Genomic DNA, 115,343 nt, shown 5'->3' with positions numbered 1-115,343 from the left:
GCTCCAGCGTACGACGATCGCCGTAGCCTTCTGCGATCATCCACTTCAGCAGGACGATGTTGGAGTTCAGATACTCGACGATCGGTTCCTGATTCAGCTTAATGGTACAGCCGGCAGCAGAACGCTCTGCGGACGCATCGGTCAGCTCAAACGCCTGCTCAACTTTCAGATCCGGCAGACCTTCAATTTCCAGAATGCGTCCAGAGAAGATGTTTTTCTTCCCTTTCTTCTCAACGGTCAGCAGCCCCTGCTTAATCGCGTACAGCGGGATCGCATGGACCAGATCGCGCAGGGTGATCCCCGGCTGCATCTTGCCTTTGAAGCGAACCAGCACCGATTCCGGCATATCCAGCGGCATGACGCCGGTCGCGGCGGCAAAGGCCACCAGACCAGAACCTGCCGGGAAGGAGATACCAATCGGGAAGCGGGTATGAGAGTCACCACCGGTACCGACGGTATCCGGCAGCAGCATACGGTTCAGCCAGGAGTGGATAACCCCATCGCCCGGACGCAGAGAGACACCGCCACGGTTCATAATGAAGTCTGGCAGCGTATGGTGCGTGGTGACGTCAACCGGCTTCGGATAGGCCGCGGTGTGGCAGAAGGACTGCATCACCAGATCGGCGGAGAAACCAAGGCACGCCAGGTCTTTCAGTTCATCACGCGTCATCGGACCGGTGGTATCCTGGGAACCGACGGAGGTCATCTTCGGTTCACAGTAAGCGCCCGGACGAACACCGGCAACGCCGCAGGCGCGGCCAACCATTTTCTGCGCCAGCGAGTAGCCGCGGCTGCTTTCCGCCACGTCTTTTGCCTGACGGAATACGTCGCTGTGCGGCAGACCCAGCGCTTCACGCGCTTTCGTGGTCAGGCCGCGACCGATGATCAGCGGAATACGGCCGCCGGCGCGGACTTCATCAACCAGCACATCGGTTTTCAGCTCGAAGCTTGCCAGCAGTTCGTTGGTTTCGTGGTTACGCACTTCGCCTTTGAACGGGTAAACGTCAATCACGTCGCCCATATTCAGGTTGTTGACGTCCACTTCAATTGGCAGCGCGCCGGCATCTTCCATGGTATTGAAGAAGATAGGTGCAATTTTGCCGCCCAGGCAGAGACCGCCGCCGCGCTTGTTCGGCACGTTCGGGATATCGTCACCCATAAACCACAGCACCGAGTTGGTGGCGGATTTACGCGAAGAGCCTGTACCAACTACGTCACCGACGTAGGCCAGCGGGAAACCTTTTTGCTGAAGCGCTTCAATTTGCTTAATCGGGCCAACGGAACCCGGCTGATCCGGCTCGATACCTTCGCGGGCGTTTTTCAGCATCGCCAGCGCGTGCAGCGGGATATCCGGGCGGGACCAGGCATCGGGGGCCGGAGACAGGTCATCGGTGTTGGTTTCGCCGGTGACCTTGAATACGGTGACGGTGATTTTCTCAGCCAGCTGCGGACGGTTCAGGAACCACTCGGCGTCAGCCCAGGATTTCATGACCTGTTTAGCGTACTCGTTACCCGCTTTGGCTTTCTCTTCTACGTCGTAGAAGTTATCGAACATCAGCAGGGTATGGGACAGCGCTTTGGCGGCGATCGGCGCCAGTTTAGCATCGTCCAGAGCATCAATCAGCGGGTGAATGTTGTAACCGCCCTGCATGGTGCCCAGCAGTTCAACGGCTTTTTCAGGGGTAACCAGTGGGGAGGTCGCTTCGCCTTTGGCGATAGCGGCAAGGAATCCGGCTTTAACATAGGCGGCTTCGTCGACGCCCGGCGGTACACGGTTGATTAACAGGTCTAACAGGAATTCTTCTTCACCCGCAGGCGGGCTCTTCAGCAGTTCTACCAGCGCGGCCATTTGGGTTGCATCTAAGGGTTTGGCAACAATCCCAACGGCTGCACGCTCAGCTACGTGCTTACGGTATTCTTCTAGCACGACGGTTCTCCTCGCTCTCATTGTAAAATGCGGTAGGCGATTCTCTTCACGCTCCTGTGAGACAGCAGTTTGTAGGGTAAATGCCCGATACCGCGTCGGCAGCATAGCAGGATTTTGGCGAGGTGTTAATCTGTTTACAAAAAAGCAACATTAAAATTTAGCTGAATCGTTAAGGGCAGGATTTTACAGGCTTTACGTACATTTCCCGGGATATAAATTTAATTCTGTTACACATAACTGAGCAAAATCCCAACAATCATCAAAAATCAAAAATAGACCGGCTTATACTCCGTCGCGAGCGCTATTTTCGGCGATACTCAGTGGAAACGGGCCAAACTATAGCGCCGGGAGCTAACATGATACGACCTTTGAAACCCCACGTGATTGCCCTGGTGTGCAGTGCCGGGCTATTAGCTGCCTCCGGGGCCCTGTACGTGACAAGCCGCGCCGCAGAAACGCCGCCCGCTCCTGCCCCCCAACCCACCGCCGCTGCCGTTGAGTCCGCCGCTCCGACGGCGCAACCGGTCGCGGCCACCTACACGGCGGCGCAAATCGATCGGTGGGTCGCCCCCGTCGCCCTTTATCCGGATAACCTGCTGTCGCAGGTGTTAATGGCGTCAACCTACCCGAGCAACGTCCTGCAGGCCGTCCAGTGGTCGCAGGATAACCCAACGATGCAGGGTGACGCCGCCGTGCAGGCCGTGGCGAACCAGCCGTGGGACCCCAGCGTGAAATCGCTGGTCGCCTTCCCGGCGCTGCTGTCGCTGATGGGTGAAAATCCGCAGTGGGTGCAGGACCTGGGTAACGCGTTTCTCGCACAGCCGCAGGACGTGATGAATTCGGTGCAGAAACTGCGTGCCATCGCCCAGCAAACCGGGACGCTAAAATCGTCGCCGCAGCAGAAGGTGACCACAACCAAAGCGACGCCGCCACCGGCGACTTCCACCGCCACGTCAACGACGAAAACCACCACGGTGGTCGAGCCTGCGCCCACCACAGAAATCATCAAGATTGAATCTACCGATCCGAAGGTGGTGTATGTGCCAACCTACAACCCCAATACGGTTTATGGCACCTGGCCGAACACCGCGTACCCGCCGGTCTATTTGCCGCCAACGCCGGGTGAACAGTTTACCAACAGCTTCGTCAACGGCCTCGGTTTCAGCCTCGGGGTAGCCACCACTTATGCGCTGTTCAGCAGCATCGACTGGGATGATGACTATCATCACGACGATGACTGGGATCACGGCGGCTACCATGGCGGCGGGAACAACAATATCAATATCGACGTCGATAACTACAACCATTTCAACAAGCAGCGTTTTGACGGCAACAACGCTAGCTGGCAGCACAACCCGGCGTTCCGCAACAATGTGCCGTACCCGAACAATAACGTGGCGCAGCGTTTCCACCAGACCAACGTTCCCGGCGGCCTGAGCGCCACGCAGCACACTCCGGCGAACCTGACCAGTCAGCGTCAGGCGGCGCTCGACCAGTTCCAGCACAGCACTCACAACGGCGCGGCAAAAGGTCTGACCGCGGGCGGAGCGACGGCGGCGGCAGGCAACAGGGATACCCAACGCCAGGCGGCCTCACAGCAGCTCAACAAAATCACCCAGCGCAGCAACTACCGGGGCTATGACACCCCGGAAAACCGCGCGGCGGCGAAGCAAAAGCAACAAAATCCGGCGCCCCAACAGCAGCGACGGGACAAAGCAAACTCGCACCTCCAGAACCCGACGACGCAGCAGCAACAGCATCGCGACGCGGCGAAGTCGCAGGTTCAACAGCGCCCGCCGCAGCAGCGCCAGCAGAGAGTGCAGAATGTTCGTTCGAATGCGTTCAGCGGCAATGACAGCCGCTCGCCATCATGGGAGGCCCAGCGCCAGCGGGGCGCGCAGAGCCGGAGTACAGCGCACCTCAACACTAACCAGCGTGCGGCGGCGCAACAGCGCACGGGCCAACATCGCGAACTGCGTCATCGCTAAGGAGCGGTCATGAAAAAAGTCCTGATTTCTGGCTGGCTGGCGCTTTTTGCCCTGCCCGTTTTTGCCCAACAGTATTTTGCCACCCCGGAGAAGGCCGCCACCGCGCTGGCGGAGGCCATTTCGACGCAAAATGAGCCCGCGCTCAATGACCTGCTGGGGGAGGACTGGCGTCAGTACCTGCCGCAGCGGGAGGCAGATCCGCAAGCCGTCGCCCGTTTTCTTCGCGACTGGAAAGTCGGCCATAAGATTGTCGAACAGGGGGATATGGCACACCTCAACGTAGGCCGTGAAGAGTGGCAGCTGCCGCTGCCGATGCTGAAAAGCGCCGAGGGTTGGCACTTCGATATGGCGCAGGCGGCAGATGAGATCCAGACGCGAGAAATCGGCCGTAACGAGCTGTCGGCAATCCAGGCGATGCACGCCTACGTTGATGCACAAAATGAGTATTATCAGCACTTCCAGCGTTACGCCAAAAAGCTGTTCAGTAGCGCGGGGAAAAAAGACGGTCTGTACTGGCCAACTCAGCCCGGTGAAGAGCCGAGCCCGTTGGGGCCAGCCTTTAGCCCCGTCGAACCGGGCGAAGGCTATCACGGCTACCGTTTCCGCATTATCCATGACGGTGACAAGCAGACGGTCGCCCTGCTGGCGTGGCCCGTTGCATGGGGTGAAACCGGCGTGATGAGCTTTATGATCGACCAGAACGATCGCGTTTATCAGGCAAATTTAGGTAAGGATACGGAGACGTTAGTTCAGGCGATTACCCGCTTTACGCCAGATGAAAAATGGCAGGCTATCGAACAATAACCCCCTGCCCGGCGCATCCGTATGCCGCCGGGCTGGTTTCCTCATCTGACGATGTTTAGCCCTGATGCGGCATCAGCTGTGGATAGCCGCTGAAGGCTGGCTTGCTGCTGCTTAAGGCCGCCTCATCATTGTGAATACTGCCTGAGTTCGCCGCCCACACGCCTTCCGTGGTTTTGCTGATCGCCTGATGCTGCGCATTCAGGTTCTGACCCATGGCGGCGATATGGGTGTTTTCCGTGCCACCGCTATTGTCGGCCCAGGGAATGGAAGGATCTGCGGCGCAAGCCACCGCAGAAGCCAGGGTGGCAGCAAACAGGGCAGTTGTTAAAACGAGTTTCATAACACACCTCACAGATAGTTAACTGCCTATAAGTTTATGGCGTAATTATTTTCAATGTATCTATAAGATGTGCCGATTTATTAACGCAGACACAGTTCTAAACATCGGACATAAAAAAAGCGGCTCTCAGAGCCGCTTTTACATTTTGCCGGAAAGAAAAACTTACTTTTTCTTCGCTTTCGCGTTCGGCAGGTCGGTAATGCTACCTTCGAACACTTCTGCCGCCAGGCCAACGGACTCGTGCAGAGTCGGGTGCGCGTGGATGGTCAGAGCGATGTCTTCTGCATCACAACCCATTTCGATAGCCAGGCCGATTTCACCCAGCAGCTCGCCGCCGTTGGTGCCGACAATCGCGCCGCCGATAACACGGTGGGTCTCTTTGTCGAAGATCAGTTTGGTCATACCGTCTGCGCAATCTGAAGCGATCGCACGACCAGAAGCTGCCCACGGGAAGGTGGCAGTTTCATAGCTGATGCCTTTCTCTTTCGCTTCTTTCTCGGTCAGGCCAACCCAGGCAACTTCTGGCTCGGTGTAGGCGATTGACGGGATCACTTTCGGGTCGAAGTAGTGCTTCAGACCGGAGATAACTTCGGCGGCAACGTGACCTTCGTGAACACCTTTGTGCGCCAGCATCGGCTGACCGACGATATCGCCGATAGCGAAGATGTGCGGCACGTTGGTACGCAGCTGCTTGTCAACACGGATAAAGCCGCGTTCGTCAACTTCAACGCCCGCTTTGCCTGCGTCGAGGTTTTTACCGTTCGGTACGCGACCGATAGCAACCAGCACCGCGTCATAACGCTGTGCTTCAGCCGGGGCTTTTTTGCCTTCCATGGAAACATAGATACCGTCTTCTTTTGCTTCAACGGCAGTCACTTTGGTTTCCAGCATCAGGTTGAATTTCTTGCTGATGCGTTTGGTGAAGACTTTAACCACGTCTTTGTCGGCAGCCGGGATCACCTGGTCGAACATTTCAACCACGTCGATCTCTGAACCCAGCGCATGGTACACGGTGCCCATTTCCAGACCGATGATACCGCCACCCATAACCAGCATACGCTTCGGTACGGATTTCAGCTCCAGCGCATCGGTGGAGTCCCATACGCGCGGATCTTCGTGCGGAATGAACGGCAGCTGAATCGGACGGGAACCTGCGGCGATGATCGCATTGTCGAAGTTAATCACGGTTTTACCGTTTTCACCTTCCACTTCCAGGGTGTTAGCGCCGGTGAATTTACCCAGACCGTTAACCACCTTCACTTTACGACCTTTGGCCATGCCAGCCAGACCACCGGTCAGCTGAGTGATGACTTTTTCTTTCCAGGTGCGGATCTTGTCAATGTCGGTTTTCGGTTCGCCAAAAACGATGCCGTGCTCGGCCAGCGCTTTCGCTTCTTCGATAACTTTAGCAACGTGCAGCAGTGCTTTAGAAGGGATACAGCCGACGTTCAGGCAAACACCGCCGAGGGTGCTGTAACGTTCTACGATGACGGTCTCCAGACCTAAATCAGCGCAACGGAAGGCAGCAGAATAGCCTGCAGGACCTGCCCCAAGTACCACGACCTGAGTTTTAATTTCAGTACTCATCATGACCTCTGTAGTTTGTATCCGGCGGGTCTGACGCTATTGTTATACACTTCATCCTTCAAGCCGCCTCTGCGTTGGCTGCGCTCGCTCACCCCGGTTACGTACTGCTTGTACGCTCCAGGGATTCACTCCCTTGCCGCCTTGACGCAACTCGAATTTTTTTGTGTAAATTACGCCCATGTCCACCGGGACGTTCTATCCGCCTGCATTTTACAAAATTGTTAACAATTTTGAAACAACAAACGGCAAACGATTTTGTCCTTTGTTGCTGATAACCCCGAAACGAAGACAAGATTACCAGAAAAAAGCCGGCCGTCAGGCCGGCTTTTCGCTTACATCACCAGGCGGCGAATATCGCTCAGCATGTTGTTGATGATGGTGATAAAGCGCGCACCATCAGCACCATCGATCACGCGGTGGTCGAAGGACAGAGAGATAGGCATCATCAGACGCGGTACAAACTCTTTACCATTCCACACCGGTTCCATCGCGGATTTAGACACCCCGAGGATCGCCACTTCCGGCGCGTTGACAATCGGCGCGAAGTGGGTTGTCCCCAGGCCACCGATGCTGGAGATGGTGAAGCAACCGCCCTGCATTTCGCCCGCAGTCAGCTTACCATCACGCGCTTTCTTAGAGATAACCGTCAGTTCACGAGACAGCTCGGTAATGCTCTTCTTGTTCACATCTTTAAAGACCGGAACAACCAGACCATTCGGCGTATCAACCGCCACCCCGATGTTGATGTATTTCTTCAGCGTCAGACGCTGTGCATCTTCGGACAGCGAGCTGTTAAAGCGTGGCATCTGCTCAAGCGCAGCGGCAACCGCTTTCATGATGAAGACAACCGGGGTGAATTTCACGTCCAGCTTGCGCTTCTCAGCTTCAGCATTCTGCTGCTTACGGAAGGCTTCCAGATCGGTGATATCAGTTTTATCGAAGTGCGTAACGTGCGGGATCATTACCCAGTTACGGCTCAGGTTCGCACCAGAGATTTTCTGGATACGGCCCAGCTCAACTTCTTCCACTTCACCAAACTTGCTGAAGTCCACTTTCGGCCACGGCAGCATGCCCGGCAGACCACCACCGGCGGCAGCGGCAGGCGCAGCTTCAGCGCGTTTCACCGCGTCTTTCACGTAAGCCTGAACGTCTTCGCGCAGGATACGGCCTTTACGACCGGAGCCTTTCACTTTCGCCAGGTTGACGCCGAATTCGCGCGCCAGACGACGAATCAGCGGCGTCGCATGAACGTAAGCGTCGTTTTCAGCAAACTCAGATTTGCCTTCCGCTTTCGCCGCAGGAGCGGCGGCCGGTTTAGCCTTCTCTGCCGGAGCGGCAGCCGGTGCCGGAGCAGCAGCCGGAGCGGCGGCAGGCGCAGCGCCTTCCACTTCGAAGACCATAATCAGAGAACCGGTAGAGACTTTGTCGCCGGTGCTGATTTTGATTTCTTTTACGGTGCCTGCAAACGGTGCCGGCACTTCCATAGAAGCCTTGTCGCCTTCTACGGTGATCAGGGACTGTTCAGCGGCAACTTTGTCGCCCACTTTTACCATCACTTCGGTGACTTCGACTTCATCACCGCCGATGTCCGGTACGTGAACGTCTTTCGCGCCAGCTGCTGCCGCCGGTGCCGCGGCAGCGGCCGGAGCGGCTGCCTGTGCCGGGGCCGCAGCAGGTGCTGCGCCAGCCACTTCGAAGACCATGATCAGCGAGCCGGTAGACACTTTGTCGCCGGTGTTGATTTTGATCTCTTTCACGGTACCCGCGAACGGCGCCGGAACTTCCATAGAGGCTTTATCGCCTTCTACGGTGATCAGGGACTGTTCAGCCGCAACGGTATCGCCCACTTTAACCATGATCTCGGTGACTTCAACTTCGTCGCCGCCGATATCCGGTACGTGAACGTCTTTTGCCGCCGCTGCAGCAGGTGCTGCTGCCGGGGCCGCTTCTTTCTTCTCTTCTGCCTTGGCAGGTGCAGCATCAGCTGCACCGTCGGCGGAATCGAAAATCATGATCAGTTTGCCGGTCTCAGTTTTGTCGCCGACAGAGACTTTGATCTCTTTTACGACGCCAGCCTGCGGAGACGGGACTTCCATAGAAGCTTTATCGCCTTCTACAGTGATCAGCGACTGTTCGGCTTCAACTTTATCGCCTACTTTGACCAGGATCTCGGTGATTTCAACTTCATCAGCCCCGATGTCCGGTACATTGATTTCGATAGCCATTATTCTTTTACCTCTTACGCCAGACGCGGGTTAACTTTTTCTGCATCGATGTTGAATTTGATGATGGCATCTGCCACCACTTTCTTATCGATTTCGCCACGTTTAGCCAGTTCGCCCAGTGCCGCTACCACCACATAAGAAGCATCAACTTCGAAGTGGTGACGCAGGTTCTCACGGCTGTCGGAACGTCCGAAGCCATCAGTACCCAGCACGCGGTAGTCGTCAGCCGGTACATAAGTACGGACCTGCTCGGCGAACAGTTTCATATAGTCGGTTGATGCTACAGCCGGAGCGTCGTTCATCACCTGAGCGATGTACGGAACGCGCGGAGTTTCCAGCGGGTGCAGCATGTTCCAGCGCTCACAGTCCTGACCATCACGGGCCAGTTCGGTGAAGGAGGTGACGGAGTACACGTCAGAGCCCACGCCGTAGTCTTTCGCCAGGATCTGCGCTGCTTCACGAACGTGACGCAGGATAGAACCGGAGCCCAGCAGCTGAACTTTACCTTTGCTACCTTCAACGGTTTCGAGTTTATAGATACCTTTACGGATACCTTCCTCGGCACCTGCTGGCATCGCCGGCATGTGGTAGTTTTCGTTCAGCGTGGTGATGTAGTAGTAAACGTTCTCTTGTTTCTCACCGTACATACGCTCCAGACCATCGTGCATGATGACCGCAACTTCGTACGCGTAAGACGGATCGTAAGAGATACAGTTCGGAATAGTCAGAGACTGAATATGGCTGTGGCCATCTTCGTGCTGCAGACCTTCACCGTTCAGCGTGGTACGACCGGAAGTCCCGCCGACCAGGAAGCCGCGAGCCTGCTGATCGCCAGCCTGCCAGCACAGGTCGCCGATACGCTGGAAGCCGAACATGGAGTAGTAAATGTAGAACGGGATCATCGGCAGGTTGTTGGTGCTGTAAGACGTTGCCGCCGCCAGCCAGGATGCGCCTGCGCCCAGTTCGTTGATCCCTTCCTGCAGGATCTGACCTTTTTCGTCTTCTTTGTAGTAAGCAACCTGCTCACGGTCCTGCGGGGTGTACTGCTGGCCGTTCGGGCTGTAGATACCAATCTGACGGAACAGGCCTTCCATACCAAAGGTACGCGCTTCATCGGCGATGATCGGCACGAGGCGGTCTTTGATGGACTTGTTCTTCAACATCACGTTCAGGGCACGAACGAACGCGATAGTGGTAGAAATTTCTTTGTTCTGCTCTTCCAGCAGCGGAGCAAAATCTTCCAGGGTCGGCAGCTCCAGCTTCTCATCGAAGTTCGGCTGACGGCTCGGCAGATAGCCGTGCAGTTTCTGACGCTGAGCGTGCAGATAGGTATGCTCTTCGGAGCCTTCCGGGAAGGTCACGTACGGCAGTTTTTCGATATCCGCATCGGCAACCGGAACATTGAAACGATCGCGAACATAGCGAACGCCGTCCATGTTCATTTTCTTCACCTGGTGAGCGATGTTTTTACCTTCAGCGGTATCGCCCATGCCATACCCTTTAATGGTATGTGCCAGGATAACGGTCGCTTTGCCTTTGGTCTCCTGCGCTTTTTTCAGTGCAGCAAAGACTTTCTTCGGATCGTGACCACCGCGGTTCAGAGCCCAGATCTGCTCGTCAGTCCAGTCGGCAACCAGCGCGGCGGTTTCCGGATATTTACCGAAGAAGTGCTCGCGAACGTACGCGCCATCTTTGGATTTGAAGGTCTGGTAGTCACCGTCAACGGTTTCGTTCATCAGCTGAATCAGCTTACCGCTGGTGTCTTTACGCAGCAGCTCATCCCAACGACCGCCCCAGATAACCTTGATAACGTTCCAGCCGGCACCGGCGAAGATACCTTCCAGCTCGTTAATGATTTTGCCGTTACCGGTGACCGGGCCATCCAGACGCTGCAGGTTGCAGTTGATGACGAAGACCAGGTTATCCAGTTTTTCACGGGTCGCGATGGTGATAGCGCCTTTAGATTCCGGCTCGTCCATCTCGCCGTCGCCCAGGAAGGCATAAACGGTTTGTTTAGAGGTGTCTTTCAGACCGCGGTGTTCCAGATACTTGAGGAATTTCGCCTGATAGATAGCGCCGATTGGGCCCAGACCCATGGAGACGGTCGGGAACTGCCAGAATTCCGGCATCAGTTTCGGGTGCGGATAAGAGGACAGACCGTTACCGTGAACTTCCTGACGGAAGTTGTTCATCTGCTCTTCGGTCAGACGGCCTTCGAGGAACGCACGTGCGTATACGCCCGGAGAAATGTGGCCCTGGAAGTAAACCAGGTCGCCGCCATCCTGCTCGTTGCGCGCACGGAAGAAGTGGTTAAAGCACACTTCATAGAACGTTGCGGAGGACTGGAAGGAAGCCATGTGGCCACCCAGTTCCAGATCTTTTTTCGATGCGCGCAGAACGGTCATGATGGCGTTCCAACGAATCGCAGAACGAATTCGACGTTCCAGATCCAGATTCCCCGGATATTCCGGTTCGTCTTCAACGGCAATAGTGTTGACGTAACTGCCTGTAGATGTGCCAGCAGCAACCTTCACCCCGCCTTTGCGGGCTTCAGAAAGGAGTTGGTCAATCAGATACTGAGCACGCTCAACACCTTCTTCACGGATGACCGATTCGATCGCCTGTAGCCAGTCGCGAGTTTCGATCGGATCCACGTCATTTGGTAAACGTTCTGACATGGGGGGTATTCCTTATCTATCTAATCGTTGATTAATCTGGAACCTGTCCCATTGCACTCTTTGTTCTTCATACTTCCGGCTGTATCTTTGTTGGCTGCGCTTCCTCATCCCTGTCACATAGTTCACTATGCTCCAGGGAATTCGCGCGCTTGCCGCCGCGATACATCCCAAATTATTTTGAACAACTAAAAGTGCAATAAGACAGGTTCTGCGTTTAGTTGCCGCGCTCTAAAAATGGCGCTTAAGAACCGGAGTTCTCATCTTTCCGTTGCTGTAAACGACGCAGTGAGCGTTCTCGACGACTCTCCTCACGGCTACGATCCAGCAAAATTTCTTCAATGAACGCCAGGTGTCGATGCGACGCTTCACGCGCCTGCTCCGGCTCTCCGGCGATTATCGCCTCGAAAATACGAGTGCGATGATTGCTGACCTGCGGAAGCATCTCCCGACGGGCATACAACAATTCAAAGTTCTGACGAACGTTTTGCGCGAGCATCGGCTCCATGCAGCGTAGCAGATGGAGCAGCACGACATTGTGCGCCGCTTCGGTGACGGCAATTTGATACTGGACGACGGCGTCAGATTCGGCGTCAAGGTCGCCAGACTGCTGAGCCCGTTCGATAGCCTGATGCAGCTCGCGAATACGTTCGCGGTCAGCATCATTGCTGCGTAGCGCCGCGTAATAAGCCGCGATGCCTTCCAGCGCGTGGCGGGTTTCCAGCAGATCAAATTGGGATTCAGGGTGATCGGACAGTAGCTCGACCAGCGGGTCGCTGAAGCTCTGCCACAGGCTGCTCTGTACAAAAGTTCCACCGCCCTGGCGACGAAGCAACAAGCCCTTGGCTTCGAGGCGTTGAATCGCCTCACGCAGCGAGGGGCGGGAAACGTCGAACTGTTTGGCCAGTTCGCGTTCAGGCGGGAGTTTTTCACCGGGGCGTAAGGTCCCCTCAAGGATTAAAAACTCAAGCTGCTGCTCTATCACATCAGATAGTTTTGGTTGGCGGATTTTGCTGTAGGCCATATTCCCTGTCTCTGCCATTAGCCCGTAGTCAATTGGTCTTACCAATTCGCAGTTCGTAGCGGTAAAGTAACAAAGTATTCACCTTCTGTCCATACAGGTTTTGATTGAAATCAGGAAACCACGCACATTTTAACAACCTTACAGAAATAACATTTCAGAATTGTAACTTCACACAAATGATGTGTTTACCCCATAAGAGGTAGCGTTAACGTTTATGAAACGAAAAATTAGGCTATCTGAACCGATTCAACTCAGCAAAACTCAATTAATTATTCATAAATAGTGAATATCCAGCCACCTCAGGCGAATTGCTTTCACCGGCCTGCTATTTACAAATGGTTTCTTTTTGCTCGCTTCGTCATCATCCCTTCATAAAGCAGGTGCATTCACCCGCGCTTATCACTATTCTCGGTGAGACGAAAGGCCTTTTGGTGTTTTTATGTTTCGCCTTCCGTAAAGAAATCAATACGAAAACGGAATTTCGCAATTACACCACACAACAATATGTAAGCTGAATCAATCAGGACAGAGCTGACCAAAACGCCCTTGAATTTAGATAGCTATGCTATCTGGCAGGGACAGACAACGAAGCAGTAGCCTGAAGGACGACGCGTATAAACATAATAACCACACACGAGGTTTCATGATGGAAGGTCAACAGCATGGCGATCGGCTCAAGCGCGGCCTGAAAAACCGCCATATTCAGCTTATTGCTCTGGGCGGCGCTATCGGCACCGGCCTGTTTCTGGGCAGTGCATCCGTTATTCAGTCCGCCGGCCCCGGGATTATTCTGGGCTATGCGATCGCCGGTTTTATCGCCTTCCTGATCATGCGTCAGCTGGGTGAGATGGTCGTAGAAGAGCCGGTGGCAGGTTCATTCAGTCATTTTGCGTATAAATACTGGGGCGGTTTTGCCGGCTTTGCTTCCGGTTGGAACTACTGGGTACTGTACGTTCTGGTGGCCATGGCCGAGTTGACCGCCGTCGGGAAATATATTCAGTTCTGGTGGCCCGAAATCCCAACCTGGGTGTCCGCTGCGGTGTTCTTTATTGCCATCAATGCTATTAACCTGACCAACGTGAAAGTGTTTGGTGAAATGGAGTTCTGGTTCGCCATTATTAAAGTGGTGGCCGTTGTGGCGATGATTCTGTTTGGCGGCTGGCTGCTGTTCAGCGGCAACGGCGGTCCGCAGGCAACCGTACGCAACCTGTGGGACCAGGGCGGGTTCCTGCCGCATGGCTTCACCGGGCTGGTGATGATGATGGCGATTATCATGTTCTCATTTGGTGGTCTGGAGCTGGTCGGGATCACGGCTGCTGAAGCAGATAATCCGGAACAGAGCATCCCGAAAGCCACCAACCAGGTTATCTACCGTATCCTGATTTTCTATGTGGGCTCGCTGGCCGTTCTGCTTTCACTGCTGCCGTGGACGCGCGTCACCGCAGACACCAGTCCGTTCGTGCTGATCTTCCACGAGCTGGGTGATACCTTTGTGGCCAACGCCCTGAACGTCGTGGTGCTGACCGCTGCGCTATCCGTGTATAACAGCTGCGTATACTGCAACAGCCGCATGTTGTTCGGTCTGGCCCAGCAGGGGAACGCCCCGAAAGCGCTGATGAGCGTTGATAAGCGCGGCGTGCCGGTCAATACCATTCTGGTCTCTGCCGTGGTCACCGCGCTGTGCGTCCTGATTAACTACTTCGCACCGGAGTCGGCCTTTGGCCTGCTCATGGCGCTGGTGGTCTCCGCGCTGGTGATTAACTGGGCGATGATTAGCCTGGCGCATATGAAGTTCCGTCGCGCTAAGCAGCAGCAGGGTGTGGTTTCACGCTTCCCGGCGCTGTTTTACCCGGTCGGCAACTGGGTCTGCCTGCTGTTCATGGTGGCGGTGCTGGTGATTATGCTGATGACGCCGGGCATGGCGATTTCCGTTTACCTGATCCCGGTATGGATTGCGATTCTGGGTATCGGCTATCTGTTTAAACAGAAAAGCGCCAGCGCACTAAAAGCACAATAATACATCTCACTATTCTGTGCCCGTCCCGTCATGGCGGGCACAGAGCATTGTTATCTGGTTCACACTTTCCCTTCCACAGTCGTTCTATCCATATCGTCGACCTGATACTGCAACGCATTTATCGGTGATTGCGCAAATAATTCTCTCCATACCGCAACGGGGAGATCTCCAGATGGCAGGCAATAAACTTTCAGTGAGAGAAAAGATTGGCTATGGGATGGGCGATGCCGGATGCAACATCATATTTGGCGCCATCATGCTGTTTGTTAACTACTTTTACACCGATATTTTTGGCCTCGCGCCAGCGTTAGTGGGCATTTTGTTACTCTCCGTACGCGTCATCGATGCTGTGACCGACCCGATCATGGGCGCCATGGCCGATCGTACGCGCAGTAAATATGGCCGCTTCCGTCCGTGGCTGCTGTGGATGGCCTTCCCCTACGCGCTGTTCAGCGTCCTGATGTTCACCACGCCGGAATGGACCTATCACAGCAAAGTTATCTATGCCTTCGTCACCTACTTCCTGCTCTCGCTGACCTATACCGCGATTAACATTCCCTACTGCTCGTTAGGCAGCGTGATTACTAACGATCCGCAGGAGCGCGTCGCCTGCCAGTCGTATCGTTTTGTTATGGTCGGTATTGCCACGCTGCTGCTGTCGCTGACGCTGCTGCCGATGGCCGACTGGTTCGGTGGCGCTGATAAAGCCAAAGGTTATCAGATGGCGATGACCGTACTGGCTGCAATTGGTATGTGTATGTTTTTATTCTGCTTCGCCACCGTCCGTGAACGCGTGCGCCCGGCGGTGCAGACCCATGATGAACTGAAGCAAGACTTTAAGGACGTCTGGAAAAACGATCAGTGGGTTCGCATCCTGCTGTTAACGCTGTGCAACGTCTGCCCCGGGTTTATCCGCATGGCCGCCACCATGTACTACGTGACCTGGGTCATGCAGCAAAGCACCCACTTTGCGACGCTGTTTATCAGCCTCGGCGTCGTCGGGATGATGATCGGCAGTATGCTGGCAAAAGTGCTGACCGATCGCTGGTGTAAGCTGCAGGTCTTCTTCTGGACCAATATCGCCCTGGCGATTTTCTCCTGCGCGTTCTACTTCTTTGACCCACATGCCACCATGATGATTATGGTGCTCTACTTCCTGCTCAACATCCTGCATCAGATCCCGTCGCCGCTGCACTGGTCCCTGATGGCTGACGTCGATGATTACGGCGAGTGGAAAACCGGCAAACGCATCACCGGGATCAGCTTCTCCGGTAATCTTTTCTTCCTGAAAGTCGGGCTGGCGGTAGCGGGCGCGATGGTCGGTTTCCTGCTCTCCTGGTACGGTTACGATGCCGGTGCTAAAGAGCAGAGCGCCTCGGCGGTAAACGGTATCGTGCTGCTGTTCAGCATCATTCCGGGTATTGGCTACCTGATTACCGCAGGCGTCGTGCGGATGCTGAAGGTCAACCGCGAGTTTATGTGCAAAATCCAGGCGGACCTGGAAAAACGTCGCGCTAACTATGAGGAACTCAATACCTGGCAGGATCTCAAAACCAGTGAACACATAAGGAAAGCTTGATGAGCAACTGGCCTAATCCGTTTATTGAACAACGCGCGGACCCCTATATTCTGCGCCATCAGGATCACTATTATTTTATCGCCTCGGTCCCGGAATATGACCGGCTGGAGATTCGTCGCGCGGCAACGCTGGAAGGCCTGCGCGAAGCGACGCCGGTGGTGGTCTGGCGTAAACCGGAGAGCGGCCCGATGAGCCAGCTCATCTGGGCACCGGAACTGCATGAAATTGACGGGAAATGGTATATCTATTTTGCCGCCGCTCACACCCACGACCTGGACCAACTCGGGATGTTCCAGCACCGGATGTTTGTCCTCGAATGTGCCGACAGCGACCCGCTCAGCGGCCAGTGGGTTGAAAAAGGTCAGGTAAAAACGCCCTTCGATACCTTTGCGCTGGATGCCACCACCTTTCAGCATCAGGGCAGGCGGTGGTATCTGTGGGCGCAGAAAGCCCCACATATTGCAGGCAATTCCAACCTCTATCTGGCGGAGCTGGCAAACCCGTGGACGCTAAAAGGTGAGCCTGTAATGCTGAGCAAACCGGAGTTTGACTGGGAATGTCGTGGTTTTCGGGTCAATGAAGGCCCGGCGGTTCTGGTTCACGGGGAGCAGCTGTTTGTCAGCTATTCCGCCAGCGCGACCGATGAAAACTACTGCATGGGACTCTTGTGGATAGACCTGCTGGCCGACCCGCTGCGCCCGGAGAACTGGCATAAATCGCCGGAGCCCGTATTTCGCACCAGCGATGAGAATCATCAGTATGGCCCCGGCCACAACGGTTTTACGCAAACGCCGGAAGGGGAAGATGTGCTGGTCTACCATGCGCGGAACTATACCGGGATTGAAGGCGATCCGCTGTACGATCCGAATCGCCATACGCGGCTCAAGCGGGTTCGCTGGCAAGAAAACGGGATGCCTGACTTCGGCATCCCGCCTGCCGATACGTATTGATCCCCTCCCCCGCCCGGCGGCGGGCGGGGCTTAAATCAAGGTACCGTAAATGGTGAGTAGCGCCATGATAACGACCACCACCAGCGACGTTTTTTTGGCCATTGAGACCGCCGCTTTAGGGGTCTCGACCTTATCCACATGCGGTTCGCGCGCCAGCGAAAACTGAGCCAGTCGGGTCAGAACCTGGTACTGCGACGAGTGACGATCGCCCAAAGAAGCAAACCAGGCCGGCAACGCCCTTTCACCGTGCCCCACCAGCGCATAGACCACGCCGACCAGACGCACCGGCAGCCAGTCCACCACGTGCAGAATGGCATCAATCCCCGACTGTAGGCGATGGCGCGGCGTCTGATAACGTGCCAGCCACGTCTGCCAGGCGCGCAGCACACAGTAGCCAATCAGCGTAATGGGTCCCCATGGCCCGCCAACCACAAACCAGAACAGCGGAGCCAGGTAGTAGCGGTAGTTAATCCACAGCAGGGCATTTTGCAGTTCGCTCAGAAACTCGCGGTCGTCACAGCCTGGCGGCACGCCGTGAATCAGCGTCAGCTCGCTGGCCATTGCGTCGCAGGCATGACGATCGTTGCGTGATGCGGCTTTCAGATACGCATGATAGTGCAGCCGTACCCTGCCCGCGCCAATACACAGCAGGCCGAGCAAGATCCAGAAGACCAGCAGCGGGACGTTAAACAGCACCCCGTGCAGCACGCGCTGAATAAGATAGACCACCGCCATGGCCAGCGCCGTCATCAACAGGGTCGCAGGGAGTGAAAAGTGTTTTACCCGGCGAAACAGCACTTCCAGGCGGTGATCGAGCTGCCAGTGCTCACCCAGCTTAAACAGCCGCTCAGCGATGAGAACCAGCAGCGTAGTAAACAACGTCATGGCATCTCCTTTTCTGACGAAGCGGCCAGCAGGCCGCGAAATTTTGCCCAGTCAAAAGCCGGACCGGGATCCGTTTTTCGGACTGGCGCAATATCGCTGTGGCCAGTCATATGGTGTGCGATGGCCGGGTACAAAGCGATTAGCTGCCGCGTCACCGCCACCAGCTGCTGGTACTGCGCATCGGTATAGGCCAGCGTGTCGGTTCCTTCCAGCTCAATGCCGATAGAGAAATCATTGCAGCGTTCACGCCCCTGATAGCTGGATACCCCCGCGTGCCACGCGCGCTTATCAAAGGGAACATACTGCACAATTTCGCCATCGCGACGAATAAGACAATGCGCTGAAACGCGCAGGTGCGCGATTTCCGCAAAGAAAGGATGAGCGTTGGGATCGAGCGTACCGGTGAATAAAGCATCGATCCACGGGCCGCCAAATTCCCCCGGCGGCAGACTAATATTATGCACCACCAGTAAGGAAGGGGCTTCATCATCCGGGCGGCAATCATGGTGCGGCGAAGGAACCCGACGCGCATCCACCAGCCATCCCCCATTCAACTGCATGCGGAATCTCCTTTCGCTAACTCATGCTCCCGGGCCGCCCGTGGCCCAAAGGATGCTGATTATCATACACAAAATCGTTCAGCCTGCAGCCCAGCGACCCACAAATCATCGCTGAAAAGCAGAGACATAGCCGATACAGCGGTGCCCCGAAGCGCGAAGTCTGTATGGTGTAGAAACGCTGTTCAGGTTAGCATGTTTCCCACTGCTGAATCTTATCTATCTGGAGCTTTATCATGTCGCCTCGTCGCTACAATCCCGACCGCCGCCGTGACGCGCTGCTGGAACGCATTAACCTGGATATCACCGATGCCGTCGCCCAATCCCTGCGGGAAGATCTGGGTGGCGAGGTCAATGCCAACAACGATATTAGCGCCCAATTATTGCCGGAAGACGCACGCTCACATGCGGTCATTATTACGCGCGAAGACGGCGTATTTTGCGGTAAGCGCTGGGTGGAAGAGGTCTTCATTCAACTGGCTGGCGACGATGTCAGCATCACCTGGCACGTCGAAGATGGCGATCTCATCAAAGCGGACCAGCCGCTGTTTGAGCTGGAGGGGCCTTCCCGGCTGCTGCTGACCGGTGAACGTACTGCGCTGAATTTCGTGCAGACCCTGTCCGGGGTCTCCAGCGAAGTACATCGTTACGTGGAGCTGCTGGCAGGAACCAAAACCCAGCTGCTCGACACGCGTAAAACGCTGCCAGGCCTGCGCACCGCACTGAAATATGCCGTACTGTGCGGCGGCGGCGCCAACCACCGTCTGGGTTTATTCGACGCCTTCCTGATTAAAGAAAACCACATTATTGCCTCAGGCTCAGTGCGTCAGGCGGTGGAAAAAGCTTTCTGGCTGCACCCGGACGTTCCGGTGGAAGTGGAAGTGGAATCGCTTGATGAACTGGACGAAGCGCTTAAAGCCGGCGCGGATATCATTATGCTCGATAATTTCACTACCGACCTGATGCGTGAAGCGGTGAAGCGGACCAACGGCAAGGCGGCGCTGGAAGTGTCCGGCAACGTCACGTTTAAAACCATCCGCGAATTTGCCGAAACCGGCGTTGATTACATCTCCGTGGGCGCCCTGACCAAGCACGTACACGCCCTGGACCTCTCCATGCGTTTTCGCTGATCGCCCGCCCCGGGGCCGACAATGCGCCGGGGCGTTCTTTTGCGAGACAGCAAGCATCTTTGACTCTCCTGCGTGCAAGAACACCAGAAAATCTGGAAGGTTGTTTCCCACCTCTTCATTTGCCATTCGCCGCTGCCCCTCAAGCGCGTCACAGTGCTTCCTTAACCACAAGGAGCATATATGGACAGACAACGCGGATTTACCCTGATCGAGCTGATGGTGGTCATCGGCATTATCGCCATTCTGAGCGCTATCGGTATTCCGGCTTATCAGAACTACCTGCGCAAAGCGGCCCTGACCGACATGCTGCAAACCTTTGTCCCGTACCGCACGGCCATTGAACTATGCGCGCTCGAACACGGCGGGCTGACAAGCTGTGACGCCGGCGCCAACGGCATCCCTTCTCTAGCGACCACGCGCTACGTCGCAACCATGAGCGTCGCGAGAGGTATTGTCACGCTGAACGGACAAGAAAGCCTGAACGGACTGAGCGTCACCCTGACGCCGTCCTGGGACAACGCAAGCGGTATCACCGGCTGGCAGCGCATCTGCAACATAGCCAGCAACAGTGCACTCCAGCAGGCCTGTGAAGATGTGTTCCGCATAAACTGAGGCCGCCACGATGAAAACCGATCGCTTAATCTCCCTTTGCCAGCGCCATCAGGCGCTGCTGTTGAACAGCGATGAGCAAACCATCGCTATCGCGGTTGTCGATGCTCCTACGCCTGAACTGATGGAGGCGCTGCGTTTCGCTACGCAGAAACGAATCGATATCGAATGCTGGAGCCAGGAGCAGATGCATAAGCGTCAGCAGGCGGCAGCCCACGACTCGCCCCCTGCCCACAGCGATACCGCGACCGATGTTATCGGGCAGGTCCAGCAGATCCTTGAGCAAGCGCTACGCCAGCGGGCTTCCGACATTCATTTTGAACCCGAAGAAAATCACCTGCGCATTCGCCTGCGTGTGGATGGCGTGCTCCATGCACTTTCACCCCTTCCTCCTGAACGCGCAGCCCCGGTTGCCGCGCGGCTCAAAGTGCTCGGCAACCTGGACATCGCCGAGCATCGCCTGCCACAGGATGGCCAGTTTACCCTGTCCCTTGCCGGTCGACCGGTCTCTTTCCGTATTGCCACGCTTCCCTGTCGCCACGGGGAGAAAATCGTGCTGCGTTTACTGCATCAGGTCGAGCAGGCACTCGAGCTGGGGGCGCTGGGACTTTCGTCAGACCAGCTTAATGCGTTTCGCTCGGCCCTCGACCAGCCGCAGGGACTGCTGCTGGTTACCGGCCCAACCGGTAGCGGTAAAACCGTTACCCTTTATAGCGCGCTGCAAACCAGAAACCACGATGCGGTCAATATTTGTAGCGTGGAAGATCCGCTGGAGATGCCGATAGCCGGAATGAACCAGACACAAATCAACCCCCGCGCCGGGCTGACCTTTCAAAGCGTTCTGCGCGCGCTGTTACGCCAGGATCCTGACATTGTGATGGTCGGGGAAATTCGCGATGCGGAGACCGCAGAGATTGCGATTAAAGCGTCGCAAACCGGGCATCTGGTCCTCTCGACGCTGCACACCAACTCCACCAGTGAAACCCTCACCCGCCTACAGCAAATGGGCGTTGCCGGCTGGATGCTCTCTTCTGCACTGTCTCTGGTTATCGCTCAACGCCTGGTGCGTAAACTGTGCGTACACTGCCGCCGTGAAACCGGGAAGACGATGGATATACCGCGCCGCCTGTGGCCCCGACCTCTCCCGCGCTGGCAGGCCGTAGGCTGTCAGCATTGCTATCACGGCTACTATGGTCGCCAGGCACTATTTGAGCTATTGCCGGTGAATGCCCCGCTACGTCAAGCGATTGCCCGTGGCCTGAGCGCTCTGGAAATCGAATCTCTGGCACGCGAAGCGGGAATGATGACGTTGTTTGAAAGCGGCTGTCTGGCGGTCGAGCAAGGGCTGACCAACCTTGAAGAAATCATCCGCGTACTGGGGATCCCTCATGACCGCTAACCGTCTCTGGCGCTGGCAAGGCGTGGATATGCAGGGCCAATTTTGTCAGGGGACACAGTGGAACCCTGGCCGACTGGAAGTATTCCAGGCGCTTCAGCATGAACGCATTATTCCACTGGCCATTCGCCGCTGTGCGATCAAAAACACGCTCTGGCATCCGCGCTATGGCAGTCAGGTTGTTCGCCAACTGGCGGTGCTCCTTCAGGCCGGGCTTTCTTTAGCTGAAGGACTCGAGCTGCTGGCGCAGCAGCAACCGAGCGCGCAATGGCAGGCGCTGTTGCGCACACTGGCTCAGGATCTGGCGCAAGGGGTCTCGCTTTCTGCCGCGCTGGAAAAGTGGCCTCAGGCTTTTGCACCGCTTAGTCTGGCGATGATTCGTACCGGCGAACTCACCGGTAAACTGGATTTTTGTTGTCTTCAGCTGGCGCGTCAGCAGCAGGAACAGCAGCAGCTGGCGGACAAAGTGAAAAAAGCGGTGCGCTACCCGGCCGTTATTCTGGGCCTGGCCCTGATGGTGGTGGTGGCGATGCTGTGCTTCGTCCTGCCAGAGTTTGCGGCGATTTACCAAACCTTCAACACACCGCTACCGCTGCTGACGCGCCTGGTTATTCACGCCAGCGAGAGCCTTAGCTATGGCTGGCCAATGCTGATCCTGCCGATTGTGCTACCCGCAGTCCTTAACCTGATAGCCCGTCGCCGCCCGCACTGGCTGCTACAGCGACAAAAAATGCTTCACGCACTTCCAGTGGTGGGAAAACTAAAACGCGGACAGCGGCTTAGCCAGATCTTTACCGTGCTCGCACTCACCCAGAGTGCAGGTATTAGCTTTCTGCAAGGTCTGGAAAGCGTCGAGGATACGCTGAACTGCCCGCTATGGCGCCAGCGGATCCAGCAGGCGCATCTGCACATTAGCCACGGAGTCCCCATCTGGCAGGCTCTTGAACGAAGCGGCGGTTTTACCACGCTATGCCTGCAGTTGATCCGTACCGGTGAAGCATCCGGATCGCTGGATACGATGCTGGAAAATCTCGCCCGTCATCATAGCGAGCAGACGCATTATCAGGCTGAAAACCTGGCAACGTTACTGGAGCCGGCCCTGCTGTTGATAACCGGAACAATTGTCGGTGTGCTGGTGGTGGCGATGTATTTACCCATCTTTCATCTGGGTGACGCCATTAGCGGAATGGGTGGATAAGTGCTGGCGCGAAACGCGCCAGCATCTGACATTACAGGCTGTTGAACACGCGGTTCTCTTGTTCCTGCACGCGAATGAAGGTCGTGCGCTTGGTCAGCTCTTTCAGGCGAGAGGCACCCACATAGGTGCAGGCAGAACGCAGGCCACCGAGGATATCACGAGCCGTGTTCTCTACCGGTCCACGCAGCGGCAACTTAACGGTTTTGCCTTCCGCGGCGCGATACTGCGCAACGCCGCCAACGTGGCGCGTCATGGCGGATTCGGAGCTCATGCCGTAGAACAGCATGAATTTCTCGCCGTTTTCTTCAACGACGGTACCACCGCTCTCTTCATGGCCGGCCAGCATTCCCCCCAGCATGACAAAATCTGCACCGCCGCCGAAGGCTTTCGCCACGTCACCAGGCATCGTGCAACCGCCGTCGCTGACGATCTGGCCACCCAGGCCATGCGCCGCGTCAGCACACTCGATAACGGCAGACAGCTGCGGATAACCGACGCCGGTCTTCACGCGAGTGGTACATACGGAACCCGGGCCGATGCCCACTTTCACAATATCAGCACCGGACAGAATCAGCTCTTCGCACATTTCGCCCGTAACAACGTTACCCGCAATAATGGTTTTCTGTGGCCAGGCGGCACGCGCTTTAGCGACAAACTGAACAAAATGTTCAGAATAACCATTCGCCACATCGATGCAGACGAAGCTAAGCTGCGGATTCTGAGAAAGGATCTGCTGGGTTTTTTCGAAATCGACATCCGAGGTCCCGGTGGACACCATGACGTATTTCAGCACCTCTGCGGACACCGACTGGACAAACTCCTGCCATTGTTCAACGGTATAGTGCTTGTGAACTGCGGTCAGAATACCGAAAGAGGCCAGCGCTTTCGCCATGCCAAACGTCCCGACGGTATCCATGTTAGCGGCAATGATCGGCACGCCAGACCAGGACAGGCCAGAATGTTTAAAAGTGAATTCACGTTCCAGCTGAACATCAGAACGGCTTTTGAGGGTAGAGCGTTTTGGGCGGATAAGAACGTCTTTAAAACCAAGCTTCAGATCTTCTTCGATACGCATGTACGAATTCCTGGGGTTAATGGCATTATTGTGAGAGCACAACTCCAGTGACGTTATCATACGCACGAATCATGGCTGCGCAAGACTGCGATTTTCACTTTTTTTACGCTACAATCGTATAAATTTACCTGGTGAACAGTGAATGGCGCGCTCGCAATAATTGACGCCCGGCGTATCATTTTTAACCACTTGATTTATATATACAAAACAATCCAGTATATACTGTGATGGCCTTTTATTGGCCTGTAGCCACCTTGATGGATAGCGTTCACCGGGTCGTGGTGCTTATCAAAACGGGCGCCTCTGAAGAGTAATGTGTATATGGTCAGTTCAGGATCGGAGCGTATGAGGTATACGGTAGCGTTAACAGGCGGCATTGGCAGTGGCAAAAGTACCGTGGCCGATGCATTTTCCCGGCTTGGGATTAACGTTATTGACGCTGACATTATCGCCCGCCAGGTTGTAGAACCCGGAACTACCGCGCTTCAGGCCATCGCCACTCACTTTGGTTCACAGATGCTCAATGATGACGGCACGTTGAACCGCCGCGCTCTGCGTGAAAAAATCTTTGCTCACCCTGAGGATAAAACCTGGCTTAACGGGCTATTGCATCCGCTCATTCAGCAGGAAACTCGCCGGCAGATGCTGGCCGCGAGCTCCCCTTATCTTCTCTGGGTCGTCCCCTTACTGGTAGAAAACCGGCTGGCCGCGAATGCCGATCGCGTGCTGATCGTTGATGTTCCAAAAGAGACGCAGATCGCGCGTACGATGCTTCGCGATCGGGTCAGTCGTGAACATGCAGAACATATTCTTGCCGCCCAGGCGACGCGCGAACAGCGCCTTGCCGTTGCGGATGATGTCATTGAAAACATGGGCCCTCCGGATGCCGTCGCATCGGATGTTGCCCGCCTGCACGAAAAGTATCTAATGCTGGCATCGCAGGCCGCCTCACAGGAAAAATCGTAATGCACACCCCCGTTCTGTTTGAACATCCACTCAACGAGAAAATGCGCACCTGGCTGCGTATTGAATTTTTGACTCAGCAATTGTCCGTTCATCCGACAATCGCCAGCTACGCCGATGCACTCCATTTTTTCCGCAACGCGGGCGATCTTTTAGATGTACTGGAACGTGGAGAGGTCAGGACGGACCTGCTAAAAGAGCTGGAGCGCCAGCAGCGGAAATTACAGTCATGGGTAGACATTCCCGGCGTCGATGGCGAACGTATTGACGCCTTGCGTCAGCAGTTGAAGCAGTGCGGCGCCACGCTGATGTCCGCGCCGCGCATCGGACAGTTCCTGCGTGAAGACCGTTTGATTGCGCTGGTACGCCAGCGTCTGAGCATTCCCGGCGGCTGCTGCAGCTTTGATTTGCCCACGCTGCATATCTGGCTGCACATGCCGCAGGCATACCGTGACGAACAGGTCGGAGTCTGGATAGCCAGCCTTGCTCCGCTGACGCAATCTCTGGTGCTTATCCTCGATCTGATTCGTAATGCCGCCCCATTCCGTAAGCAGACCAGTCTCAACGGCTTTTATCAGGACAATGGCGAAGATGCCGACCTGCTACGTCTGCGGCTGGATATTGCCAGCCAGCTCTATCCTCAAATCTCCGGCCATAAGAGCCGTTTCGCTATCCGCTTCCTGCCGCTGGATAGCGAGCTCGGGGTCGTACCTGAGCGTTTTGATTTTGAACTGGCCTGTTGTTAAGGAGAAATAATGTCAGAAGAGACGATCGTCAATTGCCCCACCTGCGGTAAATCCGTGGTCTGGAACGCACAGAGCCTGTACCGGCCCTTTTGCTCTAAACGCTGCCAGCTGATTGATCTGGGTGAATGGGCTGCAGAAGAAAAATGCATTCCCAGCGCGAGCGATCTGTCCGATAGCGATGGCTGGAGCGAGGAACAGCAACCGTGACCGATTTCCGGACAAGGCAACAACGCGCCTTGTCCGGGAACGCTGATTCAGGAAGCCGCCTGCACTAATTTGGTAATAATGGGTTCATTCGCCGGCGGAAACGCCTCAGGGACTAATGCCCGTTGCGCAATCCACTGCCCGGGCTGCCCCTCTTTCCCCCACGGCTCGCCGGACCACTCTTCCACCAGCCAGAACCACAGGGTAATGTGGCGATCCGGGAACTGATACTCCAGCTTATCAAACAGGCGGGATGAGCTTACCGTAATCCCCACCTCTTCCTGCAGTTCACGCACCAGCGCCTGTTCCGCAGATTCTCCGGCTTCAATTTTACCGCCGGGAAACTCGAGTTTATTGGCCATATGGGCATCGGCGGCTCGCTGGGTGATAAAGATCTCCCCTTGCGGATTGCGGATAATACCCACGGAAATTTGCAGTTGTTTCATCGTGATCATTCCATAAAAAAGGCGCAGATATCTGCGCCTTTATTTTCATGCTCTGAGCTTAGTTCAGACGGCCGTGGCACTGCTTATATTTTTTACCGGAACCACACGGGCAAGGATCGTTACGCCCCACTTTCCGCTCGCCGGTTTCCTCAGCCAGCGCAGCCGCGGCGGCAGTATCGTCATCCTGATGGCTAAGCTGTTGCATCTGCGCCAGACGTTCGGCTTCCTCGCGGCGCTGTTGCTCCATTGCCTCAACCTCTTCCGGCATCCGCACCTGAACCTTACTCAGTGTGCTGATCACTTCATACTTCAGTGATTCCAGCATCGCGGCAAACATGGAGAAGGACTCACGCTTGTACTCCTGCTTCGGATCTTTCTGCGCATAGCCGCGCAGATGAATACCCTGACGCAGGTAATCCATCGCCGCGAGATGCTCTTTCCACAGGGAGTCCAGAGTCTGCAGCATCACGCCCTTCTCGAAATGACGCATCATTTCGGCGCCAACAACTTCTTCTTTACGCTGATAGGTCTCAATTGCGCTCTGCAGAATACGCTCGCGCAGCGTCTCTTCATGCAGCTCCGGTTCTTTGTCCAGCCACTCTTTCAGCGGCAGCTCGAGGTCGAAGTCATTTTTCAGACGTTCCTGCAGACCTTCAACATCCCACATCTCTTCCAGAGACTGCGGCGGGATATGGGCATCGATGGTCGCTTTGAACACATCTTCGCGGATGCTGTTAATGGTTTCGCTGACATCAGAAACGTCCAGCAATTCGTTACGCTGACTGTAGATTGCGCGACGCTGATCGTTAGCAACATCATCATATTCCAGCAGCTGCTTACGAATATCAAAGTTGCGGCTTTCGACTTTACGCTGTGCGTTAGCGATGGCCTTGGTGACCCACGGGTGCTCAATCGCTTCGCCTGGTTTCATCCCCAGCTTGCGCATCATGCCGGAGACACGGTCGGAGGCAAAGATACGCATCAGGGCATCTTCCATCGACAGGTAGAAGCGAGAAGAACCGGCATCACCCTGACGACCAGAACGGCCGCGCAGCTGGTTATCGATACGACGGGATTCATGACGCTCGGTACCGATAATGTGCAGACCGCCCGCCGCCAGAACGGCATCGTGACGAACCTGCCAGTCGGCTTTAATCTGCGCGATTTGCTCCGGTGTCGGATCTTCCAGCGCAGCGACTTCAGCTTGCCAGCTCCCGCCGAGCATAATATCCGTACCACGACCAGCCATGTTGGTGGCGATGGTCACCGCTGACGGGTAACCCGCCTGGGCAACGATATCCGCTTCGCTGGCGTGGAACTTCGCGTTCAGAACGTTGTGCTTGATACCGGCCTTGGTCAGTTCATGGGAAACCACTTCTGATTTTTCAATCGAAATAGTACCGACCAGAACCGGCTGACCTGCGGCAGTGCGCTCTTTGATATCTTCGATGATCGCCTGAATTTTTTCCGCTTCGGTCATATAGACCAGATCCGCCATATCTTTACGGATCATCGGGCGGTTAGTCGGCACCACTACGGTATCCAGCTTGTAGATAGAGCTGAACTCGAAGGCTTCGGTATCTGCCGTACCGGTCATCCCCGCCAGCTTCTCATACAGACGGAAATAGTTCTGGAAGGTGATGGAGGCCAGCGTCTGGTTTTCATTCTGGATATCCACGCCTTCTTTCGCTTCAACGGCCTGGTGGAGACCATCAGACCAGCGACGCCCCTGCATCGTACGACCGGTATGCTCGTCGACGATGATCACTTCGCCATCTTTGACGATATAGTCAACGTCACGGGTGAACAGCACGTGCGCGCGCAGCGCCGCCGTCACGTGATGCATCAGCATAATATTGGACGGCGAATACAGCGATTCGCCTTCGTCCATGATCCCTTCCTGTACCAGCAGCTCTTCGATCAGCACCAGACCGCGTTCGGTCAGGTTAACCTGGCGCGCTTTTTCATCAACGGAGAAGTGGCCTTCACCGGTAAAGGTGTCGGAATCTTCTTTATCCTGACGAACCAGGTGCGGGATGATTTTGTTCACGCGCTTGTACATTTCCGAGCTGTCTTCTGCCGGACCGGAAATGATCAGCGGGGTACGCGCTTCATCGATCAGAATCGAGTCCACCTCATCCACCAGCGCATAGTGCAGTTTACGCTGAACGCGCTCTTCCGGGCTGAACGCCATATTGTCGCGCAGGTAGTCAAAGCCGTATTCGTTGTTGGTACCGTAGGTAATATCCGCACCGTACGCTTCACGTTTGGCTGGCGCCGGTAAACCGGACATGTTGATCCCGACGGTCATACCGAGGAATTCAAACAGCGGACGGTTGTTTTCAGCATCACGCTGTGCCAGATAGTCGTTGACGGTAACCACGTGAACGCCTTTACCGGACAATGCATTCAGGTAGGCCGGCAGCGTTGCGGTCAACGTTTTACCTTCACCGGTACGCATTTCCGCGATGCAACGCTGGTTAAGCACCATACCGCCCAGCAGCTGGACGTCGAAGTGGCGCATACCGAATACACGTTTACTGGCTTCACGAACCACGGCAAAGGCTTCCGGGATCAGGCTCTCCAGGCTTTCGCCCTTTTCAAGGCGAGCACGAAACTCAGCGGTTTTGCCTTTCAGCTCGTCATCGGAGAGCTTTTCCATCTCCGGTTCCATGGCATTGATGAGGCCAACGGTTTTGCGCATACGGCGCAGGGTACGATCGTTACGACTACCGAAAACTTTAGTTAATAATTTGATTAGCATAATAAAATCTCAAACGCCCCGCGATGCGGAGTCACAAAAAAGAATCATCCGTTTTTAGTTCAGCTGAGACGTTGAGGTCCTGCGCGAATCCCTGCCACCTGGCTAAGCCAGGCCGAGACAGAAAATGCAGAATGGGACGGGGTGTAAGCCGCCTGGCGAACGATCACCGGCGGTTTGCTCTCCTGCGTCAGCAGTGCGCTGAGCGTGTCAAGTAAAGCCAGATGCTGCGCCTGGAATGGCGAAGGCTCTTCGGCAACCGGCAGCGCTTGCGGCGCCATCGCAAATGAGAGATGACGAATAACCGTGCGGATCGCATGCTGATGCCAGTAATCGACGGTAAAATTCGGTCGACGGCTGGCGTCAAGCAGCGCCAGCTGGGAGAAATTGACTTTATTCGGGCTGTGGTTGCTGGCCGTGGTTTTCGTCGGCGAGGCCGTTTCGTGGCTATTGCTCAGCGCAGGCAGGCCAAAGCTAGCCGCGACCATCCCCAACAGGAGATGCGGCCAGAAATACCGTCTGCCAAACTGTCGCCAGCGCGTCAGCAATCCACTCACGTACGTTACCTTTAGTTGAAGCAACCCCAGGAAATATTTTTTGCGCCCAAATACTACCATTAATACTGCACGACAGCAGCAGGAATGACGGTTGCGACAAGGCAAAAACGTTCAATAAATCAGCGAACGAACAATGAACAGCGCCGCAGAATCAGGGCAGAACCAGCAGGGGAAGGCAAAAAAAGAAAAAAGACTGGCTCCCTGGTCGGAGAGAGTACCAGGTTACCAGTCTGTTTTACTGAATGGTCAGGCTTATGCCATAACCATTGACGGTGCGCGGAATGCCAGCGGCAGTTCTGCTTCGTCTTCGAAAGTCACGTACTCCCAGGCTTCCTGTTTTGCCAGAACAGCCTGCAGCAGTTTGTTATTCAACGCGTGACCTGATTTGAACGCCGTGAATGCACCGATGATATTGTGACCACACATAAACAGGTCACCGATCGCATCCAGCATTTTGTGGCGCACAAACTCATCTTCAAAGCGAAGACCGTCTTCGTTCAATACGCGATAATCGTCAACAACGATGGCACAATCGAAGCTGCCGCCCAGGCACAGGCCGCGGGACTGCAGATATTCGATATCACGCATAAAACCAAAAGTACGAGCGCGACTAATCTGGCGCATAAATGCATCAGCAGAGAAGTTCATCGCATAGCGCTGGCTGCTTGCATCAATCGCCGGGTGGTTAAAATCGATGGTAAAATCCAACGAAAAACCATTATACGGTTTGAATTCAGCCCATTTGTCGCCATCTTCGACCCGAACGGTCTCTTTGATGCGTACAAATTTCTTGGCACAGTTCAGTTCATCGATGCCGGCGTCCAGCAGCAGATAAACGAACGGAGCAGCGCTACCATCCATAATTGGAATTTCCGGCGCATCGACTTCAACAACGATGTTGTCAATGCCGAGGCCTGCCAGTGCGGCATTCAAGTGCTCGACAGTCGAAATCCGCACGTCATGCTCGTTCACCAGGCAAGTACAGAGCATGGTATCACGCACAGATTTGGCATCAGCCGGAAAATCAACCGGTGGATTCAAGTCGGTGCGACGATAGATGACCCCGGTATTTGCCGGCGCAGGGCGCAACGTCAGGGTGACTTTCTTGCCGGTATGCAAACCGACGCCAGTCGCCTGAACGATACGTTTAAGAGTCCTTTGTTTGATCATCGTATAATCTCGCCAAGTTACCTATCCAACCGAAGTGTACAATACATTCGGGTGGGCAGTTTAGCACAAAGAGCGCTGATGCCCAACTTCCAGCCAATTCTTAATCAGCTTGCTTACGCAGGAACGCTGGGATATCCAGATAATCCGGCTCTTTCGCAGTTTGCGGTGTATTGTCGTTCACCACCTTGGCAACCGGTTTCTGCTCTTGAGTTAACGGAGCCATACCGTGCTGCTGGTAGCGATCCATGACCGGCTGCTGAACCTGTTTATTGGTCACCAGGGTAATTTCCGGACGCTTGTCCATACCGATACCGGTGGCCACAACGGTCACACGCAGTTCGTCGTTCATATCCGGGTCAAGGGAAGTACCGATAACCACGGTCGCATTATCCGAAGCGAAAGCACGGATAGTGTTACCCACGGTTTCGAACTCATCCAGACGCAGGTCGAAGCCGGCCGTAATGTTGACCAGAACGCCGCGCGCGCCGGAGAGATCGATATCTTCCAGCAGCGGAGAAGAGATAGCCATTTCAGCCGCTTCTTCCGCACGGTCTTCACCGCTCGCCACGCCGGAGCCCATCATCGCATAGCCCATTTCGGACATTACGGTACGCACATCCGCAAAGTCGACGTTCATCAGACCCGGACGGGTAATCAGTTCGGCGATACCCTGCACTGCGCCTTTCAGCACGTCGTTTGCTGCGCCGAAAGCGTCCAGCAGAGAGATGCCGCGGCCGAGAACCTTCAGCAGCTTGTCGTTCGGAATGGTGATCAGCGAATCCACATGCTTGGACAGCTCAGTGATCCCCTGCTCGGCGAACGCCATGCGCTTTTTGCCTTCAAAATTAAACGGCTTAGTGACCACCGCAACGGTCAGGATGCCCAGGTCCTTCGCCACTTCAGCGACGACTGGCGCTGCACCGGTACCGGTGCCGCCACCCATACCTGCCGCGATAAACACCATGTCTGCACCATCAAGAGCAGCACGCAGCGCTTCACGGTCTTCATCAGCCGCATTGCGACCGACTTCCGGGTTTGCACCGGCACCCAGACCTTTGGTAATACCGCTACCGATCTGAATTGTCTGGCCAACAGCCGTTTTACGCAGTGCCTGCGCATCGGTGTTCACCGCAAAGAATTCAACACCTTCGATGCGCTCGCGCACCATGTGCTCGACGGCATTGCCACCGCCGCCACCGACGCCGATGACTTTAATCACCGCGTCGTTGGTCAGTTCCATAGGTTCAAACATAGTTTCTCTCCGTTTTGTGCCTGTCGCCTGAGAACGCTAATTTTCTGCGTTCTCTTAAAAAATTAAAACTCTTTTCGCAGCCAGCTATTAAGTCGCTTAATCCACGAGCCAACTGATGCAGTTACGCGTTTTTCTACTTCTGCTTCACCACTGAGATGAGATTCCTTCCCGTAGTGCAGCAACCCAACCGCCGTCGAATAATACGGCTCCTGGGCATAATCCGTTAAACCGGTAATATTCAGCGGTGCGCCAATACGAACCTGCGTATGGAACACGCGCTGAGCACAGGCGGCAAGACCTTCGATTTGCGCGGCGCCGCCCGTTAAAACAATCCCTGCCGCCAGATGGTGTTTCACCCCTTGCTGGCGCAGCTGCTCTTGCAGTTGCAGAATCTCTTCATTCACCAGGTTGAGCAGCTCGGTATAACGCGGCTCAATCACCTCTGCCAGCGTCTGGCGCTGCAGACTGCGCGGCGGACGCCCGCCCACGCTCGGTACTTCGACGTTTTCGTCTTTACCGACAATAGAACCCAGCGCACAACCGTGGCGAACTTTAATCGCTTCGGCATCGCTCGGCGGCGTTCCGAAAGCGTAAGCGATGTCGCTGGTGACCACGTTGCCCGCGTACGGGATCACTTTGGTATGGCGCAGCGCACCGCCGGTATACACGGCGATATCCATTGTACCACCGCCGATGTCCACGACGCAGACACCCAGCTCACGTTCATCTTCCGTCAACACGGAATAACTGGCCGCTAAACCGGCGAAAATGAGTTGGTCCACTTTCAGGCCGCAACGTTCCACCGCTTTAACAATATTTTTCGCCATATCGTTATGGCAGGTAATCAGATGGACTTTTGCCTGCATACGTACGCCAGACAGACCCACCGGGTTTTTAATCCCTTCCTGGTAGTCGATAGCGTATTCCTGCGGGATAACGTGCAGGACACGATGCTCATCGCGTACGCGGACCGATTTCGCGGTATGCACCACGTTCTCAACGTCGTCCAACGTGACTTCTTCTTCTGAAATCGGCACCATGCCAATTTCATTTTGACAGCTAATATGTTTACCTGAAAGCGCCAGATACACTGACGAAATCTGGCAATCCGCCATCAGTTCGGCCTGATCAATGGCGCGCTGAACGCATTTCACCACGGATTCCAGGTCGTTAACCCCGCCTTTATCCATACCACGCGATGGGCAACTGCCCACGCCAATGATATTGACCACGCCGTCGGGCAGAACTTCCCCTACTAAAGCGGCAACCTTCGCGGTGCCAATCTCCAGTCCAACTACCAGTTTTCTGTCCGTCGCCTTGATCATTGTTGTTCTGCCTGTGCCTGATTCTGTTGTTGATTAGTTTCCTCTGCGGGAGCAGGTACCCAGCCTACCGCCGCGCCCGAGTCATAACGCAAATCAACGTAGCTTATCCGTTTGCCGTCGGTCTGCGCTTGCTGCTGTAGAACCGGGTAGAGTTCCATAAAGCGCTGAAGCCGTTTCATGGTATCGCCTCGGCCAAGGTTGAGCTTAATATCGTTATTCAGCGTCAACTGCCAGGAACGACGTGCGGTCATCGCCGCCACTTTCAACGTGAACTTATCCTTTGCCAGTACCTGCCCCATGTCGCGGTACCCCTGCAACACTTCGTTCTCACTGCCTTCCGGGCCGTACAACATCGGTAAATTCTGCTTATTGGTCCGATCCGCCGGGACGCTGAAGGAATTACCTTCTACATCGACCATATGTTGATCATTCCAACGCGCAATCGGCACATATTCAACCAGATGAATCTTCAATTCGTCCGGCCACTGCTTTCTGACGCTCGCCTGCTTAATCCACGGCAGACGCTCAATCTGACTCTGGATGATATTGACATCCTGGGTCATAAAGGTCCCCGGGGAACCCAGCGCCAGAATCGCCTGGCGGATATCATCATTACGCGTGTAGTGACGCTCACCGGTAACAACCATCCTGGACAGAGGCAAACGCTGTGCATCCTCCATCCAGCCCAGAACCATCCACCCGCTGACCAACACGGTACATAGCACCGTCAGCAGGAAGACAATCCCGGCCAGACGAGTTCCATTACTCCGACGCGAAGAAGAGGCTTCCTCTTCTTCGTGGTTCCGCGTATTCAGCGCAGCCTGCGACATATCACCCCGCCAGGTCCAGAATTCGAACAACAAGCTGCGAGAAGCTCATCCCGGCCTGACGCGCCGCCATCGGCACCAGGCTGTGGCTGGTCATGCCAGGGGATGTATTTGCTTCCAGCAAATAAAACTGGCCATCGCTGTCCAGCATCACGTCAATACGTCCCCAACCTTTACAACCGAGAACATTCCAGGCTTTAACGACCAGGGCCTGAATTTCTGACTCGCGGGCAGGATCTTCACAACCAGGGCAGAAATATTGCGTCTCATCAGAGAGATACTTCGCCTCATAATCATAGAAGGTTCCAGCCACCTGGATACGAATTGACGGTAAAATTTCTTCACCGACGATAGCGACGGTGAATTCAGGCCCACTAAGCCATTTCTCAATCAGAACATCTTCATCATGCTGAAAAGCCAGCGTCAATGCATTATGTAATGCACAACTTTCGCTGACTTTCGACATGCCGACGCTAGAACCTTCGCAAGCCGGTTTAACAATCAGTGGCAGACCCAGTGCGGCAATCTGCTGTTCCACTTCAGCAGACAGGCCGGCATTGAACTGCGCACGCGTCAGCGCAACCCATGGAGCGACCGGTAATCCCGCGCCCTGCCACAACAATTTGCTGCGAACTTTATCCATGGAGATCGCCGACGCCATCACGCCGCTGCCGGTGTAAGGCAACTGAATCAGCTCCAGCAGCCCCTGCAAGGTCCCATCTTCCCCACCGCGACCATGCAACGCAATAAACGCTTTCTTAAAGCCCAGCGCTTTCAGCTGGGTAACATCCACGTCGCGCGGATCGACAGGGTGCGCATCCACGCCAGCTTCACGCAGACCTGCCAGTACCGCAGTCCCTGAATTGAGCGACACTTCGCGCTCAGCAGAGGTACCGCCGAAAAGAACCGCGATTTTATCAGCCATGGCGCTCCTCCTCCGTTTTTTGCGGCACGAGTTTGATTTCAGCCAGGTGGCGGGCGATTTTTCCAATGTTTCCCGCGCCCTGCACCAGGATCAGGTCATTGCCGGTCAGCACCGATGCCAGCATCTGCGCTGCCTGTGCCGGATCGGAAAGCAGAATCGGATCTACCTTGCCGCGACCGCGAATCGTACGGCACAGCGAACGGCTGTCGGCGCCAGGAATCGGCGCTTCACCGGCGGAATAAACGTCCAGCATCAGCAGCGCATCAACCTGCGTCAGCACGTTAGCGAAATCGTCATACAGATCGCGCGTACGGGTGAAGCGGTGTGGCTGGAATAACATCACCAGATTTTTGTCCGGCCAGCCGGCGCGCGCCGCTTTGATCGTGGCATCCACTTCTGTCGGGTGATGACCATAGTCATCGATCAGCATCGCGCTGCCGCTTTTGCCATTAACCTCAGCCAGCGGATATTCACCGAGAAAATCAAAGCGACGGCCGGTTCCCTGGAAACTTTCCAGCGCCCGCAGGATCGCGCTGTCATCAATGCCCTCTTCCGTCGCGACCGCAACCGCCGCCGCCGCGTTCAGCGCGTTATGACGACCGGGCGCATTCAGGGTCACCTGCAGCACCTCTTTATCCTGACGAACCAGGCGGAAGTGGCCCTGGGCGCCAACCTGACGGTAATCCTCTACGCGCACGTCGGCATCTTCGCTAAAACCGTAGGTGGTTATCTGACGGCCAACGCGCGGCAGCAGTTCACGAATCACCGGATCATCGACGCACATCACCGCGCGGCCATAGAACGGCAGGTTGTGCAGAAAGTTAATAAAGGTCTGCTTCAGATTCTCAAAGTCGCCATGATAGGTATCCATGTGATCGGCTTCGATATTGGTCACAATGGCGACCATCGGCTGCAAATGCAGGAACGATGCATCGCTCTCATCCGCTTCCGCAATCAGATAGCGGCTATGCCCGAGGCGGGCGTGAACGCCTGCCGCTTTAACCAGTCCACCGTTGACGAAGGTGGGATCAAGACCTGCTTCCGCATAAATACTGGAGACCATCGCCGTGGTCGTGGTCTTGCCGTGGGTGCCGGCAATCGCGATGCCATGACGAAAACGCATCAGCTCCGCCAGCATTTCCGCGCGACGAATGACCGGAATACGCGCTTCATGCGCGGCAACAATCTCCGGGTTTTCCGCAGAGATTGCGCTGGAAACGACGACCACGCTCGCATCGCGAACGTTTTCCGGGCGATGATTGAAATAGATCGTGGCGCCAAGTTGCGACAGCTGCTGCGTTACCGGATTCGGTGCCAGGTCGGAACCGCTAATCTGGTAGCCTTCGTTAGCCAGAACTTCGGCAATACCGCCCATACCGGCACCACCGATGCCAACAAAGTGAATATGCCGGACGCGACGCATCTCGGGCACTATGGAACGCAGTTTCGCCAGATCTTGTGTATTCATTCTTTACGCCATCAACTTCTTTATACGGGCGGTGAGATTCACCGCGATTAGCGCGCCAGTGCTGCAGCGCTCACTTCTTCTGCTACCCGTTCGGTAGCATCCGGAATCGAGGCTCTACGCGCTCGTTCCGCCATATCCAGCAGTGTTTCCCGATCCCAGCCAGCCAGCGTCTGCACGACGGCATCGACGGTGAACTGAGGCTGTTCGAGAATTTTCGCTGCACCCGCTTTCTCCAGCGGCAGTGCATTCCAGTACTGCTGACGATCCTTGTGCTGAAACGGCACAAACAACGCCGGTAAACCTGCTGCGGCAATTTCACTTACCGTCAGGGCACCGGAACGACACACAACAACATCGGCCCAGGCATACGCCGCCGCCATGTCATCAATAAATTCAGTCACTTTATGCTGCGGCTGCCCGGCATCCGCATAGGCCTGCTGCACCGTCTGCTGGCCGCCTTTCCCGCTTTGATGCCAGATAGTGACCGCCGCGCCCAGTTTCCCCGCCACCTGCGGCATCGTCTGGTTCAGCACGCGAGCCCCCTGCGAGCCCCCCACCACCAGCACGCGAATCGCCCCCTGGCGCCCGACCAGACGCTGTTCCGGTAACGGCAGCGCAAGCACATCAGTACGCACCGGGTTGCCCACCACGTCAGCATGCGGAAACGCACCTGGGAACGCCTGCAGCACCTTCTTCGCGATCTTTGCCAGCCATTTGTTTGTCAGGCCCGCAATGCCATTCTGTTCATGCAGCACCACCGGGATACCCAGCGACCAGGCCGCCAGACCGCCAGGGCCGGAAACGTAACCACCCATCCCCAGCACAACATCCGGCTGGAAACGCTTCATGATCGCCCGCGCCTGACGCCAGGCGTTGAAGATCCGCACCGGTGCTAACAGCAGCGCTTTCAGCCCTTTACCGCGCAGGCCGGATATACGGATAAAATCAATTTCAATGCCGTGCTTCGGCACTAAATCCGCTTCCATACGATCGGCGGTACCGAGCCAGCGAACCTGCCAGCCCAGATCCATTAAATGGTGCGCGACCGCCAGCCCCGGGAACACATGTCCACCGGTACCGCCCGCCATCACCATTAGCCGCTTTTCCTGACCGCTCATCGAACACCCCGTGTAAACGCCTGGGCTTTTTCCAGACGCGTTTCATAATCAATTCGCAACAGCAACATGATGGCCGTCGACATAATCAGCAAACTGGAACCGCCGTAACTGATAAGCGGCAGCGTCAGGCCTTTCGTGGGCAGCATGCCCGCCGCCGCCCCGACGTTAACCAGCGCCTGGAAGCTAAACCAGATTCCAATGGCGCAGGCCAGGAAGCCGGAAAAGCGATGATCAATCTCCAGCGCCTTACGCCCAATCGACATGGCGCGAAAGGCGACGAAGAATACCATTAATAGGGCCAGTACCACACCGATATAACCGAGTTCTTCGCCGATAATGGCGAAGATGAAATCGGTATGCGCTTCCGGTAAATACTCCAGTTTCTGTACCGAGTTGCCTAAGCCCTGCCCCCACATTTCGCCGCGGCCGAAAGCCATCAGCGACTGAGTCAGCTGGTAACCGCTGCCAAACGGGTCTTCCCACGGGTTCCAGAAAGACGTTACGCGGCGAATACGGTACGGTTCGGCAAGGATCAGCAGCACCACCGCCGAGATCCCCATGCCGATAATGGCAATGAACTGCCACAGCTTGGCACCGCCGAGAAACAGCATCGCCAGGGTGGTGACGAACAACACCACTACCGTACCGAGGTCCGGCTGCGCCAGCAGCAGAATGGCCAGTACGAAAATCACGCCCATCGGCTTTAAGAAGCCGCGCAGGTTATTCCGGACCTCATCGCCTTTACGCACCAGGTAGTTGGCGATGTAGCAAAACAGCGACAGCTTGGTAAATTCCGCAGGCTGAATACGCAGCGGACCCAATGCAATCCAGCGCGATGCCCCGTTTACCGAGCTACCGACGACCAGGACGATCAGCAACATGACGATCGACGCAATCAACATTGCCGTACTGTGCCGCTGCCAGAACTCCATCGGCAGACGCAGCGTCACGAGAGCCAGGCCCAGCGCCAGAAGAATGTATAACCCGTCGCGCTTGGCGAACAGAAAAGGATCGTTGGCCAACCGCTGCCCTACCGGCATGGAAGCCGAGGTCACCATAATGAAACCTACGGCGGCCAGGCCAAGCGTCAACCACAACAGCATCCGGTCATACATAACCAGGCTATCGTTATCTTTCTGCCGCGAGCCCATCACCCAGCCTTTCAACGCCGCAAACAGCCAGGCGAAGATAAACATCCCCGGCAGGCGCGGCAGTCTCCACTGAGGCATTTTCAGGCGCGGGAGGGATAAACGCATCAACCTAACTCCTTCGCCAGGCGGGCAAAGACATCGCCCCGTTGTTCGAAACTCTTAAACTGATCGAGGCTGGCACAGGCTGGCGATAACAGCACCATATCGCCCGACTTTAGCAGCGGGGCAATCTGGCGCATCGCCTCTTCCATCGTCCCGGTTTGCGTCGCCACTTCCGGGCGCAGTGCCGCCAGCTGCTCGCCATCGCGACCGAAGCAGTACAGGCGGATATTGTCGCCTGCCAGATAACGCTTCAGCGGCGTGAAATCAGCGGATTTCCCATCGCCACCCAGCAGCAGATACAGGGTACCGTCCAGATGCAGCCCGTTCAGCGCCGCTTCGGTACTGCCGACGTTGGTGGCTTTGGAATCGTTGATCCAACGCACGCCGTTATGATCCAGCACCAGCTGGAAACGATGCGCCAGACCGGTAAAGGTGGTCAGCGCCTTGAGACTGCTGGCCCGCGGCAGACCGGCAGCATCAGCCAGAGCCAATGCAGCCAGCGCGTTGCTGTAGTTGTGTTGCCCGGTGATGTGCATCTCTTTGACGTTCAGGATCTTCTCACCTTTCACTCGCAGCCAGGTTTCTCCCTGCTGGCGGTTAAGGTGATAGTCGCCGACATCAACGCCGAAGCTGATGCAGCGCTCATCGGCGCCGCGTACCGGCATCGTCAGCCCATCATCGGCATTCACGATGCAGGTTTTCGCATTTTCATACACCCGCAGTTTGGCCGCACGATACTGCTGCAGACCCAGCGGGTAGCGGTCCATATGATCTTCGGTCACATTGAGGATCGTTGCGGCCACCGCCCGCAGACTGGAGGTGGTTTCCAGCTGGAAGCTGGAGAGCTCCAGAACGTACAGTTCGCGGTCCGCATCGAGTAACATCAGCGCCGGCAGGCCGATATTGCCGCCAACGCCGACATTCATGCCGGCCGCTTTTGCCATCTCGCCTACCAGCGTCGTCACGGTGCTTTTCCCGTTCGATCCGGTAATAGCGATAATCGGTGCCTGCGCTTCGCGGCAGAACAGCTCAATGTCACCGACGATTTCCACGCCGGCATCCGCCGCTGCGCTCAGCGCAGGATGCGCCAGCGCGATACCAGGGCTTGCCACAATCAGATCCGCTGCCAGCAGCCAGTCTTCATTCAGGCCCCCCACGTAGCGTTCTACCTCTTCCGGTAGCTTCTCCAGCCCGGAAGGCGCGACGCGGGTATCCATCACGCGCGGCGTCACGCCGCGCGCCATGAAAAAGTCCACGCATGACAGCCCGGTCATTCCCAGGCCAATAATGACGACTTTTTTACCCTGATAATCTGCCATGATTAACGTACCTTCAGCGTCGCCAGGCCAATCAGCACCAGCATCAGCGAAATAATCCAGAAGCGCACGATAACGCGCGGCTCCGGCCAGCCCTTCAGTTCATAGTGGTGGTGAATCGGCGCCATACGGAAGATGCGCTGACCGCGCAGCTTGAAGGAACCGACCTGCAAAATAACCGACAGAGTCTCCACCACGAATACGCCACCCATAATCACCAGCAGGAACTCCTGACGCAGCAGCACGGCAATGATGCCCAGCGCGCCGCCGAGGGCCAGGGAACCGACATCGCCCATAAAGACCTGTGCCGGATAGGTGTTGAACCACAGAAAACCGAGACCCGCGCCCACGATCGCCGTACAGACGATGACCAGTTCCCCGGCGTGACGCAGATAAGGGATATGCAGATAGTTGGCAAAGTTCATGTTGCCCGTTGCCCACGCCACCAGCGCGAAGCCCGCCGCCACAAATACGGTCGGCATAATCGCCAGGCCATCAAGACCATCGGTCAGGTTGACCGCATTGCCGGTACCGACAATCACGAAGTAGGCCAGCAGAATGTACAACAGCCCCAGCTGAGGCATGATGTCTTTAAAGAACGGTACAACCAGCTGGGTCGCTGGCGTATCTTTACCGGCCATATACAGCGCAAACGCAACGCCCAGTGCAATCACCGACATCCAGAAGTACTTCCAGCGGGCGATCAACCCTTTGGTGTCTTTACGCACGACCTTACGGTAGTCATCGACGAAACCGATAATGCCGTAGCCTATCAGCACGGTCAGAACACACCATACGTAGGGGTTGGACGGATAGGCCCACAGCAGGACAGAGACCACAATGGCGGTCAGGATCATGATCCCGCCCATGGTTGGGGTGCCTTTCTTGCTGAAGTGCGATTCCGGGCCGTCGCTACGTACGACCTGACCGAAGGAGAGTTTTTGCAGACGGGCGATCATGCGCGGGCCCATCCACAAAGAGATGAACAGCGCGGTCAGCAGGCTGACGATGGCGCGAAACGTCAGATAGGAAAAGACGTTAAAGCCGGAATAATATTTGACCAGATGTTCGGCCAGCCATACTAACATGTTCCATTCTCCTGTAATGCGCGTACTACCTCTTCCATGGCGGCACTACGTGAACCCTTCACTAAAATGGTGATAATCTTGTGTTCCGCCGTCAGCTCACGGAGCCGAGCCACCAGCGATGCTTTATCGCTGAGATGCTCGCCCACGCCGCTGGCGCGGCTAATCTCTGCACTCAGCGCGCCGGTGCTGAGTACGCGGTCAAGCCCTGCCGCTTTTGCCGCTTCGCCAACCTGACGATGGCACGCTGCGCTTTCCGTACCCAGCTCGGCCATATCGCCGACGACCAGCACCCGGTAACCCGGCATCTCGGACAACACCTGCACCGCGGCGGTCATTGAACCGACGTTGGCATTGTAGGAATCATCAAGCAGCAGCTGATTTTCGGCGAGCGTAATGGGGAACAGCCGTCCCGGCACCGCTTTCAGCTGCGCCAGACCGGCTTTCACCGCATTTAAGTCGGCGCCCACCGCCATAGCCAACGAGGCAGCCGCCAGCGCGTTAGCGATATTGTGGCGACCCGGCAGCGGCAGCAGAACATCCACGTTCCCCATCGGGGTTTGCAGCGTAAATTCTGTCCCGTGGCTGGTAACATGAACCTGGGTAGCCGCAAAATCGCTGTTGGCCGCATTCGGCGAGAAACGCCATACCTTGCGTGCGCCAATCACGCTTTGCCAGTTCAGCCAGTCGTTATTGTCCGCATTCAGGATGGCAATGCCGTTTTCCGGCAGGCCGGTAAAGATTTCGCCCTTCGCTTTCGCGACGCCCGCGAGGGAACCGAAGCCTTCAAGATGAGCGGCAGCGAGATTGTTGACCAGGGCGGCTTCCGGGCGCGTCAGGCTGACGGTCCAGGCAATTTCGCCCTGGTGGTTCGCCCCAAGCTCGATAACCGCATACTGGTGCTCTTTGGTCAGACGCAGCAGCGTCATCGGCACGCCGATATCGTTATTCAGGTTGCCGGCGGTATAGAGCGTATTGCCGCACTGGCCGAGAATCGCTGCGGTCATCTCTTTGACCGAGGTTTTCCCGGAAGAACCGGTCAACGCCACAACGCGGGTCGGCACCTGTTGGCGAACCCACGCCGCCAGCTCGCCAAAGGCCAGGCGGGTATCTTTCACCACTACCTGAGGTAAATCACACTCCAGCTGACGGCTGACCAGCAGCGCGCCGGCGCCGGCTTGTTTCGCCTGCTCCGCGAAATCGTGAGCATCAAAACGCTCGCCCTTTAAGGCAACGAACAGGCAGCCTGCCGTGATCTTACGGGTATCCGACGTGACCTCATCGATGGCCAGATCGCGACCCTGCAGTTCGCCACGCGTCACGTCGGCGAGCTGGCTTAACATCAAGCGAATCATGCTACCGCTCCTAGCAGACGGGCGACGGTGACGCGATCGGAGTAGTCAAGACGGCGATTGCCAACAATCTGGTAATCCTCATGACCTTTGCCCGCGACCAGTACGACATCCCCCTCGGCAGCCTGCATCACGGCGTTCGTCACCGCTTCAGCCCGGCCTTCTTTGACCTTCGCATGTCCGGCATCAACCATACCAGCGAGGATATCGTTGATGATGGCGCGGGGTTCTTCGGTACGCGGGTTGTCATCGGTCACGACAACAATATCGGCAAATTCTTCGGCGATGGCGCCCATCAGCGGGCGTTTGCCCTTATCGCGGTCACCGCCGCAGCCGAAGACGCACCACAGCTTGCCGTTACAATGCAGACGTGCCGCCTGTAACGCTTTTTCCAGCGCATCCGGAGTATGGGCATAATCCACCACCACGGTCGGTTTGCCCGGCGCGCTGAACACTTCCATACGGCCGCAGACCGGCTGCAGTCGAGCCGCGGTTTTCAGCAGCTCAGCCAGCGGATAGCCCAGCGCCAGCAGTGTGGCTAGCGCCAGCAGCAGGTTGCTGACGTTAAAGGCGCCCATCAGACGGCTTTCAACTTCGCCCTTGCCCCAGCTGGAATCAAACTGAATGGTTGCCCCGCTATCGTGGTAGTTCACCGCCGTAGCCTTCAGCCAGCGGCCGTGACAGTTCGGGTTAATGTGATCTTCCATCGAGACGGCAACCGCGTCCGGCAGCTTCGCCAGCCAGCGGCGGCCCACTTCATCATCGGCGTTGACGATAGCCTGTCCGCAATGATGGGTGGAATAAAGCAGCCATTTTGCCGCTTCGTAATGTTCCATATCACCGTGATAATCCAGGTGATCGCGGCTCAGGTTGGTAAAGACCGAGGCGGCAAATTGCAGCGCCGCTACGCGGTGCTGAACCAGACCGTGGGAAGAGACTTCCATGGCCGCGAAGGTAGCGCCCTGCCCTGCCAGGCCAGAAAGCACGTGCTGGACGTCGACTGCAGAACCGGTGGTATTTTCCGTCGGAATAACCTTGTCCAGCAGACCGTTGCCGACCGTTCCCATCACCGCACTGGTTTCACCAAGCAAGTTGGCCCACTGCGCCAACAGTTGCGTGGTCGTGGTTTTACCGTTGGTACCGGTGACGCCAATCAGGCGCATTTGCCCGGAAGGCTGATGGTAAAAACGCCCGGCCAGCGCGGATAAGCGCTCGTTGAGCTGGCTGAGATAAATGACCGGCACGCCGTGCATTTCACGGATTTCGCCGTCAGCAGCCTCATCTTTGGCCTCTGCAATAATGGCAGCAACACCTTGCGCTATCGCCTGCGGGATATAACGACGCCCGTCCGCCTGATGACCTAATACCGCGACAAAGAGATCGCCGGAAGCAGCCACCCGGCTGTCCAGCGTCATCTCTCGCAGAATTCGCTCCGGCGCATTTGGCACCCACGGAGCGAGAAGGTCGCGCAAATTACGATCTGCCACCTGTTCCCTCGCCTTGATTAATCACAAATTCACTTTTTTCGCCCGTTGCCAACGCATCCGGCTCGATGTTCATGGTGCGCAGTACGCCGCCCATGATGGCACCGAAGACCGGCGCGGAAACAGCGCCGCCGTAGTATTTACCCGCCTGCGGGTCGTTGATCACCACCACCAGCGCAAAACGCGGGTGGCTGGCGGGCGCAACGCCTGCGGTGTAAGCAATATATTTGTTGATGTAGCGGCCATCTGGCCCCACTTTCTTCGCCGTACCGGTTTTGATCGCAATGCGGTAGCCTTTAATGGCCGCCTTCACGCCGCCACCGCCGGGCAGCGCCACGCTTTCCATCATATGCACGACGGTACGAACGAGAGGTTCCGGGAACACGCGCTCACCGGGAACCGGTGGATCAACTTTGGTAATCGACAGCGGACGATAGATGCCATAGCTGCCGATCGTCGCATAGACTCGCGCTAACTGTAACGGCGTTACCATTAGCCCGTAGCCGAAAGAAAAGGTGGCCCTCTCTATGTCAGACCACCGTTGTTTTTGAGGATATAAGCCACTGCGTTCTCCGACCAACCCCAAATTGGTCGCTTTTCCCAGCCCAAAACGTGAGTAAGTATCTACTAACGCTGAGGACGGCATCGCTAACGCCAGTTTGGAGACACCGACGTTACTCGACTTCTGTAATACCCCGGTCAGGGTCAATTCGCTATAGCGCGCCACGTCTTTGATCTCGTGGCCGTTAATACGGTAAGGAATGGTATTCAGCACGGTATTTTCGTTCACAATGCCGCGCTGCAGCGCCGTCATCACCACCATTGGTTTGACCGTCGAACCCGGTTCAAACACGTCGGTGATGGCGCGGTTACGCATGATGTCTTTCGCCGTACCGGAGAAATTATTCGGGTTATAGGAGGGGCTGTTCGCCATCGCCAGCACTTCGCCAGTGCTGACATCGACCAGGACCGCACTCCCCGATTCCGCTTTGTTAAACGCCACGGCATTATTCAGTTCGCGGTAAACCAACGCCTGCAGGCGTTCATCGATACTCAACGCCAGATTGTGCGCGGCCTGGCTGTCGGTAGAGGAGATATCTTCAATAACGCGGCCATAGCGGTCTTTACGCACGATACGTTCGCCGGGTTGGCCGGTCAGCCATTTATCAAAGCTCTTCTCGACCCCTTCAATCCCCTGGCTATCCACGTTCGTGAAGCCAATGAGGTGAGCGGTAACTTCACCTGACGGGTAGTAACGGCGCGACTCTTCGCGCATGTGTATCCCTGGCAGCTTCAGCTTCTTGATGTAATCCGCCATATCAGGGTTGACCTGACGCGCCAGATAGATAAAACGCATTCTCGGGTTGGTGTTGATGCGCGATGCCAGCTGATCCAGCGGCATGTTTAACGCATCGGCCAATGCCTTCCAGCGGTTATCGAGGGTCACACCGCCGGCATCATGCAGCTCTTTCGGGTCCGCCCAGATAGCCTTCACCGGCACACTCACCGCCAGCGGGCGGCCGGAGCGGTCAGTAATCATTCCGCGGGCGGTGGAGACTTCCTGCACGCGTAAAGAACGCATATCACCCTGACGAACCAGCATGTCCGGGCTGATCACCTGTAGCCAGGCCACGCGGCCCAGCAGGAAACACAGCGCGATTAAAATACACCCGCACAGCAACGCAAAACGCCAGCTAATAAAGCTGGCCTGTTCTTCCTGACGTTTTGGTTTTAGCGTTTTCGGCGCTGCTTTCATGCGTCGCAATAATCCTTATTTTTGTACAACGATATTTTCTTGTGATGGATCGACGTGTTGCATCTGCAACTTCTCGGTCGCGATCCGCTCAACCCGACTATGATCGCCGAGCGCGTTCTCTTCGAGGATCAGGTTTCGCCATTCAATATCCAGCGCGTCACGTTCCAGAACCAGTTGTTCACGCTGCGCGGTTAACAGACGGGTATGGTGAGCCGTCGTCACCACGGTAATCGCCGTAATGATGATGCAAATGAACAGGCAGAGTGGCAGCTTCCCAAACCGCAGAAGATCGTCCCCGATGACGCCAGGCAAGGCATGGCGCTCGTTGCTTCCTAACGATCCTTTAACTTTGCTTAAGGCTTCTGTCACTCTGCCGATCATGCGTTCGTCCTCTCTGCAATGCGCAGAACTGAACTACGGGCCCGTGGATTCTCTGCCACCTCTTCTTCGCCCGGCATCAACTTGCCTAGTGCTCGCAACTCACGGCCACCCAGTTTTTTGAGCTGCTCTTCGGTCATCGGTAACCCGGCCGGAACCTGCGGACCGCGGCTTTGCTCACGCATGAAGCGCTTCACAATACGGTCTTCCAGCGAGTGGAAACTGATGATCGAAAGCCGCCCGCCCGGGGCCAGCACGCTGAGCGAGCTTTTTAGCGCCTGCTCTATCTCCTCCAGTTCACTGTTCACCCAGATGCGCACCGCCTGGAAGGTACGGGTCGCGGGATGTTTGAATTTGTCCTTCACCGGCGTCGCCGCCGTCACCACTTCCGCCAGCTCTTTCGTGCGGGTCATGGGCTCGATACGGTTACGCTCGACGATGGCGCGCGCAATACGCTTACCGAAGCGCTCTTCGCCGAAGGTTTTAATCACCCAGGCGATATCCGCTTCGTCCGCCGTCTGAAGCCACTCGGCGGCAGACTGGCCGCGTGTGGGGTCCATACGCATATCCAGCGGACCATCGCGCATAAACGAGAAGCCACGCTCTGCGTCATCAAGCTGAGGTGAAGAGACACCAAGATCGAGAAGAATACCGTCGATCTTGCCAGTTAGTCCGCGCTCACTAACATAATCAGCCAGCGCAGAGAAAGGTCCATGTACGATGGAAAAGCGAGGGTCATCGATGGTCTTCGCCACGGCGATAGCCTGCGGATCGCGATCGATAGCCAGCAAGCGTCCTTCCGCTCCCAGTTGGGAAAGGATCAGGCGCGAGTGTCCACCGCGACCAAAGGTCCCATCAATGTAGATACCATCCGGACGAATATTCAGGCCGTTAACTGCTTCATCCAGAAGTACCGTAGTGTGTTTAAAATTTTCCATCATGTTATAGAGACAAATCCTGCAGACGCTCCGACAACGCGTCGGTAGACGACTGCTCAGCGTCGATATCTTCCTTGACCCGTTGATACCAGGTCGTTTCATCCCACAGTTCAAACTTATTGAACTGTCCGACCAGCATCACTTCTTTTGTCAGCCCGGCATGCTGCCGTAACACCGGCGCAATCAGGAGACGCCCGGCATTATCCATCTGACATTCGCTGGCATGACCCAAAAGCAGACGCTGGACGCGCCGCTCAACGGGATTCATGCTCGATAAACGCGACAATTTTTGCTCGATGATTTCCCATTCAGGCAAGGGGTAAAGCAGCAGGCACGGGTGATGAATGTCAATGGTACAAACCAGTTGACCGGAAGCGTCTTCGATCAGCCCGTCGCGGTAACGCGTCGGTACGGCCAGACGGCCTTTGCTGTCGAGATTGACTAACGTTGCCCCACGGAACATGCCAGCCTCACCCCTTTTCGCCACTTTAACCCACAAATTCCCACCAGAAGGAGTTTACGGAGCGGAGGAAAAGCTTGTCAAGCCAGCACGAATACCAACGAAGATCAAAAACCCATTATTTGCAGCCGATATTAGGCCTGATGAAATAATCATCAACAAACGAGGCAAATTAACGCTATGAATACGTGTAAGAAAACAACCAACAAATTCGTAACAGTTAAAAGCAACAAAATATCTTCGGTGGGAAAATATAAAGTGTCAGTTTGCGACGCGAGCGGCATTTTAGGCGATTATGATGTCCGTTAACAGTGCCTGTTATCGTCAGAGAAGCACTCTTGTCGCGGGGTGCAGGGAGATGGCCGGGTGATGAGCCGTAAAATGAGTGTTAATTCAGCGATTAACTTAATGAATGTAACAAAATAATACAAATAAAGACTGATTTAACTTTTTTTATAGCTAACGGGCGCCGGAAAGCGGCGACTCCAGAATAAAACAAAATAATGCGTAAAGAAGTTTAGGGATTTGTCTGAAAGCGATTCAAATTTACTTTTTTATGGTAATTTGTACGGATTATCGCCAGACGACTTTCGTCTGGCGAGTCGTGCCACTCTTTTCCGGCTTTTCAACACACGCCGATGCGGCGATCGAAAACCTGGCGCATCAGCGACGGTTCAAACTTCCCCGGCGATACAAATTACGACGGATACGGCTTAACCCCGGTTTTGGCTTACGCGGCTCATCAAGGCTGGCGAGGACAATTTCCAGCACGCGTTCCGCCACATCGCGGTGGCGCTGGGCCACGGCCAGTACCGGACACTGCAGGAAATCGAGCAGCTCATTGTCGCCGAAGGTCGCAATAGCCAGTTCGGACGGCAGCTTCCCTTCCCGACGCAGCGTCACATCCATCACCCCCTGCAACAGCGGAAATGAGGTTGTGAACAGCGCCTGCGGCATTGGATGCGTTTCCAGCCATTTCTCAAACAGCTGCCCTGCCGCTTCGCGTTCAAAGCTGTTGGCGTACAGATACTGCACTTCACGCGGATCATCATGCCACGCGGTACGGAAGCCCTGTTCACGCAGGAAACTGACCGACAGCTCCGGTAGCGCGCCAAGATACAGGACGTTTTCCCCCGGGAATTTGCGCAGTTCGGCGGCCAGCATTTCGGCATCATCCTGATCGGCGCCAACAACGCTGGTGAAGTGCTCGCGATCGAGCGCGCGATCCAGGGCGACAATCGGGAAAGGATCGTTGGCCCAGCGCTGATAGAACGGGTGCTCAGGAGGTAATGACGTCGAGACGATAATGGCATCCACCTGGCGCTGTAGCAGATGCTCAATGCAGCGCATCTCGTTGTCAGGCTGATCTTCCGAACAGGCGATCAGCAGCTGATAGCCGCGCTGGCGCGCCTGACGCTCAAGATAGTTAGCAATACGGGTATAGCTGGTATTTTCCAGATCGGGAATCACCAGACCAATAGAACGCGTGCGTCCTGCACGCAAGCCAGCAGCGACCGCATTCGGATGGTAGTTGTGCTCACGAACGACGGCCATCACCTTTTCGACCGTTTTGTCGCTGACGCGGTACTGTTTCGCTTTACCGTTAATCACATAGCTAGCGGTGGTACGCGAGACACCGGCCAGCCGGGCGATTTCATCCAGTTTCACAATTGCCCCTTGGGTAATGAGTACAGAACATAACCTTTCTTCAGCTATGGATTCATTTTCATAACATCTAAACGCAGAATAGTTAGCGCAGCAACCGGTTTTGTCTACAGTTCCCACCGATTTCGCAAAAAAATAACCCGACAGATTGTGTCGGGCTATTTTTACGTCAGTTTCAGGGACTCAGCGCATGATTTTATCGCCGCGCGAGAGTCCTACCACACCGGAGCGTGCCACTTCGACAATCCGCGCAACGTCGCGTAACGAAGCAATAAAGGCGTCCAGTTTATCGCTGGTCCCGACCAGCTGGACGGTATACAGTGACGGCGTGACATCGATGATTTGCCCGCGGAAAATCTCCGTATTGCGCTTCACCTCTTCACGGCCAAAACCGCTCGCCTGGACTTTCACCAGCATGATTTCACGCTCAACGTGCGAATTCTGCCCCAGCTCGCTGACACGCAGGACATCCACCAGCTTGTGCAGCTGTTTTTCAATTTGCTCGATCGCTTTCTCATCGCCAACGGTCTGGATAGTCATTCTCGAAAGCGTCGGATCGTCGGTGGGGGCCACCGTCAGGCTTTCAATGTTATACCCGCGCTGGGCGAAAAGGCCGATGACGCGTGATAAGGCGCCTGATTCGTTTTCCAGTAATACAGATAATATCCGGCGCATAATCAGGTTCTCTCCGTTTTGCTCAACCACATCTCATCCATGCCGCCGCCGCGGATCTGCATGGGATACACATGCTCGCTGCCGTCCACCGTCACATCAACGAACACCAGACGATGATTACGCACCTGTTCCAGCGCTTCGGCCAGCTTAGACTCCAGCTCCTGCGGTTCGCTGATGCGAATCCCTACGTGCCCATAGGCTTCCGCAAGCCGGACGAAATCCGGTAGCGACTCCATATAAGATTGTGAATGGCGACCGGAATAGATCATATCCTGCCACTGCTTCACCATCCCGAGGTAGCGGTTGTTCAGATTCAACACCAGCACCGGCAGCTCATACTGCAGCGCAGTGGAAAGCTCCTGAATATTCATCTGGATACTGCCATCGCCGGTCACGCAAACGACCGTTTCTTCCGGCAAGGCCATCTTCACGCCGAGAGCAGCAGGCAAACCGAAGCCCATCGTGCCGAGACCACCTGAGTTAATCCAACGTCTTGGCTTGTCGAAAGGATAGTAAAGGGCGGCAAACATCTGGTGCTGACCCACATCGGAGGTGACGTAGGCATCGCCGTTGGTCAGGCGCCAGATAGTCTCGATGACGGCCTGCGGTTTGATCTTGCCGCTTTGCGTATCGTATTGCAGGCAGTGGCGCGCGCGCCACTGCTCGATCTGCTGCCACCAGTCGCGGATCTCATCCAGCGGCTGCTGCGCTTCTTCCTGCTCCAGCAGTTCAAGCATTTGATCCAGTACCTGACGCGCATCGCCGACGATCGGCACATCCGCCGGCACCGTTTTCGAAATAGAGGTCGGATCGATATCGATATGCAGCACCGTCGCATTCGGGCAGTACTTCGCCAGATTGTTGGTTGTGCGATCGTCAAAACGCACGCCGACGGCAAAGATGACATCGGAGTGATGCATCGTCATGTTGGCTTCATACGTCCCATGCATCCCCAGCATACCTAACGCCTGGGAATGGGTGGCCGGAAACGCACCGAGCCCCATCAGCGATGAGGCAACCGGCAGATTCAGTTTTTCTACCAGGGTGCGCAGCTGTTCTTCACATCCAGCGTTAATCGCCCCGCCGCCGACGTAGACCACCGGATGTTTTGCCGCTACCAGCGTCTGCAGAGCGCGTTTAATTTGCCCTTTATGACCACTGGTCGTCGGATTGTAAGAACGCATGCTGACGGTATCCGGCCACGCGTACGGCAACTTGTTCGCCGGATTAAGGATATCTTTTGGTAAATCAACAACCACCGGACCCGGACGCCCGCTGGCAGCCAGCCAGAACGCTTTTTTCAGCACGCCGGGAATATCTTCCGTCTGCTTGACCAGAAAACTGTGTTTCACCACCGGCCGGGAGATGCCGACCATATCGCACTCCTGGAAGGCGTCATAACCAATCAGGGAAGTCGCGACCTGCCCGGAGAGAATCACCAGCGGAACAGAATCCATGTATGCCGTTGCAATACCGGTAATGGCATTGGTCGCGCCCGGACCCGAAGTCACCAGCACAACCCCTACTTCCCCGGTCGCTCGGGCAAGGCCGTCCGCCATATGCACCGCCGCCTGCTCGTGGCGCACCAGAATATGGTCGATACCCCCCAGGGTATGTAATGCATCATAGATATCGAGGACCGCGCCTCCGGGGTAACCGAATACTTGCTTGACGCCCTGATCGACAAGCGATTGGACGACCATCTCGGCTCCTGACAACATCTCCATGGTTTGCCTCCAGGCTTATTGTTTCTAACGACAGCAGAATTCAATTTCCGCGCGTTCGCACAATGCCAGGAATCGGCTCCTGGCCATTGAGGTGAATGGACTGCGTGCTCTTACCATAACTGCTCGCCAACGGGCAGGCAATTAGCGACCTCAGGCGTATGTGAGCCACCAAAAGAATAAAAGATAAGAATTTGATATGAAACGTGGTTGAAAGCTTCATAAATAAGATGCGAGCGCTGAAATTACTCGGACAAATTGTCTGATGACAGAAATTCATCCATTTTTCACTTGCTGCACGCGCAGGCGGAGAGCGGCAAACAGGATAAAATTCTATATTTTGTGGTTTTGATCACATAAAGCGAGAGCGACCGCTCCCGCTCAGGCACAGCTATATTTAGCGCTGGCAAATTCGCACCAGCAGATCTTGCATCCACTGATGACCTTTATCTCTTCCGGCAGCCTCATGCCAGGAAAGAAAACAGGTACGGTTATTCACTTTTAGCGATAGTGGCAATAATTGCAGGTTCAGCTTTTCTGCATACTCACTCGCCAGCCAGCGCGGGGCAATGGCCACCATATGGGTTTGTGATACCACATTAAGTACGCTGACCATCGCATTCCCTTGATACGCAATTTGCGTCTGCTTATTGACAGAGCTGTACCAGGGCAGGCTAAACGAAGCATAGCGATCCAAAGCCACAACCGCATGTTCTTCGCGATAAATATCTGCTTCCGTTACCGGTCCGGAAATACGCGGATGTTTACAGCTGGCGACTAATATCATTTCATCTTTAAACAACGGCACACAGGCAAACTCGGGGCGGCGAAACTCCTCATAGCCAACCACAAACTCTATTTCCTGATAACGTAATTGATGTTCGGTGTTTTGATTAAGTGATGCTTTAAAAATTAAATGAATATTCGGTGCAACTTCGTTAACTTTGTTAAATATAACCGAAGTAAGATAGTTATCTAACGGGCTACAAATGCATAGATTAAAAATGCGCTCGCTGCTTATCGGTTCAAAATCGGACCCCGGTAACTCATTTTGCACCAGCTGCAGCGCCTGGCGTATTGAGCCAAATAGCTGAAATGCACGCGCCGTCGGCTGGATCCCCCGCCCATAACGCACGAACAGCTCATCGTTAAACATCACTTTCAATCGTGCTACGGCATTGCTCACCGCCGGCTGAGACATCCCCAGCGAATGCGCCGCCCGCGTAATATTTTGTTCCTGCATTACCGCATCAAAAACGGTAAGCAGATTAAGATCGACCGTTCTAAGCTGAGGTTTGGTGACCTCCTCATCGGAGGGGAGTGTCCTCTCAGAGTTTTCAATTATCATATCCAGCTCCACCATCACGTTTAATTCCCTTTTAAAAATGCGGCAATCAATAGAGGAAATATCATTTACCATACATATGTCATTTACAAAAGAGCAGGCGCGCATTTTAGGAATTTATCAAAATTATAAGTGAAGCCAGATCCGCTAAATTATCGGGAAAATTCCTAACTCACTTAAACCCTATCCGTTACTTGATAATGTAAAGTGTACTCATAATTAGCAAAAACAAACAACACCCACCGCAATTAACTTTAATTTAAGTATGATTAACACATTATTTCGCCGTCTGTTTTAAATGAATACTCTGTTATCATTGATGATTCACATGCTCTCAAGACAAAATGTTCATAAAATCAATAAATCTGGCGACTTCATTTCGATATACACTCCCACTTATTCACGTTTTTCCCCTCCCGGATGAAACAGAATAGCGGTGGCCCGTTTACTTTCATTCCTGACAACTTCACCTCCTGATACTATCGTCGGCAAAAATGCGCGATCGCCAGCACAATTAGCTAATACCTCCCGACAGCAAACAGGTGTTTTTCTTTATCAGGGGTTGACATCAAAACGCGTATCCAGTAACTCTAAAAGCATATCGATTTCATCTGGAGCATGACGCAATGATTCGCACCACTCGTTTCACCGGCCTACTACTACTAAACGCATCCACTATGCGCGGTAGGCTGTTGGGCGACGTTCAGCGTTAAGTCATCTTCCAGCAAGACTATAAAACCCGCGCCATTGCGCGGGTTTTTTTATGCTCGTCAGCAAGGCGCCCAGGACACCGATTAAGGATCTAAACCATGAGCCAGCAAGTCATTATTTTCGATACGACCTTACGTGACGGGGAGCAAGCGTTACAGGCCAGCCTGAGCGTGAAAGAGAAGCTGCAGATTGCGATGGCCCTGGAGCGGATGGGCGTTGATGTGATGGAAGTCGGCTTCCCGGTCTCATCTCCTGGCGACTTCGAGTCCGTACAAACCATCGCGCGTACCATCAAAAACAGCCGCGTCTGCGCCCTGGCCCGCTGCGTCGAGAAAGACATTGATGTGGCGGCAGAATCCTTAAAAGTCGCTGAAGCGTTCCGCATTCACACTTTTATCGCCACCTCGCCGATGCACATCGCCACCAAGCTGCGTAGCACCCTGGATGAGGTCATCGAGCGCGCAATCTATATGATTAAACGCGCACGAAATTATACCGACGACGTCGAATTCTCCTGTGAAGATGCGGGCCGTACGCCGATCGCCGATCTGGCGCGCGTGGTAGAAGCCGCCATCAACGCCGGCGCCACGACGATTAATATCCCGGACACCGTCGGCTACACCATGCCGTTCGAGTTCTCTAACATCATTACCGGCCTGTACGATCGCGTCCCTAATATCGACAAAGCCATCATCTCCGTGCACACCCATGACGACTTAGGTCTGGCCGTCGGCAACGCCATCGCTGCAGTCCACGCCGGCGCGCGTCAGGTCGAAGGCGCCATGAACGGCATCGGTGAGCGCGCGGGCAACTGTTCGCTGGAAGAAGTGATTATGGCCATCAAGGTGCGCAAAGACATTATGAATGTCCGCACCGGCATTAATCACAATGAAATCTGGCGTACCAGCCAGACGGTCAGCCAGATTTGCAACATGCCGATCCCGGCGAACAAAGCCATCGTCGGCACCGGCGCCTTCGCCCACTCCTCCGGTATCCACCAGGACGGCGTGCTGAAGAACCGCGAAAACTACGAAATCATGACCCCGGAATCCATCGGTCTGAATCAGGTGCAGCTGAACCTGACTTCCCGCTCCGGCCGTGCGGCAGTGAAACACCGTATGGAAGAGATGGGCTACAAAGATACCGACTACAACATGGATCACCTCTACGACGCATTCCTGAAGCTGGCAGACAAAAAAGGCCAGGTCTTTGATTACGATCTGGAAGCGCTGGCGTTCATCAACAAACAGCAGGAAGAGCCGGAGCATTTCCGTCTGGATTACTTCAGCGTGCAGTCAGGCTCCAGCGATATCGCCACGGCCTCGGTAAAACTGGTCTGCGGTGAAGAGACCAAAGCGGAAGCCGCTAACGGCAACGGTCCGGTCGACGCTATTTATCAGGCAATCAACCGTATCACCGGCTATGACGTTGAGCTGGTCAAATATGACCTGAACGCCAAAGGTCAGGGCAAAGACGCGCTGGGTCAGGTAGATATCGTCGTGACCTACAACGGTCGTCGCTTCCACGGCGTTGGTCTGGCGACGGATATCGTTGAATCCTCCGCGAAAGCCATGGTTCACGTGCTGAACAATATCTGGCGCGCAGCAGAAGTCGAAAAAGAATTGCAACGCAAAGCTCAAAATAACGAGAACAAGAAGGAAACCGTGTAATGTCGAAGAATTACCATATTGCTGTTTTGCCAGGTGATGGCATTGGCCCGGAAGTCATGAACCAGGCGATGAAAGTACTGGAAGCCGTTCGTCACCGTTTTGATATGCGCATTACCACCAGTCAGTATGACGTCGGCGGCATCGCTATCGACCGTCAGGGCACCCCGCTGCCGCAGGCAACCGTAGAAGGCTGTGAGCAGGCCGATGCGATTCTGTTCGGCTCCGTAGGCGGCCCGAAATGGGAACATCTGCCGCCGGCCGGTCAGCCGGAGCGCGGCGCGCTGCTGCCGTTGCGTAAACATTTCAAACTGTTCAGCAACCTGCGTCCGGCGAAGCTGTACCAGGGGCTGGAAGAGTTTTGCCCGCTGCGCGCGGATATCGCGGCAAACGGCTTCGACATTCTGTGCGTCCGCGAATTAACCGGCGGCATCTACTTCGGCCAGCCGAAAGGCCGCGAAGGCAGCGGTCAACACGAAAAAGCATTTGATACCGAGGTCTATCATCGCTTTGAAATCGAGCGCATCGCGCATATCGCGTTTCAGTCCGCGCGCAAACGTCGTAATAAAGTGACTTCTATCGATAAAGCGAACGTTCTGCAGTCATCCATTCTGTGGCGCGAAGTAGTCAGCGAAGTCGCCAAAGAATACCCGGACGTTGAGCTGGCGCATATGTACATCGACAACGCCACCATGCAGCTGATTAAAGACCCGTCCCAGTTCGACGTTCTGCTGTGCTCCAACCTGTTCGGCGACATCCTGTCTGACGAATGCGCCATGATCACGGGTTCAATGGGCATGCTGCCGTCGGCCAGCCTCAATGAACAAGGTTTTGGTCTGTATGAACCGGCAGGTGGCTCAGCCCCGGATATCGCTGGTAAAAATATCGCTAACCCTATCGCGCAGATCCTCTCTCTGGCGCTGTTGCTGCGCTACAGCCTGGATGCCGATAACGCGGCAACCGCGATTGAAAATGCGATCAACCGTGCATTAGAAGAAGGCGTGCGTACCGGCGATTTAGCGCGGGGAACGGCAGCGGTCAGTACCGATGAAATGGGCGATATCATTGCCCGCTATGTCGCTGAAGGGGTGTAATCATGGCGAAGACCTTATACGAAAAGTTGTTTGATGCGCATGTCGTTTATGAGGCGCAAAACGAAACCCCGCTGCTGTATATCGATCGTCATCTGGTGCATGAAGTGACCTCGCCACAGGCCTTTGACGGCCTGCGCGCGCACAACCGTCAGGTTCGTCAGCCGGGGAAAACCTTCGCTACCATGGACCATAACGTTTCCACTCAGACGAAAGATATCAACGCGTCCGGTGAAATGGCGCGCATTCAGATGCAGGAGCTGATCAAAAACTGCAAAGAGTTCGGCGTTGAGCTGTACGATCTGAACCACCCGTACCAGGGTATCGTCCACGTGATGGGGCCGGAACAGGGCGTCACCCTGCCGGGGATGACCATCGTCTGCGGCGATTCCCACACCGCCACTCACGGCGCGTTTGGCGCGCTGGCTTTCGGTATCGGCACCTCCGAAGTTGAGCACGTCCTGGCGACTCAGACCCTGAAGCAGGGCCGCGCCAAAACCATGAAGATTGAAGTTAATGGCAAAGCGGCGCCGGGCATCACCGCCAAAGATATCGTGCTGGCCATCATTGGCAAAACCGGTAGCGCCGGCGGCACCGGTCACGTGGTGGAGTTCTGTGGTGAAGCCATTCGCGATCTGAGCATGGAAGGTCGTATGACGCTGTGCAATATGGCCATCGAAATGGGTGCGAAAGCCGGTCTGGTCGCGCCGGATGAAACCACGTTTAACTATGTGAAGGGCCGTTTGCATGCGCCAAAAGGCCAGGACTTCGACGCTGCCGTTGAATACTGGAAAACCCTGAAAACCGACGCTGACGCCACCTTTGATACCGTCGTGACCCTGCAGGCTGAAGAGATTGCCCCGCAGGTTACCTGGGGCACCAACCCCGGCCAGGTCATCTCCGTCACCGAGATGATTCCCGACCCGGCCTCTTTCGCCGATCCGGTCGAGCGGGCGAGCGCGGAAAAAGCGCTGGCCTATATGGGCCTGAAGCCGGGTATCCCGTTAACCGACGTAGCGATCGATAAAGTGTTCATCGGCTCCTGTACCAACTCGCGTATTGAAGATTTGCGTGCCGCGGCCGAAGTCGCTAAAGGCCGTAAGGTCGCGCCGGGCGTACAGGCATTAGTGGTTCCGGGTTCTGGCCCGGTGAAAGCTCAGGCGGAAGCCGAAGGCCTGGATAAGATCTTTATCGAAGCCGGTTTTGAATGGCGCCTGCCGGGCTGCTCCATGTGCCTGGCCATGAACAACGATCGCCTGAATCCCGGCGAGCGCTGCGCATCAACCAGCAACCGTAACTTTGAAGGCCGTCAGGGCCGCGGCGGACGTACCCACTTAGTCAGCCCGGCTATGGCCGCAGCGGCAGCCGTGACCGGCCATTTTGCCGATATCCGCGACATCAAATAAGGAGACCATCATGGCAGAGAAATTTACCCAACATACGGGCCTGGTGGTTCCGCTGGATGCCGCAAACGTCGATACCGATGCGATCATTCCTAAGCAGTTCCTGCAGAAAGTGACGCGCACCGGTTTTGGCGCGCATCTGTTCAACGACTGGCGTTTTCTTGACGATCGGGGACAACAGCCCAACCCGGAATTCGTCCTGAACTTCCCGGAGTATAAAGGCGCATCGATCCTGCTGGCGCGGGAAAACTTCGGCTGCGGCTCCTCCCGTGAGCATGCGCCGTGGGCATTAACCGATTACGGTTTTAAAGTGGTTATCGCCCCCAGCTTCGCCGATATCTTTTACGGTAACAGCTTTAACAACCAGCTGCTGCCGGTGACGCTGAGCGATGAACAGGTCGACGAGATGTTCAAGCTGGTCCAGGCAAACCCCGGTATGACGTTCGAAGTGGACCTGGAATCCGAATTGGTGAAAGCGGGTGACAAAACCTACAGCTTTAAAATTGATGCCTTCCGCCGCCACTGTATGCTCAACGGACTTGATAGCATCGGCCTGACGCTGCAGCACGAAGAGGCGATTTCAGCCTACGAAAACAAACTGCCGGCCTTTATGAACTAACCACGCCGTTGATACCCGAGCCCGGTCCTGTGACCGGGCATTTTTTTAGCTTTTTTCGCGCGGATGATGACCCGAAATACGCCCGCCCGGCCCTGACCGATGGACCCTCACATGACGACAGCTGTCACCATTAAAAATATCACCTTTCAGGAAGGCGCTACGTTAATCTGCGTGCCGCTCATCGGCCAGACGCTCGATGAGCTGAAAGCCCATGCCCTTACGCTGGCGGAGGCCGGGGCCGATCTTATCGAATGGCGCGTCGACCACTTTATCCGCGTCCATGACCAGCAGCAGGTCCTGCTGGCGCTGACGGAGATTCGCCGGCTGCTCACCGATATACCGCTGCTGTTCACGTTCCGTAGCCACAAAGAGGGGGGTGCAACGGAGCTCGGCGATGACGCGTACTTCGCCCTCAACCGCCTGGCCGTCGCCAGCGGGCTGGTGGACATCATTGATATTGAGCTCTTCAATGATGAAGCGCCGATCCGGGCGTTGATCGCCGAAGCTCATACTGCCGGGGTGAAAGTGATTATGAGCAATCATGATTTCCAAAAAACACCGCCGCAGGAAGAGATCATCGCCCGGCTACGCCGCATGCAGGAGCTGGGCGCCGATCTGCCGAAAATAGCGGTCATGCCTCAGTCGCCACAAGATGTGCTGACATTACTGTCCGCCACGCTGGTCATGAAAGAGCAGTACGCCACTCGCCCGTTAATCACGATGTCGATGGGCAAACTGGGCGGCGTCAGCCGGGTCACCGGGCGCCTGTTCGGCTCAGCGATGACGTTTGGCAGCGTGGGCCAGGCGTCGGCGCCCGGACAAATTGCCGTGCGTCAGCTGCGGGAAATGATGAATATTCTGTCCTGAAAGCACGCCGCATCACAGCAGTCTGCGGTGCGGCGTCTGGCTAAATATCTTTGACTTTGCTGGTCAAAAACAGCGTCAGCAGCGAGATGGCGGCAATGACCCAGTACACGCTGGCGTGGCCGTAGTTTTGCGACAACGCTCCCTGCAGCACGCCGGCGAGAATCACCCCGGTGGAAATACTGTTGGTAAACAGCGTCGTGGCCGCCCCGGCCCGCCCCGGCATCAGATCCTGGAACCACAGCATGCCAATCCCGGCGACAATACCGATAAAAATGGCGTTAAACAGCTGCAGCGCCAGCAGCGCGCTACGATCGTGAAACACGATCAGACCAAGATAAAACAGCACGCCGGCAGCCACCGCAGCGACCATCATTTTACGTTTACCCCAGCGCTTGACGTAATACCCCGCCAGGATCATCGCCGGGATCTCCAGCCCGGCCGCCGTCCCCATCAGGATCCCGGCCAGACTATCCGGCAAGCCAAGATCGCTACTGATCCACAGCGGCATATCGATGATATACATGGTGTTGCAGGTCCACATCAGCGTCGACGCGATAAACAGCATACGCACGTTTTTATCTTGCCAGCCGCCGGCCTGCGCTACGACGCCCGCCGCTTCCGTGGGCTGTTCCACCCGGGCAACCGACGGCAGCTTAACGGCAATTAACGCCAGGCTAATCACGAAAATACCGGCCGCAATCGCGAACATGGTGGTAAAGCCATAGTTCAGCGCCAGCATGAAGGCCAGCGGCGGCCCGATCACCCACGCCAGCGACAGCTGGGCACGCATGACCGAGCTGAACATCACCACTTCCCGCGCCGAACTATCGGCATATTCCCGCGCCAGGGCGAACAATTGAGGCATCGCGGCATTGGCAATCGACGCCAGCATCACCCCGCAGGTGATCAATGTTAAGTAGTGACGGTTAAACGCAAACAGCAGCGCGTTGCCCACCGCCATCAGACAGCAGAACATGATCAACCGCCGACGATCCCCCCGGCTATCGGAACGTTTCGCCAGCGCCAGACTCACCAGAATACCGGCGATCGCGTTCACGGTATAAAACAGGCCGACCCAGAAAGGCTGTGCGCCCACCTCGCGGCTGAGGAACAAGCTGAGGGTTGGCGCCTGCAGCGCGCCCGCAATACCCATCATAAAAGCGACCAGCATAAACGCCGCGTATACACCGTTAAGCCGCCGTCCCATCGTCATCAACCAGAGCATGTCATGTCCTTAAAGCACGCGAAGAAAACGAAAAAAGCCAGCAGAAGTCATCTGCTGGCGGGTGATTTTATACTCTATCTATTTCAAGTGACAGGCTGGCGACCGAAACGTTATGGCTCAGTCAACTGGCCTGGGTCTGAAAGAGGATAAGTACACACCAATACTCAGTCACACATGATGTGGGCAAGTCAATGATCAGAGGTCTGTGACGTAACTCCCCACTGCATCAGCTCGCCAAGAATCTTCTGCTGTCTCCCTGCCATCAGGCGGGCCAGCCATGACGCGTCCTGCGTCGCAGAAAAGTAGCGTTGGTAGAACTGTTTCGCGGTAGACCTCATCATATTCACCTCCTCGCTTCATCGGAATGCATTATTGGCCTAATATAGGGATTAATAAATTGCTGAGTTTTCATCAGGAGTTCCCCTTTTATGTCTTCTGCTCGTCTGCAACAACAGTTCATCCGCTTATGGCAGTGCTGCGAAGGTAAATCGCAGGAGACAACCCTTAACGAACTGGCGGAGATGCTCTGCTGCTCGCGCCGCCATATGCGTACGCTGTTGAATATGATGGAAGAACGCGGCTGGTTAACCTGGGAAGCGGAAGCCGGGCGCGGCAAACGTTCAAAGCTGGCTTTCCTGTATACCGGCCTGGCGCTGCAGCAGCAGCGGGCCGAGGATCTGCTGGAACAGGATCGTATCGATCAGCTGGTCCAGCTGGTGGGCGATAAGGCCGCGGTTCGTCAGATGCTGGTCTCGCATCTGGGCCGCAGCTTCCGTCAGGGGCGGCATATTCTGCGCGTTCTCTACTACCGGCCGATGAAAAACCTGCTCCCCGGCAGCGCGCTGCGCCGCTCGGAAAACCATATCGCCAGGCAGATCTTTAGCGCCCTGACGCGGGTAAATGAGGAAAACGGGGAACTGGAAGCCGATATTGCGCACCACTGGCAGCAGCTTACGCCCACCCACTGGCGTTTTTTTCTCCGCCCCGGCATTCATTTTCACCACGGGAGAGAGCTGGAGATGGAGGATGTCATTGCTTCGTTGCAGCGCAGCAACAATCTGCCGCTCTACTCACATATTGAACGTATTGCCTCCCCCACCGCCTGGACGCTGGATATACATCTGACGCAACCCGATCGCTGGCTACCGTGGCTGCTCGGCCAGGTGTCGGCCGTCGTCTTGCCGCGTGAATGGCAGTCGATGGAGAATTTCTCGGCAATGCCGGTAGGTACCGGGCCTTATGCGGTGGTGCGCAACAATCAAAACCAGCTGAAGATCCATGCTTTTGACGATTATTTCGGTTACCGGGCGTTAATTGATGAAGTTAACGTCTGGGTCCTGCCAGAGATTAGCGAAGAGCCCAACGGCGGCCTGACGCTACAGGGGACCACGCAAAGTGAGAAAGCGGTTGAGAGCCGGCTGGAGGAAGGGTGCTACTATTTGCTGTTTGATGCCCGCACTCCCCTCGGCAGCAATCTCGCGGTTCGCCAGTGGCTCAGCTATCTGCTACAGCCCGCCAATCTGCTGTATCACGCCGGTGAACAGTACCAGGGCAACTGGTTCCCGGCCTATGGTCTGCTGCCCCGCTGGCACCACGCTCGCAGTCATGCCTGTGAAAAACCGCCGGGGCTGGAGTCTGTCACCCTCACCTACTATCGGGATCACGTCGAACACCGCGTGATGGGCGGGATCATGGCAACACTGCTGGCGGAGCATCAGGTCAAGCTGGAGATTCAGGAGCTGGAATACGAAGAGTGGCACCGTGGCGAGGTGGTCAGCGATATCTGGCTAAACAGCGCCAACTTTACCCTACCGATTGATTTTTCTCTGTTTGCCTTACTGTATGAGGTCCCGCTGATACGACATTGTATTCCTGTCGACTGGGAGCAGGATGCCCGTCGCTGGCACGCAGGCGAGCTCAACCCGGCGACCTGGAGCCAGCAACTGCTGGCCAATCAAACCATCGTGCCGCTGATCCACCACTGGCTGATGATCCAGGGGCAGCGCAGTATGCGTGGCGTAAGAATGAATACGCTCGGCTGGTTTGATTTCAAATCCGCATGGTTTGCGCCGCCGGATCCCTGATAGCCCTCCCGGCAGGCGCTGAAGCGCTTTCCGTCAGTTCACAAAATCATTACACTATCGCCGTTCTCAACGGGGTGCTGATATACGTACATAATCTCATTCGGGTTGCATCAAGACGGCAAGCAAGTGAATCCCCAGCAGCATAGAAAACTATGTGACTGGGGTGAACACGCGATGCTAACGCAGAGGCAGCGCGAAGGATGAAGTGTATAGGCTGAGAAAATACCCGTCGAACCTGATCCGGATAACGCCGGCGAAGGGATTTGAGGCCTACTCAAAATCCTTTGCCCCCCCTTTGTTTATGAGGTGCAAAGTGTTGAAAAAATTACTCCCGCTGCTGGCGCTGGTCGCCGCTCCCGCGTTTGCTAAACCTGTACTCACCGTCTACACCTATGACTCCTTTTCGGCAGACTGGGGCCCTGGACCGGTAGTGAAAAAAGCCTTTGAAGCCGACTGCAACTGTGAACTGAAGTTCGTGGCGCTGGAAGATGGCGTTTCGTTGCTTAATCGTCTGCGGATGGAAGGTAAGAATAGCAAAGCCGATGTGGTACTCGGCCTGGATAACAACCTGCTGGAAGCGGCTACGCAGAGCAAATTGTTCGCCAAAAGCCAGGTACCGGCCAGCGCGGTCACGGTCCCGGGCGGCTGGGATAACGACACTTTTGTGCCGTTTGATTACGGCTATTTCGCCTTTGTCTACGACAAAAACAAGCTGAAAAACCCGCCGAAAAGCCTGAAAGAGCTGGTGGAAAGCGATCAAAAATGGCGCGTGATCTACGAAGATCCCCGCACCAGCACCCCGGGTCTGGGGCTGCTGCTGTGGATGCAAAAAGTGTATGGCGAGCAGTCGCCGGAAGCCTGGCAAAAACTGGCGGCGAAAACCGTCACCGTCACCAAAGGCTGGAGCGAGGCCTACGGTCTGTTCCTTAAAGGGGAAAGCGACCTGGTTCTTAGCTACACCACATCGCCGGCCTACCACATCATTGAAGAGAAAAAAGACCAGTACGCGGCCGCCAGTTTCGCCGAAGGCCACTATCTGCAGGTTGAAGTCGCCGCGCGCACCGCCGCCAGCAAACAACCGGAGCTGGCGGAGAAATTCCTCAAGTTTATGGTGTCTCCGGCGTTCCAGAATGCCATCCCGACCGGCAACTGGATGTATCCGGTCACCCAGGTTGCGCTACCCGCGGGCTTTGAGACATTACCGAAACCGCAAACCACGCTGGAATATACCCCGCAGCAGGTCGCCGCAGAACGTCAAAACTGGATTAATGCATGGCAACGCGCCGTCAGCCGCTAAATATCGGCTGGCTGGCGCCGGGTCTGACGGCCGCTGCGCTGCTGGTCGCCGTCGCACTGGCCGCATTCCTCGCGCTCTGGGGCAGTGCGCCGGAGGCGTCGTGGCGCTCGATTTTCAGCGACAGCTATCTGTGGCACGTTATCCGTTTCTCTTTCTGGCAGGCGTTTCTCTCCGCGCTCTTCTCCGTCGTACCGGCGATTTTTCTCGCCCGCGCCCTCTATCGTCGTCGCTTCCCGGGGCGTACGCTGCTGCTGCGCCTGTGCGCCATGACGCTGATTCTGCCAGTACTGGTGGCCGTCTTTGGTATTCTCAGCGTCTATGGCCGTCAGGGCTGGCTGGCGACACTGTTTAACGCCGTCGGCTGGCAGTGGGATTTCTCGCCGTATGGACTGCAAGGCATCCTGCTGGCGCACGTTTTTTTCAATATGCCGATGGCAACCCGGCTGCTGCTGCAGGCGCTGGAGAATATCCCCGGAGAGCAGCGCCAGATCGCCGCCCAGCTGGGCATGCGCGGCTACCACTTTTTCCGTCTGGTGGAGTGGCCCTGGCTACGGCGGCAAATTCCCCCGGTCGCGGCACTGATCTTTATGCTCTGCTTCGCCAGCTTTGCCACCGTGCTGTCGCTCGGCGGCGGCCCACGGGCCACAACGATTGAGCTGGCAATCTACCAGGCGCTGAACTTTGATTATGACCCGGCCCGTGCGGCGATGCTGGCGCTGATCCAGATGGTCTGCTGTCTTGGGCTGGTGCTTCTCGCCCAGCGCCTGAGCAAGGCCGTTGCTATCGGCACCACGCAAGTTCACGGCTGGCGCGATCCGGACGATCGCCTGCACAGTCGCCTGAGCGATACCGCGCTGATCGTTCTCACGCTACTGTTACTGCTGCCCCCGCTGCTGGCGGTCGTGGTCGACGGTCTGAATAACAACCTGCTCAGCGTCCTGGCGCAGCCCGCGTTGTGGCAGGCATTCTGCACTTCGTTACGCATCGCGGTTTCCGCCGGTCTGCTCAGCGTCATGTTAACGATGATGCTGCTGTGGAGCAGCCGTGAATTGCGTCTTCGTAAGCGACCGCTGGCGGGCCAGACGCTGGAACTCAGCGGTATGCTGATCCTTGCAATGCCGGGAATCGTGCTGGCGACCGGCTTCTTTTTATTGCTCAATAACAGTATTGGACTGCCGGCTTCCGCCGACGGGATTGTGATCTTCACCAATGCGTTGATGGCTATCCCCTATGCCCTGAAGGTGCTGGAAAACCCGATGCGCGATATTGCCGTCCGCTACGGTATGCTCTGTCACTCTCTGGGCATGAGCGGTTTTACCCGCTTGAGGGTTATCGAGCTGCGCGCATTAAAGCGTCCGCTGGCCCAGGCGCTGGCGTTTGCCTGCGTCCTGTCCATCGGCGATTTCGGCGCCGTGGCGCTGTTCGGTAACGAACAATTCCGTACGCTGCCGTTCTATCTGTACCAGCAAATTGGCTCTTATCGTAGCCAGGATGGCGCCGTCACTGCCCTGCTGCTGCTACTGCTGTGCTTTTTACTCTTTACCGTGATTGAGAGACTTCCGGGACGTGATGTTAAAACTGAATGATGTGACCTGGCTTTACCAGCATCTGCCGATGCGCTTCACGCTCTCCGTCCAGCAGGGTGAACGCCTCGCCGTGCTCGGCCCCAGCGGCGCGGGCAAAAGCACGCTGCTCAATCTGATCGCCGGCTTTCTCCCCCCGGTGAGCGGCACGATTCTGATTAACGACCAGCCTCATACTACTACGCCGCCGGCCCGGCGTCCGGTATCGATGCTGTTTCAGGAAAACAATCTCTTTCATCATCTTACCGTCCGCCAGAATATCGCTCTCGGGATGCATCCGGGGCTGAAGCTTAACCCGGCGCAGACCGCCAGCCTGCAGACGATAGCCGGACAAATGAGCATCGATTCACTGCTGGACAGATTACCGGGCGAGCTCTCCGGCGGACAGCGCCAACGCGTGGCGCTGGCGCGCTGTCTGGTCCGGGAACAGCCGGTCCTGCTGCTGGACGAGCCTTTTTCTGCACTCGACCCCGCACTGCGCCAGGAGATGCTGACGCTGGTGAGCGATGTCTGTCAGCGTCAGCATCTGACGCTGCTGATGGTGTCACATAGCGTGGAAGATGCCGCCCGCATCGCGCCGCGCTCGCTGGTGGTGGCCGACGGGCGGATAGCCTGGGACGGCGCGACCGAAACGTTGCTCAGCGGCAACAGCAGCGCCTCTCACCTGTTAGGTATTAGCGCGCGATAACCTTGTGCAGAATATCGAGATAGACAGGCATCAGAGGATGGCGAATCACCAGGGTTAGCGCTGCGCCGGCGAGAACCACCGTCACCGGCGTCAGCCACAGCAGACGCGAGCGAGGTAAGAGCCGCGTCAGGCGATCGCGCATTTTCGCGCTGCGCCACAAGCGCCAGCACAGCCAGCCCGCCAGCCAAACCAGCAGCGCGGCAGCCAACAGCAGCCACTTGAAGCTGCCGCTGTGCTCATTGGTGGGAATATCAATCGCCGCGCCGGCCAGAATACCCGGCAAGAAGTACAGCGGCGGCCACAGCAGGCAACCAATAATATTGGGCAGAATAAACTTCGCCAGCGGGAGATCGAGCATGCCGGCGACCATCGGCACCAGCGGCCGCGTCGGGCCAACAAAGCGGCCGATAAGAATCGTGATCATGCTGTGCTGATGCAACGCATGTTCCGTTTTATCCAACAGCGCCTTGTTTTTCTTCATAAAAGACCAGCGATGGAGCGGTTTTTTAAACCGCCAGCCGAGCCAGAAAGAGATCCAGTCGCCGAGTAAACACCCGATAATCCCCGCCAGCCACGCCTGCCAGAAATTGACGTCTCCGCTGCCAATCAGCGCCCCCAGCCCGGCCATCATCACCGTTCCCGGTAATATCAGCCCCACCAGCGCCAGTGATTCAAGGAAGGCGACCAGCATCACGGCTATCAGGGAATAGACCGTAGACTGGGTGATAAAATGTTCCAGCAATGCTTGCATAATGTGCCCGGTATCAAAACGAAGCACGGATTCTCCGGAGCCGTCGCGCCTTCGTCAAGTCATCAATTGTCTGGATAGTTTACTGGTTGTGACAATTATCCGGCGCAACATTTCATTTTCTTTACGTTTTATTCACACCCGGCACGGAATTCACTGGGGCTGGCCCCGGTGCATTTCTTAAACACCCGCGAAAAGTAGAGCTGGTCTTCAAACCCGACGTTGCGCCCTACCGTGGCGATGGGCATACGCGTGGTGCTGAGCAGCAGCTTCGCCTGGCTGATGCGCTGGTCTTCCCGCCACCCCAGCACGCTGATCCCCAGCTGCTGGCGGAACAGATGAGACAGGCGCGAAGGCGACAGGCAGACATGCTGGGCGACGCTGGCGATATCGAAATGGCTATCCGCGAGGTGATCGCTGATGTACTGGCAGGCATCGCGCACGCGATTGTCCAGCGGCGGATGCAGAGACTCATTAATCGCCTCCATGCGCCGTAACAGCAGCTGCTCGAGCAAATTGATCGCCAACAGCTCCGAATAGCGTCCGGCCCCCTGACCCGCCTCAACGATCTGGCCAAACAGCTCGCAAAAACGCGCCTGCCACTGCTCATCAGGACGGAAAAAGCCGGTCTGGGCGAATATCGTCGGCCAGTTCAGCCATTCATGCCAGTAGGCGCGCGGCCGGAAGTAGACCCACTGGTGATACCATTCACGGGCATCGGGATGGCGGCCATAGTGATGAATTTCTCCCGGCGGAAAAAGCAAAATATCCCCCGGCCGGCAGATAAACTGCTCATCGTGATTGTTAATCACCCCTTCACCGCGCACCGTCAGGTTCAGAATATATCCCTTCATCCCGAGCGGACGGTCAATAAAGAAATCCAGATAGCCATCGGCATCAATCGGCGTCAGCCCCGTCACCAGATGGGCATTAAACGAGTAGCCCGGCAGCAGCGGATCGTTTTGTGTTTCAGCCATAGGCTCAGCTCTCCTGGATATATTATGGAAACCAATTGTCCATATTCAACATTGTACTGCTAACGCGGGTTGCCGTACTGGGACGGCGGTTGAAATTTCGATCAAAACCCGCCTCGTCACAGCAAAAATCGATGATAGCGCACAATGAAAGCACTTTTATCGCATAACAGAAGTGTCTATAAATACGGCAGAAAAGTCCACATTGAATATTTGCACGGCGTCACACTTTGCGATGCAATAGCAAAATAGTCCATAAGATTAGCGAATACGGCCTGACGGTTTTTGGCGTGAATATCTACTGTTTCACCATGAATGGTTTTCTGCATGGAGTAACAGCATGGCAATTGCGATTGGCCTCGATTTTGGTAGTGATTCCGTACGCGCACTGGCAGTGGAATGCGCCACCGGCGAGGAGCTGGCCACCAGCGTAGAGTGGTATCCGCGCTGGCAGGAGGGGCTGTTCTGCGATGGCCCGAATAACCGGTTTCGCCACCATCCGCGCGACTACATTGAATCGATGGAAGCCGCGCTGAAAAGTGTGTTGGCATTGTTAAGCGCCGAACAGCGTGCCGGGGTCGTGGGTATCGGCGTCGATAGCACCGGCTCAACGCCGGCGCCGATCGATGCCGACGGCAACGTGCTGGCGCTGCGCGAAGAGTTTGCCGATAACCCCAACGCCATGTTCGTGCTGTGGAAGGACCACACGGCGGTCGAAGAGGCGGAAGCCATTACTCGCCTGTGCCATCAGCCGGGTAAAGAGGACTACTCCCGCTACATTGGCGGCATCTACTCCAGCGAGTGGTTCTGGGCCAAAATACTCCACGTCACCCGTCAGGACAGCGCCGTCGCCGAGGCAGCCGCTTCGTGGATTGAGCTGTGCGACTGGATTCCCGCCCTGCTTTCCGGCACCACCCGCCCGCAGGATATTCGTCGCGGCCGCTGCAGCGCCGGCCACAAATCACTGTGGCACGAAAGCTGGGGCGGACTGCCGCCGGCCAGCTTCTTCGATGAACTCGATCCGATTATCAACCGGCACCTGAGCTGGCCGCTGTTTAGCGACACCTGGACCGCCGATGTACCGGTCGGCACCCTCTGCGCCGAATGGGCGCAGCGCCTGGGCCTGCCGGAAACCGTCATTCTGTCCGGCGGCGCCTTCGACTGCCATATGGGCGCAGTCGGCGCCGGCGCGCAGCCTAACGCCCTGGTCAAAGTCATCGGCACCTCCACCTGCGACATTCTGATCGCCGATAAACAGAGCGTGGGCAATCGCACGGTCAAGGGGATCTGCGGCCAGGTCGATGGCAGCGTCGTCCCTGACTTTATTGGTATGGAGGCCGGACAATCCGCCTTTGGCGATATCTACGCCTGGTTTGGCCGTATTCTCGGCTGGCCGCTGGAACAGCTGGCACAGCAGCATCCGGAGCTGAAAACACAGATTGCTGCCCAGCAAAAACAGCTGCTGCCATCGCTGACCGAGGCCTGGGCCAAAAACCCGTCGCTGGAACATCTGCCGGTGGTTCTGGACTGGTTTAACGGCCGTCGCACCCCCAATGCCAACCAGCGCCTGAAAGGGGTCATTACCGATCTGAATCTCGCCACCGATGCGCCGGCGCTCTTTGGCGGTCTGGTGGCGGCCACCGCCTTCGGCGCACGCGCCATTATGGAGTGCTTCACCGAACAGGGTATCCCGGTTAACAACGTGATGGCGCTGGGCGGTATTGCGCGGAAAAATCCGGTCATTATGCAGGCCTGCTGTGACGTGCTGAACCGGCCGCTGCAAATCGTCGCCTCCGATCAGTGCTGCGCGCTCGGCGCGGCTATCTTCGCTGCCGTCGCCGCAGGCGTACACCAGGATATCCCGACCGCCCAGCACAGCATGGCAAGCGAGGTCGAAAGCACCCTGCAGCCGCGTCCTGCCCAGGCTCAACGCTTTGAACAACTTTATCAGCGCTACCAGCAGTGGTCGGTCAGCGCCGAGCAACAGTATCTCCCTTCGGCTGCGAAGGCGGACAAAGCCCCGCTTTCTCAGGCAGCTCTCACCCATTAAGGACACCAAAATGACGATTTTTGATAACTACGAAGTATGGTTCGTGATTGGCAGCCAGCATTTGTATGGCCCGGAAACGCTGCGTCAGGTCACGAAGCATGCCGAGCATGTGGTGAACAGCCTGAATGCGGAAGCAAAGCTGCCGTGCAAGCTGGTGTTAAAGCCGCTGGGCACCACGCCGGATGAGATTACCCATATCTGCCGCGACGCTAACTATGATGATAAATGTGCCGGCATGATGGTGTGGCTGCATACCTTCTCTCCGGCCAAAATGTGGATTAACGGCCTGACTATCCTCAATAAGCCGCTGCTACAGTTCCACACGCAATACAACGCGTCGCTGCCGTGGGACAGTATCGATATGGACTTTATGAACCTGAACCAGACCGCGCACGGCGGCCGCGAGTTCGGCTTCATCGGCGCGCGCATGCGCCAGCAGCACAGCGTGGTCACCGGCCACTGGCAGGACCAGAGCGCCCATCAGCGCATCGGCTCCTGGATGCGCCAGGCGGTTTCTAAGCAGGATACCCGTCATCTGAAAGTCTGCCGCTTCGGCGACAACATGCGTGAAGTCGCGGTCACCGATGGCGATAAAGTTGCCGCCCAGATCAAATTCGGTTTTTCGGTCAATACCTGGGCGGTGGGCGATCTGGTTCAGGTGGTCAACAGCATCAGCGAGGGGGAGATCAGCGCGCTGGTTGATGAGTATGAAAGCAGCTATCGCCTGACCCCGGCGGCGCAAATCCACGGTGATAAGCGGCAGAATGTGCTCGATGCCGCGCGCATTGAGCTGGGGATGAAACGCTTCCTTGAACAGGGCGGTTTCCATGCTTTCACCACCACCTTTGAAGATTTGCACGGCCTGAAGCAGCTCCCGGGCCTCGCCGTACAGCGTCTGATGCAGCAGGGCTATGGCTTTGCCGGCGAAGGCGACTGGAAAACCGCCGCCCTGCTTCGCATCATGAAGGTGATGTCAACCGGTCTGCAGGGCGGCACCTCCTTTATGGAGGACTACACCTACCACTTCGATAACGGCAACGATCTGGTGCTGGGCTCGCATATGCTGGAAGTGTGCCCGACTATCGCCACGGCAGACAAACCGATCCTCGACGTTCAGCCGCTGGGCATCGGCGGTAAAGCCGATCCGGCGCGCCTGATCTTCAATACGCAGACCGGCCCGGCCCTCGTCGCCAGCCTGATCGATCTTGGCGATCGTTTCCGCCTGCTGGTTAACACCGTAGAAACGGTACCGACGCCGCACGATCTGCCGAAGCTGCCGGTTGCCAACGCGCTGTGGAAAGCCCAGCCGGATCTGCGCACCGCGTCTGAAGCCTGGATCATCGCCGGTGGCGCGCATCACACCGTCTTTAGCCACGCGCTGACGCTCGATGATATGCGTCAGTTTGCCGAGCTACAGGATATCGAACTGGCGGTAATCGATAACGAAACCCGTCTGCCGTCCTTTAAAGACGCGCTGCGCTGGAACGAAGTTTATTACGCTGCAAAACGTTAACCACGGCAGCTAATTGCCCGGCGGCACTTCGTTTGCCGGGCCTACAAACTGCGGTTTGGTAGGCCGGGTCAGGGAAGCGCCATCGGCAAGGAGAACGCAATGCTCGAAGCCTTAAAGCAGCAGGTGCTTGACGCTAACCTGGCCCTGCCGAAACACAATCTCGTCACCCTCACCTGGGGCAACGTTAGCGCCGTCGATCGCGAGCGCGGCGTGCTGGTGATTAAGCCATCGGGCGTCGACTACAGCGCAATGGGCGCCGACGATATGGTGGTGGTGAGTCTTGAAAGCGGCGAGGTGGTCGAAGGGAAAAAGAAACCCTCTTCAGATACACCGACCCATCGCCTGCTCTACCAGGCCTTCCCGTCATTGGGCGGGATTGTCCATACCCATTCGCGCCACGCCACCATCTGGGCGCAGGCCGGGCAAGCGATTCCGGCGACCGGTACCACCCATGCCGATTATTTCTATGGCCCGGTGCCCTGCACCCGCCTGATGACCGATGAGGAAATCAACGGCGAATATGAGTGGGAAACCGGGCGCGTCATCGTCGAAACGTTCCGCGAACAGGGCATTGATCCGGCGCAGATGCCCGGCGTGCTGGTGCATTCGCACGGCCCCTTCGCCTGGGGGAAAAACGCCGAAGATGCGGTACATAACGCTATCGTGCTGGAAGAGATCGCCTATATGGGGATTTTCTGCCGCCAGCTGGCGCCGCAGCTGCCCGCGATGCAGCAAACGCTGCTGGACAAGCACTACCTGCGCAAACACGGGGCCAAAGCCTACTACGGCCAGTAAGCCTCGCCTCGCCGGTCGCGCTGCGCTTACCGGGGTAACCTCATTCTACCCCGCAGCCCGGATAAGGCGTCCCGCGCCGACATCCGGGATTTCCCCGGTCGCGCCATACCTGTATAAAACCCCAGCATTATCAGTTGAACCAGGCTATAATCAGGCCTGGTTTATTTGATGAGAGCACGGCGTGACCCAGCCACGAGAAGGTTTCTTACTGACCCGTCACTGGCGGGATACCCCGCAGGGCACCGAACTGTCCTTCTGGCTGGCGACAGACGACGGCCCGCTTCAGATCACCCTCCCGCCGCAGGAGTCGGTGGCGTTTATTCCCGAGGCGCAACGCGCCCAGGCAGAACGCCTGCTACAGGGCGAAAACGGCCAACGCCTTGCCCCGCTCAGCTTAAAAGACTTCCACCGTCAGCCGGTTTTTGGCCTCTATTGCCGCGCGCATCGTCAGCTGATGCGTCTGGAAAAGAAGCTGCGTGAAAACAGCATCACCGTCTATGAAGCCGATATCCGCCCGCCGGAACGCTACCTGATGGAGCGCTTTATTACCGCTCCGGTTTGGGTCGAAGGCGACGCGCGCGGGGCGCAGTTGGTCAACGCCCGCATGAAGCCCAACCCGCACTACCGGCCGCCGCTGAAGTGGGTGTCGCTGGATATTGAAACCAGCCGCCACGGCGAGCTGTACTGTATCGGGCTGGAAGGCTGCGGGCAACGGGTGGTCTACATGCTCGGGCCGGAACCGGCGACCTCTCCCGCCGTCGATTTCCAGCTGGAGTACGTCTCCAGCCGCCCGCAGCTGCTGGAAAAACTCAACGCCTGGTTTGCCGAACACGACCCGGATGTCCTGATCGGCTGGAACGTTATCCAGTTCGACCTGCGGGTCCTGCAAAAGCATGCCGAACGCTATCGCATTCCGCTGATGCTCGGCCGTGGGAATACGGAACTGGAGTGGCGCGAACACGGCTTTAAGCAGGGCGTCTTCTTTGCCCAGGCCAACGGCCGGCTGATTATTGACGGTATCGAAGCATTGAAATCGGCCTTCTGGAACTTCTCCTCTTTTTCCCTTGAGGCGGTAGCGCGTGAGCTGCTCGGCGAGGGGAAAGCGATAGATAATCCCTGGGATCGGATGGACGAAATCGACCGCCGCTTCAACGAAGATAAACCGGCGCTGGCGACCTATAATCTGCAGGACTGCGAGCTGGTCACGCGTATCTTCCATAAAACGGAGATCATGCCGTTTCTGCTCGAGCGGGCCACGGTCAACGGCCTGCCCGCCGACCGCCACGGTGGTTCCGTTGCCGCCTTCAGCCATCTCTATTTTCCACGCATGCACCGGTTGGGTTACGTCGCCCCTAACCTGGGCGAAGTGCCGCCGCAGGCCAGTCCCGGCGGTTACGTCATGGACTCGCGCCCCGGTCTCTATGATTCGGTGCTGGTTCTGGATTATAAAAGCCTCTACCCTTCGATTATCCGCACCTTTTTGATCGACCCGGTCGGGCTTATCGAAGGGATGGCTCAGCCGGACAATGCGCACAGCACCGAGGGTTTTCTCGGCGCCCGTTTCTCGCGGCAGAGCCATTGTCTGCCGGGGATTGTCGGGCAAATCTGGCACGGCCGCGATGATGCCAAACGGCACCAGAATAAACCCCTTTCTCAGGCGCTGAAGATCATTATGAACGCCTTCTATGGCGTGCTCGGCACCAGCGCCTGTCGTTTTTTCGATCCCCGTCTGGCCTCTTCTATCACCATGCGCGGGCATGCGATTATGCGCCAGACCAAAGCGCTGATTGAGTCGCAGGGCTATGACGTTATCTACGGCGATACCGACTCCACCTTCGTCTGGCTTAAACGTCCTCATCGCGAAGAAGAGGCGACGCAAATCGGCCGCTCGCTGGTCGCTTTCGTCAACGACTGGTGGGCCGCTGAGCTGAGTAAAGACCAGCTCACCAGCACTCTCGAGCTGGAGTTTGAAACCCACTTCAGCCGCTTTTTAATGCCGACCATTCGCGGCGCCGATACCGGCAGTAAGAAACGCTACGCCGGAATGATTCAGGAGGGAGAGGCGCAGCGAATGGTCTTCAAAGGACTGGAGACGGTGCGCACCGACTGGACGCCGCTGGCCCAGCAGTTCCAGCAGGAGCTGTATCTGCGCATTTTCCGCCACCAGCCCTATCGCGACTATATTCTGGAAACCATTGCTAAGCTGATGAGCGGTGAGCTCGACGATCGTTTGATCTACCGTAAGCGCCTGCGCCGCCCGCTGGCCGAATACCAGCGCAACGTGCCGCCGCATGTCCGCGCCGCACGGCTGGCCGATGAGCAAAACGTCAGGCTGGGCAGGCCGCAGCAGTACCAGCAGCGCGGCAGCATCCAGTATGTCTGGACCACCAGCGGCCCGGAGCCGGTGGATTATCAGCTGTCGCCGCTCGATTATGAGCACTATTTGTCAAAGCAACTTCAGCCGGTCGCGGAAGGAATACTTCCCTTTGTCGACGATGATTTTGCTACAATAGTAACAGGGCAACTGGGGCTATTTTGATTTCCTCGCCATTTCAATTTCCAGCCACCATATCTGCAAATTGAAGGGCGACGAGGACGTGACGAACGCGCTGCCATCCAGTAATATAGCGCCCTTTCCATTCCTGGACCCAATCTTGATCTCTCTCTGGCTTGCCTGGAGAAGATTAACTATTGCCTGCAATTTAAGAACACAAGAGCTGAACATATATGCCTTTTACACTTGGTCAACGCTGGATTAGCGACACAGAGAGCGAACTGGGATTAGGGACGGTAGTTGCGCTGGATGCGCGCATGGTGACCTTGCTTTTCCCCGCCATCGGCGAAAACCGTCTGTACGCGCGCAATGATTCCCCGATCACCCGCGTGATGTTTAACCCGGGTGATACCATCACCAGCCATGAAGGCTGGCAGCTCCAGGTTGACGAAGTTAATGAAGAAAACGGCCTGCTGGCCTACACCGGTACCCGTCTCGATACCGAAGAAACCAACGTCACGCTGCGCGAAGTGCTGCTCGACAGCAAACTGGTGTTCAGCAAACCGCAGGACCGCCTGTTCGCCGGTCAGATCGACAGGATGGACCGTTTTGCGCTGCGCTACCGCGCCCGCAAATACCAGAGCGAGCAGTATCGGATGCCGTGGAGCGGCCTGCGCGGACAGCGCACCAGCCTGATTCCCCACCAGCTGCATATCGCCCATGATGTCGGCCGTCGCCACGCGCCGCGCGTCCTGCTGGCCGATGAAGTCGGTCTGGGTAAAACCATCGAAGCCGGGATGATTCTGCATCAGCAGCTGCTTGCCGGCGCCGCCGAACGCGTGCTGATCATCGTCCCGGAAACCCTGCAGCATCAGTGGCTGGTCGAGATGCTGCGCCGCTTCAACCTGCGTTTCTCGCTGTTTGACGATGAGCGTTATGCCGAAGCCCAGCACGATGCCTATAACCCGTTCGAGACCGAACAGCTGGTGATCTGCTCGCTGGATTTCGTGCGCCGCAGCAAGCAGCGCCTGGAACACCTGTGCGATGCCGAATGGGACCTGATGATCGTCGATGAAGCGCACCACCTGGTGTGGAGCGAAGAGGCGCCGAGCCGCGAATATCAGGCAATCGAGCAGCTGGCCGAACGTGTGCCGGGCGTGCTGCTGCTGACCGCGACGCCGGAACAGCTGGGTATGGAAAGCCACTTCGCCCGTCTGCGCCTGCTGGATCCCAACCGCTTCCACGATTTCGAGCAGTTCGTTGAAGAACAACAGAATTACCGCCCGGTGGCCGATGCCGTCGCCCTGCTGCTGGCTGGCAACAAGCTGAGCGATACCGAGCTGAACACCCTCGGCGATCTGATCGGCGAGCAGGATATCGAACCGCTGCTGCAGGCCGCTAACAGCGATCGCGACGACGCCCAGGCCGCTCGCCAGGAGCTGGTCTCGATGCTGATGGATCGCCACGGCACCAGCCGCGTGCTGTTCCGTAATACCCGTAACGGCGTCAAAGGCTTCCCGAAACGCGAGCTGCACACCATTCGTTTGCCGCTGCCCACCCAGTATCAGACGGCGATTAAAGTCTCCGGCATTATGGGTGCGCGTAAAACCGCGGAAGAGCGCGCGCGCGACATGCTCTATCCGGAGCAGATTTATCAGGAATTTGAAGGTGATACCGGTACATGGTGGAACTTCGACCCGCGCGTTGAGTGGCTGATGGGCTATCTCACCAGCCACCGCTCGCAGAAAGTGCTGGTGATCTGTGCGAAAGCGGCCACCGCCCTTCAGCTGGAGCAGGTTCTGCGCGAGCGCGAAGGGATCCGCGCAGCGGTCTTCCATGAAGGTATGTCCATCATTGAGCGCGACCGTGCCGCCGCATGGTTCGCCGAAGAAGATACCGGCGCCCAGGTGCTGCTGTGTTCTGAAATTGGCTCCGAAGGCCGTAACTTCCAGTTTGCCAGCAACCTGGTGATGTTCGATCTGCCGTTCAACCCGGATCTGCTGGAGCAGCGTATTGGCCGTCTCGACCGTATCGGTCAGGCGCACGATATTCAGATCCACGTTCCGTATCTGGAAAGAACCGCGCAGTCCGTACTGGTTCGCTGGTACCACGAAGGGCTTGATGCGTTTGAACATACCTGCCCGACCGGTCGCACCGTGTACGACAGCGTGCACAACGAACTGATTAATTATCTTGCCGCACCGGAAACCAGCGAAGGCTTCGATGAGCTGATCAAAGCCTGCCGCCAGCAGCACGATGCGCTGAAAGCGCAGCTGGAACAGGGGCGCGATCGCCTGCTGGAGATTCACTCCAACGGCGGCGAACAGGCGCAGAAGCTGGCCGAAAGCATTGAAGAGCAGGATGACGATACCAACCTGATCGCCTTTGCCATGAACCTGTTTGATATTGTCGGCATCAACCAGGACGATCGCGGCGAAAACCTGATCGTGCTGACGCCATCCGACCATATGCTGGTTCCGGACTTCCCGGGTCTGCCGGAAGACGGCTGCACCATCACCTTTGAACGTGATGTCGCGCTGTCCCGCGAAGATGCGCAGTTCGTCACCTGGGAGCACCCGCTGATTATCAACGGTCTGGACCTGATCCTTTCCGGCGATACCGGCAGCAGCACTATCTCACTGCTGAAGAACAAAGCGCTGCCGGTCGGTACACTGCTTCTGGAGCTGATTTACGTGGTGGAAGCTCAGGCGCCGAAGCAGCTGCAGCTTAACCGCTTCCTGCCGGCGACGCCGGTGCGCATGCTACTGGATAAAAACGGCAATAACCTCGCCGGTCAGGTGGAGTTTGAAAGCTTCAACCGCCAGCTGAGCGCCGTCAACCGCCATACCGGCAGCAAACTGGTCAACGCGGTGCAGCAGGACGTGCATGCGATCCTCCAGCTCGGCGAGGCGCAGGTTGCCAAAGCCGCGCAGGCGCTGATCGACGCGGCCCGCGATGAAGCCAACGACAAGCTGTCGGCGGAACTCTCTCGTCTGGAAGCATTAAAAGCGGTTAACCCGAACATCCGCGACGATGAACTTGCTGCGATTGAGAGCAACCGTCAGCAGGTGATGGACGCGCTGGCGCAGGCGGGCTGGCGTCTCGATGCGCTGCGCTTAATCGTGGTCACCCACCAGTAACGGAACGCGAATATGGCGATGGAAAACTACAATCCGCCACAGGATCCCTGGCTGGTTATCCTCTATCAGGATGAGCACATCATGGTGGTCAACAAGCCGAGCGGCTTGTTGTCCGTCCCGGGGAGACTGGAGGAGCATAAAGACAGCGTGATGACGCGCGTTCAGCGCGACTTCCCGCAGGCCGAGTCGGTGCACCGCCTCGACATGGCCACCAGCGGCGTGATTGTGGTGGCACTGACCAAAGCGGCGGAACGCGAGCTGAAGCGTCAGTTTCGCGAGCGTGAGCCGAAGAAGCAGTACGTCGCCCGCGTGTGGGGACATCCGGAAAAAGCGGAAGGGCTGGTGGATTTACCGCTCATCTGCGACTGGCCGAACCGGCCAAAGCAGAAGGTGTGTTACGAAACCGGCAAAGCGGCACAAACTGAGTATCACGTGCTGGAGTATGCGGACGATAACAGCGCCCGCGTGCGCCTGAAGCCGATTACCGGTCGTTCTCATCAGCTGCGCGTGCATATGCTGGCGCTGGGCCATCCGATTCTTGGCGATCGCTTTTATGCGACGCCAGAGGCGCTGGCGATGGCGCCGCGGCTGCTGCTGCACGCCGAAACGCTGACCATTACCCATCCGGCCTTCGGCAACGCGATGACCTTTCGCGCGCCCGTCGATTTCTGAATGCCGGTATTCCCGGCGCAGCCTAACCCGTAAGCCCTGGAAGCCGCGTGCGACCGGGATATGGCCCCGGATGATGCCTTAGCGGCTTATCCGGGCGACATATTCACGATTTCATCCGTTAATCGCGGGCAAACCACCCATCGATCATCTGCTCAACGCGAGCGACAACCTCTTCGGCATCATGGCGATGCAGGCTCTCACAGGTCTGAGCGGCGTCATCGCACAGCAGGCAACGACGAGTGCCTTCATCCTGTACCAGGCCCCCTTGTTGCGGACAAATCACCTCGATATTCCATAAGCGGCCAAGCGGATGCGTCTGCAGCAGCTCCGTGCATAGCGCATTGACTTCGCTGGCAGGATGCTCAACGCACCACAGCGCCTCCGGCCCGGTTGGCAACCACAGCACCTGACGGTCCAGCGTTTTCCAGCGGCGTTTCCACAGCAGCTGGTCGCAGGCCTGCAGCGCCACGCCCATCATATTGCGATAGCGGATGCTGTCTTTTACCACGCCCGGCGTCACCAGCGTCAGCGCAATAACCGGTTGTTGATAATGGCCGAGCCACTCGGCCTGGCGGGCTGCACGCTGCGCTTTCGTCGCCAGCTCGGTTTCTACGCTGGCGCCCGCACGGGCGGGAGTATCCACAGACATTAATTCCTCTCCTTCACTTGATAAAATGACGGCGGCAAAGCCGCCGTCGCGATAGCGGATTACGCTGCTGATTGTATCGCTAAACGAACAGAATTTAGGACACAGGACAAAGAAATTTTCTTCGTCCTGTGGAGGAAAATTGCAGATTTTCCTGTTAGCGCAGAGCTAAATCATGCAAGGAAATGACTGAGGAACAGCAGACCCAATGAAACATTAATCGCGCCGCCGATACGGGTGGCGATTTGGGCGAACGGCATCAGGCTCATGCGGTTGCCGGAGGTCAGAATTGCCACATCGCCGGTGCCTCCCTGACCACTCTGGCAGCAGGAGACAATCGCCACATCAATCGGGTGCATACCAATCTTTTTACCCACCAGGAACCCGGTCGCCACCAACGCGGAGACGGTACTGACGATCACCAGCAGATTCGTTATCGTAAAGGCGTTCACCAGCTCCTGCCACGGCGTAATGGCGACGCCCACGGCAAACAGAATCGGGTAGGTCACCGCGGTGCGGAAGAATTTGTAGACCATCTGCGACCCTTCCTGCAGGCGCGGCGAGACGCCGTTAACCAGCTTGAGCAGTACCGCCAGAAACAGCATACCCACCGGCGCTGGTAAACCGGTCATTTTCTGTCCCAGCATTCCCAGCATATACAGCAGCACCGCCAGAAGAGCGCCGGATGCCAGCGTCGTCACGTCGGCCTTGCCGCCGGATGTCTCAACGTCGTCTGCACGATGCGTTTCATTGCTGCGGTTCGGCATCAGCTGGCCTTCACCGGTCAGGTGCGGGAAGCGCTTGCCCAGTTGGTTCAGGCAACCGGCAATCACTATTGCCGTCAGGCTGCCCAGCATCACCATCGGTAACACGCGGCCTAATGCCACGCCCTGATCCATATGCATCAGGGCGGCATAGCCGATTGACAATGGAATCGCCCCCTCTCCTACGCCACCGGCCATAATCGGCAGCACGATAAAGAAGAACACCTGAAACGGCTCCATCCCCAGAGCCGTACCGACGCCGATGCCCACCAGCATGCCAACGATTTCACCGCACAGCATCGGGAAGAAGATACGCAGAAAGCCCTGAATCAGGGTCGTGCGGTTCATGCTCATAATGCTGCCGACGATAATGCAGCAGATATAGAGATAAAGAATATTGGTCGATTTGTAGAATTTGGTCGTGGATTCCACCACCACGTCCGGCAGCAGACCGTAATGTACCAGCGCGGAAGGGATAAAGGTGGCGCAGATCGCGGCCGCGCCCAGTTTACCGAGGATCGGCAGACGCTTGCCAAACTCACCGCAGGCAAAACCGAAAAAGGCCAGCGTCGCGACCATGACCACGATATCGCTCGGCAACTTTCCGCCCAGACAGTCGAGGGCGATCAATCCACCGGCCAGCAGGAACAAAGGCAGCGGGATAATCCCGACTTTCATATTATCCATCACGTGCCACCAGCGTTGTTTCAAGGTGGCTTTCGGGGTGTCGATGGGATCGAGGGTCGCAGAGAATGCATTGTCAGTGGTGCTCATAGGTTTGGCCCTTTCGTTATTATTCATTTTTGAGATTAGGGGGCCTGATGCAGACTTAATGTGAGGCGTGACGAATTAGAAATGAAGTTTTAATGGTCATTATGGTTTTTATGGTTTCTATTCCAGGGCGTGATATCTCTCTGATTTATTAGCGTGGTTTTTATGGTTTTTATCGCCAGGCCCGTGCGGAATCGGACAAAGAGCGGATCGGCAACGCCTCGCCACCACTGACCACAGCGGGCTCCGGCGGATTGAGTGACCGCCGGCTTGCTCGTCCGCCGGGCGATCTGGCGGAATGGGCGGCCTGCCGCGGCGTCTTGATAAATCATCGTCAGTAGATGATTCTGGTTTCTCATCGCCTGCGGTAACGCTCACCACGTTCCCGCCTAACCCATGTCGGCACCAGGACAATGTGACAGTTCCGGCGCCGTAGAGACGTTGCACACGACTTATGAAGGTTTCCTTTCAATTTAAGCTGTTTATTTCGCTGGTCGCCTTTTTCTCCGTATTATTCGCGCTGCTGGGCGTCTATTACTACATTGATGCCAGCCATCAGCTGTATCAGGAAATGAGTACCCGCGCCAAAATACAGGCTGAAGAGATCGCGCTGATGCCGGATTTACGCCAGCAGGTTATCGAGGAAGACCCGCAGTCGCTAACGTCATTTATGCAAAAAATCGCCGCCCGCAGCGACGCGAGCTTTATTGTCATTGGCAATGCGCAGGGCGTACATCTGTTTCATTCCGTCCACCCGGAGTGGGTCGGTACCCGGCTGGTGGGCGGTGATAACCAGGCGGTGCTGGAAGGGAAAAGTATCACCACTATCCGTAGAGGAGGGCTCGGGGTGTCGCTGCGCAGCAAGGCGCCGATCTTCGACACCTCCGGCCGGGTTGTGGGCATCGTCTCCGTGGGCTACCTGACCAGTTATCTCGATAGCATCACGCTGACAAAGGTCATTAATATCTTCATCGCCGCCGTGCTGCTGCTGATCGCGCTGTTTATTTTTTCCTGGTATTTTACCCGCAGCATTAAAAAACAGATTTTTTCGCTGGAACCGCGAGAAATCGGCCTGCTGGTGCGTCAACAAAAGGCGATGATGGAATCAATCTATGAGGGGGTTATCGTTATCGATCGCCACCGGCGTATCGAGGTGATCAACCACGCCGCGCGCAGCCTGCTGGGACTGAGCCAGCCCGCGCGTCTGCTGCGCGGTCAATCGATCGATAGCGTCATCGCCCCGCAGCCCTTTTTCGCCAGCGGTGAAATGCTGGAAAACGACACTCACGATGAGCTGTGTCGCTTCAACCAACTGACCGTACTCGCCAGCCGGGTGCGTATCATGCTGGAGGAGTCGCTGCAGGGCTGGGTGATTACTTTCCGCGATCGTGACGAAATCAACTCCCTCAGCGCCCAGCTAAGCCAGGTTAAACGCTATGTTGATAACCTGCGCATCATGCGCCATGAACAGCTGAACCGAATGACCACCCTCTCCGGCCTGCTGCATATGGGTCACTATGACGAAGCGATTCGCTATATTCAGGCGCAGTCAGAACACGCGCAGGAGCTGCTGGACTTTATCTCTTCCCGTTTCAGCTCGCCAACGCTCTGCGGCCTGCTGCTGGGTAAGGCGGCCCGCGCCCGCGAAAAAGGGGTGGCGCTCAGCTTTGACCCCGCCTGTCAGCTCGACCGGCCGCTGCCTTCATTAATTGAATCGGAGCTGATTTCGATTATCGGCAACCTGCTGGATAACGCGATTGAAGCCACCCAGCGCGCCGAGCTGCCGCACGAACCGGTGGAAGTGCTGATTCAACTGAATGCCCGCGAGCTGATGATTGAAGTTGCCGACCGCGGCATCGGCATTGACCCGGCTATCCGCGATCATATCTTTGAACGCGGCATTACCACCAAAACCCGTGGCGATCACGGTATCGGCCTGTATCTTATTGAACATTATGTGACACAGGCTGGCGGCACCATTGAAGTCGCCGATAACTCACCGCGCGGCGCGATCTTTACCCTGTTTATCCCCGCCGACGGCCCTGTTCATTCCCGACACGAGGCGAACTATGCATCATGATCTGGTCGATGTGTTGATCATCGAAGATGAAAGCGAACTGGCGAGGCTGCATGCCGAGCTGATTCAGAAGCATCCGCGTATGCGGCTGACAGGCATGGCCGCCTCCCTCTCCCAGGCGCGGCAGATGCTCAATAGCCAACCGCCGCAGCTGATACTGCTCGATAACTATTTACCTGACGGTAAAGGGGTCACATTGATGACCGACCCGATTCTGGCAGAGGCCAACTGTTCGGTGATTTTTATTACCGCCGCCAGCGATATGGAAACCTGTAGCCAGGCGATTCGCAACGGCGCCTTCGACTACATTCTTAAACCCGTCTCCTGGAAGCGCCTGAGCCAGTCGCTGGAGCGTTTTGTGCAGTTTTACGATCAGCAGCGAGAATGGAAAATCGTCGATCAACAAAACGTTGATTCGCTGTACCAGCTGCAGGCGAAGAACTATCGCGCCGATAGCGGCAGTAAAGGGATCGAGGAGAAGACGCTGGCGCTGGTGCAGAATCTGTTCAACGGCCGGGAAGAGCACAGTTTTTCCGTGGATGAGGTGGTGAACGATGCCGGGTTAAGTAAAACCACCGCCCGCCGTTACCTGGAACACTGTGTGGAAATCGGTTATCTCGAAGTCGAGATGTTGTACGGAAAGATTGGTCACCCGCGACGGATGTACCGACGCGCTCAGCGCGCATCATGAGGCCTCTCCCGCCAGGGAGAGGCCTGCGGCTCAGAACCCGCGCTGCTCTTTGATCAGCTCCCAGGCCTTCTGAATATCCTGTGCTTTCTGCTTCGCCATCTCCATCATTTCCGGCGGCAACCCTTTTGCCACCAGCTTATCCGGATGGTGCTCACTCATCAGCTTGCGATAGGCGCGCTTCACCGTCGCGGCATCATCGGTAGGCTTCACCCCCAGCACGTTGCATGCATCTTCCAGCGTGGGTCCGCGCTGCGCCTGCTGCCAGCCGGCATTTCCACCGCCCTGGCCGTAAGAGCCTTGCTGAGAACCGCCGCCAAACTGAGCGCCGCCCTGCATCATTCGCAGGAACTGCTCGAACTGCGCGCGGGAAATCCCCAGCTCATCGGCAATCACAAACAGAACTTCACGTTCATTAGGATGTAATTCGCCATCGGCGAAGGCCGTCTGCAGCTGAATTTCCAGAAACATCCGAATCAAATCGAAGCGCCCGAAACAGACGCTGCGCAGCTGGCGCATTTTTTCACGCAGCGGATAATCATCGGATTTCCCCACGCGAAAGGCCTGCTGTGCCGCCGTACGCGACTCGCCATGCAAATTCATGCGATCCATCAGGATGCTGGCGACATGAATATCGGCTTCGGTGACGCGACCTTTGGATTTGGTTAAATGGCCCATCACCTCAAAGGTGGTGGAGAAAAACAGCGCCTGCCGCTCCTGCTGATTGGCAAACACATTGATACGGCGGCTTCGCGCCCGGTCAAATATATGGCCGACCAGCAGGCCCAGCACCAGTCCCCAAAAGCCTGCGCCCATCATCAGCGCGACCGCAACCCCAATTATTTTTCCCAAATACTGCATAGACTCCCCAATCTTTACGCCGCCAGTTAAGCTATATATGACCGCACGTTACAAAGCGCTGACGCTTAGGTCAATTGTGGGACATAGCCTATATTTTGCTTTATCATACTCGTCATTCTACACGGTGCCTAACGCTCGGGATTCAAACCGGCAGGATTAACACTAGCGCGATGAAGATGAGTACGTTAGGCTCTGACCGTTTGCAAGCCGCTGCCACAAGATGACGGAACAACAAATACAACGTATGAAAAAACGTATTCCCAGCCTCCTGGCCACCATGATCGCCAGCGCCTTGTATAGCCAACAAGGCCTCGCCGCCGATCTCGCCACGCAATGTATGCTTGGCGTACCAAGCTATAATCGTCCCCTCGTTGAAGGTCAAACTAACGAGCTGCCGGTGACGATCAACGCCGATCATGCGAAGGGCAATTATCCTGATAATGCCGTATTTACCGGTAATGTTGATATTAACCAGGGTAATAGCCGTCTCCAGGCGGATGAAGTCCAGCTTCATCAGCAGCAGGCTGCTGGCCAGCCGCAACCCGTTCGCACGGTTGACGCGCTCGGCAACGTTCACTATGACGATAATCAGGTTATCCTGAAAGGCCCGAAAGGCTGGTCAAACCTGAACACCAAAGATACGAATATCTGGCAGGGCGATTACCAGATGGTTGGTCGCCAGGGCCGCGGTACCGCCGACCTGATGAAACAACGCGGCGAAAACCGCTATACCATTCTGGAAAACGGCAGCTTTACCTCCTGTCTGCCGGGTTCTGACACCTGGAGCGTGGTTGGTAGCGAAGTGATCCACGACCGCGAAGAGCAGGTCGCAGAAATCTGGAACGCCCGTTTCAAACTCGGCTCGGTCCCTGTTTTTTATAGCCCCTACCTGCAGCTGCCGGTGGGCGACAAACGTCGTTCAGGCTTCCTGATTCCTAACGCCAAATACAGCACCAAAAATGGCGTAGAGTTTTCACTGCCGTACTACTGGAATATCGCGCCAAACTTCGACGCCACCCTGACGCCGCACTACATGAGCAAGCGTGGCGGCGTGATGTGGGAAAACGAATTCCGCTATCTGACCAAAGCGGGCGCGGGTCTGTTCGAATTTGACTACCTGCCGTCCGATAAAGTCTACCAGGACGATCACTCCAGCGACAGCAACAGCCGCCGCTGGTTGTTCTACTGGAATCATTCGGGTGTCATTGACCAGGTATGGCGCCTTAACGCCGACTACACCAAAGTCAGCGATCCGGACTACTTTAACGATTTCAGCTCGAAATACGGCTCCAGTACCGACGGCTACGCCACGCAGAAATTCAGCGCGGGCTACGTCAACCAGAACTTCGACGCCACCGTGTCAACGAAACAGTTCCAGGTCTTCAACCGTGAGTCGAGCAACTCCTACGCCGCTCAACCGCAGCTGGACGTAAACTATTACCAGAACGATGTCGGTCCGTTCGATACCCATCTCTATGGTCAGGCGGTGCACTTCGTCAACACCAACGGCAACATGCCGGAAGCCACGCGCGTTCACTTCGAGCCGACCATCAACCTGCCGCTGTCTAACGGCTGGGGCAGTATTAATACCGAAGCCAAACTGCTGGCGACCCACTACCAGCAAAGCAACCTCGACAATTACAATTCCACCAATAATGCGGACTTAAAAGAGTCTGTTAACCGCGTCATGCCGCAGTTTAAAGTCGACGGTAAAATGGTCTTCGAGCGCGATCTGCAGGAGGGGTTCACCCAAACCCTGGAGCCGCGCATGCAGTATCTGTATATCCCGTATCGCGATCAGAGCCAAATCGGTTCCTATGACTCCACGCTGCTGCAGTCAGACTACAGCGGCCTGTTCCGCGACCGTACCTACAGCGGCCTGGACCGTATTGCTTCCGCGAACCAGCTCACTACCGGCGTGACCTCGCGCGTATATGATTCCGCCGCCGTTGAACGTTTTAATATTTCCGTTGGTCAAATCTATTATTTCACCGAGTCCCGGACCGGTGATGACAACATCAACTGGGAGAACAACGACACAACGGGTTCACTGGTATGGGCCGGCGATACTTACTGGCGCATCGCTGATAACTGGGGTTTACGCGGGGGAATTCAGTACGATACGCGTCTGGATAACGTCGCTACCGGTAACGGCACCGTGGAATACCGTCGCGATGAAAACCGTTTAATACAGCTTAACTATCGTTATGCCAGCCCGGAATACATTCAGGCCACGCTGCCGTCGTACTCCACCGCTGAGCAGTACAAAAATGGTATTTCTCAGGTGGGCATGACCGCCAGCTGGCCGGTTGTCGATCGCTGGTCGGTGGTCGGTGCATACTACTTTGACACCAATACCAGAAAGAGCGCCGACCAGATGTTAGGGGTCCAGTATAACTCCTGCTGCTACGCGATTCGTCTCGGCTATGAACGCAAGATCAACGGCTGGGATAGTAACGGCAACGGCGAGAGCAAATACGATAATACCTTTGGCATCAACATTGAGCTACGTGGCCTGAGCTCCAACTACGGTCTCGGCACTCAGCAGATGCTGCGTTCGAACATTTTACCGTACCAGAACTCCCTGTGATGTGGCTGGTTTAAAACGTAATCCGCATTTGCGGTTAATTGAAATGGAAAAAGTATGAAGAACTGGAAAACGCTGCTTCTCGGTATCGCCATGATCGCGAATACCAGTTTCGCTGCCCCACAGGTTGTCGATAAAGTAGCGGCTGTCGTCAATAATGGCGTTGTTCTTGAAAGCGACGTCGATGGCTTATTGCAATCGGTTAAGCTCAATGCTGGCCAGGCCGGTCAACAGCTGCCGGATGACGCGACCTTACGTCATCAGATCCTCGAAAGACTGATCATGGACCAGATCGTTCTGCAGATGGGCCAGAAGATGGGCATGAAAATCACTGACGATCAGGTCGATCAGGCGATTGCCAACATCGCGAAACAGAACAACATGACCATGGACCAGATGCGCAGCCGTCTGGCCTATGACGGTCTCAACTACAACACCTACCGTAACCAGATTCGTAAAGAGATGCTGATTGCGGAAGTGCGCAACAACGAAGTCCGTCGTCGCATTACCGTGCTGCCGCAGGAAGTCGAATCGCTGGCGAAACAGATTGGCGATCAGAACGATGCCAGCACCGAGCTGAATCTTAGCCACATCCTGATTCCGCTGACAGAAAACCCGACCTCCGACGACGTAGCGAAAGCGCAGGAACAGGCTAACGCGATCGTTGAGCAGGCGCGCAGCGGCGCTGACTTCGGCAAACTGGCTATCACCTACTCTGCCGACCAGCAGGCGCTGAAAGGCGGCCAGATGGGCTGGGGTCGTATTCAGGAACTGCCGGGGATCTTCGCCCAGGCGCTGAGCACCGCGAAGAAAGGTGATATTGTCGGCCCGATTCGCTCTGGCGTCGGCTTCCATATCCTGAAAGTGAACGATATGCGCGGCGGCAGCAAGAACATCTCCGTCACCGAAGTTCACGCGCGTCACATTTTGTTGAAGCCATCGCCGATCATGAATGACGATCAGGCGCGGGCTAAGCTGGAGCAGATCGCCGCGGATATTAAGAGCGGAAAAACCACCTTCGCTAAAGCAGCAAAAGAGTTCTCTGAAGATCCGGGTTCCGCAAACCAGGGCGGTGATTTAGGCTGGGCAACGCCTGATATCTTCGATCCGGCGTTCCGCGATGCGCTGATGCGTCTGAACAAAGGCCAGACCAGCGCGCCGGTTCACTCCTCCTTCGGCTGGCACCTGATTCAACTGATGGACAGCCGTCAGGTAGACAGAACCGACGCCGCGCAGAAAGACCGCGCGTACCGGATGCTGATGAACCGTAAGTTCTCTGAAGAAGCGGCAACCTGGATGCAGGAACAACGCGCCAGCGCTTACGTCAAAATTCTGAGCAACTAATATCACGGCCTCATACACAACGGCACTCAGGGTGTATTGAGGCGGCAAGCCGTCGAGCCCGGATAACTCACGATGTGAGCGGACCCGACGGCGTTGCCAACAGAAAGACGTCCTGAAGGATGAAGTGTATGAATCGAGTTGTTATCACTCCCGGCGAACCCGCCGGTATCGGCCCCGACCTTGTTGTACAGCTTGCGCAGCGCGACTGGCCGGTAGAGCTGGTGATTTGCGCCGACGGCGCCCTGTTATCCGGCCGAGCTCAACAGCTCGGTTTTCCTTTATCTCTCCTGCCCTACGATCCTTCTCTTCCCGCAGCGGCACAACGCGCTGGCACTCTGACGCTCCTCCCGGTCGCGCTGAACGCCCCCGTCGAACCCGGCGTGCTGAACGTGCGCAACGGAAGCTATGTGGTTGAGACGTTGGCTCGCGCCTGCGACGGCTGCCTGAGCGGCGAATTTGCGGCGTTGATTACCGGGCCGGTCCATAAGGGCAATATCAACGACGCGGGGATCGCTTTTACCGGCCATACCGAGTTCTTTGAAGAGCGCGCCCACGCCAGCAAAGTGGTCATGATGCTGGCGACGGAAGAACTGCGCGTCGCCCTGGCAACCACTCATCTGCCGCTGAAAGCGATCAGCGACGCGATCACCCCGGATTTGCTCCGTGAAGTGATAACGATTCTGGACCACGATCTGCGCCATAAATTCGGTATCGCCCGGCCGCACGTGCTGGTCTGCGGTCTGAACCCCCACGCCGGCGAAGGTGGACATATGGGGACGGAAGAGATCGATACGATTATTCCCGTGCTGGAAGAGATGCGCGCCCGGGGGATGAATCTGAGCGGCCCGCTGCCGGCAGATACCCTTTTCCAGCCCAAATATCTCGACAATGCCGATGCGGTACTCGCGATGTACCACGATCAGGGCCTTCCCGTGCTAAAATACCAGGGCTTTGGCCGTGGCGTGAACATTACGCTCGGTTTACCTTTTATTCGCACCTCTGTTGACCACGGTACCGCGCTTGAACTGGCGGGCCAGGGAAAAGCGGATGTCGGCAGTTTTATCACGGCGCTTAATCTCGCCATCAAAATGATTGTTAATACGCAATGAATAATCGAGTCCATCAGGGCCACTTAGCCCGTAAACGCTTCGGGCAAAACTTCCTCAACGATCAGTTCGTGATCGACAGCATTGTCTCGGCCATTAACCCCCAGAAAGGGCAGGCAATTGTCGAGATCGGTCCGGGCCTGGCGGCGCTGACCGAGCCGGTCGGTGAACGCCTGGACGCACTTACCGTTATCGAGCTGGATCGCGATCTGGCCGCTCGTCTGCAGACGCATCCGTTCCTCGGGCCGAAGCTGACCATTTATCAGCAAGATGCCATGACCATGAACTTCGGCGAGCTGTCGCAGACTATGGGTCAGCCGCTGCGCGTGTTCGGCAACCTACCGTACAACATCTCGACGCCGCTGATGTTCCATCTGTTCAGCTATACTGATGCCATCGCCGACATGCACTTTATGCTGCAAAAAGAGGTCGTCAATCGCCTGGTTGCCGGACCGAACAGCAAGGCGTATGGTCGACTGAGCGTTATGGCGCAGTATTACTGCCAGATTATCCCGGTACTCGAAGTGCCGCCGGGCGCCTTTACGCCGCCGCCTAAAGTGGATTCCGCCGTTGTGCGTCTGGTGCCTTACCGCACGCTGCCGCACCCGGTGAAAGAGGTTCGCGTGCTGAGCCGAATCACTACCGAGGCCTTCAACCAGCGTCGTAAAACGATTCGTAACAGCCTCGGCAACCTGTTCAGCGTTGAGGTACTGACCGAGCTGGGCATCGACCCGGCAAAACGTGCAGAGAATATTTCCGTGGCGCAATACTGTCAGCTGGCTAACTGGCTATCTGACAACTCGCCCACCAAGGAGAGCTAACCATGATTAATTCGCCTCGAGTTTGCGTGCAGGTGCAAAGCGTCTATATCGAATCGCAGTCTTCCCCGGAAGAAGAGCGCTACGTTTTCGCTTATACCGTCACGATTCGCAATCTGGGGCGGACTCAGGTTCAGCTTCTTGGCCGCTACTGGCTTATCACCAACGGCCACGGTCGTGAGACTGAAGTGCAGGGTGAAGGGGTTGTCGGCGAACAGCCGCATATTCCCGCAGGCGGTGAATTCCAGTATACCAGCGGAGCCGTCATTGAAACGCCGCTGGGCACCATGCAGGGACATTATGAAATGATCGATGTGAACGGCGCGCCGTTCTCGATCGATATCCCTGTTTTCCGTCTCGCAGTACCAACGCTCATTCACTAAAACAATGTCTACATACCTTATTGGCGACGTTCACGGTTGCTACGATGAACTGCTCGCATTATTAAAGCAGGTGGAGTTTACCCCAGGGAACGATACGCTGTGGCTCACGGGCGATTTAGTCGCACGCGGCCCGGGTTCGCTGGAGGTTTTGCGCTACGTTAAATCTCTTGGCGATAATGTGCGTCTTGTCCTCGGCAATCACGATCTGCACCTGCTGGCCGTCTTCGCCGGCATCAGCCGCAACAAACCCAAAGATCGCCTGAAATCGCTGCTCGAAGCCCCGGATGCCGACGAGCTGCTCAACTGGCTGCGCCGTCAGCCGCTGATGCAGATTGATGAAGAGAAAAAGCTGGTGATGGCCCATGCGGGTATCACGCCACAATGGGATCTGGAAACGGCAAAACAGTGCGCGCGCGATGTTGAAGCCGTGCTTGCCAGCGACTCCTATCCGTTCTTCCTCGACGCGATGTATGGCGATATGCCGAATAACTGGAGCCCTGAGCTGAGCGGTCTCGCCCGCCTGCGCTTTATCTCCAATGCCTTTACCCGTATGCGCTACTGTTTCCCGAACGGGCAGCTGGATATGTATGCCAAAGAAGCGCCGGAAAACGCCCCTGCGCCGTTAAAACCGTGGTTTGCCATTCCCGGCCCGGTGAGCAACGAGTACAGCATTGTGTTTGGTCATTGGGCTTCGCTGGAAGGCCGCGGTACGCCGGAGGGGATATACGCCCTCGATACCGGCTGCTGCTGGGGCGGGGATCTCACCTGCCTGCGCTGGGAAGACAAGCAGTACTTTACTCAGCCCTCAAACCGGCAGAAAGAGCCTGACGAAGGCGAGGCGGTCGCCTCCTGAAAAAAATCCCGGATAACGGTAAGCGCTATCCGGGATATCATCATGTTGCCCCGGCCAACGCTACGCGCTGCCCGGAATGCCATCAGCGACGTTCGAGAATCTCGAAGCAGTAGCTATGCGAGTTCTGCGCATCGGCATCGTGAAATTCGCTGAATACCGACTCCCACTGGTCCGGATCGTAGTCCGGGAAATGGGTATCCCCTTCCACTTCGGCATCAATGTGCGTCAGATAAAGCTTCCGGGCCTTCGGCAGGAACTGCTCATAGACACGACCGCCGCCGATCACCATTATCTCTTCAACGTCGCCGCAGGCGGCGATCGCTTCATCAACCGACTTCACCCACTGCACGCGATCGTCGGTGCCCGGCTGGCTGCTGATAACGATATTCTTACGCCCCGGCAGCGGGCGACCAATAGACTCCCAGGTCAGACGCCCCATCACCACCGGCTTGTTTAAGGTATTACGTTTAAACCAGGCGAGATCGGCAGGCAGGTCCCATGGCATGGCGTTTTCCATACCAATGACGCGATCTACCGCTAACGCCGCAATCAGACTGATCATTGAAAATTTCCCGAATGCAAAAAATTGCCGCCACTATACGTAAAGCGTAATACTTCGTCGACTGCGCGGAGAGTAAAGAATAAGAAAATTTTCGGATTTGCAGGCGGGCCCACGTAAGCTACGTGAGCCGCCTGCTGAGGATCTAAATTGAAAACAAAATGTTAACTGTAAACAAAACGTAACGGCAGCCTCACGACTCAGGCAGAAGGTTTACTCTCCGGTTCATCGGCAATATCTCCGGTGTGTCTCCCCTCTTCCGTTCCCTGCCAGCCATGCCGCTGAACCAACGACAGATGATTGCGATCCTCGTTAATAATGGTGGTCAGCATGTCGCTGGTGCGTTTAAAGACCGCCAGGCGGGAAGCCGCGTCGTTTTCCGCCATCGCCACCATCTCCTCCACCATTTTCTGGTTGAAGCGACGAAACAGGTCGGCGCGCTCGCGCGCTTCATAAGCGCCGAGGCCCAGAGCCTCCAGCGCCGTTCGCCCGGATTTCAGCGCCGCCTCGAAGGTTTCACGCTCCGGGGCCTCCACGCCGGCCTGACGCAGCTGGATATAGTGATCCACATCGCGGGCGCGGGAGATAATCTGCAGATGCGGGAAATGCTCTTTTGCCAGCTCAACCAGCTGCAGACTGACCTGCGGATCGTCAATCGCATTGATCAGCACCTCGGCTTTTGCCGCCCCCGCAGACTCCAGCATATCCACGCGCGTGGCATCGCCGTAAAACACTTTCATATCAAATTTACGCAGCGTATCCACGTGGTCAGGATCGTGATCGAGGATCACCATCTTCACCCCGCCGGAGAGCAGCACACGACCGGCGATCTGCCCGTAACGGCCGAAGCCGGCGATAATCACCCGCGGCTGCTCTTCATCAATCTCATCCGCTTCGCGTTCCTGGCCGCCGGATGATTTCTCCAGGCGGGTCAACAGCACCAGCAGGATCGGCGTTGCCGCCATTGACAGCGCCACCGCCAGCGTCAACGCTTTCGCCCAGTCGCTATCCAGTACGTCGGCCATCTGCGCCGTGCCGAAGACCACAAAGGCAAACTCACTCCCCTGCCCCAGCAGAACCGCAAACCAGCGGCGCTGGGCGCGCGGCACCCCGAGCGGCTTCGCAATCAGCCACAGCATCGCGCCTTTAATGATCAGGAAGCCGACCAGTAAAACCAGAATGCGCAGCGGATGGCTCATCAGGGTACCGAAATCAATCGACATCCCGACGCCAATGAAGAACAGCCCCAGCAGCAGCCCCTTAAACGGCTCGATGTCGCTTTCCAGCGCGTGGCGATATTCCGAGCTCGCCAGCAACACGCCGGCGAGGAAGGCCCCCATCGCCATCGACAGTCCAACCTCCTCCAGCAACAGGCCAAAGCCGAAGACCAGGAACAGGGCTACGGCGCTGAACACTTCGCGCAGACCGGAACGGGCCACGAAGCGCAGTACCGGACGGGTCACATAGCGGCCGAGCGCCACCACCAGGACCAGCGCGCCAGCCACCTTAAGCGCGGACAGGGCAAATGCCGCCAGCGTCGTGGAGCCACCGCTGGCGGCCAGCAGCGGGATCATCGCCACCAGCGGGATCGCCGCGATATCCTGAAACAGCAGGACGGCAAATGCGCTCCGCCCCAGCTGTGAGACCGTCAGATTACGTTCGTTCATCGCCTGCATGGCGATCGCCGTCGACGACAGCGCCAGCGTCATGCCGATTAGCTCCGCCACCTGCCAGCGCATCCCCAGCAACATGCAGAACAGGCCAATCAGCGCGCCGCACACCACCATCTGCAAGGCGCCGCCGCCAAACACCGACGCGCGCAGCTTCCACAGGCGCTGCGGGTCGAGTTCCAGACCAATGACAAACAGCATCAGGACCACGCCGATTTCGGCAAAGTGCAAAATCGCCTCGGCGTCGGTCACCAGCCTCAGCCCCCACGGCCCGATAATACAGCCGGCAATCAGATAGCCGAGCACCGACCCCAAACCAAGGCGCACGGCGATCGGCACAATCAGCGCGGCGGATCCCAGATAAATCAGCGCCTGTATCAGCGTATGGCTATCCATGATGCGTCTCCTGCCATTCGATCAGGCGTTGTCGGTAGCGGCGCGCCTGCGCCTGAAGGGTTTCATCGTCGCAGATAAACGTGCAGTGCATGGCGAAAGGTGGCAGCCACTTCATTCCACAGTACAGACCGGTCGCCTGGAGCGGTTGGGAAAGCACATCAAACCCGGGAAATGCGCCGATATCAAAGTGGCTCTCGCCGCCGCCGGTGGTCACCGCCCACAACAGCGATTTACCGCGCAGGGCGATGCCGTTATGCCCGTAGGCCCAGCCGTGCGACAGCACTTTATCCATCCACAGTTTCATTAGCGGCGGCACACTGTACCACTGCATCGGATGCTGCCAGATAATCAGCTCGGCTCGCGCCAGCGCCGCCTGTTCGGCGGCGACGTCGATATTAAAATCGGGGTAAAGTTGATAGAGGGAGCGTATTTCTACGCCATCCAGCGTCCTTGCCTGCTCAAGCATCCGCTTATTCGCATGCGAGTGATGCGGATAGGGATGGGCATAAATTATCAGAATCATTGATTAGCCTGCGTTAACTCTCGTTGTAATCAGCAAGAGTGTAGTCAGTTAATCGAAGTGCTTACAATCACAACCTGCTTTTATCTCAATACCCTTCAGGCATTTCGCGGCTGCTTGCTGACGACGGCAGCGGGCTCGCCGATCTCAAGATCGCAGCGTTTCGGCAGCAGGAAGGTCATGGTCCCGGCGATGATGAGCGATCCTGCCAGCGCGCAGACCGCCACGTTCTGGCCATACAGATAGATCATCACCCCAACCAGATAAGGACCGCAGAAGCCGCCGAGATTGCCCAGGCCGTTAATCACACCCCGTGCGCTACCGGCGACTTCCGCGGCCGCGATACGCCCCGGCATCGACCAGAACGGGCTGGTCGCCGACTTAAGGAAGAAACCGCAAATCACCAGCGCAATATAGGCCGCCACAACGTGCTCACGCAGTACCACCGAGGCCACCAGCGCCGCAGCGAAGCTGTAGAGCGAGAAGCGTACCCACAGGCGACGTTTGCCGCTGCGATCGCTGAACAGCGAAATCACATAAATGCCCGCCAGCGTGGCCACAAACGGCAGCACCGCCAGGAAGCCGACGCTGGCCATACTGCCGCCGGTCAGGCCCTTCAGAATAGTCGGCAGCCACAGGGTGTAACCGTAATCGCCGGTCTGATAAAAGAAGTTAAGGATAACCAGTTTCATCAGCCCGCTATTGCGGAAAACATCTTTGACCGGTGCATTGCTGACCGCATCTTCCGCCAGCTTTGCCGCCCGCTCTGCGGCCAGCGTGGTAACCAGATAGTGGCGCTCTGCCTCCGGCAGCCAGCGCGCCTCTTCCGGACGGTCGCTGATCATAAACCACCACACCGCCAGCACCACCACGGACAGCAGGCCTTCGATAATAAACAGCCAGCGCCAGTCGAGCGCGGCAATAATCGCCCCGGAGACCGGTGCGGTCAGCATGCCGCCCAGCGGAGCAAACATCATGACGAAGGCATTGGCCCGCCCCAGCTCTTTTTCCGGGAACCAGTTGCTGACCATCGTCAGCACCACCGGTAGCATCCCGCCTTCGGATACGCCGAGAATAAAGCGCAGCACCAGCAATTGATATTCATGGGTCACAAAACCGGTGGCAATCGACACCACCGCCCAGGCCATCAGCGACCACGCAATAAAGCGTTTACCGCTGCCATTTACCGCAATACGCCCGCCGGGTATTTGCAGAAATAAATAACCAATAAAAAATATTCCGCTGGCCACACCGGCCATTTGACTGGTAATACCTAAATCAGCTTCCATGCCACCGGGCAAAGCAAAACTAATATTCACCCGATCCATAAACGAAATAATACAGGCAATCAACACCGGCGTGATAATACGCAGCCAGCGGGTGCTGGGAATTTTATCATTCATATTTCGTACTCTCTATGCAGAGGTTATTGTTGTCATTAAATTAGAGCCGGGCACAGAAATAAGAGATGGACATTAATTAATGGCATTCGGCAATACGTTACCGGAGAAATAAGCGGTGACGTTTGCAAAAACCACTTCGCTCATTTTCTGTCGGGTTTCATGGGTGGCGCTGGCCACGTGCGGTTGCAACACCACATTATCCAGCGCGATCAATGCTGCCGGGACATGAGGCTCATCTTCAAAAACGTCGAGGGCAGCGCCGGCGATAACACCGTTTTGTAACGCCTGAATCAACGCCTTTTCATCCACCAGCGAACCGCGAGCGATATTAATCAGCCACGCATGTTTCGGCATGACGTTGAAGACTGAAAAATCGATCAGCCCGCGGTTTGCTTCACCGCCGGAGGCGGCAAGCACCAGAAAATCACTCTCATGGGCCAGGGTATGCAGATCGGCGCACCACTGGTAATCCAGCCCCGGAACCGGTTTACGGTCATGGTAAAGCACCTGCATATCGAAACCGCGGGCGCGGCGGGCAATCGCCTGACCAATATTGCCCATCCCCAGCAGGCCGATACGTTTACCGCTCACCTGGGTGGCCAGCGGCATGCCCCCCTTCTCCCAGCGGCCTTCTCGTACAAAACGATCGCCCTGACACAGATTGCGGGAACCGGCCAGCAGCAGCCCCATTGCCAGGTCCGCCACGTCGTTAGTCAGCACGCCGGAAGTGATGGAAACCTGAATCTGCCGGGAGCGAACATACTCTAAATCCACCGCATCGGTGCCCACGCCGAAAATGGCAATCAGACCCACGTGCGGCAGCAGTTCGAGGACGCTGTTCTGCACTCCGATATCCCCTCGGGTGACAACGGCTGCAATATTCTCTCCCTGCTCACGCAGAAAACCGATGGGATCCTCCTGCTCGTACAGACGCAGCAGCGGGAAGTCGGCCGCCAGCTGTTCCTGCAAGGCATCAATAACGGGGGCCACTAAGAGGATGGCGCGGGTAATAGTACTCTTCATCAGATCACCTGTTTGACGGTTCATTACGACGGTAGCCACTATCAAACGGTTTTTTAGCCGAACGTTTTGCGATCTGCATCACGCTGAATCGTGTTAAAAATTGCTGTTACGGTGTCCGTGATCGCTAAGACAAAAACCCGGTTTTACGCGGGGACAAGCGACGAAGCATTAACGTTCTGCTAACAGGGCTGCGCCGCCGTTCAGGCAGGATTAAATGGTTTCGCCCATCGACAGGCGATAGTGCAGATCGACTTTCTCTATGGTTGGTAGTCCTTTGATTTTCTTAATTAAAATCTCAGTGGCCACCTTACCCATTTCATAACGTGGGGTCAGAACGCTTGCCAGCCGCGGGGTGACGATCTGGCCAATCTCCAGACCATGAAAACCGGCGATCGCCAGCTCCTGCGGCACCGCGATACCCGATGCAAGGCACTCCTGTAACACGCCCACCGCCAGGTCATCATTAGTGCAGAGAATCCCGTCCATAGCGGCGTACATCTGTCGCGCCAGATTCATCATGCCGGTGCCAATCGACACCGACGACACCTTATTGGGGGCAATGCGCCCCGTCGGCAGTCCGGCATTCTCCATCGCCTGACAATAGCCGGCGTAGCGCTGCTCATCGCGGACATCGGACATCGACCCAAAATAGATAATGTGCCGCTTGCCGCTCGCCAGCAGCATCGTGGTCATGTCAAAACCGGCTTTGAAGTTGTCAAACCCGACGTTGATTCGCCCCGGGTTCTCCGCCAGTCCCATCACCTCCGCGATCGGGATTTTCGCCGCATTGAGGTATTTGTCCGCCCGCAGCGTATGGAGCGACTCAGTCAGCAGCAAGCCTTTGACATGAAAGGCCAGTACGGCGGCAATCTGCTCCTCTTCACGCTGGCGGTCGTAATCGTAATTGACCACCAGCGTCTGATAGCCATGAGCCGCGGTCACCGACTCGATGCCGGCCAGCAGGTCGGCGAAGATTTGATTATGAAAAGAGGGAATCAGCACGCCGATGCGCGGGACGGCGACGCTGGTCATCGCCGGATTGTCGGGATCGGGCTCGTAACCAATTTCCGCAATCACGCTGGCGATACGCTCCGCCGTCTCCGGTTTTACTTTATCCGGCGTACGTAAATAGCGGCTGACGGTCATTTTGGTTACGCCAGCCAGCGCTGCAATATCATTGAGCGTAATGCGTTGTGCTTTCATCTATCGACCCGTCAAATACATCCACTGCATCAGGCCATTATGCCTGCCGCTGAAGAAAAAGAGAATCGAACCCTTCCCCCGTTAACCCCTTGAGCAGCGGTAATTTCCACGCGGCTTCACGTTTAACGTAACCCCTTTTCGTAACACTATTTTGAGTGATCTCCATCACAGATTTAAGCGGCGAAAATCCGTGATATAGAGCACAGGTTGTTGCGGTTTGTTTTTTGCCAGTCAGGAATTAAAACGCCCAGCATCATTTATATTCAGCCGTTAATCAGGATATCAAGATGAAAGATCTTTTCAGCTTACAAGGCAAACGTATTTTAATTACTGGCGCAGGACAAGGCATTGGTTTTGTCATGGCGCAAGGCCTTGCACAATATGGCGCAGAAATTATTATCAACGATATTTCAGCGTCCCGGGCAGATGATGCGGTGATGAAATTACGTGATGAAGGTGCGATTGCCCATTCGGCCGTATTTAATGTGACCGATGCCGATGCGGTCGAAAATGCGATTGCTAAAATCGAAGAAGAAACCGGCGCTATTGATGTGTTATTCAATAATGCGGGTATTCAGCGACGCCATCCGTTTACCGAATTTCCGGTCCAGGAGTGGAATGATGTTATTTCCGTTAACCAGACCGCGGTATTTCTGGTTTCGCAGGCCGTGGCTAAACGCATGGTCAGCCGTCAGCGCGGAAAAATCGTCAATATCTGTTCCATGCAGAGCGAGCTGGGACGCGACACCATTACGCCTTATGCCGCCGCCAAAGGGGCGGTCAAAATGCTGACCCGCGGCATGTGCGTCGAGCTGGCGCGCTATAACATTCAGGTCAACGGCATCGCACCGGGCTACTTTAAAACCGCCATGACCCAGGCACTGGTGGACGATCGCGCCTTTACCGACTGGTTGTGCAAACGCACGCCTGCCAACCGCTGGGGCGATCCGCAAGAGCTGGTCGGTGCGGCGGTGTTCCTCTCCTCCAGAGCATCCGATTTCGTCAATGGTCATCTGTTGTTTGTCGACGGCGGCATGCTGGTTGCCGTCTGATTAAGGAGCGCATTATGGCAGGGCAATGCATTATTTTGATGGGCGTTTCAGGCACCGGCAAAACCACCGTCGGGCAGGCGCTGGCCCAGGCGCTTGGCGCGAAGTTCATCGATGGCGACGATCTGCATCCACGGCAGAATATTGTCAAAATGGCCGCCAGCCAGCCGCTCGATGATGACGATCGCCGGCCCTGGCTGGAGCGGATTGCCGACGTGATTTTCAGCCTGGAGCAAAAGAATGAATCCGGCGTGCTGGTCTGCTCGGCGCTGAAAAAACGCTATCGCGACCGTCTGCGTGAAGGCAGCGACAACCTGCGTTTTCTGTGGCTGACCGGCGACTATGAGTGCATTCTGCAGCGGATGCAGCAGCGTAAAGGCCACTTTATGCCGGAAGCGCTGCTGCGCAGCCAGTTTGCCGCCCTGGAAACGCCGGACGCCAGCGAGCGCGATATCATCGCCGTTGATATCGCCCCCGACGTGGCGACTATCGTCGCGCAATCCATCACCTTACTTGACCCTCACCCACTACAGGGAGTCCCGGCATGATTATCGATACCTTAAGCGCCGCCGCCAAAAATGCGTTCTATCCAGCGGTGATTAAAAAAGCGCTACAGGCCGTTGCGCAGCAGGATCCCCACACCCTGCCTCCGGGCAAATATACGGTCGATGGCGATAACCTGTTCTTTACCGTCGTCGAGGGCCAGACGCGCCCGCTGTCGGAGCAGCGCCCGGAATTTCATCGTCAGTATATTGATATTCATATTGTCCTGGCGGGCGTTGAGATAATCGGTGCCGGTAACAAAGGTCTGCCGATCGCGCCGGACGGGCCGTTCAAGGAGGCCCACGATATTGGCTTTTGTGAGGCAATCAGCAGCGAAACACTGATTCATCTGTACCCGGAAGAGCTGGCCATTTTGTTTCCGGGCGAACTGCACCGTCCGATGGGCGCGATGGATGCCGGCGCGCCGCTGCGCAAAATTATCGTTAAGATAGATAACGCTCTGCTGTAGCTGTCCCGCCGTACTCAGCCCCACGAGATCCTTCGCGGGGCCCCGGATAACCCTTAGTTATCCAGTTCGTCCATCGACTTCACCTGATCGCGATTGATCTGTTCAGTCCGGCCGGTTTCCGCATTTTTGTATGACACCATACCGGTGTCATCATCCACCTGCGGCTTACCATCAGTGACGATCGTTTTACCGTCGGTCGTTTTCAGCGACTGGTTCGATGAACAGCCCGCCACAAACACCATTGCCGTCGCCGCCAGCGCGGATGCCATCAGAATTTTGTTCCGCATTGTATCCTCCTGTCTTTCCGTCAATTGATATCGTTATGATGCTAACTATAGTTAGCCTCACCAGACGGGCAGTGAAAAGCAGAACTCTCCGAAGATGGCGCGGATAAAAAAAGGCCGACGATTTCTCGTCAGCCCTTGTTGTTCCGCGACCCGGTATTAACGAGGCGGCTTACTTTTTAATTTGCGCGTGCATTTCCTGAACCGAGGTCACTTTCTCGATGGCGTTAGCGTTGAGCGCCATCGCCGTCGCGAAACCGCCGTTCAGGGTGGTGTCGTAATGCACTTTGTACTGCAGGGCGCTGCGGCGAATCAGCTTGGAGTCTTCAATCGCCTGACGACCTTCGGTGGTGTTGATGATGTAGGTGTATTCGCCATTCTTGATACGGTCCTGAATGTGCGGACGACCTTCATGCACCTTGTTCACCAGACGTGGGTTGATCCCCGCCTCACCCAGCACAATCGCGGTACCGTGAGTCGCATCCAGTTCGAAGCCGAACTTCAGCAGTTTCGCCGCCAGGTCAACAACACGCTCTTTGTCGCCTTCGCGAACGGAGAGCAGCGCGCGCCCCTGTTTTTTCATCGTGGAGCTGCTGCCGAGCTGCGCTTTAGCGAACGCTTCGGCAAAAGTACGGCCCACGCCCATCACTTCCCCGGTAGAGCGCATTTCTGGCCCTAACAGCGGGTCAACGCCCGGGAATTTGTTGAACGGCAGCACCACTTCTTTCACCGAGTAGTACGGCGGGATAATTTCTTTGGTTACGCCCTGCTGTGCCAGAGTCTGGCCAGCCATCACGCGCGCCGCGACTTTGGCCAGCGGGACGCCGGTGGCTTTCGAGACGAACGGGACGGTACGCGCCGCACGCGGGTTCACTTCAATCAGGTACACTTCATTGTTTTTCACCGCGAACTGGACGTTCATCAGGCCACGGACCTGCAGTTCAAAGGCCAGCTTCTGTACCTGCTCACGCATCACATCCTGAATTTCCTTGCTCAGGGTGTAGGCCGGCAGAGAACATGCGGAGTCGCCGGAGTGCACGCCCGCCTGCTCGATGTGCTCCATGATGCCACCAATCAGCACCATTTCGCCGTCGCAGATAGCATCAACGTCGACCTCGACCGCATCGTCAAGGAAGCGATCCAGCAGAACCGGTGCGTCGTTCGAGACGCTGACCGCGGTCTGGAAGTAGCGCTTCAGGTCGGCTTCGTCGTAGACGATTTCCATCGCCCGCCCGCCCAGGACGTAGGACGGGCGCACCACCAGCGGGTAGCCAATCTCTTTCGCCTTCTCAACGGCCATCTCAATGGTCGTTACGGTCGCGTTCGCCGGCTGTTTCAGCTTCAGACGGTCAACCGCCTGCTGGAAACGTTCACGGTCTTCGGCACGGTCAATCGCATCCGGGCTGGTACCGATAACCGGTACGCCAGCCGCTTCCAGCGCACGCGCCAGTTTCAGCGGCGTCTGGCCGCCGTACTGGACGATAACGCCCTTCGGCTTCTCGATGCGGACGATTTCCAGCACGTCTTCCAGCGTCACCGGCTCAAAGTACAGACGGTCGGAGGTGTCGTAGTCGGTAGAGACGGTTTCCGGGTTACAGTTAACCATAATGGTCTCGTAACCGTCTTCGCGCAGCGCCAGCGAAGCATGTACGCAGCAGTAGTCAAATTCGATACCCTGGCCGATACGGTTCGGGCCGCCGCCGAGGACCATGATTTTATCGCGGTCAACGGACGGGTTCGCTTCACACTCGTCTTCATAGGTGGAGTACATATAGGCGGTATCGGTGGCGAATTCCGCCGCGCAGGTATCCACACGCTTGTAGACCGGGTGCAGGTTGTACTGGTCGCGCAGCTTGCGGATTTCGCCTTCACGAACGCCCGCCAGTTTGGCCAGACGCGCGTCGGCAAAGCCTTTGCGCTTCAGCTGGCGCAGGAAGTCAGGCGTCAGACCGGTGATGCCGAGGTCAGCCACTTTCTCTTCCAGACGGACCAGCTCTTCAATTTGTACCAGGAACCAGCGGTCGATGTTGGTCAGGTTGAAGACGCCGTCCACGGACAGCCCCGCGCGGAACGCATCGGCGATGTACCAGATACGCTCGGCGCCGGCATCTTTCAGCTCACGGCGAATTTTGGTCAGCGCTTCCGGGTCGTCGAGACTGACTTTCGGGTCGAAACCGGTAGCCCCCACTTCCAGGCCGCGCAGCGCTTTCTGCAGGGATTCCTGCTGGGTGCGGCCAATCGCCATCACTTCGCCCACGGATTTCATCTGAGTAGTCAGACGGTCGTTAGCGCCAACGAATTTTTCGAAGTTGAAGCGGGGAATCTTGGTCACGACATAGTCGATGGACGGTTCGAACGAGGCCGGCGTACGGCCACCGGTGATGTCGTTCATCAGCTCATCGAGGGTGTAGCCGACCGCCAGCTTGGCCGCCACTTTGGCAATCGGGAAACCGGTCGCTTTCGATGCCAGCGCGGAGGAGCGTGATACGCGCGGGTTCATTTCGATAACAATCAGACGGCCGTCTTTCGGGTTAACGGAGAACTGAACGTTAGAGCCCCCGGTTTCCACGCCAATTTCACGCAGCACCGCCATCGATGCATTACGCATCACCTGGTATTCTTTATCGGTCAGGGTTTGCGCCGGCGCGACGGTAATGGAATCGCCGGTGTGGATCCCCATGGCGTCGAAGTTTTCGATCGAGCAGACGATGATGCAGTTATCGTTCTTATCACGCACCACTTCCATTTCGTACTCTTTCCAGCCGATCAGCGATTCATCAATCAGCAGTTCGTTGGTCGGAGAGAGGTCCAGCCCGCGGGCACAAATTTCTTCGAACTCTTCACGGTTGTAAGCGATACCGCCGCCGGTGCCGCCCATGGTGAAAGACGGACGGATGATGCATGGGTAGCCCACGTCTGCGGCCACCGCCAGCGCTTCTTCCATGGTGTGCGCAATGCCGGAACGCGCGGTATCCAGACCGATTTTCTTCATTGCCACATCGAAGCGACGGCGGTCTTCCGCTTTATCAATCGCGTCAGCGGTAGCGCCGATCATGGTGACGCCGAATTCGGCCAGCACGCCCTGACGTTCCAGCTCCAGCGCGCAGTTCAGCGCCGTCTGACCGCCCATGGTCGGCAGTACCGCATCCGGACGCTCTTTTTCGATAATTTTGCGCACGACTTCCCAGTGAATCGGCTCAATATAGGTCGCATCGGCCATTTCCGGGTCGGTCATGATGGTGGCCGGGTTGGAGTTCACCAGAATGACACGGTAACCTTCTTCGCGTAGGGCCTTACAGGCCTGAGCGCCAGAGTAGTCAAATTCGCAAGCCTGGCCGATAACGATCGGGCCAGCGCCAAGAATCAGGATGCTTTTTATGTCTGTACGTTTTGGCATGGCTCTTTTCTCCTGATTATTTCGCGGACTGGCGGTACTGCTCAATTAATGCAATAAAATGGTCGAACAACGGCGCGGCATCGTGCGGGCCTGGGCTCGCTTCCGGGTGGCCCTGGAAGCTAAACGCCGGTTTGTCCGTGCGGTGGATGCCCTGCAGCGTCCCGTCGAACAGCGACTTGTGGGTCACGCGCAGGTTAGCCGGCATGGAGGCTTCGTCGACCGCAAAACCGTGGTTCTGGGCGGTAATCATCACCACATTATTATCGATATCTTTAACCGGGTGGTTGCCGCCGTGGTGGCCGAACTTCATCTTAACGGTCTTCGCACCGCTCGCCAGCGCCAGCAGCTGATGGCCGAGGCAGATGCCGAATACCGGAATATCGGTCTCGAGGAATTTCTCAATCGCGGTAATGGCGTAATCGCACGGCGCCGGGTCGCCAGGGCCGTTGGACAGGAAGATACCGTCCGGATTCATCTTCAGCACCTCTTCGGCGGAGGTTTTCGCCGGCACCACCGTCAGGCGGCAGCCGCGGTCAACCAGCATGCGCAGAATGTTGCGTTTAGCGCCAAAATCGTAGGCCACAACGTGGAACGGCAGCTCGCTTTCCGCCTTCGCTTCCGGCAGGTCGCCCGCCAGCGTCCAGCTGCCTTGCGTCCAGCTGTAGGTTTCTGAAGTGGTGACTTCTTTCGCCAGGTCCATGCCGTTCAGGCCTGGGAACGCTTTGGCTTTTTCCAGCGCCAGCTGCGCATCCAGGTTATCACCCACGATGATGCAGCCGTTCTGTGCGCCTTTTTCACGCAGCAAACGCGTCAGCTTACGGGTATCGATATCGGCAATCGCCACGATGTTATGGCGCTTGAGGTAAGAAGAGAGGTCTTCGGTATTGCGGAAGTTGCTGGCAATCAGCGGCAGGTCGCGAATGACCAGACCCTGCGCATGTACCTGAGAAGATTCTTCATCGCTGTCGTTGGTGCCGACATTACCAATATGGGGATAAGTAAGAGTGACAATTTGGCGGGAATAGGAAGGATCAGTGAGGATTTCTTGATAACCGGTCATTGAAGTATTGAAAACGACTTCCCCAACCGCCGTGCCCGTTGCCCCGATGGCCCGACCGTGAAACTGGGTTCCGTCTTCCAGAACCAATAGCGCTGACTTAATCAAAACACCCTCCAGAGAATATTCACTCACTTTATTTGCATATTAATGCATGTGCATGACATGAATCAATGCAAATTTGCTTACCTATGGATTTCTGGCAAACGGCGGCATTCTGGAGAGATGTCGGGTAAAAGTCAACTTAAAGCCGATATTTTTTATCTCTTTTTACGTCACTGACCTCTCAGCACTGCGTTAGCAGGCAAAAAGATCAACAAACTATGCAGAGAAAACGCTTGCGGACCAGGAAGATTGCAAAACAGCGCGCGCAGGAACAAAAAAGTAGACCAGATGGTCAAAATTTACAATAACACAACAAAAAATGGAGGGATAGTTTAATATTATAGCTATTTCATCAATTTTAATTGATGAAATGATGAAAAATAAAAAGGGCAATAAAATATTGCCCTTTGCAATCAATTACATATTGAATGCAATAACCACATCACGATGGGTAATAAAACTTATAAAGCATTGAGCTCAAGCACATCACGCATGTCGAAAAGGCCTGATTTCTTATCTTTTAACCACAATGCAGAACGAACGGCACCATTAGCAAAAGTCATCCGGCTGGATGCCTTGTGGCTGATTTCAATACGCTCACCAATATCGGCAAACATGGCGGTATGCTCGCCGACGATATCTCCGGCGCGCACGGTGGCAAAGCCAATGGTCCCCGGGACGCGTTCGCCGGTATGGCCTTCACGGCTGTAGACCGCGCAATCCTTCAGATCTTTGTTCAGTGCGCCGGCAATCGCCTCGCCCATCGCCAGCGCGGTGCCTGACGGTGCGTCCACTTTGTGACGGTGGTGCGCTTCAATAATTTCGATATCGGTGTAGTCGCCCATCACCTTCGCCGCTTTTTCCAGCAGCTTTAACAGGACGTTGACGCCAACGCTGAAGTTGGCCGCGAAAACGATCGCAATCTCCTGCGCCGCATCGCGAATGGCCTGTTTCCCGGCCTCATCAAAACCGGTGGTACCAATCACCATCCCTTTGCCGTGTTCGCGACAGAAAGCAAGGTGGTTTAACGTCCCTTCCGGGCGGGTGAAATCGATCAGCACATCAAAATCATCTTTGACCGCCGCAAGACTGCTTTGCACCGTGACACCGGCTTTACCGGCACCGGCCAGCTCACCGGCATCGCTGCCAAGGAGGGAAGAACCTTCACGCTCCAGCGCCGCGCCCAGCGCCACGCCGTCCATCTGCTGTACGGCCTGAATTAACTGGCGTCCCATCCGGCCGCCCGCGCCTGCGATGGCCACGCGGATTTGTGCATCATGCATAGCTATTCTCTTTTGTTAACTTAACGTAAATTGTTTCCAGATTAACCAGCCCGTCGATGAGCCGCTACTGTAAAACACCGATAATTAGAAATTTATGACAAACGGCGTTCGATATCAGTAAAAACTATACGCCGGCGTCGTTTCTCACTCGCCCGGAGCGTTAACCCTGTGCCGAAAACCACAGGATTCGCGGACCACCAGCGCCGGCGGCAAAATAATGCGTTTCGGCGGTTCATCATTGCCCTGAATGCGGCTATACAGCAGTTCGCCGGCTTTGCGGCCAATCTCCTTCGCCGCCACCGAAACGGTCGTCAACGCCGGCTGAACCAGCGCGGCTTCGGTAATATCGTCAAATCCCACCAGCGCAAAATCACGGCCCGGCTCACGCCCGGTTTTACGCAGCGCCTGCATCACGCCCAGCGCGACAATGTCCTGGTAACAAACTGCGGCCGTGATTTGCGGATAGCGGGTCAGCAGCGCTTCGGCCACTTTCGCGCCGTCGATCTGGCTGGCCTGGGCCGTGACGATCCACTCCGGCCGCGGCGAGAGCCCGCTCTCGAGGAGCGTACTGGTGAATCCGCCAATACGCTGTGCCCGAGTACCAGAACTCAGGCTGCCGCCGATAAAGGCAATCTGTCGGTGGCCCATTTTCAGCAAGTGCGCCGTGGCCATCTGCGTGCCGAGAAAGTTATCGGTACCGACAAAATCAAAATCCGGATCGCTGAGCGGGCGCACCACCATAATGGCGGGAATATTGCGTCTTTTCAGCGCATCAAAAAATGAGGCCGGCGTTTCCCGCGCCGCGCACAGCACCATGCCGCAGGCGCTATTGCGCATCAGCGAGTCGACAAACTTTTGCTGCCGCTCGCCTGACTCTTCGCTGTTTGCCAGGAATAACAGCAAATCATGCCGCTCCATTTCATGGCTTAAGCCTGCCGTCATCTCACCGTAAAACGGGTTGGTGATGTCATGCAGCAGCAGTCCAACCTGGTTGCTGCTGCGATTACGCAGATTGGCGGCGGTCTGATTGTAGACATAGCCAGTTTCATCCAGCGCCTTCAGCACTCGTTCGCGCGTAGCTTGCGAAATCCGCCCGCGGTTACGCAATACCATCGAAACGGTGGCCGTAGATACTCCTGCCCGTTCAGCCACCTGTGCCAGCGTCACTGTTGTCATGATCTCTCCCGTTCGTTTACCGAAGGTTAATCGAATAACCTAAAAATTGCATTTTTCCTTGTGACAGGACTCACAATAACGCCCATTTTGTCGCTTTACTTGCGCATTATGGCGGGTTAATCGCGTTAACCACACTATCAAAATAAGGTTAATCGATTAATCTTTATTTAGCCAATACGGAGACAGATAATGCAAACGACCTATGATAAATTCCCTGAAGTGACGGTTCAGGGTTATGACGACCAGGCCTGGCAGGGCTGGGAATCCCTCTCTGCGACGCTTCTCCTCAGGGCTTCAGCCGCCTCCAGAACCGTGCTGGTTGTGGACTGCTATCCCGGCGTCCGGCTTGACGAACTGGAGCAGCGACTGCTGCCGTCGCTGAACGCTACGCGGGTGCTGAACGTCGAATCCGCCCGCCGCGATGAACAGGCGCTCCACGATTTGCTGGCGCGTAACCTGACCGATGACCGTGTTTTTGGGGTTCTCTCCTGTCATCATCTGGAAGAGTTTTTTAACGCCGACAAGTTACATCAGTTGCGCCAGCAGGTCGATGCCGTGACCGAAGGCCTCATCGTTATTTATGGTCCCGGCGCCGCGCTCGTTCATCCGGGCGATGTGCTGGTCTATGCCGATATGCCGCGCTGGGAAATTCAGCAGCGCATGCGCCATGACGGCCTCGGGAACTGGGGGGCGGACAACCAGGACGAGGACATCCTCCGTCGCTATAAGCGCGCCTTTTTTATCGAATGGCGCGTCTTCGATCGCCACAAAACACCGCTGCTCAAACGCGCCGACTATCTGCTCGATACCACGCAAAAAGAGTCACCGACGCTGGTCAGCGGCGAAGCGCTGCGCGCCGCCCTCCAGCAAACCACCACCCGTCCGTTCCGCGTCGCCCCGTTCTTCGATCCCGGCATCTGGGGCGGCCAGTGGATGAAACAGCAATTCGATCTCGATCCCGCCGCGCCCAATTACGCATGGTGTTTTGATTGCGTGCCCGAGGAAAACAGCCTGTTACTGCGCTTTGGTCAGGTGCGGATCGAGATCCCCTCACAAAACCTGGTCTTACTTCATCCTCGCGCGCTGCTTGGCGAGAAGGTTCACGCCCGGTTTGGCGCTGAATTTCCCATCCGCTTTGATTTTCTCGACACCATCGGCGGCCAGAACCTGAGCTTCCAGGTTCATCCCGTCACCGAGTACATCCAGCAGCAGTTTGGTATGCACTACACCCAGGATGAAAGTTATTACATTCTCGAAGCGGAACCGCAGGCGGTGGTCTATCTGGGAACCAAAACCGGAACCGAACCGCAGGCGATGCTGGACGATCTTAAGGCCGCGGCCCGCGGGGAAAAAACCTTCGACGATGCCCGCTTTGTTAACCAGATCCCGGCCCGTAAGCACGATCACTTCCTGATCCCTGCCGGCACGGTTCACTGCTCGGGCAGCGGCACGATGGTCCTCGAAATCAGCGCCACGCCGTACATTTTTACCTTCAAGCTGTGGGACTGGGGACGTTTAGGTTTAGATGGCCTGCCGCGCCCCGTCCATCTGGAGCACGGTGAGCAGGTTATCGACTGGCAGCGCGACACCCGCTGGGTTGCCGACAACCTGGTAAACCAGGTCGAACCCGTGGCCGAAGGCGAAGGCTGGCGTGAAGAACGGACCGGGATGCACGAGCGTGAATTTATCGAAACCCGCCGCCACTGGTTCACCGCGCCGGTGACTCATCATACTCAGGGCGGGGTGAACGTTCTCAACCTGGTCGAAGGTGATGAGGCCATCGTTGACAGCCCGAGCGGCGCCTTCGCGCCTTTCGTCGTCCACTATGCCGAGACCTTTATTATTCCCGCCGCAGTGGGCGAGTATCGTATTTCACCGTCGGGCAAAGGCACAGGACAGCCGCTCGCCACCATTAAAGCCTGGGTAAGAGGATAAGCGCATGATCAACGTAATAGTTGCCACCCACGGCCCGCTGGCGAACGCCCTGCTTGCAAGCGGCCGCATGGTTTACGGCGAATTACCACATGTTTTCGCCGTGACGCTCGACGAGCAGGCTGGCATTGAAGGCTTCAGACAGGATTTCGCCCGCACGCTGGCCAGCGCCGGACAAAACGCCGATGGCGTGCTGGTGCTGTGCGATATGCAAAGCGGTACGCCGTGGAACATCGCCTGCCAGCACGCGTTTTCCACTCAGACGATCCCCCCGGTCGCCGTCGTAGCGGGGGTCAATTTCCCGATGCTGCTGCAAAGCGACGAGGTTCACCATTTAACGGATGTGCACGATGCTGCCGCACAGCTGCTGGCGTTAACCGTACCGACACTGGTCATGGCCGCCCCGACGATATCCGTTCAGTCCGATGATTTTTAAAGGAAACCGCTATGAGTATCTCTTTTGTACGTATCGACGACCGCGTTATTCATGGGCAGCTCGTGACACGCTGGGCCAAAGAGCTGCCCTGCGATGGTATCGTCGCCATTGACGACGCCGTCGCGGCCGATCCGCTGCTCTCATCAGTGATGAAAGGCGCGGTCCAGGACACCAAAGTCTGGCTGTTCGATACCGCGACAGCTATCGAAAAATTGCCCAAAGTGATCGCCAGCGATAAGCGTTACTTCGTGATTGGCAAATCCCCCGTTACGCTCCAGCGCATCGAAGAAGCCGGTATCAGCCTGAAAAATGCCAACGGCAAAATTAACGTTGGTCCAATGAGCGCCCGCGCCGATACCCGAACCATTGGCCCGAATCAATCGGTCAACGCGGAGGAGATAGCCGCCTTTGACTGGCTGGTGCAGCACGGACATCTTGTTGAATTCCGCCTGGTCCCGGATGCCAGCTGTTACAGCTGGCAGGACGCCCGGCAGAAGCTGAAATAAGGAGCGGATGATGATTATCGAAGCGACACTGATAGGCTTTCTTTGCTATCTGGGCGCCCTCAGTAGCCCCTGGCTTTTAGGGCTGACCGGCGGCTGGTATCTGATCACCCGGCCGCTGGTTTCCGGCATGCTGGTCGGGCTTATTCTCGGCGATGTGAAAACCGGCATTATGATCGGCGTGGCGGTCCAGGCCGTCTATATCGCCATGGTGACACCGGGTGGGTCGATGCCGGCCGACCTTAACTTTGTCGCTTACCCGGCCATCGCCCTCGGGATCCTGTCAGGAAAAGGGCCGGAAGTGGCGGTAGCGCTGGCGGCCACCATCGGTATCGCCGGGACCATTCTGTTTAACGCCATGATGGTACTGAACTCTTTCTGGAACCATCGGGCCGATGTTGCGCTGGATCGTGGCGACGAACGCGGAATTTATCTCAACAGCGCCATCTGGCCCCAGGCCACGAACTTCGTTTTACGCTTCGTACCGACTTTTATCGCCGTCTATTTCGGTGCGCAGTACATCAGTAGTTTTATGGACAGTTTGCCCAAAATCATTCTGTCGACGATGAATGTGCTGGGCGGCATTCTGCCTGCGGTGGGGATCGCTATCCTGCTCAAACAGATCATCAAAAACTACACCATGCTGATCTATTTTCTCGTCGGTTTCGTCTGCATCGTCTTTTTAAAGCTCAATATGGTCGCGCTGGTGATCGTGGGCTCGCTGCTGGCGCTAATCCATTACAACTACAAACCGGAGCCGCAGCAGAGCACTGGCGCAAAACCGGTCGTCGATGATGAGGATGAATTCTGATGGAAGAACGTACCCTGACCCGCAAAGACCTGCGCCGCTGCTGGCGCGCGTGGATGATGCACAACCTGTCCTCAATGAGCTTTGAACGCCTGGAATCCTTCGGCTTTTGCCTGAGCATGCTGCCGGTGGCGAAAAAACTCTATCCCGATGCCGCCCAGCGCACCGAAATGCTGCGCCGTCACGCATCGTTCTATAACACCGAGCCGCAGATCGGCGCGATCGTCAACGGTATGGCGCTGGGGCTGGAGGAGAAAAAAGCCAACGGCGAACCGATCGATGGTGAAACGATCAACACCCTGAAAGTCGGCCTGATGGGGCCGATCGCCGGGATCGGTGATTCAATGATCCCCGGCATGCTTATCCCGATTTTGCTGAGTATCGGTATGGCGCTGGCGGCCGGCGGCAGCATTCTCGGGCCGCTGTTCTATACCGTCGCCTGGCTGGGCATCATTATTCCCGGCTCGTGGTTTCTGTTTCTCAAAGGCTACAAAATGGGTTCCGGATCGGTAGAGATGCTGGTCAGCAGCCAGTCTACTCGCCTGCGTGAAGCCTTGTCGCTACTGGGTGTTTTCGTCATGGGCGGCGTTGCGGCAAGCTACGTTAAACTCGCAACCGGGCTGGAATTCGTCACCAAAGACGGGGTCAATATTCACGTTCAGCAGATGCTGGATGGCATCTTCCCGCAGCTGCTGCCGCTGGTGGTGGTGCTGGGGACGTGGTATTTGATGGCCAAACGCGGGGTTTCACCGGTAAAAGCGATGGTGCTGCTGCTGGTACTGGCCGCACTCGGCGTGGTGAGCGGTCTGTTTGCCGGCTGATATCGGATGGTGTTGTGAAAACGCCCCGCTCGCGTCGCGCAGAGCGGGGCGAACGCAGCGGATCGCGTGAAGATCCGCCCAACGTCAAAAAAACCGGGGCTATGCCCCGGTTGTGCTATGGATGGAAATTCCGCCATAGTTCCGCCGTCTTATCCGGACGGGAGATAAACTGGAAGCGGGCAGGATCGTCAATAAACTGTTGATAAACTGGCGCGGAGGTAATGCCAAACTCCGTATACTGCCGGGGGGTAATAGCCTGCAACCGCCCGGGAATATAGTGCGAATTATGCAACCAGATAATCTGTTCATCCTGCAGCAGCGGATACCAGGCCAGCCCTTTTCGGGCGCGCACGGCATCATATTCAAAACCGTACTCGCGATCGCACCATGCGCCAAAAGTTAAGGGTTCATCCTGGCTCGCCGAAATGGTGGCATGCCCCCAGCCGGGCGGTACCAGTACCTTTTCTCCCGGCCCGGCGATGACCGCAAAGCAGCGTCCGGGGTCGTCCTCCACGTACTCTTGCATGTAGATGATGGCTTTCCCTTGCCAGATTTCATACAGCTCCGGCGGCGACCAGCCGCTGTGCTGGCTGATGCGATGGACATGTCCCTGACTGCGAATCGGTTCTTCCCCCAGTCGCCCGGCGGCATAGGTCACCACGCCAAACAGCAGCATCCGTTTTTTCAGCTCTTCACGATCCTGCATCCGCGCCACATCCATGGCGATGGCATACACCTCCTCCGGCCCTTCACAGTGGGGATCGCGCAGCGAAGCGCGAATCTGATCGAGACGACGGATTTCCGGCATCGGTCCGGTGACATCATTGCCGTAGCTAAAACCCAGCGGCCGCTGATGAATCGCCATATCCAGCCCGTAACAACCGTCAGATTTCGCCATTCTGCACCGCCTTGACCTGGAGAGTCCGATTCTCTTCAAAGACCCGCAGCGCAAAGCCGTTTGCCAGCGCAGCGTAATCGTGTCCCGCCACGCCGGGCCAGACCGCCAGCGCGGAAAGCGTATCGCCACCGGTATTAATCAACCGGTGCGCGGTAAACCCCGGAATAATATGTACTGACCCGGCAAAAACCTGCTCAAAGCGCGCTTGTCCTTGCTCATCTTGCAGCAGCAGTAAACCACTCCCGCGCAGACCAAAGTAGACTTCGCCTTGTTCACGACGGGCATGGAAATGCCCGCGGGTCATAAAATACTCGTTGCCCACCTTCCCGGGATAAAGATGGGTGACGCCGGTATACAGCGCCCCTTCCGCTGAAGAGGTATCAAGCATTTCCACATCATAAACGACCAGCTCGCCCACCATTCCCTGACGCGCGCGCTCATCGGCGAATACCCGCGCAAGATCCGCAATGCGCGTTGATTTACGTAACAACGGGCCATCGGCAAGTGCGCCGCTGGCCCAGACCACCTGCGGTGGCTGAATAAAGGAAGGATTCATATTTGTCTCCGGCCCGAGGAGAACAACAGGATCAGACTAGCAGATTAATCGATTAACCTCAGAGGGGCCGGGCGACTTTGTAACTGATATCACACAAAAGTTCGGCAGCGTCGCCGCTCACTCCAGCGTATAACTTACGATCAGCTGGCCTTTTTTGATTTTCACCTGGGTGATCGTCACCACACCCAGCTCAGACAGGCTGGTAACATGCGTTCCGCCGCAGGGATAGGCCGGTAATGGACCAAACCTGACCTGCCGCAGCCCATCCTCATAAGCCAGATGCCGCGGCAGATTTTCCGCTTGCCAGCCCGCGATCGTCGCCAGAAGCGCGCTGGCCTCCGGCACGATGGCGGGCGCGGTGGCGGTGAAAGTTATCCGCCCTTCTCCAGGCCAGTGGTGCGCTTTGATGGGATGCCAGCCGGCGCCTTCGCCCGCCAGGCCAATCAGATGTCCCGCAGAGTGCAGCCGCGAATGCAGACGCCGGGCAGCGTCATCCACCCGAATCGTCACCTCTCCAGGCGGCAGCGGTTGTGCGACAATGTGCATGACGCTGTCGCCTCGCGCCACCACGCCTTCAACGGCAATACCGTCAATCCAGCCGCGGTCGGCCGGTTGCCCGCCGCCCTGCGGGTGAAACAGGGTCTGGTCCAGCTCAATGGCATAGCGGCCGTCGGCTTCGGCCAGGCAGCTCAGTACCCGCGCGCGGCCTTCGGTCGCATCGCTGGTGTAATAAAGACGTTCAGTCATGGGGTTGTCCTCTTCTCTGTCAGGACAGTATATTGATATTACGCATGGCGATAATCCCGTCATCCATCAATGCACTTTTGCTTCACGGGCACAAATGAATCTCAATTTACTCCCCGACCTTGCCCTGTTCGTGCAAATTGTCGACCAGGGCAGTTTTTCTGCCGTCGCCCGCCTTTCCGGGGCAACGCCTTCGGCGGTCAGTCGCAGCGTCTCGCGACTGGAACACGAACTGGGCTGTAAGCTGCTGCACCGCAGCACGCGTAAATTACGCCTGAGCGATGCCGGAAAAACGGTGTATGCGCACGCGCAGGAGATGCTGGAATCGGCGCGCCTGGCGATGGACTCCGCCAGCAGTACGCAGGAGGTGGCGCAGGGAAAACTGACCCTCAGCGTGCCAAAAGCCGTCGGGCGTTTTGTGATTCACCCGTTGATGACGGAATTTCTCACCCGCTACCCCGGCGTGGACGTCTGTCTGCGGCTTGAGGACCGCTATCTGGATCTGATTGATGATGGTATTGATCTGGCGCTGCGTATTACCCACAGCCCCTCTCCCGGGCTACACGGCAAGCCGCTGATGCCGGTGACCCACGTGATCTGCGCCACAGCGGACTATTTGCTGCAGCACGGCACGCCGCAAACGCCGGCAGAGCTGCGCGCCCACAGCTGCATCAGCCTCGGCGAAACGCCGGCCGACTCACGCTGGAAATTCCGACGGGCGGGTAAAACGGAATCTATGGTCACTCCCGTTTTTGCAACACCGATTTTGACGACAAGTTGGCTTGCTTGAATCTATCCGGCGTCTGAATGGGATTTTATTCCCGCGCCTC

Annotated in this window: 97 protein-coding genes and 1 pseudogene (1 of these 98 running past the window's edge); 45 read left to right on the top strand and 53 right to left on the bottom strand. The window is 56.4% G+C overall.

From position 1 onward, the window contains the following. Positions 1–1,927, bottom strand: partial view of a bifunctional aconitate hydratase 2/2-methylisocitrate dehydratase gene (gene acnB, locus BV390_RS15085; protein ID WP_049267581.1) — the 5' portion only. The gene continues 671 nt to the left of window position 1, outside the view; 1,927 of the gene's 2,598 nt are visible here — the first part of the coding sequence; the start codon lies at positions 1,925–1,927; its stop codon lies beyond the left edge, outside the window. Between the two features lie 356 nt (positions 1,928–2,283). Here acnB and BV390_RS15080 point away from each other — a divergent pair, with 356 nt between their 5' ends. Further along, positions 2,284–3,915, top strand: coding sequence for a DUF3300 domain-containing protein (locus BV390_RS15080; protein WP_085397069.1), 1,632 nt, complete (start codon positions 2,284–2,286; stop codon positions 3,913–3,915). A gap of 9 nt (positions 3,916–3,924) precedes the next feature. Further along, positions 3,925–4,719, top strand: coding sequence for a DUF2950 family protein (locus BV390_RS15075; protein ID WP_064793472.1), 795 nt, complete (start codon positions 3,925–3,927; stop codon positions 4,717–4,719). 55 nt (positions 4,720–4,774) lie between these two features. On the opposite strand, the gene BV390_RS15070 is transcribed toward BV390_RS15075, so the two are convergent. The 5 genes from BV390_RS15070 to pdhR form a co-directional block, all read right to left on the bottom strand. After that, positions 4,775–5,059 (bottom strand): hypothetical protein, encoded by a 285-nt coding sequence (locus BV390_RS15070; protein ID WP_032689462.1) that lies wholly within the window; start codon positions 5,057–5,059, stop codon positions 4,775–4,777. Positions 5,060–5,221: 162 nt separating this feature from the next. Then, positions 5,222–6,646, bottom strand: a complete 1,425-nt coding sequence (lpdA, locus tag BV390_RS15065) for a dihydrolipoyl dehydrogenase (RefSeq protein ID WP_004857924.1) — start codon at positions 6,644–6,646, stop codon at positions 5,222–5,224. Positions 6,647–6,978: 332 nt separating this feature from the next. Further along, positions 6,979–8,871 carry a pyruvate dehydrogenase complex dihydrolipoyllysine-residue acetyltransferase gene (gene aceF, locus BV390_RS15055; RefSeq protein ID WP_032689463.1) on the bottom strand — a complete coding sequence of 631 codons (1,893 nt, stop codon included), beginning with the start codon at positions 8,869–8,871 and terminating at the stop codon, positions 6,979–6,981. A 14-nt stretch (positions 8,872–8,885) separates the two neighbouring features. Beyond that, positions 8,886–11,549 (bottom strand): pyruvate dehydrogenase (acetyl-transferring), homodimeric type, encoded by a 2,664-nt coding sequence (aceE, locus tag BV390_RS15050; protein WP_032689465.1) that lies wholly within the window; start codon positions 11,547–11,549, stop codon positions 8,886–8,888. 241 nt (positions 11,550–11,790) lie between these two features. Further along, a complete protein-coding gene (gene pdhR / locus BV390_RS15045) occupies positions 11,791–12,570 on the bottom strand; it encodes a pyruvate dehydrogenase complex transcriptional repressor PdhR (RefSeq protein ID WP_004857919.1) in 780 nt (259 codons plus the stop codon). A 643-nt stretch (positions 12,571–13,213) separates the two neighbouring features. On the opposite strand from pdhR, the gene aroP reads away from it, so the two are divergent. The 3 genes from aroP to BV390_RS15030 all read left to right on the top strand — a co-directional run bounded on the left by aroP (position 13,214) and on the right by BV390_RS15030 (position 17,116). After that, the gene (gene aroP / locus BV390_RS15040; protein ID WP_162180053.1) at positions 13,214–14,587 is read left to right on the top strand and encodes an aromatic amino acid transporter AroP; all 1,374 of its coding nucleotides are present in this window, start codon (positions 13,214–13,216) and stop codon (positions 14,585–14,587) included. 172 nt (positions 14,588–14,759) lie between these two features. After that, positions 14,760–16,166 carry a glycoside-pentoside-hexuronide (GPH):cation symporter gene (locus BV390_RS15035; protein WP_064384869.1) on the top strand — a complete coding sequence of 469 codons (1,407 nt, stop codon included), beginning with the start codon at positions 14,760–14,762 and terminating at the stop codon, positions 16,164–16,166. Further along, positions 16,166–17,116: a glycoside hydrolase family 43 protein gene (locus tag BV390_RS15030; protein ID WP_064384868.1), complete on the top strand. Its 951-nt coding sequence runs from the start codon at positions 16,166–16,168 to the stop codon at positions 17,114–17,116. Before BV390_RS15035 ends, BV390_RS15030 begins: the two co-directional genes overlap by 1 nt. Positions 17,117–17,146: 30 nt before the next feature. Here BV390_RS15030 and ampE read toward each other — a convergent pair whose 3' ends face one another. Both ampE and ampD read right to left on the bottom strand, forming a co-directional pair. Continuing rightward, a complete protein-coding gene (ampE, locus tag BV390_RS15025) occupies positions 17,147–18,001 on the bottom strand; it encodes a beta-lactamase regulator AmpE (protein ID WP_032689468.1) in 855 nt (284 codons plus the stop codon). Then, positions 17,998–18,561 (bottom strand): 1,6-anhydro-N-acetylmuramyl-L-alanine amidase AmpD, encoded by a 564-nt coding sequence (gene ampD / locus BV390_RS15020; protein ID WP_032697262.1) that lies wholly within the window; start codon positions 18,559–18,561, stop codon positions 17,998–18,000. The genes ampE and ampD overlap by 4 nt, the downstream gene beginning before the upstream one ends. A 233-nt stretch (positions 18,562–18,794) precedes the next feature. On the opposite strand from ampD, the gene nadC reads away from it, so the two are divergent. From nadC to hofC, 4 genes are all read left to right on the top strand, one after another. Beyond that, positions 18,795–19,688, top strand: coding sequence for a carboxylating nicotinate-nucleotide diphosphorylase (nadC, locus tag BV390_RS15015; RefSeq protein WP_004857908.1), 894 nt, complete (start codon positions 18,795–18,797; stop codon positions 19,686–19,688). A gap of 180 nt (positions 19,689–19,868) precedes the next feature. Next, positions 19,869–20,300: a prepilin peptidase-dependent pilin gene (gene ppdD / locus BV390_RS15010; RefSeq protein ID WP_064384863.1), complete on the top strand. Its 432-nt coding sequence runs from the start codon at positions 19,869–19,871 to the stop codon at positions 20,298–20,300. Positions 20,301–20,310: 10 nt separating this feature from the next. Further along, a complete protein-coding gene (gene gspE, locus BV390_RS15005) occupies positions 20,311–21,696 on the top strand; it encodes a type II secretion system protein GspE (protein WP_064384862.1) in 1,386 nt (461 codons plus the stop codon). Next, complete coding sequence (gene hofC, locus BV390_RS15000) at positions 21,686–22,891, top strand: protein transport protein HofC (protein ID WP_032697260.1); 1,206 nt, start codon at positions 21,686–21,688, stop codon at positions 22,889–22,891. Before gspE ends, hofC begins: the two co-directional genes overlap by 11 nt. Before the next feature lie 31 nt (positions 22,892–22,922). Here the strand turns inward: hofC and BV390_RS14995 are convergent, their stop codons facing one another. Further along, complete coding sequence (locus tag BV390_RS14995; RefSeq protein ID WP_032689473.1) at positions 22,923–23,966, bottom strand: GMP reductase; 1,044 nt, start codon at positions 23,964–23,966, stop codon at positions 22,923–22,925. A 345-nt stretch (positions 23,967–24,311) separates the two neighbouring features. On the opposite strand from BV390_RS14995, the gene coaE reads away from it, so the two are divergent. The 3 genes from coaE to yacG are packed head-to-tail and all read left to right on the top strand — an operon-like array spanning position 24,312 to position 25,882. After that, positions 24,312–24,932, top strand: a complete 621-nt coding sequence (gene coaE, locus BV390_RS14990) for a dephospho-CoA kinase (protein WP_085397068.1) — start codon at positions 24,312–24,314, stop codon at positions 24,930–24,932. Next, a complete protein-coding gene (zapD, locus tag BV390_RS14985; protein ID WP_032689476.1) occupies positions 24,932–25,675 on the top strand; it encodes a cell division protein ZapD in 744 nt (247 codons plus the stop codon). The genes coaE and zapD overlap by 1 nt, the downstream gene beginning before the upstream one ends. Positions 25,676–25,684: 9 nt before the next feature. Next, positions 25,685–25,882 (top strand): DNA gyrase inhibitor YacG, encoded by a 198-nt coding sequence (gene yacG / locus BV390_RS14980; RefSeq protein ID WP_085397067.1) that lies wholly within the window; start codon positions 25,685–25,687, stop codon positions 25,880–25,882. Positions 25,883–25,929: 47 nt separating this feature from the next. On the opposite strand, the gene mutT is transcribed toward yacG, so the two are convergent. The 23 genes from mutT to leuO form a co-directional block, all read right to left on the bottom strand. After that, positions 25,930–26,325, bottom strand: coding sequence for an 8-oxo-dGTP diphosphatase MutT (gene mutT / locus BV390_RS14975; RefSeq protein WP_032689478.1), 396 nt, complete (start codon positions 26,323–26,325; stop codon positions 25,930–25,932). A gap of 58 nt (positions 26,326–26,383) precedes the next feature. Beyond that, complete coding sequence (gene secA / locus BV390_RS14970; protein ID WP_032689479.1) at positions 26,384–29,089, bottom strand: preprotein translocase subunit SecA; 2,706 nt, start codon at positions 29,087–29,089, stop codon at positions 26,384–26,386. Positions 29,090–29,148: 59 nt separating this feature from the next. Then, positions 29,149–29,643 (bottom strand): secA translation cis-regulator SecM, encoded by a 495-nt coding sequence (gene secM / locus BV390_RS14965; RefSeq protein WP_032698160.1) that lies wholly within the window; start codon positions 29,641–29,643, stop codon positions 29,149–29,151. 252 nt (positions 29,644–29,895) lie between these two features. Continuing rightward, entirely contained in the window at positions 29,896–30,813 is a 918-nt protein-coding gene (gene lpxC, locus BV390_RS14960) for a UDP-3-O-acyl-N-acetylglucosamine deacetylase (RefSeq protein ID WP_004857886.1), read from the bottom strand. Positions 30,814–30,913: 100 nt separating this feature from the next. After that, positions 30,914–32,065 carry a cell division protein FtsZ gene (gene ftsZ / locus BV390_RS14955; protein ID WP_004857884.1) on the bottom strand — a complete coding sequence of 384 codons (1,152 nt, stop codon included), beginning with the start codon at positions 32,063–32,065 and terminating at the stop codon, positions 30,914–30,916. 62 nt (positions 32,066–32,127) lie between these two features. Then, a complete protein-coding gene (gene ftsA / locus BV390_RS14950; RefSeq protein WP_004857881.1) occupies positions 32,128–33,390 on the bottom strand; it encodes a cell division protein FtsA in 1,263 nt (420 codons plus the stop codon). Further along, a complete protein-coding gene (gene ftsQ / locus BV390_RS14945) occupies positions 33,387–34,220 on the bottom strand; it encodes a cell division protein FtsQ (RefSeq protein WP_004857878.1) in 834 nt (277 codons plus the stop codon). The genes ftsA and ftsQ overlap by 4 nt, the downstream gene beginning before the upstream one ends. A 1-nt stretch (position 34,221) precedes the next feature. Then, positions 34,222–35,142, bottom strand: a complete 921-nt coding sequence (locus BV390_RS14940) for a D-alanine--D-alanine ligase (RefSeq protein WP_032689481.1) — start codon at positions 35,140–35,142, stop codon at positions 34,222–34,224. Beyond that, positions 35,135–36,610 (bottom strand): UDP-N-acetylmuramate--L-alanine ligase, encoded by a 1,476-nt coding sequence (gene murC, locus BV390_RS14935; RefSeq protein ID WP_032689482.1) that lies wholly within the window; start codon positions 36,608–36,610, stop codon positions 35,135–35,137. The genes BV390_RS14940 and murC overlap by 8 nt, the downstream gene beginning before the upstream one ends. Positions 36,611–36,657: 47 nt before the next feature. Then, on the bottom strand, positions 36,658–37,728 hold the full coding sequence (gene murG / locus BV390_RS14930; RefSeq protein ID WP_032689483.1) for an undecaprenyldiphospho-muramoylpentapeptide beta-N-acetylglucosaminyltransferase: 1,071 nt from the start codon (positions 37,726–37,728) through the stop codon (positions 36,658–36,660). After that, positions 37,725–38,984, bottom strand: coding sequence for a cell division protein FtsW (ftsW, locus tag BV390_RS14925; RefSeq protein ID WP_004857870.1), 1,260 nt, complete (start codon positions 38,982–38,984; stop codon positions 37,725–37,727). The genes murG and ftsW overlap by 4 nt, the downstream gene beginning before the upstream one ends. Further along, the gene (murD, locus tag BV390_RS14920) at positions 38,984–40,300 is read right to left on the bottom strand and encodes a UDP-N-acetylmuramoyl-L-alanine--D-glutamate ligase (protein WP_046853098.1); all 1,317 of its coding nucleotides are present in this window, start codon (positions 40,298–40,300) and stop codon (positions 38,984–38,986) included. Before murD ends, ftsW begins: the two co-directional genes overlap by 1 nt. A 2-nt stretch (positions 40,301–40,302) precedes the next feature. Continuing rightward, entirely contained in the window at positions 40,303–41,385 is a 1,083-nt protein-coding gene (gene mraY, locus BV390_RS14915; protein WP_004857865.1) for a phospho-N-acetylmuramoyl-pentapeptide-transferase, read from the bottom strand. Beyond that, entirely contained in the window at positions 41,379–42,737 is a 1,359-nt protein-coding gene (murF, locus tag BV390_RS14910) for a UDP-N-acetylmuramoyl-tripeptide--D-alanyl-D-alanine ligase (RefSeq protein WP_085397066.1), read from the bottom strand. The genes mraY and murF overlap by 7 nt, the downstream gene beginning before the upstream one ends. Then, positions 42,734–44,221, bottom strand: a complete 1,488-nt coding sequence (murE, locus tag BV390_RS14905) for a UDP-N-acetylmuramoyl-L-alanyl-D-glutamate--2,6-diaminopimelate ligase (protein WP_072000033.1) — start codon at positions 44,219–44,221, stop codon at positions 42,734–42,736. Before murE ends, murF begins: the two co-directional genes overlap by 4 nt. Further along, positions 44,208–45,974 (bottom strand): peptidoglycan glycosyltransferase FtsI, encoded by a 1,767-nt coding sequence (locus BV390_RS14900; protein WP_032689487.1) that lies wholly within the window; start codon positions 45,972–45,974, stop codon positions 44,208–44,210. The genes murE and BV390_RS14900 overlap by 14 nt, the downstream gene beginning before the upstream one ends. A gap of 15 nt (positions 45,975–45,989) precedes the next feature. Then, entirely contained in the window at positions 45,990–46,355 is a 366-nt protein-coding gene (ftsL, locus tag BV390_RS14895; RefSeq protein ID WP_004857854.1) for a cell division protein FtsL, read from the bottom strand. Further along, on the bottom strand, positions 46,352–47,293 hold the full coding sequence (gene rsmH / locus BV390_RS14890; RefSeq protein ID WP_004857852.1) for a 16S rRNA (cytosine(1402)-N(4))-methyltransferase RsmH: 942 nt from the start codon (positions 47,291–47,293) through the stop codon (positions 46,352–46,354). The genes ftsL and rsmH overlap by 4 nt, the downstream gene beginning before the upstream one ends. Before the next feature lies 1 nt (position 47,294). Beyond that, positions 47,295–47,753 (bottom strand): division/cell wall cluster transcriptional repressor MraZ, encoded by a 459-nt coding sequence (gene mraZ, locus BV390_RS14885; RefSeq protein WP_004857850.1) that lies wholly within the window; start codon positions 47,751–47,753, stop codon positions 47,295–47,297. Between the two features lie 660 nt (positions 47,754–48,413). Next, on the bottom strand, positions 48,414–49,418 hold the full coding sequence (cra, locus tag BV390_RS14875) for a catabolite repressor/activator (protein WP_032689488.1): 1,005 nt from the start codon (positions 49,416–49,418) through the stop codon (positions 48,414–48,416). Positions 49,419–49,598: 180 nt separating this feature from the next. Then, positions 49,599–50,090, bottom strand: coding sequence for an acetolactate synthase small subunit (gene ilvN, locus BV390_RS14870; RefSeq protein ID WP_004857843.1), 492 nt, complete (start codon positions 50,088–50,090; stop codon positions 49,599–49,601). 2 nt (positions 50,091–50,092) lie between these two features. Then, entirely contained in the window at positions 50,093–51,817 is a 1,725-nt protein-coding gene (gene ilvI / locus BV390_RS14865) for an acetolactate synthase 3 large subunit (protein WP_032689489.1), read from the bottom strand. A gap of 394 nt (positions 51,818–52,211) precedes the next feature. Further along, positions 52,212–53,180, bottom strand: coding sequence for a transcriptional regulator LeuO (leuO, locus tag BV390_RS14860; RefSeq protein ID WP_139155989.1), 969 nt, complete (start codon positions 53,178–53,180; stop codon positions 52,212–52,214). Between the two features lie 605 nt (positions 53,181–53,785). On the opposite strand from leuO, the gene leuL reads away from it, so the two are divergent. The 6 genes from leuL to aroD all read left to right on the top strand — a co-directional run bounded on the left by leuL (position 53,786) and on the right by aroD (position 59,517). Then, on the top strand, positions 53,786–53,872 hold the full coding sequence (gene leuL / locus BV390_RS30715) for a leu operon leader peptide (RefSeq protein WP_049267590.1): 87 nt from the start codon (positions 53,786–53,788) through the stop codon (positions 53,870–53,872). A 96-nt stretch (positions 53,873–53,968) separates the two neighbouring features. After that, positions 53,969–55,540, top strand: a complete 1,572-nt coding sequence (gene leuA, locus BV390_RS14855) for a 2-isopropylmalate synthase (RefSeq protein ID WP_032697254.1) — start codon at positions 53,969–53,971, stop codon at positions 55,538–55,540. Next, positions 55,540–56,631, top strand: coding sequence for a 3-isopropylmalate dehydrogenase (gene leuB / locus BV390_RS14850; protein WP_032689491.1), 1,092 nt, complete (start codon positions 55,540–55,542; stop codon positions 56,629–56,631). Before leuA ends, leuB begins: the two co-directional genes overlap by 1 nt. Positions 56,632–56,633: 2 nt before the next feature. Beyond that, entirely contained in the window at positions 56,634–58,034 is a 1,401-nt protein-coding gene (gene leuC, locus BV390_RS14845) for a 3-isopropylmalate dehydratase large subunit (protein ID WP_032689492.1), read from the top strand. A gap of 10 nt (positions 58,035–58,044) precedes the next feature. Further along, positions 58,045–58,650 carry a 3-isopropylmalate dehydratase small subunit gene (gene leuD, locus BV390_RS14840; RefSeq protein ID WP_032689493.1) on the top strand — a complete coding sequence of 202 codons (606 nt, stop codon included), beginning with the start codon at positions 58,045–58,047 and terminating at the stop codon, positions 58,648–58,650. 111 nt (positions 58,651–58,761) lie between these two features. Continuing rightward, positions 58,762–59,517 carry a type I 3-dehydroquinate dehydratase gene (aroD, locus tag BV390_RS14835; RefSeq protein WP_032689494.1) on the top strand — a complete coding sequence of 252 codons (756 nt, stop codon included), beginning with the start codon at positions 58,762–58,764 and terminating at the stop codon, positions 59,515–59,517. Positions 59,518–59,557: 40 nt separating this feature from the next. Here the strand turns inward: aroD and BV390_RS14830 are convergent, their stop codons facing one another. Both BV390_RS14830 and sgrT read right to left on the bottom strand, forming a co-directional pair. Further along, positions 59,558–60,742 (bottom strand): sugar efflux transporter, encoded by a 1,185-nt coding sequence (locus tag BV390_RS14830; RefSeq protein WP_032698168.1) that lies wholly within the window; start codon positions 60,740–60,742, stop codon positions 59,558–59,560. 188 nt (positions 60,743–60,930) lie between these two features. Beyond that, entirely contained in the window at positions 60,931–61,083 is a 153-nt protein-coding gene (gene sgrT / locus BV390_RS14825) for a glucose uptake inhibitor SgrT (RefSeq protein WP_004857824.1), read from the bottom strand. Between the two features lie 87 nt (positions 61,084–61,170). Between sgrT and sgrR the strand changes: the two genes are divergently transcribed. The 4 genes from sgrR to thiQ all read left to right on the top strand — a co-directional run bounded on the left by sgrR (position 61,171) and on the right by thiQ (position 66,394). Further along, on the top strand, positions 61,171–62,826 hold the full coding sequence (sgrR, locus tag BV390_RS14820) for an HTH-type transcriptional regulator SgrR (RefSeq protein WP_032689496.1): 1,656 nt from the start codon (positions 61,171–61,173) through the stop codon (positions 62,824–62,826). Between the two features lie 313 nt (positions 62,827–63,139). Further along, a complete protein-coding gene (gene thiB, locus BV390_RS14815; RefSeq protein WP_046853104.1) occupies positions 63,140–64,123 on the top strand; it encodes a thiamine ABC transporter substrate binding subunit in 984 nt (327 codons plus the stop codon). Next, a complete protein-coding gene (gene thiP, locus BV390_RS14810; protein ID WP_032697250.1) occupies positions 64,099–65,709 on the top strand; it encodes a thiamine/thiamine pyrophosphate ABC transporter permease ThiP in 1,611 nt (536 codons plus the stop codon). The genes thiB and thiP overlap by 25 nt, the downstream gene beginning before the upstream one ends. Next, on the top strand, positions 65,693–66,394 hold the full coding sequence (gene thiQ / locus BV390_RS14805) for a thiamine ABC transporter ATP-binding protein ThiQ (RefSeq protein WP_047664033.1): 702 nt from the start codon (positions 65,693–65,695) through the stop codon (positions 66,392–66,394). Before thiP ends, thiQ begins: the two co-directional genes overlap by 17 nt. On the opposite strand, the gene BV390_RS14800 is transcribed toward thiQ, so the two are convergent. Further along, positions 66,381–67,145 (bottom strand): DedA family protein, encoded by a 765-nt coding sequence (locus BV390_RS14800; protein WP_032689573.1) that lies wholly within the window; start codon positions 67,143–67,145, stop codon positions 66,381–66,383. The genes thiQ and BV390_RS14800 overlap by 14 nt on opposite strands. Positions 67,146–67,273: 128 nt before the next feature. Further along, complete coding sequence (araC, locus tag BV390_RS14795; RefSeq protein ID WP_004857813.1) at positions 67,274–68,119, bottom strand: arabinose operon transcriptional regulator AraC; 846 nt, start codon at positions 68,117–68,119, stop codon at positions 67,274–67,276. Between the two features lie 337 nt (positions 68,120–68,456). Here araC and araB point away from each other — a divergent pair, with 337 nt between their 5' ends. The 6 genes from araB (at position 68,457) to rluA (ending at position 78,780) form a co-directional block, all read left to right on the top strand. Continuing rightward, entirely contained in the window at positions 68,457–70,166 is a 1,710-nt protein-coding gene (gene araB, locus BV390_RS14790) for a ribulokinase (RefSeq protein ID WP_032689500.1), read from the top strand. Between the two features lie 10 nt (positions 70,167–70,176). After that, positions 70,177–71,679 carry an L-arabinose isomerase gene (araA, locus tag BV390_RS14785; protein WP_032697249.1) on the top strand — a complete coding sequence of 501 codons (1,503 nt, stop codon included), beginning with the start codon at positions 70,177–70,179 and terminating at the stop codon, positions 71,677–71,679. 99 nt (positions 71,680–71,778) lie between these two features. Then, complete coding sequence (gene araD, locus BV390_RS14780) at positions 71,779–72,474, top strand: L-ribulose-5-phosphate 4-epimerase (protein WP_032689502.1); 696 nt, start codon at positions 71,779–71,781, stop codon at positions 72,472–72,474. 181 nt (positions 72,475–72,655) lie between these two features. After that, positions 72,656–75,013 carry a DNA polymerase II gene (polB, locus tag BV390_RS14775; protein WP_085397064.1) on the top strand — a complete coding sequence of 786 codons (2,358 nt, stop codon included), beginning with the start codon at positions 72,656–72,658 and terminating at the stop codon, positions 75,011–75,013. A 188-nt stretch (positions 75,014–75,201) separates the two neighbouring features. Continuing rightward, positions 75,202–78,108 carry an RNA polymerase-associated protein RapA gene (rapA, locus tag BV390_RS14765; RefSeq protein WP_032689505.1) on the top strand — a complete coding sequence of 969 codons (2,907 nt, stop codon included), beginning with the start codon at positions 75,202–75,204 and terminating at the stop codon, positions 78,106–78,108. A gap of 12 nt (positions 78,109–78,120) precedes the next feature. Beyond that, a complete protein-coding gene (gene rluA, locus BV390_RS14760) occupies positions 78,121–78,780 on the top strand; it encodes a bifunctional tRNA pseudouridine(32) synthase/23S rRNA pseudouridine(746) synthase RluA (RefSeq protein WP_032689506.1) in 660 nt (219 codons plus the stop codon). 118 nt (positions 78,781–78,898) lie between these two features. Here rluA and citX read toward each other — a convergent pair whose 3' ends face one another. Together citX and BV390_RS14750 are read right to left on the bottom strand one after the other, a co-directional pair. Further along, positions 78,899–79,429 (bottom strand): citrate lyase holo-[acyl-carrier protein] synthase, encoded by a 531-nt coding sequence (gene citX / locus BV390_RS14755; RefSeq protein WP_064384848.1) that lies wholly within the window; start codon positions 79,427–79,429, stop codon positions 78,899–78,901. 170 nt (positions 79,430–79,599) lie between these two features. Then, positions 79,600–80,964: a 2-hydroxycarboxylate transporter family protein gene (locus BV390_RS14750; protein ID WP_032689508.1), complete on the bottom strand. Its 1,365-nt coding sequence runs from the start codon at positions 80,962–80,964 to the stop codon at positions 79,600–79,602. Positions 80,965–81,415: 451 nt separating this feature from the next. On the opposite strand from BV390_RS14750, the gene BV390_RS14740 reads away from it, so the two are divergent. Both BV390_RS14740 and BV390_RS14735 read left to right on the top strand, forming a co-directional pair. Then, positions 81,416–83,041, top strand: coding sequence for an ATP-binding protein (locus tag BV390_RS14740; RefSeq protein ID WP_064384846.1), 1,626 nt, complete (start codon positions 81,416–81,418; stop codon positions 83,039–83,041). Continuing rightward, positions 83,031–83,729 carry a response regulator gene (locus BV390_RS14735; protein ID WP_032689511.1) on the top strand — a complete coding sequence of 233 codons (699 nt, stop codon included), beginning with the start codon at positions 83,031–83,033 and terminating at the stop codon, positions 83,727–83,729. The genes BV390_RS14740 and BV390_RS14735 overlap by 11 nt, the downstream gene beginning before the upstream one ends. Positions 83,730–83,759: 30 nt before the next feature. Here the strand turns inward: BV390_RS14735 and djlA are convergent, their stop codons facing one another. Further along, positions 83,760–84,587, bottom strand: a complete 828-nt coding sequence (djlA, locus tag BV390_RS14730) for a co-chaperone DjlA (protein ID WP_032698180.1) — start codon at positions 84,585–84,587, stop codon at positions 83,760–83,762. 244 nt (positions 84,588–84,831) lie between these two features. On the opposite strand from djlA, the gene lptD reads away from it, so the two are divergent. From lptD to apaH, 6 genes are all read left to right on the top strand, one after another. Beyond that, on the top strand, positions 84,832–87,177 hold the full coding sequence (lptD, locus tag BV390_RS14725) for an LPS assembly protein LptD (RefSeq protein WP_015585172.1): 2,346 nt from the start codon (positions 84,832–84,834) through the stop codon (positions 87,175–87,177). Positions 87,178–87,231: 54 nt separating this feature from the next. After that, a complete protein-coding gene (surA, locus tag BV390_RS14720; protein WP_032689512.1) occupies positions 87,232–88,518 on the top strand; it encodes a peptidylprolyl isomerase SurA in 1,287 nt (428 codons plus the stop codon). Positions 88,519–88,637: 119 nt separating this feature from the next. After that, positions 88,638–89,627: a 4-hydroxythreonine-4-phosphate dehydrogenase PdxA gene (pdxA, locus tag BV390_RS14715; RefSeq protein WP_064384844.1), complete on the top strand. Its 990-nt coding sequence runs from the start codon at positions 88,638–88,640 to the stop codon at positions 89,625–89,627. Next, positions 89,624–90,445 (top strand): 16S rRNA (adenine(1518)-N(6)/adenine(1519)-N(6))-dimethyltransferase RsmA, encoded by an 822-nt coding sequence (rsmA, locus tag BV390_RS14710; protein ID WP_004857784.1) that lies wholly within the window; start codon positions 89,624–89,626, stop codon positions 90,443–90,445. The genes pdxA and rsmA overlap by 4 nt, the downstream gene beginning before the upstream one ends. A 2-nt stretch (positions 90,446–90,447) precedes the next feature. After that, complete coding sequence (apaG, locus tag BV390_RS14705) at positions 90,448–90,825, top strand: Co2+/Mg2+ efflux protein ApaG (RefSeq protein WP_004857782.1); 378 nt, start codon at positions 90,448–90,450, stop codon at positions 90,823–90,825. 4 nt (positions 90,826–90,829) lie between these two features. Next, complete coding sequence (gene apaH / locus BV390_RS14700) at positions 90,830–91,678, top strand: bis(5'-nucleosyl)-tetraphosphatase (symmetrical) ApaH (protein ID WP_032689513.1); 849 nt, start codon at positions 90,830–90,832, stop codon at positions 91,676–91,678. A gap of 82 nt (positions 91,679–91,760) precedes the next feature. Here the strand turns inward: apaH and folA are convergent, their stop codons facing one another. The 6 genes from folA to BV390_RS14665 all read right to left on the bottom strand — a co-directional run bounded on the left by folA (position 91,761) and on the right by BV390_RS14665 (position 98,452). Continuing rightward, positions 91,761–92,240 (bottom strand): type 3 dihydrofolate reductase, encoded by a 480-nt coding sequence (gene folA / locus BV390_RS14695; RefSeq protein ID WP_004857778.1) that lies wholly within the window; start codon positions 92,238–92,240, stop codon positions 91,761–91,763. A 197-nt stretch (positions 92,241–92,437) separates the two neighbouring features. After that, complete coding sequence (kefC, locus tag BV390_RS14685; RefSeq protein WP_064384842.1) at positions 92,438–94,303, bottom strand: glutathione-regulated potassium-efflux system protein KefC; 1,866 nt, start codon at positions 94,301–94,303, stop codon at positions 92,438–92,440. Further along, entirely contained in the window at positions 94,296–94,826 is a 531-nt protein-coding gene (gene kefF / locus BV390_RS14680) for a glutathione-regulated potassium-efflux system oxidoreductase KefF (protein WP_032697241.1), read from the bottom strand. Before kefF ends, kefC begins: the two co-directional genes overlap by 8 nt. A 95-nt stretch (positions 94,827–94,921) precedes the next feature. Further along, the gene (locus BV390_RS14675; RefSeq protein ID WP_032689516.1) at positions 94,922–96,226 is read right to left on the bottom strand and encodes an MFS transporter; all 1,305 of its coding nucleotides are present in this window, start codon (positions 96,224–96,226) and stop codon (positions 94,922–94,924) included. 72 nt (positions 96,227–96,298) lie between these two features. After that, positions 96,299–97,249, bottom strand: coding sequence for a 2-hydroxyacid dehydrogenase (locus tag BV390_RS14670; RefSeq protein WP_077267068.1), 951 nt, complete (start codon positions 97,247–97,249; stop codon positions 96,299–96,301). Positions 97,250–97,459: 210 nt separating this feature from the next. Continuing rightward, positions 97,460–98,452: a LacI family DNA-binding transcriptional regulator gene (locus tag BV390_RS14665; protein WP_032689518.1), complete on the bottom strand. Its 993-nt coding sequence runs from the start codon at positions 98,450–98,452 to the stop codon at positions 97,460–97,462. A gap of 287 nt (positions 98,453–98,739) precedes the next feature. Here BV390_RS14665 and idnO point away from each other — a divergent pair, with 287 nt between their 5' ends. From idnO to BV390_RS14650, 3 genes are read left to right on the top strand one after another with little or no spacing between them, the layout of a single operon-like run. Further along, positions 98,740–99,504, top strand: a complete 765-nt coding sequence (idnO, locus tag BV390_RS14660; RefSeq protein WP_032689519.1) for a gluconate 5-dehydrogenase — start codon at positions 98,740–98,742, stop codon at positions 99,502–99,504. Positions 99,505–99,518: 14 nt separating this feature from the next. Beyond that, positions 99,519–100,049, top strand: coding sequence for a gluconokinase (locus BV390_RS14655; protein ID WP_032698183.1), 531 nt, complete (start codon positions 99,519–99,521; stop codon positions 100,047–100,049). Beyond that, positions 100,046–100,513, top strand: a complete 468-nt coding sequence (locus tag BV390_RS14650; RefSeq protein ID WP_032689521.1) for a NanQ anomerase/TabA/YiaL family protein — start codon at positions 100,046–100,048, stop codon at positions 100,511–100,513. Before BV390_RS14655 ends, BV390_RS14650 begins: the two co-directional genes overlap by 4 nt. A gap of 53 nt (positions 100,514–100,566) precedes the next feature. Here the strand turns inward: BV390_RS14650 and BV390_RS14645 are convergent, their stop codons facing one another. From BV390_RS14645 to BV390_RS14625, 5 genes are all read right to left on the bottom strand, one after another. Beyond that, on the bottom strand, positions 100,567–100,800 hold the full coding sequence (locus tag BV390_RS14645; RefSeq protein WP_032689522.1) for a YgdI/YgdR family lipoprotein: 234 nt from the start codon (positions 100,798–100,800) through the stop codon (positions 100,567–100,569). Between the two features lie 169 nt (positions 100,801–100,969). Further along, positions 100,970–104,194, bottom strand: coding sequence for a carbamoyl-phosphate synthase large subunit (carB, locus tag BV390_RS14640; protein ID WP_032689523.1), 3,225 nt, complete (start codon positions 104,192–104,194; stop codon positions 100,970–100,972). 16 nt (positions 104,195–104,210) lie between these two features. After that, positions 104,211–105,359, bottom strand: coding sequence for a glutamine-hydrolyzing carbamoyl-phosphate synthase small subunit (gene carA, locus BV390_RS14635; RefSeq protein WP_032689524.1), 1,149 nt, complete (start codon positions 105,357–105,359; stop codon positions 104,211–104,213). A 458-nt stretch (positions 105,360–105,817) separates the two neighbouring features. Next, positions 105,818–106,639: a 4-hydroxy-tetrahydrodipicolinate reductase gene (gene dapB / locus BV390_RS14630; RefSeq protein WP_032689525.1), complete on the bottom strand. Its 822-nt coding sequence runs from the start codon at positions 106,637–106,639 to the stop codon at positions 105,818–105,820. A 144-nt stretch (positions 106,640–106,783) separates the two neighbouring features. Continuing rightward, the gene (locus BV390_RS14625; RefSeq protein ID WP_032689526.1) at positions 106,784–107,815 is read right to left on the bottom strand and encodes a LacI family DNA-binding transcriptional regulator; all 1,032 of its coding nucleotides are present in this window, start codon (positions 107,813–107,815) and stop codon (positions 106,784–106,786) included. Positions 107,816–108,004: 189 nt separating this feature from the next. Between BV390_RS14625 and BV390_RS14620 the strand changes: the two genes are divergently transcribed. From BV390_RS14620 to BV390_RS14600, 5 genes are read left to right on the top strand one after another with little or no spacing between them, the layout of a single operon-like run. Further along, entirely contained in the window at positions 108,005–109,750 is a 1,746-nt protein-coding gene (locus BV390_RS14620; RefSeq protein WP_064384840.1) for a class I mannose-6-phosphate isomerase, read from the top strand. A 4-nt stretch (positions 109,751–109,754) separates the two neighbouring features. Continuing rightward, positions 109,755–110,183, top strand: a complete 429-nt coding sequence (locus tag BV390_RS14615; protein WP_032689529.1) for a PTS sugar transporter subunit IIA — start codon at positions 109,755–109,757, stop codon at positions 110,181–110,183. Positions 110,184–110,194: 11 nt separating this feature from the next. Further along, positions 110,195–110,689, top strand: a complete 495-nt coding sequence (locus BV390_RS14610; protein ID WP_064384837.1) for a PTS sugar transporter subunit IIB — start codon at positions 110,195–110,197, stop codon at positions 110,687–110,689. Positions 110,690–110,699: 10 nt separating this feature from the next. After that, the gene (locus BV390_RS14605; protein ID WP_004857742.1) at positions 110,700–111,497 is read left to right on the top strand and encodes a PTS mannose/fructose/sorbose/N-acetylgalactosamine transporter subunit IIC; all 798 of its coding nucleotides are present in this window, start codon (positions 110,700–110,702) and stop codon (positions 111,495–111,497) included. Further along, on the top strand, positions 111,497–112,315 hold the full coding sequence (locus tag BV390_RS14600; RefSeq protein ID WP_032697237.1) for a PTS system mannose/fructose/sorbose family transporter subunit IID: 819 nt from the start codon (positions 111,497–111,499) through the stop codon (positions 112,313–112,315). Before BV390_RS14605 ends, BV390_RS14600 begins: the two co-directional genes overlap by 1 nt. 115 nt (positions 112,316–112,430) lie before the next feature. Here BV390_RS14600 and BV390_RS14595 read toward each other — a convergent pair whose 3' ends face one another. The 3 genes from BV390_RS14595 to BV390_RS14585 all read right to left on the bottom strand — a co-directional run bounded on the left by BV390_RS14595 (position 112,431) and on the right by BV390_RS14585 (position 114,516). Continuing rightward, positions 112,431–113,213 carry a glucose-6-phosphate isomerase family protein gene (locus BV390_RS14595; RefSeq protein ID WP_032689534.1) on the bottom strand — a complete coding sequence of 261 codons (783 nt, stop codon included), beginning with the start codon at positions 113,211–113,213 and terminating at the stop codon, positions 112,431–112,433. After that, on the bottom strand, positions 113,200–113,769 hold the full coding sequence (locus tag BV390_RS14590) for a glucose-6-phosphate isomerase family protein (protein WP_032689535.1): 570 nt from the start codon (positions 113,767–113,769) through the stop codon (positions 113,200–113,202). Before BV390_RS14590 ends, BV390_RS14595 begins: the two co-directional genes overlap by 14 nt. Positions 113,770–113,886: 117 nt before the next feature. Beyond that, complete coding sequence (locus BV390_RS14585) at positions 113,887–114,516, bottom strand: alanyl-tRNA editing protein (RefSeq protein WP_085397062.1); 630 nt, start codon at positions 114,514–114,516, stop codon at positions 113,887–113,889. A gap of 94 nt (positions 114,517–114,610) precedes the next feature. Here BV390_RS14585 and BV390_RS14580 point away from each other — a divergent pair. Beyond that, positions 114,611–115,258, top strand: a pseudogene (locus BV390_RS14580) (LysR family transcriptional regulator); the annotation flags it as partial. Positions 115,259–115,343: the final 85 nt, after the last annotated feature.

Source organism: Klebsiella sp. YJ, assembly GCF_002108615.1.
GTDB classification, from domain to species: domain Bacteria; phylum Pseudomonadota; class Gammaproteobacteria; order Enterobacterales; family Enterobacteriaceae; genus Klebsiella; species Klebsiella planticola.
The sequence above is the reverse complement of the archived record's forward strand: the minus strand, read 5'-3'. Positions and strand labels throughout refer to the sequence as shown.

Bases quoted from the DNA above. Each gene is read 5' to 3' on its own strand.
- BV390_RS15080 (WP_085397069.1), top strand. From the start codon at position 2,284: ATGATACGACCTTTGAAACCCCACGTGATTGCCCTGGTGTGCAGTGCC.
- BV390_RS15075 (WP_064793472.1), top strand. From the start codon at position 3,925: ATGAAAAAAGTCCTGATTTCTGGCTGGCTGGCGCTTTTTGCCCTGCCC.
- BV390_RS15070 (WP_032689462.1), bottom strand. From the start codon at position 5,059: ATGAAACTCGTTTTAACAACTGCCCTGTTTGCTGCCACCCTGGCTTCT.
- lpdA (WP_004857924.1), bottom strand. From the start codon at position 6,646: ATGAGTACTGAAATTAAAACTCAGGTCGTGGTACTTGGGGCAGGTCCT.
- aceF (WP_032689463.1), bottom strand. From the start codon at position 8,871: ATGGCTATCGAAATCAATGTACCGGACATCGGGGCTGATGAAGTTGAA.
- aceE (WP_032689465.1), bottom strand. From the start codon at position 11,549: ATGTCAGAACGTTTACCAAATGACGTGGATCCGATCGAAACTCGCGAC.
- pdhR (WP_004857919.1), bottom strand. From the start codon at position 12,570: ATGGCCTACAGCAAAATCCGCCAACCAAAACTATCTGATGTGATAGAG.
- aroP (WP_162180053.1), top strand. From the start codon at position 13,214: ATGATGGAAGGTCAACAGCATGGCGATCGGCTCAAGCGCGGCCTGAAA.
- BV390_RS15035 (WP_064384869.1), top strand. From the start codon at position 14,760: ATGGCAGGCAATAAACTTTCAGTGAGAGAAAAGATTGGCTATGGGATG.
- BV390_RS15030 (WP_064384868.1), top strand. From the start codon at position 16,166: ATGAGCAACTGGCCTAATCCGTTTATTGAACAACGCGCGGACCCCTAT.
- ampE (WP_032689468.1), bottom strand. From the start codon at position 18,001: ATGACGTTGTTTACTACGCTGCTGGTTCTCATCGCTGAGCGGCTGTTT.
- ampD (WP_032697262.1), bottom strand. From the start codon at position 18,561: ATGCAGTTGAATGGGGGATGGCTGGTGGATGCGCGTCGGGTTCCTTCG.
- nadC (WP_004857908.1), top strand. From the start codon at position 18,795: ATGTCGCCTCGTCGCTACAATCCCGACCGCCGCCGTGACGCGCTGCTG.
- ppdD (WP_064384863.1), top strand. From the start codon at position 19,869: ATGGACAGACAACGCGGATTTACCCTGATCGAGCTGATGGTGGTCATC.
- gspE (WP_064384862.1), top strand. From the start codon at position 20,311: ATGAAAACCGATCGCTTAATCTCCCTTTGCCAGCGCCATCAGGCGCTG.
- hofC (WP_032697260.1), top strand. From the start codon at position 21,686: ATGACCGCTAACCGTCTCTGGCGCTGGCAAGGCGTGGATATGCAGGGC.
- BV390_RS14995 (WP_032689473.1), bottom strand. From the start codon at position 23,966: ATGCGTATCGAAGAAGATCTGAAGCTTGGTTTTAAAGACGTTCTTATC.
- coaE (WP_085397068.1), top strand. From the start codon at position 24,312: ATGAGGTATACGGTAGCGTTAACAGGCGGCATTGGCAGTGGCAAAAGT.
- zapD (WP_032689476.1), top strand. From the start codon at position 24,932: ATGCACACCCCCGTTCTGTTTGAACATCCACTCAACGAGAAAATGCGC.
- yacG (WP_085397067.1), top strand. From the start codon at position 25,685: ATGTCAGAAGAGACGATCGTCAATTGCCCCACCTGCGGTAAATCCGTG.
- mutT (WP_032689478.1), bottom strand. From the start codon at position 26,325: ATGAAACAACTGCAAATTTCCGTGGGTATTATCCGCAATCCGCAAGGG.
- secA (WP_032689479.1), bottom strand. From the start codon at position 29,089: ATGCTAATCAAATTATTAACTAAAGTTTTCGGTAGTCGTAACGATCGT.
- lpxC (WP_004857886.1), bottom strand. From the start codon at position 30,813: ATGATCAAACAAAGGACTCTTAAACGTATCGTTCAGGCGACTGGCGTC.
- ftsZ (WP_004857884.1), bottom strand. From the start codon at position 32,065: ATGTTTGAACCTATGGAACTGACCAACGACGCGGTGATTAAAGTCATC.
- ftsA (WP_004857881.1), bottom strand. From the start codon at position 33,390: ATGATCAAGGCGACGGACAGAAAACTGGTAGTTGGACTGGAGATTGGC.
- ftsQ (WP_004857878.1), bottom strand. From the start codon at position 34,220: ATGTCGCAGGCTGCGCTGAATACGCGGAACCACGAAGAAGAGGAAGCC.
- BV390_RS14940 (WP_032689481.1), bottom strand. From the start codon at position 35,142: ATGGCTGATAAAATCGCGGTTCTTTTCGGCGGTACCTCTGCTGAGCGC.
- murC (WP_032689482.1), bottom strand. From the start codon at position 36,610: ATGAATACACAAGATCTGGCGAAACTGCGTTCCATAGTGCCCGAGATG.
- murG (WP_032689483.1), bottom strand. From the start codon at position 37,728: ATGAGCGGTCAGGAAAAGCGGCTAATGGTGATGGCGGGCGGTACCGGT.
- ftsW (WP_004857870.1), bottom strand. From the start codon at position 38,984: ATGCGTTTATCCCTCCCGCGCCTGAAAATGCCTCAGTGGAGACTGCCG.
- murD (WP_046853098.1), bottom strand. From the start codon at position 40,300: ATGGCAGATTATCAGGGTAAAAAAGTCGTCATTATTGGCCTGGGAATG.
- mraY (WP_004857865.1), bottom strand. From the start codon at position 41,385: ATGTTAGTATGGCTGGCCGAACATCTGGTCAAATATTATTCCGGCTTT.
- murF (WP_085397066.1), bottom strand. From the start codon at position 42,737: ATGATTCGCTTGATGTTAAGCCAGCTCGCCGACGTGACGCGTGGCGAA.
- BV390_RS14900 (WP_032689487.1), bottom strand. From the start codon at position 45,974: ATGAAAGCAGCGCCGAAAACGCTAAAACCAAAACGTCAGGAAGAACAG.
- ftsL (WP_004857854.1), bottom strand. From the start codon at position 46,355: ATGATCGGCAGAGTGACAGAAGCCTTAAGCAAAGTTAAAGGATCGTTA.
- rsmH (WP_004857852.1), bottom strand. From the start codon at position 47,293: ATGATGGAAAATTTTAAACACACTACGGTACTTCTGGATGAAGCAGTT.
- mraZ (WP_004857850.1), bottom strand. From the start codon at position 47,753: ATGTTCCGTGGGGCAACGTTAGTCAATCTCGACAGCAAAGGCCGTCTG.
- ilvN (WP_004857843.1), bottom strand. From the start codon at position 50,090: ATGCGCCGGATATTATCTGTATTACTGGAAAACGAATCAGGCGCCTTA.
- ilvI (WP_032689489.1), bottom strand. From the start codon at position 51,817: ATGGAGATGTTGTCAGGAGCCGAGATGGTCGTCCAATCGCTTGTCGAT.
- leuL (WP_049267590.1), top strand. From the start codon at position 53,786: ATGATTCGCACCACTCGTTTCACCGGCCTACTACTACTAAACGCATCC.
- leuA (WP_032697254.1), top strand. From the start codon at position 53,969: ATGAGCCAGCAAGTCATTATTTTCGATACGACCTTACGTGACGGGGAG.
- leuB (WP_032689491.1), top strand. From the start codon at position 55,540: ATGTCGAAGAATTACCATATTGCTGTTTTGCCAGGTGATGGCATTGGC.
- leuC (WP_032689492.1), top strand. From the start codon at position 56,634: ATGGCGAAGACCTTATACGAAAAGTTGTTTGATGCGCATGTCGTTTAT.
- leuD (WP_032689493.1), top strand. From the start codon at position 58,045: ATGGCAGAGAAATTTACCCAACATACGGGCCTGGTGGTTCCGCTGGAT.
- aroD (WP_032689494.1), top strand. From the start codon at position 58,762: ATGACGACAGCTGTCACCATTAAAAATATCACCTTTCAGGAAGGCGCT.
- BV390_RS14830 (WP_032698168.1), bottom strand. From the start codon at position 60,742: ATGCTCTGGTTGATGACGATGGGACGGCGGCTTAACGGTGTATACGCG.
- sgrT (WP_004857824.1), bottom strand. From the start codon at position 61,083: ATGATGAGGTCTACCGCGAAACAGTTCTACCAACGCTACTTTTCTGCG.
- sgrR (WP_032689496.1), top strand. From the start codon at position 61,171: ATGTCTTCTGCTCGTCTGCAACAACAGTTCATCCGCTTATGGCAGTGC.
- thiP (WP_032697250.1), top strand. From the start codon at position 64,099: ATGGCAACGCGCCGTCAGCCGCTAAATATCGGCTGGCTGGCGCCGGGT.
- thiQ (WP_047664033.1), top strand. From the start codon at position 65,693: ATGTTAAAACTGAATGATGTGACCTGGCTTTACCAGCATCTGCCGATG.
- BV390_RS14800 (WP_032689573.1), bottom strand. From the start codon at position 67,145: ATGCAAGCATTGCTGGAACATTTTATCACCCAGTCTACGGTCTATTCC.
- araC (WP_004857813.1), bottom strand. From the start codon at position 68,119: ATGGCTGAAACACAAAACGATCCGCTGCTGCCGGGCTACTCGTTTAAT.
- araB (WP_032689500.1), top strand. From the start codon at position 68,457: ATGGCAATTGCGATTGGCCTCGATTTTGGTAGTGATTCCGTACGCGCA.
- araA (WP_032697249.1), top strand. From the start codon at position 70,177: ATGACGATTTTTGATAACTACGAAGTATGGTTCGTGATTGGCAGCCAG.
- araD (WP_032689502.1), top strand. From the start codon at position 71,779: ATGCTCGAAGCCTTAAAGCAGCAGGTGCTTGACGCTAACCTGGCCCTG.
- rapA (WP_032689505.1), top strand. From the start codon at position 75,202: ATGCCTTTTACACTTGGTCAACGCTGGATTAGCGACACAGAGAGCGAA.
- rluA (WP_032689506.1), top strand. From the start codon at position 78,121: ATGGCGATGGAAAACTACAATCCGCCACAGGATCCCTGGCTGGTTATC.
- citX (WP_064384848.1), bottom strand. From the start codon at position 79,429: ATGTCTGTGGATACTCCCGCCCGTGCGGGCGCCAGCGTAGAAACCGAG.
- BV390_RS14750 (WP_032689508.1), bottom strand. From the start codon at position 80,964: ATGAGCACCACTGACAATGCATTCTCTGCGACCCTCGATCCCATCGAC.
- BV390_RS14740 (WP_064384846.1), top strand. From the start codon at position 81,416: ATGAAGGTTTCCTTTCAATTTAAGCTGTTTATTTCGCTGGTCGCCTTT.
- BV390_RS14735 (WP_032689511.1), top strand. From the start codon at position 83,031: ATGCATCATGATCTGGTCGATGTGTTGATCATCGAAGATGAAAGCGAA.
- djlA (WP_032698180.1), bottom strand. From the start codon at position 84,587: ATGCAGTATTTGGGAAAAATAATTGGGGTTGCGGTCGCGCTGATGATG.
- lptD (WP_015585172.1), top strand. From the start codon at position 84,832: ATGAAAAAACGTATTCCCAGCCTCCTGGCCACCATGATCGCCAGCGCC.
- surA (WP_032689512.1), top strand. From the start codon at position 87,232: ATGAAGAACTGGAAAACGCTGCTTCTCGGTATCGCCATGATCGCGAAT.
- pdxA (WP_064384844.1), top strand. From the start codon at position 88,638: ATGAAGTGTATGAATCGAGTTGTTATCACTCCCGGCGAACCCGCCGGT.
- rsmA (WP_004857784.1), top strand. From the start codon at position 89,624: ATGAATAATCGAGTCCATCAGGGCCACTTAGCCCGTAAACGCTTCGGG.
- apaG (WP_004857782.1), top strand. From the start codon at position 90,448: ATGATTAATTCGCCTCGAGTTTGCGTGCAGGTGCAAAGCGTCTATATC.
- apaH (WP_032689513.1), top strand. From the start codon at position 90,830: ATGTCTACATACCTTATTGGCGACGTTCACGGTTGCTACGATGAACTG.
- folA (WP_004857778.1), bottom strand. From the start codon at position 92,240: ATGATCAGTCTGATTGCGGCGTTAGCGGTAGATCGCGTCATTGGTATG.
- kefC (WP_064384842.1), bottom strand. From the start codon at position 94,303: ATGGATAGCCATACGCTGATACAGGCGCTGATTTATCTGGGATCCGCC.
- kefF (WP_032697241.1), bottom strand. From the start codon at position 94,826: ATGATTCTGATAATTTATGCCCATCCCTATCCGCATCACTCGCATGCG.
- BV390_RS14675 (WP_032689516.1), bottom strand. From the start codon at position 96,226: ATGAATGATAAAATTCCCAGCACCCGCTGGCTGCGTATTATCACGCCG.
- BV390_RS14670 (WP_077267068.1), bottom strand. From the start codon at position 97,249: ATGAAGAGTACTATTACCCGCGCCATCCTCTTAGTGGCCCCCGTTATT.
- BV390_RS14665 (WP_032689518.1), bottom strand. From the start codon at position 98,452: ATGAAAGCACAACGCATTACGCTCAATGATATTGCAGCGCTGGCTGGC.
- idnO (WP_032689519.1), top strand. From the start codon at position 98,740: ATGAAAGATCTTTTCAGCTTACAAGGCAAACGTATTTTAATTACTGGC.
- BV390_RS14655 (WP_032698183.1), top strand. From the start codon at position 99,519: ATGGCAGGGCAATGCATTATTTTGATGGGCGTTTCAGGCACCGGCAAA.
- BV390_RS14650 (WP_032689521.1), top strand. From the start codon at position 100,046: ATGATTATCGATACCTTAAGCGCCGCCGCCAAAAATGCGTTCTATCCA.
- BV390_RS14645 (WP_032689522.1), bottom strand. From the start codon at position 100,800: ATGCGGAACAAAATTCTGATGGCATCCGCGCTGGCGGCGACGGCAATG.
- carB (WP_032689523.1), bottom strand. From the start codon at position 104,194: ATGCCAAAACGTACAGACATAAAAAGCATCCTGATTCTTGGCGCTGGC.
- dapB (WP_032689525.1), bottom strand. From the start codon at position 106,639: ATGCATGATGCACAAATCCGCGTGGCCATCGCAGGCGCGGGCGGCCGG.
- BV390_RS14625 (WP_032689526.1), bottom strand. From the start codon at position 107,815: ATGACAACAGTGACGCTGGCACAGGTGGCTGAACGGGCAGGAGTATCT.
- BV390_RS14620 (WP_064384840.1), top strand. From the start codon at position 108,005: ATGCAAACGACCTATGATAAATTCCCTGAAGTGACGGTTCAGGGTTAT.
- BV390_RS14615 (WP_032689529.1), top strand. From the start codon at position 109,755: ATGATCAACGTAATAGTTGCCACCCACGGCCCGCTGGCGAACGCCCTG.
- BV390_RS14610 (WP_064384837.1), top strand. From the start codon at position 110,195: ATGAGTATCTCTTTTGTACGTATCGACGACCGCGTTATTCATGGGCAG.
- BV390_RS14605 (WP_004857742.1), top strand. From the start codon at position 110,700: ATGATTATCGAAGCGACACTGATAGGCTTTCTTTGCTATCTGGGCGCC.
- BV390_RS14600 (WP_032697237.1), top strand. From the start codon at position 111,497: ATGGAAGAACGTACCCTGACCCGCAAAGACCTGCGCCGCTGCTGGCGC.
- BV390_RS14595 (WP_032689534.1), bottom strand. From the start codon at position 113,213: ATGGCGAAATCTGACGGTTGTTACGGGCTGGATATGGCGATTCATCAG.
- BV390_RS14590 (WP_032689535.1), bottom strand. From the start codon at position 113,769: ATGAATCCTTCCTTTATTCAGCCACCGCAGGTGGTCTGGGCCAGCGGC.
- BV390_RS14585 (WP_085397062.1), bottom strand. From the start codon at position 114,516: ATGACTGAACGTCTTTATTACACCAGCGATGCGACCGAAGGCCGCGCG.